This is a genomic window from Aquamicrobium sp. LC103, assembly GCF_001014615.2.
Lineage (GTDB): Bacteria > Pseudomonadota > Alphaproteobacteria > Rhizobiales > Rhizobiaceae > LBCQ02.
The window spans coordinates 279087-393797 of sequence record NZ_LBCQ02000001.1; the positions used below are offsets into that span (position 1 = coordinate 279087).

At 66.3% G+C, this 114711-nt stretch carries 108 protein-coding genes (2 of these 108 running past the window's edge); 69 read left to right on the forward strand and 39 right to left on the reverse strand.

Annotation, left to right across the window (positions count from 1 at the left end; all coding sequences use genetic code 11):
* The 3 genes from rpoN to ptsN all read left to right on the forward strand — a co-directional run.
* A protein-coding gene (rpoN, locus tag XW59_RS01380; protein ID WP_047146980.1) for an RNA polymerase factor sigma-54 crosses the window boundary here: on the forward strand, positions 1–419 show its 3' portion. 1108 nt of this gene lie to the left of the window's left edge; the window shows 419 of its 1527 coding nt (coding positions 1109–1527); the start codon falls outside the window, past its left edge; the stop codon is at positions 417–419.
* Positions 420–673: 254 nt separating this feature from the next.
* Positions 674–1261, forward strand: a complete 588-nt coding sequence (raiA, locus tag XW59_RS01385) for a ribosome-associated translation inhibitor RaiA (protein WP_047146979.1) — start codon at positions 674–676, stop codon at positions 1259–1261.
* Between the two features lie 64 nt (positions 1262–1325).
* Complete coding sequence (gene ptsN / locus XW59_RS01390) at positions 1326–1790, forward strand: PTS IIA-like nitrogen regulatory protein PtsN (RefSeq protein ID WP_047146978.1); 465 nt, start codon at positions 1326–1328, stop codon at positions 1788–1790.
* 72 nt (positions 1791–1862) lie between these two features.
* On the opposite strand, the gene XW59_RS01395 is transcribed toward ptsN, so the two are convergent.
* Complete coding sequence (locus XW59_RS01395) at positions 1863–2120, reverse strand: DUF1150 family protein (protein ID WP_047146977.1); 258 nt, start codon at positions 2118–2120, stop codon at positions 1863–1865.
* Between the two features lie 76 nt (positions 2121–2196).
* Complete coding sequence (locus XW59_RS01400) at positions 2197–2625, reverse strand: Hsp20 family protein (RefSeq protein WP_047146976.1); 429 nt, start codon at positions 2623–2625, stop codon at positions 2197–2199.
* 115 nt (positions 2626–2740) lie between these two features.
* On the opposite strand from XW59_RS01400, the gene XW59_RS01405 reads away from it, so the two are divergent.
* Complete coding sequence (locus XW59_RS01405) at positions 2741–3682, forward strand: nucleoside hydrolase (RefSeq protein ID WP_047147200.1); 942 nt, start codon at positions 2741–2743, stop codon at positions 3680–3682.
* 31 nt (positions 3683–3713) lie between these two features.
* Here XW59_RS01405 and XW59_RS01410 read toward each other — a convergent pair whose 3' ends face one another.
* The 5 genes from XW59_RS01410 to XW59_RS01430 all read right to left on the reverse strand — a co-directional run bounded on the left by XW59_RS01410 (position 3714) and on the right by XW59_RS01430 (position 7225).
* Positions 3714–3947, reverse strand: a complete 234-nt coding sequence (locus XW59_RS01410) for a hypothetical protein (protein WP_047147199.1) — start codon at positions 3945–3947, stop codon at positions 3714–3716.
* Between the two features lie 189 nt (positions 3948–4136).
* Positions 4137–4751 (reverse strand): LysE family translocator, encoded by a 615-nt coding sequence (locus tag XW59_RS01415; RefSeq protein ID WP_047146975.1) that lies wholly within the window; start codon positions 4749–4751, stop codon positions 4137–4139.
* Positions 4752–4824: 73 nt separating this feature from the next.
* The gene (locus XW59_RS01420; RefSeq protein ID WP_047146974.1) at positions 4825–5721 is read right to left on the reverse strand and encodes a ribokinase; all 897 of its coding nucleotides are present in this window, start codon (positions 5719–5721) and stop codon (positions 4825–4827) included.
* Positions 5722–5794: 73 nt separating this feature from the next.
* Positions 5795–6673, reverse strand: a complete 879-nt coding sequence (locus tag XW59_RS01425) for a bifunctional helix-turn-helix domain-containing protein/methylated-DNA--[protein]-cysteine S-methyltransferase (protein WP_047146973.1) — start codon at positions 6671–6673, stop codon at positions 5795–5797.
* Between the two features lie 66 nt (positions 6674–6739).
* Complete coding sequence (locus tag XW59_RS01430) at positions 6740–7225, reverse strand: DUF2244 domain-containing protein (RefSeq protein ID WP_047146972.1); 486 nt, start codon at positions 7223–7225, stop codon at positions 6740–6742.
* A 21-nt stretch (positions 7226–7246) separates the two neighbouring features.
* Here XW59_RS01430 and nth point away from each other — a divergent pair, with 21 nt between their 5' ends.
* Positions 7247–8026, forward strand: coding sequence for an endonuclease III (gene nth / locus XW59_RS01435; protein ID WP_047146971.1), 780 nt, complete (start codon positions 7247–7249; stop codon positions 8024–8026).
* On the opposite strand, the gene XW59_RS01440 is transcribed toward nth, so the two are convergent.
* Positions 8020–8466, reverse strand: a complete 447-nt coding sequence (locus XW59_RS01440) for a DUF2214 family protein (RefSeq protein ID WP_047146970.1) — start codon at positions 8464–8466, stop codon at positions 8020–8022. The two genes, nth and XW59_RS01440, sit on opposite strands and share 7 nt — an antisense overlap.
* A 139-nt stretch (positions 8467–8605) precedes the next feature.
* On the opposite strand from XW59_RS01440, the gene XW59_RS01445 reads away from it, so the two are divergent.
* Positions 8606–8857 carry a YdeI/OmpD-associated family protein gene (locus XW59_RS01445; protein ID WP_047146969.1) on the forward strand — a complete coding sequence of 84 codons (252 nt, stop codon included), beginning with the start codon at positions 8606–8608 and terminating at the stop codon, positions 8855–8857.
* Here XW59_RS01445 and XW59_RS01450 read toward each other — a convergent pair.
* Positions 8845–9579 carry a sulfate transporter family protein gene (locus XW59_RS01450; protein WP_047146968.1) on the reverse strand — a complete coding sequence of 245 codons (735 nt, stop codon included), beginning with the start codon at positions 9577–9579 and terminating at the stop codon, positions 8845–8847. The two genes, XW59_RS01445 and XW59_RS01450, sit on opposite strands and share 13 nt — an antisense overlap.
* A gap of 170 nt (positions 9580–9749) precedes the next feature.
* Between XW59_RS01450 and XW59_RS01455 the strand changes: the two genes are divergently transcribed.
* Entirely contained in the window at positions 9750–10742 is a 993-nt protein-coding gene (locus XW59_RS01455; RefSeq protein WP_047147198.1) for an adenosine kinase, read from the forward strand.
* Here XW59_RS01455 and XW59_RS01460 read toward each other — a convergent pair.
* From XW59_RS01460 to hrcA, 4 genes are all read right to left on the reverse strand, one after another.
* Positions 10739–11371, reverse strand: a complete 633-nt coding sequence (locus XW59_RS01460; protein WP_047146967.1) for a trimeric intracellular cation channel family protein — start codon at positions 11369–11371, stop codon at positions 10739–10741. The two genes, XW59_RS01455 and XW59_RS01460, sit on opposite strands and share 4 nt — an antisense overlap.
* 100 nt (positions 11372–11471) lie before the next feature.
* On the reverse strand, positions 11472–11972 hold the full coding sequence (locus XW59_RS01465) for a GNAT family N-acetyltransferase (protein ID WP_047146966.1): 501 nt from the start codon (positions 11970–11972) through the stop codon (positions 11472–11474).
* An 85-nt stretch (positions 11973–12057) separates the two neighbouring features.
* Positions 12058–12729, reverse strand: coding sequence for a nucleotide exchange factor GrpE (gene grpE, locus XW59_RS01470; protein WP_047146965.1), 672 nt, complete (start codon positions 12727–12729; stop codon positions 12058–12060).
* A gap of 90 nt (positions 12730–12819) precedes the next feature.
* Entirely contained in the window at positions 12820–13890 is a 1071-nt protein-coding gene (gene hrcA, locus XW59_RS01475; RefSeq protein WP_047146964.1) for a heat-inducible transcriptional repressor HrcA, read from the reverse strand.
* A gap of 158 nt (positions 13891–14048) precedes the next feature.
* Here hrcA and rph point away from each other — a divergent pair, with 158 nt between their 5' ends.
* Genes rph through hemW form a run of 4 tightly spaced genes read left to right on the forward strand, consistent with a single transcriptional unit; the run spans position 14049 to position 17039 of the window.
* Positions 14049–14765 carry a ribonuclease PH gene (gene rph / locus XW59_RS01480; RefSeq protein WP_047146963.1) on the forward strand — a complete coding sequence of 239 codons (717 nt, stop codon included), beginning with the start codon at positions 14049–14051 and terminating at the stop codon, positions 14763–14765.
* 56 nt (positions 14766–14821) lie between these two features.
* Positions 14822–15232, forward strand: a complete 411-nt coding sequence (locus XW59_RS01485) for a VOC family protein (protein WP_047146962.1) — start codon at positions 14822–14824, stop codon at positions 15230–15232.
* Positions 15232–15879, forward strand: coding sequence for an RdgB/HAM1 family non-canonical purine NTP pyrophosphatase (rdgB, locus tag XW59_RS01490; RefSeq protein WP_047147197.1), 648 nt, complete (start codon positions 15232–15234; stop codon positions 15877–15879). The genes XW59_RS01485 and rdgB overlap by 1 nt, the downstream gene beginning before the upstream one ends.
* Positions 15876–17039: a radical SAM family heme chaperone HemW gene (gene hemW / locus XW59_RS01495; RefSeq protein WP_047146961.1), complete on the forward strand. Its 1164-nt coding sequence runs from the start codon at positions 15876–15878 to the stop codon at positions 17037–17039. The genes rdgB and hemW overlap by 4 nt, the downstream gene beginning before the upstream one ends.
* Here hemW and XW59_RS01500 read toward each other — a convergent pair whose 3' ends face one another.
* Positions 17040–18293 carry a TCR/Tet family MFS transporter gene (locus XW59_RS01500; RefSeq protein ID WP_047146960.1) on the reverse strand — a complete coding sequence of 418 codons (1254 nt, stop codon included), beginning with the start codon at positions 18291–18293 and terminating at the stop codon, positions 17040–17042.
* 171 nt (positions 18294–18464) lie between these two features.
* Between XW59_RS01500 and rsmI the strand changes: the two genes are divergently transcribed.
* The 4 genes from rsmI (at position 18465) to XW59_RS01520 (ending at position 22590) form a co-directional block, all read left to right on the forward strand.
* Positions 18465–19361 carry a 16S rRNA (cytidine(1402)-2'-O)-methyltransferase gene (rsmI, locus tag XW59_RS01505; protein WP_047146959.1) on the forward strand — a complete coding sequence of 299 codons (897 nt, stop codon included), beginning with the start codon at positions 18465–18467 and terminating at the stop codon, positions 19359–19361.
* Positions 19351–19728, forward strand: a complete 378-nt coding sequence (locus XW59_RS01510) for a YraN family protein (protein ID WP_047146958.1) — start codon at positions 19351–19353, stop codon at positions 19726–19728. Before rsmI ends, XW59_RS01510 begins: the two co-directional genes overlap by 11 nt.
* A gap of 78 nt (positions 19729–19806) precedes the next feature.
* Complete coding sequence (locus XW59_RS01515) at positions 19807–20631, forward strand: cyclase family protein (protein WP_047146957.1); 825 nt, start codon at positions 19807–19809, stop codon at positions 20629–20631.
* 1671 nt (positions 20632–22302) lie between these two features.
* Complete coding sequence (locus XW59_RS01520) at positions 22303–22590, forward strand: GIY-YIG nuclease family protein (RefSeq protein WP_047145345.1); 288 nt, start codon at positions 22303–22305, stop codon at positions 22588–22590.
* Positions 22591–23080: 490 nt separating this feature from the next.
* Here the strand turns inward: XW59_RS01520 and XW59_RS01525 are convergent, their stop codons facing one another.
* Entirely contained in the window at positions 23081–24454 is a 1374-nt protein-coding gene (locus XW59_RS01525) for a cytochrome P450 (protein ID WP_047145346.1), read from the reverse strand.
* A gap of 275 nt (positions 24455–24729) precedes the next feature.
* Here XW59_RS01525 and gyrB point away from each other — a divergent pair, with 275 nt between their 5' ends.
* Complete coding sequence (gyrB, locus tag XW59_RS01530; protein WP_137326959.1) at positions 24730–27177, forward strand: DNA topoisomerase (ATP-hydrolyzing) subunit B; 2448 nt, start codon at positions 24730–24732, stop codon at positions 27175–27177.
* A 194-nt stretch (positions 27178–27371) separates the two neighbouring features.
* The gene (locus XW59_RS01535) at positions 27372–27575 is read left to right on the forward strand and encodes a hypothetical protein (protein WP_136068170.1); all 204 of its coding nucleotides are present in this window, start codon (positions 27372–27374) and stop codon (positions 27573–27575) included.
* 56 nt (positions 27576–27631) lie between these two features.
* Here the strand turns inward: XW59_RS01535 and rpsU are convergent, their stop codons facing one another.
* From rpsU to cysG, 6 genes are all read right to left on the reverse strand, one after another.
* Entirely contained in the window at positions 27632–27901 is a 270-nt protein-coding gene (rpsU, locus tag XW59_RS01540; RefSeq protein ID WP_047145349.1) for a 30S ribosomal protein S21, read from the reverse strand.
* 219 nt (positions 27902–28120) lie between these two features.
* Positions 28121–28654 (reverse strand): DUF934 domain-containing protein, encoded by a 534-nt coding sequence (locus XW59_RS01545; RefSeq protein WP_047145350.1) that lies wholly within the window; start codon positions 28652–28654, stop codon positions 28121–28123.
* 8 nt (positions 28655–28662) lie between these two features.
* Positions 28663–29415 (reverse strand): phosphoadenylyl-sulfate reductase, encoded by a 753-nt coding sequence (locus XW59_RS01550; RefSeq protein ID WP_047145351.1) that lies wholly within the window; start codon positions 29413–29415, stop codon positions 28663–28665.
* Entirely contained in the window at positions 29390–31060 is a 1671-nt protein-coding gene (locus XW59_RS01555; RefSeq protein ID WP_047145352.1) for a nitrite/sulfite reductase, read from the reverse strand. The genes XW59_RS01550 and XW59_RS01555 overlap by 26 nt, the downstream gene beginning before the upstream one ends.
* Before the next feature lie 38 nt (positions 31061–31098).
* On the reverse strand, positions 31099–31407 hold the full coding sequence (locus tag XW59_RS01560) for a DUF2849 domain-containing protein (RefSeq protein WP_047145353.1): 309 nt from the start codon (positions 31405–31407) through the stop codon (positions 31099–31101).
* A 19-nt stretch (positions 31408–31426) separates the two neighbouring features.
* On the reverse strand, positions 31427–32854 hold the full coding sequence (gene cysG / locus XW59_RS01565) for a siroheme synthase CysG (RefSeq protein ID WP_136068204.1): 1428 nt from the start codon (positions 32852–32854) through the stop codon (positions 31427–31429).
* Positions 32855–33079: 225 nt separating this feature from the next.
* Here cysG and XW59_RS01570 point away from each other — a divergent pair, with 225 nt between their 5' ends.
* The gene (locus XW59_RS01570; protein WP_047145354.1) at positions 33080–33529 is read left to right on the forward strand and encodes a host attachment family protein; all 450 of its coding nucleotides are present in this window, start codon (positions 33080–33082) and stop codon (positions 33527–33529) included.
* Positions 33530–33600: 71 nt separating this feature from the next.
* On the opposite strand, the gene XW59_RS01575 is transcribed toward XW59_RS01570, so the two are convergent.
* From XW59_RS01575 to XW59_RS01585, 3 genes are all read right to left on the reverse strand, one after another.
* Entirely contained in the window at positions 33601–35373 is a 1773-nt protein-coding gene (locus XW59_RS01575; protein ID WP_047145355.1) for a glucan ABC transporter ATP-binding protein/ permease, read from the reverse strand.
* Between the two features lie 215 nt (positions 35374–35588).
* The gene (locus tag XW59_RS01580; RefSeq protein WP_047145356.1) at positions 35589–44129 is read right to left on the reverse strand and encodes a glucoamylase family protein; all 8541 of its coding nucleotides are present in this window, start codon (positions 44127–44129) and stop codon (positions 35589–35591) included.
* A 53-nt stretch (positions 44130–44182) separates the two neighbouring features.
* Positions 44183–44419, reverse strand: coding sequence for a hypothetical protein (locus XW59_RS01585; protein WP_136068172.1), 237 nt, complete (start codon positions 44417–44419; stop codon positions 44183–44185).
* On the opposite strand from XW59_RS01585, the gene XW59_RS01590 reads away from it, so the two are divergent.
* From XW59_RS01590 to XW59_RS01625, 8 genes are all read left to right on the forward strand, one after another.
* Complete coding sequence (locus XW59_RS01590; RefSeq protein WP_047145357.1) at positions 44418–45656, forward strand: MFS transporter; 1239 nt, start codon at positions 44418–44420, stop codon at positions 45654–45656. The genes XW59_RS01585 and XW59_RS01590 overlap by 2 nt on opposite strands.
* Positions 45657–45867: 211 nt before the next feature.
* Positions 45868–46755 (forward strand): MurR/RpiR family transcriptional regulator, encoded by an 888-nt coding sequence (locus XW59_RS01595; protein WP_047145358.1) that lies wholly within the window; start codon positions 45868–45870, stop codon positions 46753–46755.
* Positions 46752–48107: an aspartate aminotransferase family protein gene (locus XW59_RS01600; RefSeq protein ID WP_047145359.1), complete on the forward strand. Its 1356-nt coding sequence runs from the start codon at positions 46752–46754 to the stop codon at positions 48105–48107. Before XW59_RS01595 ends, XW59_RS01600 begins: the two co-directional genes overlap by 4 nt.
* Positions 48104–49048: a 3-keto-5-aminohexanoate cleavage protein gene (locus XW59_RS01605; RefSeq protein ID WP_082137563.1), complete on the forward strand. Its 945-nt coding sequence runs from the start codon at positions 48104–48106 to the stop codon at positions 49046–49048. Before XW59_RS01600 ends, XW59_RS01605 begins: the two co-directional genes overlap by 4 nt.
* Before the next feature lie 14 nt (positions 49049–49062).
* Positions 49063–50025, forward strand: coding sequence for a TAXI family TRAP transporter solute-binding subunit (locus XW59_RS01610; protein WP_281406217.1), 963 nt, complete (start codon positions 49063–49065; stop codon positions 50023–50025).
* 90 nt (positions 50026–50115) lie between these two features.
* A complete protein-coding gene (locus XW59_RS01615; RefSeq protein ID WP_047145361.1) occupies positions 50116–52785 on the forward strand; it encodes a TRAP transporter permease in 2670 nt (889 codons plus the stop codon).
* A 12-nt stretch (positions 52786–52797) separates the two neighbouring features.
* Positions 52798–53253: a universal stress protein gene (locus XW59_RS01620; RefSeq protein WP_047145362.1), complete on the forward strand. Its 456-nt coding sequence runs from the start codon at positions 52798–52800 to the stop codon at positions 53251–53253.
* Positions 53254–53422: 169 nt separating this feature from the next.
* Positions 53423–54388, forward strand: a complete 966-nt coding sequence (locus XW59_RS01625; RefSeq protein WP_047145363.1) for a sugar-binding transcriptional regulator — start codon at positions 53423–53425, stop codon at positions 54386–54388.
* 34 nt (positions 54389–54422) lie between these two features.
* Here the strand turns inward: XW59_RS01625 and XW59_RS01630 are convergent, their stop codons facing one another.
* Entirely contained in the window at positions 54423–54650 is a 228-nt protein-coding gene (locus XW59_RS01630) for a hypothetical protein (protein ID WP_136068174.1), read from the reverse strand.
* 112 nt (positions 54651–54762) lie between these two features.
* Between XW59_RS01630 and gcvA the strand changes: the two genes are divergently transcribed.
* Positions 54763–55659, forward strand: a complete 897-nt coding sequence (gcvA, locus tag XW59_RS01635) for a transcriptional regulator GcvA (RefSeq protein WP_137326960.1) — start codon at positions 54763–54765, stop codon at positions 55657–55659.
* Between the two features lie 11 nt (positions 55660–55670).
* Here gcvA and XW59_RS01640 read toward each other — a convergent pair whose 3' ends face one another.
* Together XW59_RS01640 and XW59_RS01645 are read right to left on the reverse strand one after the other, a co-directional pair.
* Positions 55671–56021, reverse strand: coding sequence for a hypothetical protein (locus tag XW59_RS01640; protein ID WP_136068176.1), 351 nt, complete (start codon positions 56019–56021; stop codon positions 55671–55673).
* Positions 56022–56243: 222 nt separating this feature from the next.
* Positions 56244–56690 (reverse strand): SH3 domain-containing protein, encoded by a 447-nt coding sequence (locus tag XW59_RS01645; RefSeq protein ID WP_047145366.1) that lies wholly within the window; start codon positions 56688–56690, stop codon positions 56244–56246.
* Positions 56691–56965: 275 nt separating this feature from the next.
* On the opposite strand from XW59_RS01645, the gene XW59_RS01650 reads away from it, so the two are divergent.
* The 9 genes from XW59_RS01650 (at position 56966) to XW59_RS01690 (ending at position 67095) form a co-directional block, all read left to right on the forward strand.
* Entirely contained in the window at positions 56966–58279 is a 1314-nt protein-coding gene (locus tag XW59_RS01650) for a sugar ABC transporter substrate-binding protein (protein ID WP_047145656.1), read from the forward strand.
* Between the two features lie 443 nt (positions 58280–58722).
* A complete protein-coding gene (locus tag XW59_RS01655) occupies positions 58723–59595 on the forward strand; it encodes a sugar ABC transporter permease (protein WP_047145367.1) in 873 nt (290 codons plus the stop codon).
* Positions 59596–59901: 306 nt separating this feature from the next.
* Positions 59902–60726 (forward strand): carbohydrate ABC transporter permease, encoded by an 825-nt coding sequence (locus XW59_RS01660; RefSeq protein ID WP_047145368.1) that lies wholly within the window; start codon positions 59902–59904, stop codon positions 60724–60726.
* A gap of 40 nt (positions 60727–60766) precedes the next feature.
* On the forward strand, positions 60767–61765 hold the full coding sequence (locus XW59_RS01665; protein ID WP_047145369.1) for an ABC transporter ATP-binding protein: 999 nt from the start codon (positions 60767–60769) through the stop codon (positions 61763–61765).
* Positions 61766–62539 (forward strand): L-iditol 2-dehydrogenase, encoded by a 774-nt coding sequence (locus XW59_RS01670; protein ID WP_047145370.1) that lies wholly within the window; start codon positions 61766–61768, stop codon positions 62537–62539. It begins immediately after the preceding gene.
* 15 nt (positions 62540–62554) lie between these two features.
* Complete coding sequence (locus tag XW59_RS01675; protein WP_047145371.1) at positions 62555–64027, forward strand: mannitol dehydrogenase family protein; 1473 nt, start codon at positions 62555–62557, stop codon at positions 64025–64027.
* Between the two features lie 290 nt (positions 64028–64317).
* A complete protein-coding gene (locus XW59_RS01680; RefSeq protein ID WP_052958131.1) occupies positions 64318–64704 on the forward strand; it encodes a MarR family transcriptional regulator in 387 nt (128 codons plus the stop codon).
* 76 nt (positions 64705–64780) lie between these two features.
* Positions 64781–65491, forward strand: coding sequence for an HAD family hydrolase (locus XW59_RS01685; RefSeq protein ID WP_047145373.1), 711 nt, complete (start codon positions 64781–64783; stop codon positions 65489–65491).
* Positions 65488–67095: an FGGY-family carbohydrate kinase gene (locus tag XW59_RS01690; RefSeq protein ID WP_047145374.1), complete on the forward strand. Its 1608-nt coding sequence runs from the start codon at positions 65488–65490 to the stop codon at positions 67093–67095. The genes XW59_RS01685 and XW59_RS01690 overlap by 4 nt, the downstream gene beginning before the upstream one ends.
* Before the next feature lie 57 nt (positions 67096–67152).
* On the opposite strand, the gene XW59_RS01695 is transcribed toward XW59_RS01690, so the two are convergent.
* From XW59_RS01695 to XW59_RS01705, 3 genes are all read right to left on the reverse strand, one after another.
* Entirely contained in the window at positions 67153–67542 is a 390-nt protein-coding gene (locus XW59_RS01695; RefSeq protein WP_047145375.1) for a GFA family protein, read from the reverse strand.
* 120 nt (positions 67543–67662) lie between these two features.
* Positions 67663–67899, reverse strand: a complete 237-nt coding sequence (locus tag XW59_RS01700) for an Lrp/AsnC ligand binding domain-containing protein (protein ID WP_047145376.1) — start codon at positions 67897–67899, stop codon at positions 67663–67665.
* A 162-nt stretch (positions 67900–68061) separates the two neighbouring features.
* The gene (locus tag XW59_RS01705; protein ID WP_047145377.1) at positions 68062–68910 is read right to left on the reverse strand and encodes an alpha/beta hydrolase; all 849 of its coding nucleotides are present in this window, start codon (positions 68908–68910) and stop codon (positions 68062–68064) included.
* Positions 68911–69093: 183 nt separating this feature from the next.
* Between XW59_RS01705 and XW59_RS01710 the strand changes: the two genes are divergently transcribed.
* From XW59_RS01710 to ugpC, 20 genes are all read left to right on the forward strand, one after another.
* The gene (locus tag XW59_RS01710; protein ID WP_047145378.1) at positions 69094–71382 is read left to right on the forward strand and encodes a bifunctional salicylyl-CoA 5-hydroxylase/oxidoreductase; all 2289 of its coding nucleotides are present in this window, start codon (positions 69094–69096) and stop codon (positions 71380–71382) included.
* 217 nt (positions 71383–71599) lie between these two features.
* Positions 71600–72358, forward strand: coding sequence for an SDR family NAD(P)-dependent oxidoreductase (locus tag XW59_RS01715; protein WP_047145379.1), 759 nt, complete (start codon positions 71600–71602; stop codon positions 72356–72358).
* Positions 72352–72828 carry a MarR family transcriptional regulator gene (locus XW59_RS01720; protein ID WP_047145380.1) on the forward strand — a complete coding sequence of 159 codons (477 nt, stop codon included), beginning with the start codon at positions 72352–72354 and terminating at the stop codon, positions 72826–72828. Before XW59_RS01715 ends, XW59_RS01720 begins: the two co-directional genes overlap by 7 nt.
* On the forward strand, positions 72825–73637 hold the full coding sequence (locus XW59_RS01725) for an enoyl-CoA hydratase family protein (RefSeq protein WP_047145381.1): 813 nt from the start codon (positions 72825–72827) through the stop codon (positions 73635–73637). Before XW59_RS01720 ends, XW59_RS01725 begins: the two co-directional genes overlap by 4 nt.
* 150 nt (positions 73638–73787) lie before the next feature.
* Complete coding sequence (locus XW59_RS01730; RefSeq protein ID WP_047145382.1) at positions 73788–74939, forward strand: acyl-CoA dehydrogenase family protein; 1152 nt, start codon at positions 73788–73790, stop codon at positions 74937–74939.
* 166 nt (positions 74940–75105) lie between these two features.
* Positions 75106–76734 (forward strand): benzoate-CoA ligase family protein, encoded by a 1629-nt coding sequence (locus tag XW59_RS01735; protein WP_047145383.1) that lies wholly within the window; start codon positions 75106–75108, stop codon positions 76732–76734.
* On the forward strand, positions 76731–77933 hold the full coding sequence (gene kynU / locus XW59_RS01740; RefSeq protein ID WP_136068178.1) for a kynureninase: 1203 nt from the start codon (positions 76731–76733) through the stop codon (positions 77931–77933). Before XW59_RS01735 ends, kynU begins: the two co-directional genes overlap by 4 nt.
* The gene (kynA, locus tag XW59_RS01745) at positions 77930–78766 is read left to right on the forward strand and encodes a tryptophan 2,3-dioxygenase (RefSeq protein WP_047145384.1); all 837 of its coding nucleotides are present in this window, start codon (positions 77930–77932) and stop codon (positions 78764–78766) included. The genes kynU and kynA overlap by 4 nt, the downstream gene beginning before the upstream one ends.
* Before the next feature lie 98 nt (positions 78767–78864).
* Positions 78865–80004 (forward strand): ABC transporter substrate-binding protein, encoded by a 1140-nt coding sequence (locus XW59_RS01750; protein WP_047145385.1) that lies wholly within the window; start codon positions 78865–78867, stop codon positions 80002–80004.
* Between the two features lie 192 nt (positions 80005–80196).
* Entirely contained in the window at positions 80197–81117 is a 921-nt protein-coding gene (locus tag XW59_RS01755) for a branched-chain amino acid ABC transporter permease (protein WP_047145386.1), read from the forward strand.
* Positions 81118–81122: 5 nt separating this feature from the next.
* Entirely contained in the window at positions 81123–82109 is a 987-nt protein-coding gene (locus XW59_RS01760) for a branched-chain amino acid ABC transporter permease (RefSeq protein ID WP_047145387.1), read from the forward strand.
* A complete protein-coding gene (locus XW59_RS01765; protein ID WP_047145388.1) occupies positions 82102–82851 on the forward strand; it encodes an ABC transporter ATP-binding protein in 750 nt (249 codons plus the stop codon). The genes XW59_RS01760 and XW59_RS01765 overlap by 8 nt, the downstream gene beginning before the upstream one ends.
* A gap of 189 nt (positions 82852–83040) precedes the next feature.
* Complete coding sequence (locus XW59_RS01770; RefSeq protein WP_047145389.1) at positions 83041–83724, forward strand: ABC transporter ATP-binding protein; 684 nt, start codon at positions 83041–83043, stop codon at positions 83722–83724.
* Between the two features lie 51 nt (positions 83725–83775).
* Positions 83776–84186, forward strand: coding sequence for a RidA family protein (locus tag XW59_RS01775; protein WP_047145658.1), 411 nt, complete (start codon positions 83776–83778; stop codon positions 84184–84186).
* Between the two features lie 79 nt (positions 84187–84265).
* Positions 84266–86731, forward strand: coding sequence for a vitamin K epoxide reductase family protein (locus XW59_RS01780; RefSeq protein ID WP_047145390.1), 2466 nt, complete (start codon positions 84266–84268; stop codon positions 86729–86731).
* A gap of 184 nt (positions 86732–86915) precedes the next feature.
* Complete coding sequence (locus XW59_RS01785; protein WP_047145391.1) at positions 86916–88274, forward strand: ABC transporter substrate-binding protein; 1359 nt, start codon at positions 86916–86918, stop codon at positions 88272–88274.
* 113 nt (positions 88275–88387) lie between these two features.
* Entirely contained in the window at positions 88388–89401 is a 1014-nt protein-coding gene (locus tag XW59_RS01790) for a sugar ABC transporter permease (protein ID WP_047145392.1), read from the forward strand.
* 1 nt (position 89402) lies between these two features.
* The gene (locus XW59_RS01795) at positions 89403–90557 is read left to right on the forward strand and encodes an ABC transporter permease subunit (protein WP_047145393.1); all 1155 of its coding nucleotides are present in this window, start codon (positions 89403–89405) and stop codon (positions 90555–90557) included.
* A gap of 6 nt (positions 90558–90563) precedes the next feature.
* Positions 90564–92234, forward strand: coding sequence for an alpha-glucosidase (locus XW59_RS01800; protein ID WP_047145394.1), 1671 nt, complete (start codon positions 90564–90566; stop codon positions 92232–92234).
* 33 nt (positions 92235–92267) lie between these two features.
* Entirely contained in the window at positions 92268–93380 is a 1113-nt protein-coding gene (gene ugpC / locus XW59_RS01805; RefSeq protein WP_047145395.1) for a sn-glycerol-3-phosphate ABC transporter ATP-binding protein UgpC, read from the forward strand.
* 62 nt (positions 93381–93442) lie between these two features.
* Here the strand turns inward: ugpC and XW59_RS01810 are convergent, their stop codons facing one another.
* The 5 genes from XW59_RS01810 to XW59_RS01825 are packed head-to-tail and all read right to left on the reverse strand — an operon-like array spanning position 93443 to position 97137.
* Positions 93443–94312 (reverse strand): metal ABC transporter permease, encoded by an 870-nt coding sequence (locus XW59_RS01810; RefSeq protein WP_047145396.1) that lies wholly within the window; start codon positions 94310–94312, stop codon positions 93443–93445.
* The gene (locus XW59_RS01815; RefSeq protein ID WP_047145397.1) at positions 94309–95169 is read right to left on the reverse strand and encodes a metal ABC transporter permease; all 861 of its coding nucleotides are present in this window, start codon (positions 95167–95169) and stop codon (positions 94309–94311) included. The genes XW59_RS01810 and XW59_RS01815 overlap by 4 nt, the downstream gene beginning before the upstream one ends.
* A complete protein-coding gene (locus XW59_RS29760; protein WP_281406214.1) occupies positions 95166–95288 on the reverse strand; it encodes a hypothetical protein in 123 nt (40 codons plus the stop codon). Before XW59_RS29760 ends, XW59_RS01815 begins: the two co-directional genes overlap by 4 nt.
* Positions 95285–96220, reverse strand: a complete 936-nt coding sequence (locus XW59_RS01820; protein ID WP_047145398.1) for a manganese/iron ABC transporter ATP-binding protein — start codon at positions 96218–96220, stop codon at positions 95285–95287. Before XW59_RS01820 ends, XW59_RS29760 begins: the two co-directional genes overlap by 4 nt.
* On the reverse strand, positions 96217–97137 hold the full coding sequence (locus XW59_RS01825) for a metal ABC transporter substrate-binding protein (RefSeq protein WP_047145399.1): 921 nt from the start codon (positions 97135–97137) through the stop codon (positions 96217–96219). Before XW59_RS01825 ends, XW59_RS01820 begins: the two co-directional genes overlap by 4 nt.
* Positions 97138–97332: 195 nt before the next feature.
* Here XW59_RS01825 and XW59_RS01830 point away from each other — a divergent pair, with 195 nt between their 5' ends.
* The 3 genes from XW59_RS01830 to XW59_RS01840 all read left to right on the forward strand — a co-directional run bounded on the left by XW59_RS01830 (position 97333) and on the right by XW59_RS01840 (position 100554).
* Positions 97333–97764 (forward strand): Fur family transcriptional regulator, encoded by a 432-nt coding sequence (locus XW59_RS01830; protein WP_047145400.1) that lies wholly within the window; start codon positions 97333–97335, stop codon positions 97762–97764.
* A gap of 101 nt (positions 97765–97865) precedes the next feature.
* Positions 97866–99338, forward strand: a complete 1473-nt coding sequence (gene gndA, locus XW59_RS01835) for an NADP-dependent phosphogluconate dehydrogenase (RefSeq protein WP_281406218.1) — start codon at positions 97866–97868, stop codon at positions 99336–99338.
* A gap of 223 nt (positions 99339–99561) precedes the next feature.
* Positions 99562–100554 carry a carbon-nitrogen hydrolase family protein gene (locus XW59_RS01840; RefSeq protein WP_047145402.1) on the forward strand — a complete coding sequence of 331 codons (993 nt, stop codon included), beginning with the start codon at positions 99562–99564 and terminating at the stop codon, positions 100552–100554.
* Between the two features lie 22 nt (positions 100555–100576).
* On the opposite strand, the gene XW59_RS01845 is transcribed toward XW59_RS01840, so the two are convergent.
* Entirely contained in the window at positions 100577–101608 is a 1032-nt protein-coding gene (locus XW59_RS01845; RefSeq protein ID WP_047145659.1) for a LacI family transcriptional regulator, read from the reverse strand.
* A 148-nt stretch (positions 101609–101756) separates the two neighbouring features.
* Between XW59_RS01845 and XW59_RS29240 the strand changes: the two genes are divergently transcribed.
* The 9 genes from XW59_RS29240 (at position 101757) to rpe (ending at position 110199) form a co-directional block, all read left to right on the forward strand.
* Positions 101757–101915, forward strand: coding sequence for a hypothetical protein (locus XW59_RS29240; RefSeq protein ID WP_170990089.1), 159 nt, complete (start codon positions 101757–101759; stop codon positions 101913–101915).
* Between the two features lie 38 nt (positions 101916–101953).
* Positions 101954–103192 (forward strand): ABC transporter substrate-binding protein, encoded by a 1239-nt coding sequence (locus XW59_RS01850; protein WP_047145403.1) that lies wholly within the window; start codon positions 101954–101956, stop codon positions 103190–103192.
* Between the two features lie 80 nt (positions 103193–103272).
* Positions 103273–104169, forward strand: a complete 897-nt coding sequence (locus XW59_RS01855) for a sugar ABC transporter permease (RefSeq protein ID WP_047145404.1) — start codon at positions 103273–103275, stop codon at positions 104167–104169.
* A gap of 37 nt (positions 104170–104206) precedes the next feature.
* On the forward strand, positions 104207–105097 hold the full coding sequence (locus XW59_RS01860; protein WP_246665984.1) for a carbohydrate ABC transporter permease: 891 nt from the start codon (positions 104207–104209) through the stop codon (positions 105095–105097).
* 28 nt (positions 105098–105125) lie between these two features.
* Positions 105126–106211, forward strand: a complete 1086-nt coding sequence (locus XW59_RS01865; RefSeq protein WP_047145406.1) for an ABC transporter ATP-binding protein — start codon at positions 105126–105128, stop codon at positions 106209–106211.
* Between the two features lie 40 nt (positions 106212–106251).
* Positions 106252–107004, forward strand: a complete 753-nt coding sequence (locus tag XW59_RS01870) for a sugar phosphate isomerase/epimerase (RefSeq protein WP_047145407.1) — start codon at positions 106252–106254, stop codon at positions 107002–107004.
* Between the two features lie 5 nt (positions 107005–107009).
* Positions 107010–108152 (forward strand): Gfo/Idh/MocA family oxidoreductase, encoded by a 1143-nt coding sequence (locus XW59_RS01875; RefSeq protein ID WP_047145408.1) that lies wholly within the window; start codon positions 107010–107012, stop codon positions 108150–108152.
* Between the two features lie 124 nt (positions 108153–108276).
* Entirely contained in the window at positions 108277–109323 is a 1047-nt protein-coding gene (gene mgrA / locus XW59_RS01880; RefSeq protein WP_047145409.1) for an L-glyceraldehyde 3-phosphate reductase, read from the forward strand.
* Between the two features lie 189 nt (positions 109324–109512).
* Positions 109513–110199 (forward strand): ribulose-phosphate 3-epimerase, encoded by a 687-nt coding sequence (rpe, locus tag XW59_RS01885; protein WP_137326961.1) that lies wholly within the window; start codon positions 109513–109515, stop codon positions 110197–110199.
* A gap of 633 nt (positions 110200–110832) precedes the next feature.
* On the opposite strand, the gene XW59_RS01890 is transcribed toward rpe, so the two are convergent.
* Both XW59_RS01890 and XW59_RS01895 read right to left on the reverse strand, forming a co-directional pair.
* Positions 110833–112272, reverse strand: coding sequence for a methyl-accepting chemotaxis protein (locus tag XW59_RS01890; RefSeq protein ID WP_047145411.1), 1440 nt, complete (start codon positions 112270–112272; stop codon positions 110833–110835).
* Positions 112273–112444: 172 nt separating this feature from the next.
* Entirely contained in the window at positions 112445–112873 is a 429-nt protein-coding gene (locus XW59_RS01895) for a DUF1801 domain-containing protein (protein WP_047145412.1), read from the reverse strand.
* Between XW59_RS01895 and XW59_RS01900 the strand changes: the two genes are divergently transcribed.
* Positions 112818–113921 carry an arginase family protein gene (locus XW59_RS01900; RefSeq protein ID WP_082137564.1) on the forward strand — a complete coding sequence of 368 codons (1104 nt, stop codon included), beginning with the start codon at positions 112818–112820 and terminating at the stop codon, positions 113919–113921. The two genes, XW59_RS01895 and XW59_RS01900, sit on opposite strands and share 56 nt — an antisense overlap.
* A gap of 83 nt (positions 113922–114004) precedes the next feature.
* On the opposite strand, the gene polA is transcribed toward XW59_RS01900, so the two are convergent.
* On the reverse strand, positions 114005–114711 hold the 3' end of the coding sequence (gene polA / locus XW59_RS01905) for a DNA polymerase I (RefSeq protein ID WP_047145414.1). The gene runs 2236 nt beyond the window's last position; the window shows 707 of its 2943 coding nt (coding positions 2237–2943); the start codon falls outside the window, past its right edge — the gene reads right to left on this strand; it ends in the stop codon at positions 114005–114007.

Consider the following 114711-nt stretch of genomic DNA (forward strand, 5'->3'; position numbering starts at 1 on the left):
TGCGCCAGCAGGACGCCTTCCTGCTCCACGGCATCCGCCATCTGAGGCCGCTCAACCTGCGCACGGTGGCGGAAGCGATCGGCATGCATGAATCGACGGTGAGCCGCGTCACCGCCAACAAGTACATGATGACGCCGCGCGGCGTTTTCGAGCTGCGCTATTTCTTCTCCGTCGCGATCGCCTCGGCGGAGGGCGGCGACGCGCACTCCTCGGAAGCCGTGCGCGACCGCATCCGCGAGCTGATCGAGGCCGAGAAGCCGGCCGACGTGCTTTCCGACGACGCGATTGTGGAAATCCTCAAGAAAAGCGGGGTCGACATCGCCAGGCGCACGGTCGCCAAGTACCGGGAAGGAATGAGCATTCCGTCCTCCGTGCAGCGCCGGCGGGAGAAGCGCGTGCTGGCCTCCGTCCGCGCCTGAAACCCCGCAAAAGCGGCGTTTCCCGGGCCCTTCCCCGCCTTTTGTTGACAAGGCATGGGGAAGTGACTAGAAGCCCGCCCGCATGAGACGGATCGCTTCGGCCCGTCACCGGATTTATCGCCGAAGCGACCTGAGACGGTCCGAAAAGGGCTCCCTGTCGGAGCTAAAGCTGCCAGAAGAACTTGTGTGCACGTGCCACAGGTATAAAGTCGGACAAGTCGGAAGCCTGCACGAAGAGAGAAGGTCAGTTTTACATGAGCCTGCGCATCTCGGGTAAGCACATGGAAATCGGCGACGCTTTTCGCGTCAAGATCGAGGGACGGATCAGCGAGGCGGTAGACAAATATTTCGACGGCGGCTTTGCGGGCCGCGTGACCGTTGAAAAATCCGGTTCGCGCTTTTCCGCCGACTGCACGGTCCATCTCGACACAGGCATGTCGCTTCAGGCGACCGGAGAGGCCCAGGATCCGCAGATCGCCTTCGACGCCGCGGCGGAGCGCATCGAAAAGCGCCTGCGCCGCTACAAGAGGCGGCTCAAATCGCACAATCCGGGCATCGTCCAGGCCGACGGCGTGGATATCGACTACCGCGTCATGGCCCCCGTGGCGGACGAGGACGACGAGGTGCCGGAGGACTTCGCACCGGCGGTCGTCGCCGAATCCACCATGACCCTCAAGACCATGTCGGTCGCCTCCGCGGTGATCGAACTCGACACGAAGGACAGCCCCGTCTTCGTCTTCCGCAATGCGGGCAACGAGCACGTCAACGTGGTCTACCGCCGGTCCGACGGCAATATCGGCTGGATCGACACATCGTCGCCGACCAACGGAACCCAGCAGTAGACATCAACTCAGCAGGACCGCGTGCAGGTCGCATGCGGAACGGGCAGAGCAAAGGATTTTAGAAATGGATCTCAGCGATCTGATCGAGGTTTCGGCGGTATTGCCGGCCTTGAAAGCCAATTCCAAGAAGCAGTTGCTGCAATTGCTGGCGGAAAAGGCGGCCTCGGCGACGGGCCTTCCCGAACGCGAGATCTTCGACACGATCCTGCAGCGCGAACGCCTCGGCTCCACCGGCGTCGGCAATGGCATCGCCATTCCGCACGGCAAGCTCTCGGGCATCAAGCGCATCACCGGCGTCTTCGCGCGCCTGGAAAGTCCGGTCGATTTCGAGGCGCTGGACGACCAGCCGGTCGACCTCGTCTTCCTGCTCCTGGCCCCGGAGGGCGCGGGGGCAGATCACCTGAAGGCGCTTTCGCGGATCGCCCGCGTGCTGCGCGACAACGACACCGTCTCCAAGATCAGGGGAACGAAGGACGCGGCCGCGATTCACACCTTCCTTTCGGAGACGCCGGCCTCGCACGCGGCCTGAACGCCGTATTCAACGATATATCGAACCATGGGGAAGGCGGCCGGACGGCCGCCTTTTTCACGATGCCCGCAATCAGTGGATGCTGACGGGCGTAAGGTCGTTCTGCAGGGCACCGGCAACCGCCGAGGCGCGCTCGTCGGTCAGCAGGATCGGCCGGCCGTCCGCGGCGAAAACCGCCCAAAGACGCGTCGCCGGCGCGATTTCCGGAATTCCCGGAAACTTCCCGCGCAGATCGTCGCTGTCCATCTCGCGGACATAGGCGACCGAGCCTTCGCCGAGATGGGCGAATTCAGCCTGGGTCAGACCCTGCTTGTGTTCATGTTCAGTCATGTCAGCCTCCTACGCTTGGCGGGGCGTCGTCAAAGACCAACCCGCCTCAGAGCCAAAGGTTCCGGCGAGTTTGAAGTCAGTCTCTCACCGAAATGTTGATTTTCCGTACCAGTTTCTCGGGTTCGGGACGGTCGAGGTCGATCGCCAGGAGTCCGTTCTTCAGTTCCGCGCCGACCACCCGCATCCCGTCGGCCAGGAGGAAGACACGCTGGAACTGCCGCGCGGCGATGCCGCGGTGCAGGAAGTCGCGTTCCGCCTCCTCGACCTGTCGTCCTCGGACCACGAGCTGGCTGTCCTCGGTGGTTATCTCGAGGTCGGCCTCGGAGAAGCCGGCCACGGCGAGCGTGATGCGCAGCCTCTCGCAACTGTTGTTCTCGCCACCGCGAAGCCGCTCGATATTGTAGGGGGGATAGCCATCGCCGGATTTCGCAACGCGTTCCAGCGTCTTTTCCATGGCATCGAAACCCAACAGAAGCGGGCTCGAAAAGGGCGTCATGCGCGTCATGTCTTGTCCTCTAAGAGCGACGTGGATAGACGAAAACCCGAATGGCATTTCCGTCCTTGACATTGATATGGTCTGCCGGTTTGTCGAGTTCAAGAACAAATTGAGGCGGTTCCGCATGGCCGAGGCACGCAAGATCATCATCGATACCGATCCGGGACAGGACGACGCCGTGGCCATTCTGCTGGCGCTGGCGAGCCCGGAACTCGAGGTGATCGGCATAACGGCGGTGGCCGGAAACGTGCCGCTGTCGCTGACGTCGAAGAACGCGCGCAAGATCTGCGAGCTGGCCGGCAGGCCCGGGACGAAGGTTTTCGCGGGCGCCGACCGGCCGCTGATGCGCCAGCTCGTCACCGCCGAGGAGGTGCATGGCCAGACCGGGCTCAACGGCCCCGACCTGCCCGAGCCGACAATGCCGCTGCAAGCGCAGCACGCGGTCGACTTCATCGTCGAGACGCTGATGCGGGAGGAGTCCGGCGCGGTCACCCTGTGCCCGCTCGGGCCGCTCACCAACGTCGCGCTCGCGCTTGTCCGCGAACCGAGGATCGCGCCGCGCATCAGGGAAATCGTGCTGATGGGCGGCGGTTATTTCGAGCAGGGCAACGTCACGCCCTCGGCCGAGTTCAACATCTATGTCGACCCGCACGCGGCCGACATCGTCTTCAGGTCCGGCGTGCCGATCGTCATGATGCCGCTCGACGTCACCCACAAGGCGCTGACGACCGCCGCCCGCGTTGCTGCCTTCCGCGCGCTCGGCACCGGGGTGGGCGAGGCGACCGCGCGGATGCTGGAATTCTTCGAACGCTTCGACGAGGAGAAATACGGCACCGATGGCGGGCCGCTGCACGATCCGTGCGTGATCGCCTGGCTGCTGCGTCCTGATCTCTTCAAGGGCCGGCATTGCAACGTCGCGGTGGAAACCGCGTCGGAACTGACCATGGGCGCCACCATCGTCGACTGGTGGGGCGTCACCCAGCGGCCGAGAAACGCGCATGTGATGCGCGACATCGACCACGAAGGCTTCTTCGCCCTCCTGGTGGAGCGTCTCGGAAGGCTCTGATCCCGTCGAATTGCGCGGGAACCCTATCCGGTCAGGCTCCCCGCATCGGGGAGCCGTCGAAGGAAATCGTCCTGCCGCTCTTGATGGCGGAGGCCGCCACCAGGTCGGTCAGCTCGCGATCGGACATGTCGCAATTGGGCAGGACCGTCCGGATGGCGCGAAGAGCATGCGCCGTCGACACCGGCAAATCCCGAGATTTGCGCGACGCGACATATTGTTCGACGACCTGAGCAACGGCTCTTTCGACAAAATGGATCTCAGACATCGATTGTCCCTTCTTGTCGTCCCGCTTCGGCGTGCGGAGAAGATGCACCTCTCCGACGGGACAACATATGTTGATGGCGACAGGCCGTTTGAAGGGGCAGGCCCGACGATTTCCGATAAAATTCCGTAACCGTCGGATGCCCCTGAAGCGACGGGCCGCGCAACGCGGCCACAACCGATTCGTAGCGTTCTATTTTGTCCTGGAGAAGGCGAGCCAGAGGCCGCCGCCGATCAGCATGCCGCCGCCGAGGCGCGAGACGAGCCTGACCTTCGCGGCGGAAAGGCCGCGGCCGAGCCGCGCCGAAGCGAGCGCATAGGCGCCATCCGATACCACGGCCAGGAGAAGCGCGGTCGCCCCGAGAATCGCGATCTGGACCATGTGATTGCCGGATGGCGAGACGAATTGCGGCAGGAGCGCGCCGAAGAAGAGAAGCTGCTTGGGATTGCCGAGCGCGACCAGCAGGCCCTGCGTGAAGAAGCCGCCGCGCGGCGGGCCCGCCGCCTCCGTTTCCGATTCGCCGCCGCTCTTGCGGATCATCTGCCAGCCGATCCAGACCAGGTAGGCGGCCCCCAGCAGCTTGATCCATTCGAACCAGTGGCCGGCAATCTCGATGACGGAGGTCAATCCGAAGCCGACGACGGCGATCATCACGGCGAGGCCGGCCTGGGTGCCCGCGACGTTGAGCAGCCCGGCGCGAACGCCGTGGCGCATGCCGTTGGCGAGGATGAGCGTGTTGGTCGGGCCCGGAATGACGACGGCGACCGCGCAGACGGCAAGATAGGCGAAATAGGTCTCGATCGTCATTTTTCCGGCTCCTCCATCCCGGCCGCATCAATGCACGTGGCGAGGCCGCTGCCAATCCCGTTCTTGCGCAGCGCTATCCGAGTGCTGCATCGACCTCGGCGGCGAGCGGGATCGACGGCTGCGCGCCCGGCTTGAGGCAGGCGATCGATCCGGCCACGGCCGCCCGCCGCAGCGCCTGCTCGAGGTCGAGCCCGGCTTCGATGCCTGCCGCCAGGTAGCCGCAGAACGTGTCGCCGGCGCCGACCGTGTCGACGGGTACGATGTCGAGGCCGGCAACGGCGAGGAAAGTGTCGGGCGCCGCCGCCACGACGCCGTCCGCGCCCAGCGTGACGACGACGGTCCTGCCGGTGCGCGCTGCGAAATCCTGCATCCTCGCTTTCCGGTCGCCGCCGGAAAGGCCGAGTTCGCCGGCATAGAGGTCGAATTCGGTCTCGTTGGCGATCACATAGTCGGCCTCGGCCAGAAGATCGGCGGCGTCAGTCCTGAAGGGCGCGGTGTTGAGCAGCGATACCGCGCGCTTTTCGCGGGCGGCGGCAAGGGCCGAGCGAACTGTGTCGATCGGAATCTCGTGTTGGAACAGAATATAGTCGCCCGCCCTGATATCGGCCGCGGCGACGTCTCCCGGCAGAACCGTGCCGTTGCCGCCGGGAATGACCGCGATCATGTTTTCCCCGTCCGATCCGACGAGAATCAGCGCGGTGCCGGTCGCGGCATGGGACCGGCGCACGCAGGACAGGTCGACCTGCCCTTCCTCGAGAAGCGCAAGCGCCTCTTCGGCGAACGCGTCGCTGCCGACCGCCCCCACCATCCGCACCTTGGCTCCGGCCCGCCGCGCGGCGAGTGCCTGGTTGGCGCCCTTGCCGCCCGGCGCGGTGGAAAAGTCGTCGCCCGGAACGGTCTCCCCCGGCGCGGGCAGCCTGCCCACCGTGGCGATGAGGTCGAGATTGATGGAGCCGATGATGGTGATCACGAAGGGAACCTCCCGAATGTCTTCCCGGAGGCTCTAGCCGATTTTCGGAGCGTGCATAAGGCTCTTCGTGTCCTCACACACCGACACAGCCGGCTTCCCAGCCGAGAATGGCGCGCTTGCGCGTCAGCCCCCAATGGTAACCGGTCAGCGCACCGGACTTGCCGAGCGCGCGATGACAGGGAACGACGAAGGAAACCGGATTCGCGCCGACCGCGGCGCCGACCGCGCGACTCGCCTTCGGCGCGCCGATTTCAGCGGCGATCGAGGAGTAGGTCCGCGCTCGGTTCATCGGGATCTTCAACAGCGCCTCCCAGACCCGCACCTGGAAGTCGGTGCCGATCAGCACCACGCGCAGCGGCTCCTCGGCGCGCCAGCGCGCGGGATCGAAGATACGCGCCGCGTAGGGAACCGTCGCCGACATGTCCTCGATATAGGTGGCGTTCGGCCAGCGGCCGGACATGTCCTCGAAGGCGGCGCGCTCGCCGCCGGGATCGTTGAAGGACAGGCCGGCAAGGCCGCGATCGGTCACCATGATCAAGGCGATGCCGAAGGGCGACAGATGATAGCCGTAGCGGATCGTCAGGCCGGCGCCGCGCGTCTTGTAGTCGCCGGGCGACATCGCCTCGTGGGTGACGAAGAGGTCGTGCAGGCGCCCCGGCCCCGACATGCCGAGCTCATAGGCGGCGTCGAGCAGCGGCAGGCCCTGATCGAGCAGCCGGCGCGCATGGTCGAGCGTCACCGCCTGGAGGAAGGCTTTCGGCGAGAGGCCGGCCCAGCGGGTGAAGAGCTTCTGCAGCCCGGTCGGCGTGTCGCCCACTTCGTCCGCGATCTCCTCCAGCGAGGGCTGGTCGCGATAGTCGAGGCTGATCTTCTCGATCACCCGGCGCACGACCTCGTAGTCGGCGCCTTGCGGGGTGATGTCGCGTTGCAGGATTGCTGTCTGTGCGTTCATGGCAATATCTCCTTGAACGCGAATATCGGCCGGCGGAGACGTGTTTACCACCCGTTTCCTGCCTATTTACCCGGCCTTGGCCGTCGCCAGCGCGCGGCCGAAGGCGGCCGAGAAGCTCTCGCGGTCGTCGGGGTTGAGGAAGGAGCCGATCGGCACGCTGCGGCCCTCGCCTTCCACCGCCATGCCGGTGATGCCGATCTCCTCGTGCCGGGCGACCCGGAAGCGGGTCCAGAACGGATTGAAGCGGTAGGACTGCTCCTTGCCGGACGGCGCGACCTTGACGATGTCGAGCGCGGTGCGGGACAAGGACACCAGCTCGCGGACGCGCGCGGCGCGGTAGTTGAGACGGAAGGCGACGTAGACGAGAACCAGATCCAGCCCGAAAAAGCCGAACACCGGCCAGGCGCCGATCGAAAGGAAGAAGGCGCCTATCCCCAGCCACATCGCGGCGAGCGTCGCCATCAGGACGATGAATCCGGTGCGGCCGAGCGAGCGATGCGGTGTCAGCAGGGCCCGGAAGAAGGGTTCGTCGGCGGCATTTGTTTCAGCCATGACTATGAGTATAGAGAGCTCATGCAAAAGCCCAAGAGCAAAATGGCCGCAGCGGCCGGCAAGTCAGGTCGAAGGCCCGGCACCGGCGCGCGCGCCAAAGCGGAGCGCAAGCCGAACACGCTGTATTCGCCCGGGGAGATCCACGAGATGTTCCGGCGCTTTGCCGTGCAGCGGCCGGAGCCCAAGGGCGAGCTCGAGCATGTGAACGCGTTCACCCTGCTCGTCGCCGTGGTGCTGTCGGCACAGGCGACCGATGCCGGCGTCAACAAGGCGACGCGCGCGCTCTTCGCCGTCGCCGACGCGCCCGGCAAGATGCTGGCGCTCGGCGAGGAGAAGGTCGGCGAGTACATCAGGACGATCGGGCTCTGGCGCAACAAGGCGAAGAACGTGATCGCGCTTTCCAAGGCGCTGATCGACGAATACGGCGGCGAGGTGCCGGCGAGCCGCGACGAGCTGGTGAAGCTGCCGGGCGTGGGCCGCAAGACCGCCAATGTGGTTTTGAACATGGCGTTCGGCCAGCATACGATGGCGGTCGACACGCATATCTTCCGCATCGGCAACAGGATCGGGCTCGCGCCCGGCAAGACGCCGGAACAGGTGGAGGATACGCTGGTACGCATCATTCCCGACGAATATATGCGCCATGCGCATCACTGGCTGATCCTGCACGGACGCTATGTCTGCAAGGCGCGCAAGCCGGACTGCCCGGCCTGCATCATCGCCGACATCTGCAAATCGCCGGAAAAGACGACGGGCGTGCCGGCGCCGCTGGTGAGGATCGAGACGCTGGCGGCTCAGTAGCCGACGCCGCGCGCCATCATCGCCGCGAAGATCGGAACGAGGACGAGCACCGCGGCTTCCCACCGGAACCAGGCGCGCACCGCCGCGACCTCCGAGGCCGGCACCAGCCAGCCCTCCTCGACGGCCGCCTTCTTCCAGCGCTGGAAGCGCATCGTCGGCGCTGTCGAAAGCACTCCGACGATCGCGAACGCCCCGACCTTCGCCCAGAACACCCAATAGTAGATGTAGTATTCCCAGCCCTTGAGGCCGAGGAAGACGCGGGCGAAGCCGACCAGGATGACGGCGCCCGCGAGACCGCCATAGAGGCCGTCGAGGCTCGCCACGCGCCTCACCGCCGCGCCGTCCATGCCGGGCCGAACGAGCACGATCTCGGCCGCGAGCACCGCGACCAGCAGGAAAACCAGGAGATGATGAAGGATGGCCAGCATCAGATCGGTCATGTCGCTTTCCTCGGGCCGCTTCAGAATGTTTACAGTGTAAAGTTCTTAATCTTCAATCTTTCCACTGTCAATATAACCTCGCAATCCCATGACGAACACGCCAATTGACGCGTCGCGCCGGGGGCAGCATCATACGCACATGACGCTCAAGCGGGATATCCAGCCGATGCCGGATTTCGTCCGGCGGGCACTCGACGCCGAAGGGCTGGCGGCGCTTTACGACGCGCGGCCGCCCTACCAGCGCAACGATTACATCGGCTGGATCACGGGCGCGAAGCGGGAAGAGACGCGCCGGAAGCGCCTCGCGCAGATGCTCGACGAGCTGAAACGCGGCGGCGTCTACATGAACATGAAATGGAACGGCCGAGGCAGGCCGTCCTACCTCGAATAGCCCGCGGTCTTCAGCGGCACGCCGTCCTCCCTCGCCGATACCATCTTATGGAGATGCACCATCATCGCCGCCGCGAACAGCGGCGTCAGGAGGTTGAGCAGCGGCACGGAGAGAAAGGCGGCGATCACCAGGCCGGCGAGAAAGACGGTGCCCGCGTTGCGCCGCCGCAGCGCCTTGGCGTCGGCTTCGGTCCGGAAGCGCATGGCGGCGAACTCGAAGAACTCGCGGCCGAGGAGATAGCCGTTGACGACGAAGAAGGCTGCAATGTTGACGCCCGGTATCAGGAGCAGCAGCAGCGCGAGAAGGTTGCCGAGCACGACGAGGACCAGGAATTTCGCCGAGACGAGCGCCGCCGTCATCAACGGCAGGGCGCGGCCGGGCGGATCGAGCGGATAGTCGTTCCGCTCGACGAGCTCGGCGACGTCGTCGAGGAAGAAGCCGGCGATGACCGCCGTGACCGGCGCGATCAGCAGGCCGAGGCCGAGCGCCAGCGCGAGACCGGCGAAGATCGCGGCGAAAATGCCGAGCCAGCTCGCCCATTGCGGCAGGCCGGGCAGCATCTCCTGCAGCGGCGGCAGGGCGAAGGCCTCGAAAAGCCCGGTGACGCCGAACCAGAGGCCGATCAGCACCACGACGGTCAAACCCAGCGTCTTGAAGAAGACCGCGCGGAATTCGGCCGTGAACAACCGGTTCAGCGCTGCGATCGCGGCATCGAAGATCATGAGACTCCAGCTCCCTTGTCGCATGGCAGATGGGAAGGCCGAACGGCAGGCGCAATAAAGCGCAAGGCTTGTTGATCGCGCAAGACTTTGCAATCCGCACCGCTAGCCGTTAAACCCGGCTCGTGTTCAAGGCCGGGAACGTTCGTTCGCCGGATCAGTCGGAGACATTCATGAAAGAATTCGACGTGCTTTGCATCGGCAACGCGATCGTGGACATATTCGCGCGCTGCGACGAGGCATTCCTGACGGAGAACGGCATCATCAAGGGTGCGATGAACCTGATCGACGCGGAACGCGCCGAATTGCTCTACGGCCGCATGGGGCCGGCGATCGAGGCGTCCGGCGGCAGCGCCGGCAACACGGCCGCTGGCGTCGCGAGCTTCGGCGGCAGGTCCGCCTTCTTCGGCAAGGTCTCCAACGACCATCTCGGCGAGATCTACACCCACGACATCCGCGCCCAGGGCGTCGCCTTCGACACGCGCCCGCTTCCCGGAGAGCCGCCCACGGCGCGCTCGATGATCTTCGTGACGCCGGACGGCGAGCGCTCGATGAACACCTATCTCGGCGCCTGCGTGGAACTCGGACCGGAGGATGTCGAGGCCGACAAGGCGAGCGCCGCGAAGGTCACCTATTTCGAAGGTTATTTGTGGGATCCGCCCCGCGCCAAGGAGGCGATCCGGCTGACGGCGAAGCACGCGCATGCGGCCGGCCGCGAGGTCTCGATGACGCTTTCCGATCCCTTCTGCGTCGACCGCTATCGCGACGAGTTCCTAGACCTGATGCGTTCCGGCACGGTGGACATCGTCTTCGCCAATGAGAGCGAGCTGAAATCGCTCTACCAGACCTCTTCCCTCGATACCGGGCTGGAACTCATTCGCAAGGATTGCCGGCTCGCCGCGGTCACCCGCTCCGAACTGGGCTCGGTGATCGTTCGCGGCGAGGAGACCGTGCCGGTCGAGGCGATCGGGATTTCCGAGCTGGTCGACACGACCGGTGCCGGCGATCTCTACGCCGCCGGCTTCCTCCACGGCTACACGACGGGGCGCAGCCTCGCCGATTGCGGCAAGCTCGGCTCGCTGGCCGCCGGCCTCGTCATCCAGCAGTTCGGCGCGCGCCCGCGCCAGAGCCTCCTCGAGGAAGCGCAGCAGCGCGGCCTCGCCTAGGCGATGTCTTCCGGCCGGCGTCCGGGGCGGCTCTTGTAGGGCGGGAACGACCAGCCATATTTCAGCGCGCCGCCGCGCACGACGAAGGCGGCGGCGAATGCGACCAGCGCCGCCGCCAGCAGCGGCACGCCGGCGATGTAGAGGATGGTGAAGACGGCCGCGCCGACCATGGTCGCGGTGACGTATATTTCCGGCCGCATCAGCACCGAGGGCTCGGCCGAGAGCATGTCGCGCAGGATACCGCCGAGCGTGGCCGTGATCATGCCGGTGACGACGGCGACCGTGGCCGAGCCCGTGACGACCAGCCCCTTATAGGCGCCGAACACGCAATAGGCGGCAATGCCCACCGCATCGAGCCACAAGAGAAGCTTGTAGCGCGATTCGATCAGGTGGGCGGTGAAATAGACCAGGATGGCCACCGCCGCGCAGACGATGATGTAGTCGGTGTTGACGACCCAGAACACCGGCACGTCGAGGATCAGGTCGCGGAAGGTGCCGCCGCCGATGCCGGTGACGCTGGCGAGGAACAAAAACCCGATGATGTCGAGCTGCTTGCGCGACGCCGCGAGCGCGCCCGTGGCGGCGAAGACGCCGACGGCTGCATAGTCGAGAAGTAGGATCGGGTTCATGGCGGCTCCCCCCTTCCCACATGATTAGACGATCGGCGGCCCACCCGGAAGTGCGCCGGCGCCTTCGTTCACACGGATCTTCCCCGGATCCCACCACCGGTCAGTCTGGAAAGGTTTCCATCCGCCGCTGATAGGAGCGAAAACCCATCTTTTCGTAGAATGACAATGCGCGCGGATGATCGTTCGTATCGGTATGCAGCCAGATTCTGCGCGGCGCCCGCGTCCAGCAGGCGCGCAGTGCGCCGTCAAGCAGGAAGCCGCCAAACCCCTGCCCATAGGCATCCGGCACGAGACCGAAATGGACCAGCTCCACTTCGGGGCCGCCGACCCGCGCAAACTCGCACATGCCGACGGCCCGGCCGTCGTGTCGCAGGACGTGCACCTGGGTGGAGGATTCGGCAAGCAGGGCGTCCAGCTCGGTGAGCCTCATCCGCAACCGCTGGTCCCAATCGAGCGTCTCTCCCACTTCGCGATAAAGCGCGAGATAGTCAGCTCGTCCAATCCGCTCGGGGCCGACCGTCAGCCCGACCGCCGGCGCTGGCTTTGCCGCATATGACGGCGGCGCCGTCATTTCCATATAGGTCACCAGCAGCTCGACCATTCAGAATTATCCGTGGAAGGCGCGGCTCGGATGTGAAGCATCCAAACGCGTACCGCATCGGGGCACCGTCGGATGGAAGGCCGCTTCAGGCGTCCTTTTCGGCCTGCGGGTTCGGCGGCCCGGGTTCGGCCGGCGCCGCCTGGTCGTTGGCCGCCTGCTTGGGGCCGCCCTTGGCGACGCCCACCATGGCGGGCCGCAGGACGCGATCGCCGATGACATAGCCGGTCTGGACGACCTGGACGACGGTGTTGTTGGGCACGTCGGGATTTGGCACCTCGAACATCGCCTGATGGAAATTCGGGTCGAATTTCTCACCCTGCGGATCGAGCTTCTTGACGCCGTGGCGCTCGAGCGCGGCGAGCATGGCGCGCTCGGTCATCTCCACGCCCTCGATGAGCGCGGTGAAGCCGGCATCGCCCGCCGCCTTGGCCTCGGCGGGAATAGCCTCCAGGGCGCGGTTCAGATTGTCGGAGACCTGGAGCATGTCGCGCGCGAAACTGCTGATCGCATAGGCGCGGGCATCCTGCACGTCGCGCGCGGTGCGCTTGCGCAGATTGTCCATCTCGGCGGCCACCCGCAGCGCGCGGTCCTTCAGCTCCTCGTTTTCCTTGACGAGCTTCACGACCGCCTCGTAGTCGGCCTGCTCGCCGGCTTCCGCGCCGACCTGATAGGCCTGCGCCTCTGCGGCGGCCTCCGCATATTCGCTCTCTGCCGCGGTCTGTTCCGGCGCGCGTTCTTCTTTCGGCTGTTCGCTCATCGCCTGATCCCGTTTTGGAACGTTGCTCGAATTTTGCGCCCGATATCGAGCTTCGGGACGAGAAAATCAAGGGGCTCGCGGAATTCGTTCCTATCGCAGCATGCGGCCCAGCACCTGCGCCGTATAGTCCACCATCGGCACGATGCGGGCATAGTTGAGGCGCGTCGGGCCGATCACGCCGAGCGCGCCGACCACCCTGGAATCCTTGTCGCGGTAGGGCGCCACCACCAGGGAGGAACCCGAGAGCGAGAAGAGCTTGTTCTCCGAACCGATGAAGATGCGCACGCCCTGCCCGTCCTCGGCGAGGTCGAGAAGCTGGATCAGCCCTTCCTTCGTCTCGAGATCCTCGAAGAGATGCTTGAGCAGCTCGATATCCGCCTCGGCGGTGATGTTTTCGAGCAGATTCGCCCTGCCGCGCACGATCAGCCGCGCCGGCAGGCCCGATTCGGCGCCCGCCCAGACGGCGAGCCCGCGCTCGACGAGATCGCGCGACAGCGAATCGAGTACCGCCCGCGTTTCCTCCTTCAGGCGTTCCATCTCCTCCCGCGCCTCGGCGAGCGTGCGGCCCCTGATGTGCGCGTTGAGATAGTTGGACGCCTCGTGGAGCTGCGAGGCGGTGACGCCGGCCGGCAGATCGACGACGCGGTTCTCGACGTCGCCATTGTGCGAGACGAGCACGGTCAGCGCCTTGGTCGGCTCCAGCTGGATGAATTCGATGTGCTTGAGCGGCGCTTCCGCCTTCGCGGTGATCACCAGCCCCGCGCCGCGCGACATGCCGGACAGCATCTGGCTCGCCTCCGTCAGCATGTGCTCGACGGTGGCGCCGCTGCCCGAGGCGCGAACCTGGGCCTCGATCACGCGGCGTTCCTCGTCGGTGAGGTCGCCGATCTCCATGAATGCGTCGACGAAGAAGCGAAGGCCCTGCTGGGTGGGCAGGCGGCCGGCCGAGATGTGCGGCGCGTAGATGAGGCCGAGCTGTTCCAGATCGCTCATCACATTGCGCACGGTGGCCGGAGACAGCGACTGCGGAAGCATGCGCGAAAGGTTGCGCGAGCCCATCGGCTCGCCGTCGCGCAGATAGGTCTCCACGATCATCCGGAAGATGTCGCGCGAGCGCGCGTCCAGCGCCTGCAGATGGTGATCCAGGATCGGCTTCGTCATTCTTGCCCTGCCTCTTCTAGAGAGGAATATAATCGTCGGACCAACGAACACAACGTTCCGGTGCAAGGCCTTGCCGGACGGGCAAAGATGCCTTTTCCTTTGCGTCGGGGATTGCGGGCGGCTACAAGCCACCGAAATCACGAGAGAAAGCGACAAACATGCGGCCATCCAAACGCCAGCCCGACGAAATGCGAGCGATTTCCTTCGAACGCGGCGTGTCGAAACACGCCGAGGGCTCGTGCCTGGTGAAGTTCGGCGACACCCACGTGCTGTGCACCGCGAGCCTGGAGGAGAAGGTGCCCGGCTGGATGCGCAATTCCGGCAAGGGCTGGGTAACGGCCGAATACGGCATGCTGCCGCGCGCCACCGGCGACCGCATGCGCCGCGAGGCTTCCGCCGGCAAGCAGGGTGGCCGCACGCTGGAAATCCAGCGCCTGATCGGCCGCTCGCTGCGCGCGGTGGTGGATCTGCAGGCGCTCGGCGAGGTGCAGATCACGGTCGATTGCGACGTGATCCAGGCCGATGGCGGCACGCGCACGGCTTCGATCACCGGCGGCTTCGTCGCGCTGCACGACTGCCTCAAATGGATGGAGGCGCGCCAGATGGTCAGCGTGCAGCGGGTCCTCAAGGATCATGTGGCCGCGATCTCCTGCGGCATCCATGACGGCGTGCCGGTCATCGACCTCGACTATCTGGAGGATTCGTCCGCCGGCACCGACGCCAATTTCGTCATGACCGGCAAGGGCGGCATCGTCGAGATCCAGGGCACGGCCGAGGGCGAGCCGTTCTCGGAGGAAGAATTCGCGGCCCTGATGGGACTTGCCCGCAACGGCATCGCGCGGCTGGTCAGCCTGCAGAAGCTGGCGATCGGCTAGAAAGGGCCTATCTGACGCTGGTGGCGCGATTGCGCCACGCGACCCGGAGCACGACCATGACCCCCTCGGCCATACTGGAGACAGCCCTTTACGTGGACGACCTCGACGCGGCCGAGGAGTTCTATGCCGGCGTGCTCGGCCTGGAGCGGATCGCCAAGGTCGCGAATCGTCACGTCTTCTTCCGCTGCGGCGACGGCGTCCTTTTGCTGTTCAACGCCGGCGAGACGGTGAAGCCGCCCGCGCCCGAAGCGCGCCTGCCGGTGCCGCCGCACGGGACCGAGGGCGAGGGTCACCTCTGCTTCCGGGCGACGGGCGAGGAAATCTCGCGCTGGAAAGCGCATCTGGAGGGCAAGGGTCTTGAAATAGAGGCCGATTTCGAATGGCCGTCGGGCGGGCGTTCGATCTATTTCCGCGATCCGGCGGGAAATTCGATCGAGTTCGCCGAGGCGAGAATCTGGGGATTGTGATGCGGAAACTGGAAGGCAGGAAGATCGTGGTGGCGAGCCACAACAAGGGCAAGCTCGCCGAGTTCGCCGATCTCATCGCGCCGTTCGGCTTCGAGGCCGGCTCGGCGGCGGAATACGGCCTTCCCGAGCCGGAGGAGACCGGCACGACCTTCGAGGAGAACGCCTATATCAAGGCTTTCGCGGCGGCTTCCGCCACCGGCCTGCCGGCGCTTTCGGACGACAGCGGCCTGATGGTCGACGCGCTGGACGGCGCGCCGGGCGTTTACACCGCCAACTGGGCCGAGCTGCCCGACGGCACGCGCGACTTCGCCCATGCCATGCAGCTCACCGAGGGAAAGCTGCGCGAGAAGGGCGCGACCGGCGGCAAGGAACGCACCGGACGCTTCGTCTCCGTCATCTGCCTCGCCTGGCCGGACGGCGAGGCCGAATATTTCCGCGGCGAGGTCGATGGCCATCTCGTCTGGCCGCCGCGCGGCGAGCGCGGCTTCGGTTACGACCCGATGTTTCAGCCGGACGGCTTCGACGCAACCTTCGGCGAGATGAGCGCGGCGGAGAAGCACGGCTGGAAGCCTGGCGACGCGACCGCGCTTTCTCACCGGGCGCGCGCCTTCCAAAAATTCGCGCGGTCGAAGCTGGGCTGCGAATGATCCGCGACGACGACAGAACGCCGGGCTTCGGCGTCTACGTCCATTGGCCGTTCTGCGCGGCCAAGTGCCCCTACTGCGACTTCAACTCCCATGTCCGGCATCGTCCGGTCGACGAGCAACGCTTCCTCGACGCCTTCGCGCGCGAAATGGCGACGATGCGCAGCCGCACCGGCCCGCGCGAGGTGACCTCGATATTCCTCGGGGGCGGCACGCCCTCGCTGATGAAGCCGGAAACGGTTTCCGGCGTGCTCGATGCCGTGGCGCGCAACTGGACGGTTCCGGGCGGCATCGAGGTGACGCTGGAGGCGAATCCGTCCTCGGTGGAGGCCGAACGGTTCCGCGGCTACCGCGCCGCCGGCGTCAACCGCGTCTCGCTCGGCGTGCAGGCGCTGAACGACAAGGATCTGCGCTTCCTCGGCCGCCTGCACGACGTCGAATCCGCCCTTCACGCGATCAGGCTCGCGCGAGAGACTTTCCCGCGATTGTCCTTCGACCTGATCTATGCCCGGCCGGGCCAGACGCTCGAAGCCTGGGAGGCCGAGCTCGAGCAGGCGATCGGCTACGCCGTCGACCATCTTTCGCTCTACCAGCTCACCATCGAGGAAGGCACGCCGTTTCATGCGCTGCACGCGGCCGGCAAATTCGCCATCCCCGAGCCGGAGCACGCCGCCGACCTCTACCGCGCGACGCAGGAGGTCACCGCCGCCCACGGCCTGCCCGCCTACGAGATTTCGAACCACGCCCGCCCGGGCGCGGAGAGCAGGCACAATCTGGTCTACTGGCGCTACGGCGAATATGTCGGCGTCGGGCCGGGCGCGCACGGACGCTTCGTGGAGGGCGGCCGCAGGATCGTCACCTTCACCGAGAAGAACCCCGAGAAATGGGCCGGATTGGTGGAAGACCATGGCCACGGCGTGACCGGCGGAGAAATCCTTACCCGCTCGGAGGAGGCGGACGAGTTCCTGCTGATGGGGCTGCGTCTCGCCGAAGGCATCGACCTCGCCCGCTACGAGCAGCTTTCCGGCCGGCCGCTTTCCTCGCGCCGCATCGCGACGCTGCAGGAGGAGGACCTCGTCGCCCCGGTCGGCAATTCGCGCCTGCGCGCCACCTCCACCGGCATGATCGTGCTCGACGCGGTGGTCGCCGACCTCGCCCGCTGATCAGGCGGCGACCTTCCCGCCCTCGCGGTCGCCTCGTCCGGCGCGGCGGGCGACGTTCCAGCCGATGAGCGCGGCTGCGAGAAGCACCAGCGCGGCGAGCAGGAAGGCGAGGCCCGGCCACGGCAAGGGCGAGCCATCGCGCACCGAGAACGCATAGACCGCGCCGAAGAACAGCGGCGAGGCGATGCCGGCGACGCTCGCCACGCTCATATTGGCGCCCTGGAGCTGGCCCTGCTCGCTCTCGGAGACGCGGCGCGTCATCAGCGACTGGATCGTCGGCATGGCGAGCCCCCAGAGCGCGTTGGGGAACATGGCGATGGTGAACGACAGGCCCGTCGGGGCGATTCCCATCAAGGTGAGGCCGAGCGCGCCGCCGAACAGGCCGAACACCATGACGACGCGGTCGCCGAAGCGCTTGACGGCCGGCCCGACCAGCAGGCCCTGTACCAGCATGTCGAGCACGCCGACGAGCGCCAGCAGCACGCCGACCTCCCACGCGCTCCAGCCGTAGCGATAGCCGGCGTAGAGCACGAAGACCGCCGAAAAGACGTGGTGCGCGAAATGGAGGAGGAAATTGACGATGGCGAGACCGGTCAGCTCGGCATGCGAGCGCAGGAGCATCATCGCGCCGAACGGATTGGCCCTGCGCCAGGAAAACGCCATCCGTTTCTCCACGGCGAGCGATTCCGGCAGGATGAAGAGCCCGTAGAGGAAGGCGACGCCGCTCAGCCCGGCGGCGAACCAGAACGGCGCGCGCGGCGAGATCTCGCCTAGGAAGCCGCCGATCAGCGGCCCCGCGACGAAGCCGGCCGAGAAGGCGGCGCCGATCAGTCCGTAGGCGCGGGCGCGGCCCTCGGGCGGCGTGATGTCGGCCATATAGGCGAAGACCGTGGTGAAGCTCGCGGAGGTGATGCCGGCGATGATGCGGCCGAGCGCCAGCCACCACAGGTCCGGCGCCACCGCCATCAGCACGTAGTCACAAGCCAGACCGATGGTGGAAAGCAATATCACCGGCCGGCGACCATACCGGTCCGACAGCGAGCCGATCACCGGCGAGGCGACGAACTGCATGCCGGCCCACAGCGCGACGAAGACGCCGTTGATCCAGCCGGCCTCGGCGTTCGAGCCGGCGAACTGCTCGATCAGGGCCGGCAGGACGGGAATGACGATACCCATCGCCACGATGTCGAGGACCGCCGTGACGAATATGAACGCGATGGCCGCCTTGCGGCGCGAGCCGGTGATGGGGTGCATGGCACTGTCTCGAATTGGGAGGCGAGCTATATACCCGCGCTTCTCGCGGCGCCATCCGCCGGAAACCGCCAGCGATTGATCCAGGCGCGCTCTCCTGACAAGCGGCGGCAGGAGCTTTGCAACCGCAGCGCCGCCGTGCCATGAAGGCCGCTGGAGAAAGGGCGATTTGCGATGGATGACGAAGGCGGGCGGAACTATCTGATCGGTCAAGCTGCTTTCGCCGCGCGCCCGCTCGAGCCCGCGCTCCATATCGTCGCCACGCCCATCGGCAACCTCTCCGACATCACCTTGCGCGCGCTGGAAACGCTGGCGGCGGCCGACATTCTCGCCTGCGAGGACACGCGCGTCACCCGCGTGCTGCTGGAACGCTACGGCATTCGCCGACGCACGACCGCCTATCACGAGCACAACGCCGCGGAGGCCGGACCGAAACTGATCGAGGCCGTGCTGGCGGGCAGGAGCGTCGCGCTCGTCTCCGACGCCGGCACGCCGCTCGTTTCCGATCCCGGCTACCGGCTGGTGGCCGAGGCGATCGAGGCGGGCGTCAGGGTCGTGCCGATCCCCGGTCCTTCGGCGCTGCTCGCCGCGCTCGCCGCCTCCGGCCTGCCCTCGGACGCGTTCTTCTTTGCCGGCTTCCTTCCGGCCAAGGACGGCCAGCGGCGGAGCCGGCTGGAGGAGCTGAAGGCCGTGCCGGGAACGCTGGTCTTCTACGAATCGCCGCGCCGGCTGGCCGGCAGCCTTTCCGCGATGACGGAGAGCCTCGGCGACCGACCCGCGGCCGTCGGACGCGAATTGACCAAGACGTTCGAGGAGATGCGGCGCGGTAGCCTCGCGGAGCTCGCCGCGCGCTACGGCGAGGAGCCGACGCCGAAGGGCGAGATCGTCGTCTGCGTCGGCCCGCCCCTGCCGGCCGAGGCGCCCGACGCCGCCGACACCGACCGGCTGCTTCTCTCGCTTGCCGGCGAAATGAGCGCGTCGAAGGCCGCGGGCGAGGCCGCGCGCATGACCGGCGGCCGCAAGACCGATCTCTACCGCCGGCTCATGGAACTCAAGGGCGATGGCGGATAGTCGGCGCAAGACGCGGCTCCACAACCATCGGCGCGGCCATCGCGGCGAATGGCTCGCCTCCGTGGCCCTCATGCTGAAAGGCTACCGCATCCTCGCGCGGCGCTACCGCACCAGGCTCGGCGAGATCGACCTGATCGCCCGGCGCGGCGACCTCGTGCTGATCGTCGAGGTGAAGACGCGGCCGACGCTGATCGACGCCATGGAGGCGCTGGCCTTCACCTCGCAGCGCCGGATCGAGGCGGCCGCCGATCTGTGGCTGTCGCGGCAACCGGATTTCGGGCGGCTTTCGGTGCGCTTCGACATGGTGGCGGTGCTGCCGCGCCGCTGGCCGGTGCATGTCGAAAACATATTTCACGGGCGCAATTGAACTCGCGAAGAATCCCACTTGCCGTTGCGTAAGATCGGGTGACAATCCCTCCCAGGGAACAAACCGAAGGAGGACGTCATGTGCCATCATTGCGTGATCGAGAACGTGAAATCCAACATGCTGAGCCGCCGCAATTTCTTCAAGGGCGGCCTGGCGGCCGCGGCAGCCGCGACGGCGGTCTCGGCCGCGCCGCGGCCGCTCCTCGCGCAGGCCGCGCCACGGAAGGCCGAGGACCTCACCCATGAGCTCCACGAGGCGTTTCCGACCTTCTTCGGCGACCAGCAGCTCTTCATCGAGCAGAAATTCTCCTTCGCCAAGGACACGTTCAACCTGAACGAATGGCGCATCAACGAACACACCGGCACGCATATCGACGCGCCGCTGCATTTCTCCGCGGACGGGAAATCGGTGGCCGAACTGCCGGTCGAGGACCTCTTCCTGCCGCTCGTCGTGGTCGACATCAGCGCCAAGGCCGCCGAGGATCCGGACGCACAGGTGACGCCCGACGACGTCAAGGCGTGGACGGACGCCAATGGCGACATTCCGGAAGGCGCGTGCGTGGCGATGCATTCCGGCTGGGGCGCGCATGTGGCGACCGAGAAGTTCCGCAATCTCGGCGACGACGGCAAGACCATGCATTTCCCCGGCTTCCACGTCGAAACCGCGCGGATGCTGATGGAACTGCCCTCGGTGAAGGCGATCGCCGTCGACACGCTGTCGCTCGATTTCGGCAAGTCGCCGGATTTCGCCGTCCACAACAGCTGGCTGCCGTCGGGCCGCTACGGCATCGAGGGCGTCGCCAATCTCGACCGGCTGCCGGCCTCGGGCGCGACGATCGTGGTCGGCGCGCCCAAGATTCGTGGCGCCACCGGCGGTCCGGGACGCATCTTCGCGCTGGTTTGAGGAGCCGAACCGGAACCTCGTTCCTTCGCCGTCGTGCATCGGGTTCACCTTCCTGATCCGGCGTTTACCCCCACTCCTGACCCCTCCCCACAAGGGGGAGGGGGACTTGGCGGCCGCAATGTCCGCGCCCGCGCGTCGCCCCCGCCGGGGTTCCTGGCGGAGCCGTCGGAGATTCTCCTCTCCCTTGTGGGGAGGGGTCAGGGGTGGGGGTGTGAAGCCAGCCTTCATCGGCGATCTCCTTTGACGGCGATTGTCCTTTGATCATGAAGCCGGGCGTTCTCCTTTGTTCCGCCTCCGCCTCGCCCGGCGACCTGCCGGGGCGAGCCACGGGTCCCGACCCGTCCTTCGGCCCCCCTTGGGGGAGAGGAGACCGTCGAGGCCACGCCATTCCTCCCGAAGGAAGCCAGGCGGGCGCGCCTCTTCTCCCCGGCGGGGAGAAGGTGGCCGCGAAGCGGCCGGATGAGGGGGCGCACCCAAGCCGAGGGATGGCGAGGCGTCGCGGCCGCGCGCCGTCCCCGCCACGCCCCGCTTGCGGTCTGGCCATTGATCCTTCGCCCCTTCGATCCTTCGACCCTTCGACGAGCTCAGGGCTCAGGGCTCGGGATGAGGGAGTAAGGTCGGGAGACGGGCGGCCGGAGGGTCGCTCATCTGAAAGTTGCGTGCGACCTTCCGGCCGTCCGCCCGGCGATTTGCGTCCGCGCCCGTTCCGCTGCCCTCCTGCGCCCCCGCGGGACCGTTCCCGCTCGAAACGCCGAAGGTTGCGTGCTCGCTCCAGCACACCCGGCGCGTAGTCGCCGGGGAGGAACCTCTGGACGCGGCCTCCCCGGCCGCGGCTTACGAGGCCGCGGCGGAGGCGCCGTCCCCTTCCCACGCAACCACCGTCATGATCGGCGTTCCCATGGAAGAGGCGCACGCAGGATAGACGCGGCGGCAAGGGGCGTGGATGAAAAAGCGGACGGCGAAAGGCGAATGCGGGGGAAATGAAGGGGTTGGGCGGAAGGAGGGGGCGGATTTGTGCACGGTTCGTCTAGCGTCGTCTTCCCGCTTCGCCAGCGCGCAACGCCTGCGGTCGCCGTAAAGGGCGGCGGCCTTCCCGCTTCGTCATCCTCGGGCTCGACCCGAGGATCCATGCCGGAACGGCGACAAAGGCGAGACGGTTCAGAGCGCGGGCCAGCGCCGCACCGCGCGGCCGGGCGGCTCAGGCATGGATCCCAGGGTCTGCGCCTGCGCTTACGCTCCGGCTCCGCCCTGGGATGACGAAGAGAGAGACGGGGCGGCAAATCGCCGACGCTGGAGGTTGGCGGGCGACACTTCGCCGGCGCGGAACGCCTGCCTTGGCCGGATGAGGCAGCGGCCTTTCCGCTTCGTCATCCTCGGGCTCGACCCGAGGATCCATGCCGGAGCGGCGACGAAGGCGGGACGGTTCGGAACGCAGGCCAGCGCAGCCTCGCGCGGCCGGACGGTTCAGGCATGGATCCCAGGGTCTGCGCCTGCGCTTACGCTCCGGCTCCGCCCTGGGATGACGAAGGGGAGACGGGGCGGCCAATGGCCGACGCTGGAGGTTGGCGGGGCGGCTATCGCTTGGCCGTACTTACAGGCTTGGTCTGTCTGCTTCGTCATCCTTGCCGAGCCCCGGATGACGAAGGTGAGGCGTCCGGCTAAGCTTGCGTCATGACCGGCTATGTCTACATGACCGCGAGCCAGAAACGGGGCACGATCTATATCGGCGTCACCAACGACCTCGGGCGCCGCATGCCCGAACACAAGGCGGGGACGGGTTCCCGGTTTACCGGCCGGTACGGCGTCCACCGCCTTGTCTGGTACGAAGAGCATTTCGATATCCGCGACGCGATCCAGCGCGAGAAATCGCTGAAACGCTGGCCGCGTCGGTGGAAGATCGACCTGATCGAAAGGGCGAACCCCGATTGGAACGAACTGTTTCGCGGCATGGGATGGTAGTGCCTGCCTTGGCCGGATGAGGCAGCGGCCTTTCCGCTTCGTCATCCTCGAGCTCAACCCGAGGATCCATGCCGGAGCGGCGACGAAGGCGGGGCGGTTCAGAACGCAGGGCCCGCGCAGCCTCGCGCGGGGCCGGATCGGCAAATCGCCGACGCTGGAGGTCGGCGGGCGACACTTCGCCGGCGCAGAACGCCTGTGGTGGCCAATTGGGCGGCGGCCTCCCCGCTTCGTCATCCTCGGGCTCGACCCGAGGATCCATGCCGGAGCGGCGACGAAGGCGGGACGGTTCAGAACGCAGGCTTGCGCCGCACCGCGCGGCCGGACGGCTCAGGCATGGATCCCAGGGTCTGCGCCTGCGCTTGCGCTCCGGCTCCGCCCTGGGATGACGAAGGGGAGATGGGGCGGCAAATCGCCGACGCTGGAGGTTGGCGGGGCGGCACTTAGGCGGGGCGGAACGCTGACGTGCCGAAACCGGGCGACGGGTCGGTTGCTATCTCCGCGTCACCGTCATCGGCAGGCCGCCGTCGGGCTGCGTGGTGAGCTTCTGGACCGGCCAGGGCCGGCTTCCGGGAACCGGATCGAAGCGGTAGCGCGACATCAGGACGGCGAGCGCGATCACCGCCTCCTGCATGGCGAAGGTCGCGCCGATGCAGATGCGCGGGCCGGCGCCGAAGGGGAGATACTGGAAGCGGTCGATGGCGTCGCGGTTCTTCGGGTGGAACCGCTCGGGCATGAAGGCGTCGGGTTCCTTCCAGAGCTTGCGGTGGCGGTGGACGGTCCAGGGCATGATCTGGATCTGCGCGCCCCTGACGATCTCCAGATCCCCGTAGCGGTCCGGCGTGATCGCCTCGCGGCTGATCGAGGGCGCGGGCGGATAGAGCCGCATCGCCTCCTCGAAGGCGGCGCGGGTGAAGGGCATGGCGTCGAGCCAGTTCACGGGATCAGGGACGGCGGGAAGCACCGCGTCGATCTCCGCCTCGACGCGCTCGCGCTCCCACGGCGCCTCGGCGAGGCAATAGAGCGCCCAGCCCAGCGCGCGGGCCGTGGTCTCGTGGCCGGCGCCGATGAAGGTGATGATGTTGTCCTCGATTTCCGCCGAGCCGAGCCCGTCAGGCCCCTCGGCCTTCAGGAGAAGCGTCAGGAAATCCTCGGGCGCGCCCTTCGGATCGCGCGCGAGCTTCGCCTTGCGCAGCCGCATCGTCTCGGCGACGATGCCGCGGAAGAAGGCGAGCGAGCGGCGTCCGCGAATGCGGGTGAAGCGCGGCAGCCAGTCCGGCGCGCCGATGAGATCGAGCGGATCGACGCGGCCCATCGTCTCGAACAGCCGGTCGACCTGGTGCGCGAAGCTGCCGGGCTCGCCGGCGACCTCGCCAGAGAACAGCGTCTCGGCGAGAATATCGTAGGTCAGCATGGTCATGTCGCGGACGACGTCGACCGGCTCCGCGGCGTTCTCGTAGCGCTCGGCGAAGGCGATCGTGCGCTCGTGCATCGGCCGGGCGAAGCCGGCGATGTGGCGCGGCGTGAAGACCGGCGCCATCGCCTTGCGCGAGCGCTTCCAGACGTCGCCTTCCGCCGTCAGGAGGCCGTCGCGCAGGATCGGCCGCAGGATCTTCTGGCGCACCCGCGCCATGCGGTAGTTCCTGGCGTTGTCGACGAGGATGTGGCGAATGAGGCCGGGATCGTTGGCGATCACCAGCGGACCGCCGATGCCGGTGGAGATCGATATCCACGGCTCGTTGTAGGAGGGCTCGCCCCACAGTTCGAGCGGATTGCGGTAGACGATCCGCAGCATCTGCAGCGTGGAAGGCGGCGCGCCCCTCGGCTTGGGCGCCGGCGGGACGAATGGCGCTGGCTGTGTGTCCATGACCTCTTTCCGTTTGCTTCAATCTAGGAACACGGCTTGCGCAGGGCAAATCCCGGATGGTCATTTGTCGGTCATTTTTCGACCTGGGAGCGCGGCAGGGCGGCGGTGCGACGAAAAGCGCCGGAACTTCGCCCGGCAAAGGCCTTCATCCCCACTCATTGGGGCCGAAAACCTTGGAAAATCCGCCTTCAACCCCTATATCTTGGAGAGTTTCGGGCGCGTGATTCGGGGTAGGACAGACGCGCCGGTTCCATGACAGACAAGAACGGATTTTCATGAGCGACATGCCCGACGACAGCACCGCCGCACAGGCAGAATATGGCGCGGAATCGATCAAGGTCCTGAAGGGCCTCGATGCCGTGCGCAAGCGGCCGGGCATGTATATCGGCGACACCGATGACGGCTCGGGCCTGCACCACATGGTCTACGAGGTCGTCGACAACGCGATCGACGAGGCGCTGGCCGGCCATGCCACCAAGGTCACCGTCACGCTCAATCCGGACGGCTCCTGCACGGTGACCGACAACGGCCGCGGAATTCCGACCGAGATCCATCCTTCCGAAGGCGTGTCGGCCGCGGAAGTCATCATGACGCAGCTCCATGCCGGCGGCAAATTCGACCAGAACTCCTACAAGGTCTCCGGCGGCCTGCACGGCGTCGGCGTCTCGGTCGTCAACGCGCTTTCGGTGTGGCTGAGGCTCAAGATCCGCCGCAAGGGCCAGATCCACGAAATGGCCTTCACCCACGGCGTCGCCGACAGCCCCCTGAAGGTTACCGGCGATGCCGGCGGCGAGACCGGAACCGAAGTCACCTTCCTGCCGTCGCCCGAGACCTTCACCATGGTCGAGTTCGACTACGGAACGCTGGAACACCGGCTGCGCGAGCTCGCCTTCCTCAATTCCGGCGTGCGCATCATCCTGACCGATGCGCGCCACGCGGACGTGAAGAGCCAGGAACTGCTCTACGAGGGCGGGCTGGAAGAGTTCGTCAAATATCTCGACCGCGCGAAGAAGCCGCTGATCGCCTCGCCGATCGCCATCCGCTCCGAGCGCGACGGCATCACCGTCGAGGTGGCGATGTGGTGGAACGATTCGTACCACGAGAACGTGCTCGCCTTCACCAACAACATCCCGCAGCGCGACGGCGGCACGCATCTGGCCGGTTTCCGCGGCGCGCTGACGCGGCAGGTGACCGGCTATGCCGAATCCTCGGGCATTTCCAAGAAGGAAAAAGTCTCGCTGACGGGCGACGACTGCCGCGAAGGCCTGACCGCCGTTCTCTCGGTGAAGGTGCCCGACCCGAAATTCTCCTCGCAGACCAAGGACAAGCTGGTCTCCTCCGAGGTGCGGCCGGTCGTCGAAAGCCTCGTCAACGAGGCGCTCGGCACGTGGCTGGAAGAGCATCCCACCGAGGCCAAGGTGCTGATCGGCAAGGTCGTGGAAGCGGCCGCCGCGCGCGAGGCCGCGCGCAAGGCGCGCGAGCTGACCCGCCGCAAGGGCGCGCTCGACATCACCTCGCTGCCGGGCAAGCTCGCCGACTGCCAGGAACGCGATCCGGCGAAGTCCGAAATCTTCATCGTCGAGGGTGATTCGGCCGGCGGCTCGGCCAAGAGCGGCCGCTCGCGCCAGAACCAGGCGATCCTGCCGCTGCGCGGCAAGATCCTCAACGTGGAACGCGCCCGCTTCGACCGCATGCTCTCCTCCGACATGATCGGCACGCTGATCACGGCGCTGGGAACCGGCATCGGCAAGGACGAGTTCAACGCCGAGAAGCTGCGCTACCACAAGATCATCATCATGACGGACGCCGACGTCGACGGCGCCCATATCCGCACGCTGCTCCTCACCTTCTTCTTCCGGCAGATGCCGGAGCTGATCGAGCGCGGGCACCTCTATATCGCCCAGCCGCCGCTCTACAAGGTCAGCCGCGGCAAGAGTTCGCAATACATCAAGGACGAGCGTTCCTTCGAGGAATTCCTGATCAGCTCCGGGCTGGAGGAAACCGTGCTCGACCTCGCCAATGGCGAGGCGCGCTCCGGGCAGGATCTGCGCGCGGCGATCGACGACGCACTGGCGGTTCGCTCGCTCGTCAACGGCCTGCACACGCGCTATTCGCGCCCGGTCGTCGAACAGGCGGCGATCGCGGGCGCGCTGAACCCGGAAGTCCTCTCCAATCCGGGCCGCGCCGCCGAGGCGGCCGCCTATGTGGCCAAGCGGCTCGATATGATCTCGGAGGAGACCGAGCGCGGCTGGGAAGGCCGGGTCAATCCCTCCAACACCGGCGCGGGCGGCCTGGTTTTCGAGCGGACGGTGCGCGGCGTGCGGGAGATCGTCACGCTGGACGCCGCCCTCATCGGCTCGGCCGACGCCCGCGCCATCGACCGCTATGCGTCGCGGCTGCAGGAAATCTACGAGCGTCAGCCGGTGCTTCGCCGCCGCGAGACCGCGGAGACGATCGCCGGCCCGATGGCGCTGCTCGACGCGGTCTTCGCCACCGGGCGCAAGGGCCTGACCATGCAGCGCTACAAGGGTCTCGGCGAGATGAACGCGGAGCAGCTCTGGGAGACGACGCTCGATCCGAACGTGCGCTCGCTGCTGCAGGTCAAGGTGAACGACGCGACCGACGCCGATTCGCTGTTCTCGCGCCTGATGGGCGACGAGGTGGAGCCGCGCCGCGACTTCATCCAGGAGAACGCGCTCTCCGTCGCCAATCTCGACGTATAACGCCAAGCATTCGCGCCGCGCATCCTTGGGTGGGCGGCGTTTCTACTGTTTGCGCGGCAAATCCGAAGTCGATCGGATCGGCGCGATTTAATTAAAACTTTACCCTGTTTCGCACTTGTGATTGTGCGACCGCGGGTTTTTGGGAACCATCCAAGCCGGAAATGGGTTCTTCCTACCCAATTCGGATGGAGACCATGGCTAGGAACAGCAAGAAAACCGAGGATGGGGAGAAGGCGCTTTCAGCGCTTATCCTGCGGGAGGCGGGAACGGAAACCAACCGCCGCCTGCTCTCGCGCCTGCCCGTCTTCAGGCCGGATCCGGTATTGCCGGAACGCATGAGAAAGCTGCTCGGCGAGCTCGACCGGGCGGAGGAGGAGCCGCGCCTGGCGCGCGGGTGAAGCCGGCCGACGAAAACGCCGGCCGGCGCCAGATAAATAAGCAATATCGATGATGACTATGCCGCGCTCGGGGCGGGACGCGCCGGGCGGCCCGTCGGGCGCGCCTTGCGCTTCGGGGCAGGAAGAAGGCCCTCGCGCTGCGCCTGCTTGCGGGCGAGCTTGCGGGCGCGGCGGACGGCTTCCGCCTTCTGCCTGGCGCGCTTCTCGGACGGCTTCTCATATGAGCGGCGCGCCTTCATCTCGCGGAACACGCCTTCGCGCTGCATCTTTTTCTTGAGGACTTTCAGAGCCTGATCGACATTGTTATCGCGTACGACTACCTGCAATGGTTTTCCTGACTTTCAAGTTGAATTCGCCCGCAAACGTGATGCGGACATCTAAGTGAGTCGACAGGGCAACTCAGCGAAAGCGGCGCCGAAACAAGGCCAAAGCAGAGGCCGAACACGGGAGATTGGACCCGAACGAATATCGGGCGCCGTAATGACTGTCACGGATATAGGCCCATCGGCGGCAAATGCAACCGCCCATGGCCCGAAGTGTGGATTTCAGACGGCCGGCTGGCGCCGCCAGGAGTAGCGGACACCCGGTTGGGCGGGCCTGGCGCTCGGCTGGTAGTGGAACGGAATGCCGCCGAGGCGATCTTCCTCCAGCCGGCGCAGCGCCGTCTCGTTCGTCACCTCGAATTCGCTGAAACCCGTCCGCAGCATCAGCGGAATCTGGTCGATGAGCACGTCGCCGGCGGCGCGGACGATGCCGGCATAGCCGTATCGGTCCCGCAGCAGCAACGCCTTGGAATAGGACCGGCCGTCGCTGAAGGCCGGAAAGGCGAGCGACACCAACGGCAGGGATGCGAGGTGCGGCACGATCGCGTCCAGCTTCTCGCCCGGAAGGATTTGCACGCCGACCGAGCCGGCCGCGCGCTCGCGTGCCTCGCCGTCGAGCGCGAGGAACGCCTCGAGCGGCAGGATGACCTTGGCGTTTCCGCCCAGCGCGTCGACGCTTTCGGCGTGGCGCCATTCGTCCTCGCGAAAACCTTGCGGCGTCCAGAGCCTGGGCGTTGGCGTGGTGGTCTCGGTCATCGATGATCCTATAGGGAGGACGGGGTCAGGGATTTTTCCAGGCCCGTCAGGTGAATCCCGCATTCGGTCTTGGCCTGCCCGGCCCAGCGGCCCGCGCGCGGGTCCTCGCCGGGTTTGGTCGGCTGGGTGCAGGGAAAGCAGCCGATCGAGAAATAGCCGAAGGCGACGAGCGGGTTCTCGCGCAGCGCATGCTCGCGCATATAGGCCGCCAGATCCTCGGTCGTCCATTGCGCCAGCGGGTTGACGCGGACGCGTTCGCCCACCGCCTCGAAAACCGGCATGACCTTGCGGGTGGAGGCCTGGAAGCGCTTGCGGCCCGTGAACCATGCATGGAAGGGCGCCACCGCACGCGCCATCGGCTCGACCTTGCGGATGGCGCAGCAGGCTTCGGTGTCGGAAAGGTGCAGCCTGCCGTCGGGATCGTCGCGGTCGAGCGCCTCGGGCAGCGGCGTGACGATGCGGACGTCCACAAGCCCGAGATCGTCCACGAGCCGGTCGCGATAGTCGAGCGTCTCGCCGAAATGCTTTCCCGTGTCGAGAAACAGCACCGGCAGCTTCGGGTCGATCGCGGCGACCATGTGGAGAAGAACCGCCGAATCGGCGCCGAAGGAGGAAACCGTGGCGATGCCGCCCTCGGCGAAACGCTCCGCCGACAGCGCGATTATCTCTTGCGGCGCGAGCCTTCCGAAACGCGTCTCGAGGAAGGCGGCCTCCTCGAACGTCTCGCGTCCGGCGTCACGCGGCTTTTGCCTGGCTTCCATAAAGCGCTTCCTTGAACGGAGCAGGACCGACCCGGCGATACGCCTCCAGGAAGGTCTCGGACGGCTTATCGCGCAGGCCGAGATAGGTTTCAACGATCGTCTCGATCGCGTCCGTGATCTCCTCCGGGCCGAAGCCGCGGCCGATGATCTCGCCGATCGAGGTGTTCTCGTCGCCCGAGCCGCCGAGCGTGACCTGATAGAGCTCCGCGCCCTTCTTCTCGACGCCGAGAATGCCGATATGGCCGACATGATGATGACCGCAGGCGTTGATGCAGCCGGAAATCTTCAGCTTCAGCTCGCCGATCCGCTCCTGCCGCTCCTGCGACGCGAAGCGGCGGGAAATCTCCTGGGCGACCGAGATGGAGCGCGCATTGGCAAGCGCGCAATAGTCGAGGCCGGGGCAGGCGATGATGTCGGTGACGAGCCCGGCATTGGCGGTTTCGAGACCGATCGCGACGAGGCGGTCGTAGACCGTCTTCAGATCCGCGCGCGCGACATGCGGCAGGACGAGGTTCTGCTCGTGGGTGACGCGGATCTCGTCGAAGGCAAGCTCCTCCGCGATGTCGGCGATCGCATCCATCTGCGCGTCGCTGGCGTCGCCCGGCGCCTCGCCGATGCCCTTCAGCGAAATGGTGACGGCCGCATAGTCGGGATGGCGGTGGGTGACGACGTTGCGCCGCAGCCAGGCCTGGAAGTTGCGGTTGTCGAGCTGCTCGGCCGTGAGCGACTGGTCGCCTTCCGGGCGCGCCGTCAGGGCGGGCGGCGAGAAATACTCCTCGATCGCGCGGATGTCGGCCTCGGGCAGCTTCAGCTCGCTATCCTTGAGCGCGGCGAACTCGGCCTCGACCCAGCGGGTCAGCTCTTCCGTGCCGGTCTCGTGAACCAGGATCTTGATGCGCGCCTTGTATTTGTTGTCGCGGCGGCCGTTGAGATTGTAGACCCGCATGACCGCCGTCACATAGGACAGCATGTCGGCCTCGGGGAGGAAGTCGCGGATCTTCTTGGCGACCAGCGGCGTGCGGCCCTGCCCGCCGCCGACATAGACGGCGAAGCCCAGCTCGCCTTCCGCGTTCTTCTTCAGATGCAGCCCGATGTCGTGGACCTGGATCGCCGCGCGGTCACGCTCGGCGCCCGTCACCGCGATCTTGAACTTGCGCGGCAGGTAGGAAAACTCCGGATGGACGGAGGACCATTGCCGCAGGATCTCGGCATAGGGACGCGGATCGGCAACCTCGTCGGCGGCGGCGCCGGCGAAATGGTCCGCGGTCACGTTGCGGATGCAGTTTCCGGACGTTTGCAGGGCATGCATCTCGACGCTCGCGAGATCGTCGAGGATCGCCGGAATGTCGGAGAGCGCCGGCCAGTTGAACTGGATGTTCTGCCGCGTGGTGAAATGACCGTAGCCCTTGTCGTAGACGCGGGCGATGCGGGCGAGCATGCGCATCTGCCGCGAATTGAGCGTGCCGTAGGGGATCGCGATGCGCAGCATGTAGGCGTGAAGCTGCAGGTAGACGCCGTTCATCAGGCGCAGCGGCTTGAACTGGTCCTCGGTGATCTCGCCGGCGAGCCGGCGCTCGACCTGATCGCGGAACTCCGCGACGCGCGCCTTCACGAAACCGTGGTCGAATTCGTCATAGCGGTACATGCTTCACTTTTCCCTGACGATGCGCGCCGCGCGGAGTGTCACGCCGCGGCGGCCACCTGCGGACGGGCCTGCTTGCCCAGATCGGTTCTGTTGGTGGGGCCGGCGGCGCGAATGCGCTCGCGCAGGCGGACGGGGCGCACGACGCCATCGACCAGCTCGACGTCGATCAGGTCGACATCGACAACCTCGTTCTTGAGATAGGCGGCGCGGCCGGCACGCTGCAGCTTCTCCTCGATGCCGACATCGCGGGCAATCTCGGCCGCATCGATCGTTTCGGCCCAGGAATGGTCCGAGGCGAGCCACACGGCTTCGCCGTCGGCAAGGCGATTTGCAGTCAGCACTTTCATCGCATGCTTCCTTTCACGTTCACGCCGCCGCCTCGGCGCCGATGCGCGCGGCCAGCGGTTCGGATCTTTCGAAATTGGCTCCGGCGACCGCATCGCCGATGATCGTCATCACCGGACCGTCAAGATCGGCGCGGTCCTGCAGCGACGGCAGGTCGGCGAGCGTGCCGTGGAACAGCCGCCGCCGGCCGAGGCTGGCGTTCTCGACCACCGCGACGGCGGTGTCCGGCGAGAGCCCGGCCGCGGCCAGCCTCGCCGCCACTTCCGCGGCGGTCGAGCGGCCCATATAGACGGCGACAGTGGCGCCATCGATGGCAAGCTTCGCCCAGTCCGGCAGGGCGGCCCCCTTCAGATCGTGGCCGGTCGTGAAGACCAGGGAGGATGCGACGCCACGAAGGGTGAGCGGAAGCTCGAAATCGGCGGCGGCGGCAAAGGCGGCGGTGACGCCGGGCACGACCTCGTAGGAAATGCCGGCATCGCGCAACGCCTGCATCTCCTCGCCGGCGCGGCCGAACACCAGCGGATCGCCTGACTTCAGCCGCACGATGCGCCTGCCCGCGCGTCCGAGCGCGACCAGCAATTCGTTGATCTCGGCTTGCGTCTTGGAGTGGCAGCCCTTGCGCTTGCCGGCGGCGATGCGCTCCGCGTCGCGCCGGCCGAGCGATATGACCGCTTCCGGCACCAGCGCGTCATGCACGATCACATCGGCTTCCATCAGCAGGCGATGGGCGCGCAGCGTCAGGAGATCCTCCGCGCCCGGCCCGGCGCCGACCAGCGCGACATGGCCGGCGGCCCGGCCGCCATCGCGCAGGAGCGCGGCGGCGGCGCGGCGCGCATCCTCGCGATCGCCGGCTTCGACGGCACGCGCGGGCGCGCCGGTGAAGAATTCCTTCCAGAAGCCGCGGCGCGCGGCACCTTTCGGCAGCAGGCGCTCGGCGGCGGCGCGGTACTGGTTCGCGAGGCTCGCGAGAATGCCGAGCGACGGGCTCAGCATCTGATCGATGCGCGCGCGGATCATCTGCGCCAGCACCGGGCCGGCGCCTTCGGTGCCGATCGCCACCGCCACCGGCGCCCGGTTGACGAGCGCGGGCGTGAAGAAATCGCAAAGTTCCGGCCGGTCGACCGCGTTGACGGGTATGTCGAGACGACGCGCATCGCGCACCACCGCCCGGTCGGCCTCCTCCTCGCCGGTCGCCGCGAAGACCAGCGCCGCGCCTTCGATGTGGCGCGGCTCGTAGGAGGCCTCGACGATCGCGACGCCGTTGGCCGGAGCCCAGGCGACGAGCTCGCGCTCCGGGCGCGCGGCGACCACGGAGATCGCCGCCGCCGACTGGGCGAGGAGCCGCGCCTTGGCAAGCGCCTCGTCGCCGCCGCCGACGATGACGACGCGACGCCCCTCGACCCGCATGAAGACGGGGAAGGCGGTCAGTTTCGGCGTCACTGATGACAATTCCGGCAGCGTCGTTGGCATGGAGCGCATACTGGCTGCAAGCCCGGCGAACATGAAGGAATGGGCTCGCGCGGCGGATTTGCCGGCGCAATCGCTTTTCTGCGGACGCCTGGCTTGACGGAAATATTTTCTCCGCCGGCCCCGACCTGTGCGCGCGCGCCGGAACGCGGCGCTCGCGCCTTCGTTATGCGTACTCACCGAAGAACGAGGCGAAAGGAGCGCTAAATGTCCGGCATCAGGCTAAAACACGACATGTGGGTGGTGGTCGCCGACGGCGAGAAGGCTCTCTTCCTGCGCAACGAGGGCGACGCCACCTACCCCAACCTCGAGGTGTTCCGCGAGGTGCGCGAACCAAATCCATCGACGCACGAGCAGGGCACCGACCGGCCCGGCCGCTTCAACGACGGGCCGAGCATGCACAAGAGCGCGGTGCAGGAAACGGACTGGCACCGGGTCGAAAAGGAGCGCTTCGCCAAGGAGATCGCCGGTCGTCTCTACAAGATGGCGCACCGGGGAGACTTCCAGCAACTGGTGCTGGTGGCGCCGCCGCTCGTGCTCGGCGAGCTGCGCAAGGAGCTTCACAAGGAGGTCGGGGGGAAGATCGTCGGCGAGATCCCGAAGACGCTCACCAACCATCCGGTCGACGACATCGAAAAGATCCTGCAGGAGGATTGACCGACCGGGCAGCGCTCAAGAAAAAAGGCCGCGCTCGGTGCGCGGCCTTTTCGATGCGGTGGCGGCGAAGGTCAGGCGGCTTCGACCGCCGCGATATGGGCACGACGACGAACCTCGTCGTCGTTGAGCAGCCCGCCGGCGCGCAAGAGACCGGCGAAGCGGCCGTTGCGCAGCGAGAGCTCGTCGAACCCGCCCATCTCGACGATGCGGCCATTGTCCATGAAGACGACCATGTCGGCATCGCGCACGGTGGTGAGGCGGTGGGCGATGACGAAGGTCGTGCGATCCTGGCGCAGATGGTCGATCGCCTGCTTGACCTGCTCCTCGGTCTCCACGTCGAGCGCGCTGGTCGCCTCGTCGAGGACGAGGATGGGCGCGTTCTTGAGGATGGCGCGCGCAATCGCGACACGCTGGCGCTCGCCGCCGGAAAGCTGCCCGCCACGCTCGCCGACCAGCGTGTCGTAGCCCTCGCTCTTGGCGAGGATGAAGTCCTGGGCGGCAGCCGCGCGGGCGGCTTCGTGCACGTCCTCGTAGCCGGCGCCGTCGCGCCCGACGCGGATGTTCTCCTCGATCGAGCGGTTGAGCAGGCCCGCATCCTGGAACACAGTCGCCATGTGGCTGCGAACCGAGTGGCGGGTGACGCTCCTCGTATCGACGCCGTCGATGAGGATGCGGCCGGAATCGGGATCGAAGACGCGCTGGAGAAGATTGATCAGCGTCGTCTTGCCGGCGCCCGTCGGGCCGACGATCGCCACGGTCTTGCCGGCCGGCACGTCGAAGGACACGTCCTGCACGCCGTGATGCGAGCCGGGGAAGCGGAAGCTCACATTCTCGAAGCGCACGTGACCGGTCACATGCCCGAGCTCGATCGCGTCTTCCGGCTCGTTGCGGATGTCGATCGCATCCTCCATCCGGAAGAATTCCTCGAGCTTGGCGCGAGCCTCGAAGACCTGGTTGACGAAACCGGTGATCTGGTCGAGGCGGCTGATGAGCAGCGTGGCGAAGCCGGTGAAGGCGATGACGTCGCCGATGCGCAATTCGCCGCGGCTGACCAGCACCGAGCCGATGATCAGCACGATCAGCATGGCGATCGTGGAGGAAAGCTTGTTCAGCGCGCTCGCCAGCGCCCACCAGTCCAGCACCGGATACTGCGCGGAGATGAGCCTTTCGGTGAGACGCTTCAGCGCCTGGGTCTCGTGAGCGACGCGGTTGTAGCTCTGCAACACGGAGACGTTGCCGACCGCGTCGCTGACATGGGCGAAGACCTGGTGGTAGTGGCCCTCGACGGCCGCCTGACCTTCCTTGGTCTTGCGCATCACGAAGCGGTTGATGGCGACGTAGAGCGAGCCGAGGCACAGGAGCACCATCGACATGCGCACGTCGAGCGACAGGGCGGTCGGAACCAGAAGCACCAGCGCGACGGCCGTCGCCAGATGCTGGCGCATGAATTCCAGCCACAGTCCGAACATCGCCTCGACGGCGCGCAGCAGCGTGTGCAGCGAGTTCGACGTGCCGCGCTGATGGTGCCAGGCCAGCGGCATGGAGATGACGTTGTTGAAGGATTCGACGAGCACGTCGGTGCGGCGGCGATGTGCCAGCCGATCCGCGTTGCGCGCGATGAGGACGAAGGCCACGATGTTGAAAATCCCCAAGCCCGCCCAAAGGGCAAGCGTGTGGAAGATCTCTCCACCATCCGAGATGGTGTCGATGACGCGACCGAGGAGTATCGGCTCCACTATCGTGATCAGTGCCAGAATGACGTTGGCGGTGCAGATGAATGCGACCTTACGCTTTTCGGCAGCGAGATATCGGAGCGTTCTCCAGTAAATTTCCAACAGAGACAAGGGGGCGTATCCCGTTTACGGTTGTGCGCCGCACAACGTGGCGACGCTATGATGGACAATGATCACAGACAATGAGAATCGTGAGGCGGCGTTCCCTGAAACTGGACAAGAACGGCGACTCTCCGTAATGTTCCGTGATCATGTAACAGACTGAAATATTTAGAAAAATGCCGGTAGCGCGGCGGCAATCGCGGGCCGCGCCACCGGCCTTTTCGCTAGGCCGGCGCCCTCGCGGCCACCTGGTCGCCATCGCCTTGCGACAAGGCGAAGGAGCCGCCTTTCGCCGCTCGTCCGTTCACGAAGACCGAAGGCTCGGAATCGGCCTTGTTCCTCTTCACCTCGATCCTGTATTCGGCATCGTCCACGCGCAGCACGGCGGAGAAGCCGCCCCAGTCGTCGGGCATCGCCGGGCGCACATGCATCGTCTCGCCCTGCCGCTTCAGGCCGAGAATCCCCTCGACCGCCGCGCGGTAGAGCCAGCCGGCCGAGCCCGTGTACCAGGTCCAGCCGCCGCGGCCCGCCTTGTCGCCCTCCGAATAGACATCGGCGGCCACGACATAGGGCTCCACGCGGTAGGTGTCGGCGGCGGCGGGCTCGAGCGCGTGGTTGACCGGGTTGAGCATCGAGAAGAGCTTGTGGGCGTCGTTCGCCCTGCCGATTTCGGCCAGCGCTATCACCAGCCAGGTGGCGGCATGGGTGTATTGGCCGCCATTCTCGCGCACGCCGGGCGGGTAGCCCTTGATGTAGCCGGGTTCCTTCTCGGTCCTGAGGAAGGGCGGGGTGAACAGCCTGGCGATGCCCAGCTTGTCGTCGACCAGAAGATCGGTGGCCGACCGCATCGCGATGCCGGAACGCTCCTCGTCACCTTCTCCCGAGAGCACGCTCCAGGATTGGGCGATGGAATCGATGCGGCATTCGCCGGACTCCTTCGAGCCCAGCGGCGTGCCGTCGTCGTAGGTGCCGCGGCGATACCAGTCGCCGTCCCAGGCCGAACGCTCCAGCGCCTTCTTCAGCGCCGTCGCGTGCTTCGACCAGCGCTCCTGGCGCTGCTTGTCCTTGCGGAGGCGGGCGAACTTGTCGAAGTCGCCCAGCGCCTTCAGGAGGAACCAGCCGAGCCAGACGCTCTCGCCGCGGCCCTTCTCGCCGACGCGGTTCATGCCGTCGTTCCAGTCGCCGCCGAGAATCAGCGGCAGCCCGCCCTTGCTGGTGCGCTTGACCGCGAGATCGAGCGCGCGGGCGCAATGCTCGTAGAGGTCGGCCGCCTCGCGCGACTTCTCCGGCGTGAAGAAGGCGTCGTGCTCGTCTTGCTTCAGCGCGGGGCCCTCGATGAAGGGCAATTGCTCGTCGAGAATGGCGCCATCGCCGGTCACGTCGACATAGTGATGCACCGCATAGGCGAGCCAGACGACGTCGTCGGAGATCATCGTGCGCACGCCGGCGCCCGTCCTCGGAAGCCACCAGTGCTGGACGTCGCCCTCGGGGAACTGCCGGCCGGCCGCGTTCAGGATCTGGCCGCGGGCGAGCGACGGATCGTGCAGGAGCAGCGCCAGCGTGTCCTGAAGCTGGTCGCGGAAGCCATAGGCGCCGCTGGCCTGGTAGAAGGCGGAACGCGCCTGGATGCGGCAGGCGAGGCTCTGATAGGGCAGCCAGTTGTTGACCATCGCGTCGAGCGCCTTGTCGGGCGTCTCGACCTGCAAGGTGTCGAGGAAGCCGCGCCAGGTCTCCTCGTTGTCGGCCAGGCGCTTCTCGAAATCGACGGTGCGATGGCGATGCACGAGTTCGACCGCATCCTCCTGCGACCCGGCGTCGCCGAGAAGCCAGACGATGCTCCGTTCGGTGCCCGGCGCGATGTCGATGTCCCTGGCGATCGCGGCGCAGGGGTCCCCGCCCGCCTCGACCGAGCCGGAAAGCGCGCTTCCCGAAAGCACCGCCTCGGGGAACTCGACCGAGCCCTCGACGCCGATGAACTCGCCGCGGTCGCAGGTGACCGATCCGCCCGGCATGTCGCCGGCGAGGAAGGCGACGCGGTCGCCATAGTCGAGACTGAAGCGATTGCGCGCGGTGACCACGCCGCCCGCCGCGTCATAGGCCGGCACCGTGTAGGGCGCGGTGCGCGCGCGGTTGTTGCCGAGCAGCCATTCGGCATAGGCGTAGACACGCAGTCGCAGTTTTGCGCCGCCCTCGTTGCGGATGGTGAGGCGCGAGACCTTCACCGGATCGCGCGGGTCGACGAGCTGGGTCAGCTCGGTCGAAACCGTGCCGCGACGCGAGGTGAAGACGCTGACGCCCTGGCCGTGCCGCGCCTCGTAGACCGCGTTCGGATCACGCACCACCGCCGCGATCGGCGCGAAGGCGGAATTGCTGTCGCGATCGAATATGTAGAACGCCTCGCCCGGACGGTTCGTCACCGGGTCGTTCGTCCACGGCGTGAGCTGGAAGTCGCGGCTGTTGCGGCTCCAGGTGAAGGATGCGCCCTCGGCCGAGGTGTGGAAGCCGAAATCCTCGTTGGAGATGACGTTGATCCACGGATGCGGCGTCACCTTGTCGCCGTCGAGACGGATCACATAGTCGCGTCCGCTCTCGTCGAAGCCGCCATAGCCGTTCCAGAAGGCAAGCTCCCCGTCCGCCGCCGGGCGGGCCGGTGCGATGCTCCTGGTGGCCGAGGCCGGAAAGCTGACGACGTTGTTCTCGGCCGCCGGCAGTTCGGACAGCGAAAGCGTGCGCGCCTGCAGCTCACTCGCCTCGGCGCGCTCGATCTGGTCGGCGATCGGCCCGTTGCGGGTATGCAGGACCACGCGCGCGGCGGCGAGCAGCGTGCGATAGGTATCCTCGTCCATCAGATCGCGGCGCACCGCGAAGATGTGCTGGCGCGGCCCGAGTTCCTTGCCGCGCAGACGGCTGTTCTCGCACATCGACTCGATCGCCTGTTGCAGATCCTGGACATAGGACGCGGCCTGCTCGTTGACGATGACGAGGTCGGCCAGAAGGCCCCGCGCGCGCAGGTATTCCTGCATGCGCAGCGCCGAGGCGACGATCTCGATATCCGCGACATTGCCGATGCGCAGCGCGAAGATCGGGAAATCGCCCGAAATGCTCGTCGGCCACAGAGCCGACTGGCGCCCGAGCCCGCTGGCGATCGCTTCCGAGGGCGAACGCAACGCCGAGCTCGGATAGATGAGATAGCGGGCGAGCTTCTGCACGATGGCGGCTTCCGCGAGCGTCAGGCCGACATGGCGCGTCTGCACCTGCGAGCGCGTCCAGGCGAGCATCGACTGACGCTGGAAACTTTCGGAATGGCTGAGCCGCTCGACCGACTGCTCGACCTCCTCGGTGCTGGGCCCGACGATGGTCCAGAAGGTCAGCGACACCTTCTTCGACGCGGGCACCCTGACGCGGCAGCGCAGGGAGAAGACCGGATCCATGACGAAACCGTCATTGCCGCCGAGCCTGGCGCCGGGCTCGAAGGCCGCGGCGTTGGCGATCGAACGTCCGCGACCGATGAAAGAGTAGCGGTCGGTCTCGGCCTCTGTCTCGCGGGCAACGCCCGCTCCGGAGGCGACGAAATGCGCCAGCGCGATGTCCGGCTCGTTCTCCGCGCGCTTGCGGCGGCGGGCGAGGATGAGACCGCCCTTCTCGACGATCTCGGTCTCGACGAACATCTTGGAGAATGCCGGATGGGCGGAATCCGCCGCCTCCGGCGCAAGCACGATCTCGCCGAAGGAGGTGACCTCCAGATATCTGTCGGCCATGCCGTCATTGATCAGCGTGATGCGGCGCGCCTCGCCGTCGCCTTCCGAGGCGACGATGCACTCCACCTCGGAGCGCAGCGTGCCCACCGACTTGACGAAGGTGGCCTTGTCGTCGCTGAAGAAGGCGCGCGAGACCTCGCCCTCGGCCCGCTTGGGCTCGGCGGTCGCCGACCACCATTCGCCGCTTTCGGTATCGGCGACGAAGAGGAATGTACCGTTGCGGTCCTCGGTCGGATCCGCCTGCCAGCGGGTGACGGCGAGCTCGTTGAAGCGGCTGTAGCCCGCGCCGGTGGCGCTGACCATGACCGAATAGTGCCCGTTCGACATCAGATTGGTCGTCGGCAGCGACTTCAGCGGGTCGATGACGACGCGCAGGTCCGGGCTTTCCTGGACCTCCTGACGGCTGACGCGGTCCTCCGTCTCGACACGGATCGTGGTCAGCGGAATGTCGCGCGGCGCCTTCTCCTGCAGGAGCAGCTCGGCGGCCTCCACCACGGGATCGGAGTGGAAGCGGTCACGCATACGCCCGTCGAACACAGCGTTGCCGACGGCGGCGATCGTCATGCCCTGATGGTGGGCATAGTAATTGCGCACCACCGCATGCTCCGCGTTCTCCGGCACGCGCTCGGGCGTGAAGTCGATCGCGTCGTAATAGCCGTAGCGGCCGAGCCCGCCGATGTCGCGCATCCGCTCCATGTTCTCGACCGCCTCGCGCGGCTTGAACTGGGAGGCGAGCACGGTCGCGTAGGGCGCGATCACGGTGTTCTGCGCCAGGCCGCGCTTGAGGCCGAGGCCGGGCACGCCGAAATTGGTGTACTGATAGGTCATCTCGCGGTCGCGCGCATTGTAGGCGGCTTCCGAGATGCCCCACGGTATTCCCTTCGAGCGTCCGTAGCCGATCTGCTTCCTGATGACGAGGTTGCTGGTCTGGTTGAGGATGCCGCCCTGCGGCTCCTTCATGACCAGCGGCGGCATCAGATATTCGAACATCGAGCCCGACCACGAAACGAGCGCGCCGCGGAAACCGATTTCGGTGAGCGGGCGGCCGAGCTTGAACCAGTGCTCGGTCGGGAGATCACCCTTGGCGATGGCGAAGAGGCTGGTGAGCCGCGCTTCCGAGGCGAGCAGGTCGTAGCAGGCCTCGTCGAGCTGATGCTCCTCGACCCGGTAGCCGATCGACAGCAATTTGCGGTCGGCGCGCAGCAGGAAGGAGAAATCCATCTCGAAAGCGAAGCGGCGGGTGCGTTCCGTCAGTTTCTCGAGTCGCCGGCGCAGGAGGCCCGCGCCCTTGTCGTCGGTATGGGCGTCGCTGACATGCGCCTCGCAGGTCGCCTCGAGCTTGGCGGCCCACAGCGAAAGCTGCTCGCTGGCGGCGGAGCCGGTTTCGGCATGGAGCGCGCTGGCGAGCTTGCGGATCTCGCCGGAAAGCACGGCGAGATTGATCGTGCGGAACGCCGCCGTCTCGGGCTCCCTGGTGATCGCGTCGACGGCGCGGCGCATGCCCTCGATCCGTTCCTTGAGGCGCTGGCGCAGCGGGCGAAGCTGGCGCCGGTCGTCGGCGAGATCCTCGAGCGTTTCCCCGATGATCGTGTTGACGTCGAGGATGCCGGTGAAGTCGCCCTGGAGATGGGCGGCGGGCGCCTGGCTCCAGTCGCGGCAGGCGGCCGAAACCGCGATCAGGTGGCCGGCGAGATTGCCGCTGTCGACGCTCGACACGTAGAGCGGATAGAGCGGGTTCAGCGTCTTCGTGTCGTACCAGTTGAAGAGATGGCCGTTGAAGCGCTTCATCTTCTCCATCGTGGTCATCGTCTTTTCGAGGCGCTCGACGGCGTTGGCGAGGCTGAGCCAGCCGAAATCGCGCGCCGAAACGATCGACAGGAGATAGACGCCGATATTGGTCGGCGAGGTGCGATGCGCCACGATGGGAGCCGGAACCTCCTGGAAATTGTCGGGCGGCAGCATGTTCTGCTCGGCCGTCACGAAGGTCTCGAAATAGAGCCAGGTGCGGCGCGCCGCGACGCGCAGCTTGGCGGCGTCCTCGGGCTCGACCTCCAGCCTGTCCTCGGTCTTGGCCGAGCGGCTGACGAGCCAGGCGAATGCCGGCGAGCCGATCCAGAAGAGCGAGAAGAAGAAGGCGATGACCACGCCGGTCGAGCCCGCCGCCATCGGAACGGCGAGCCCGATGCCGGCGATGACGACCGAGCCGCTCATCATGCGGTAGTAGCTCGCGATGTCGTCGGCGCTGTTCTTGTTCGCCTGCGAGGCGGTGCGCCATTCCAGGAGGTGGCGGCGGCTGACGAACATGCGGTAGAGCGTGCGCCCGATCGCATCGGCCATCGACCACGCATTGTCGGCGATCAGCACGACCCGGAAGGCGACCTGCGCCGTGGCGAAGGCGACGTCGCGCATCAGCGAGTTCACATGGCCGCCGATCGCCGCGTTGTTGACGCGCGGCATGATCCTGTCGATCAGGTCGAAGGTCGGGGCGATGAACAGGCTGAGGATGAGCAGTGCCTGCCATTGCGCCGCCTGGGTGAAGGGCAGGAGCGTCCAGCCGGCGATCGAGGCCGCCACCCAGAAGATCGGCGTCAGCGAGCGGCGCAGATTGTCCACCATCTTCCAGCGCGAGAGGCCGGGCACGCCGGAATTGGCGCCGAAGATGAAGGGCAGGAGCTGCCAGTCGCCCCGCGCCCAGCGGTGATGCCGCGAGGCGTCGACCGCGTATCTGGTCGGATAGTCCTCGACCACCTCGACGTCGGTCACCAGCGCGCAGCGCGCCAGCGCGCCTTCCAGAAGGTCGTGGCTGAGCACGGCGTTCTCGGGAAGGCGCTCCTTCAGCGCCGCCTCGACCGCGTCGATATGGTAGAGGCCCTTGCCGGTGAACGAGCCCTCGCCGAAAATGTCCTGATAGACGTCCGAGACGGCGAAGACGTAGGGGTCGAGGCCGCGATTGGACGAGAACACGCGCTGGAAGAACGAGGCCTCGTCGCCGGTGGTCAGCGAGGCGGTCACGCGCGGCTGCAGGATGCCGTAGCCGGCGGTGATGCGCCGCCCGGCGGCGTCGATCGCGGGCCGGTTCAGCGGATGCGCCAGCTTGCCGACGAGCCGGGTGACGGCGTCGCGCGTGGTGCGCGTGTCGGCGTCGAGCGTCATGACGTGGACGACGTTCTCCGGCAGCGGGCTGTCGGGCGCCATGAAGGTGGTGTCGAGATCGCCGCGCAGCAGCAGGTTGAGCTCGTGCAGCTTGCCGCGCTTGCGCTCCCAGCCCATCCACCGGCCTTCGGTCTCGTTGTAGAGCCGGCGCCGGTGCAGCAGGTGGAACCGCGGCGTGCCCTCGCGCGGATAGCGCGCATTGAGCTCGGCCACCGACTTGCGGGCGAAGTCGAGCACTTCCATGTCGGCGTTGGAGCGCTCCTCGCGGCTGTCGGGCCAGTCGGAAAGAACGGCGAAGGACAGCTCGCCGGTCATGTTGGCGAGGTAATGGACCTCGAGATTGTGAACGGCCTCCTCGACGTCGTCGCGCGAGCCGATCAGGGTCGGCACCACGACCAGCGTGCGCTGGTCGGCCGGCACGCCGTCCTTGTATTCGTATCCGACGAGGCGCGTCGCGTTCACGAGCAGCAGCGCGAGCGTGTTGACCGCGCTGACGGCGGCCTCGGTGGCCGGCAGGGAGAAGAGGATGAGCAGGCAGGCGATCGCGCCCGTCGACAGGCCGATGCCCTCGAGCGCAAAGGCGGCAACCATCAGGAACAGGACGGTAAGGACGGCGACCGGCAGCGCCATGCCGAGCCAGCCCGCGCTCCTGTAGAAGCGCCGGCACCTCTGGCGCAGCGGCGCCTTGTAGGCGATCGAGCGCTCGAACTCCTCGCGCCGCGGGCCGACGAGGAAGAAGCCGATGTCGACGGGAGCGCCCTCGGCCTCGCCCGCCTCGCGGGCCATGGCGATGGCGCGCTGCGTCGTCTCCGCCTCGGTAAGGCCGGACCTGCGGGCGAGCTTCTCGATCTCGTTGCGATAGAGATTGCGCGAGGAGAAATCGAGCAGCGCGTAGTCGGTGTGCTCCTTGAGCTGACTGTCGATGGTGCTGACGCCCTCGAACCACAGCGTCCAGTCGACGTCGTTGACGAGGCGCAGGCCGCGTATGATGTTGCCGGTCGTGACGTTGCCGCTGGAGAGCGTCGCGTGCTCCGCGATGGTCACTTCCTCGGCGTCGGTGCCGGCCTTCTCGAGCTCGTATTCCAGCCACAGGAGCGCGCGCCCGGCATTCTGCGAGCCGTCGCGCAGGCGGTAGAGCAACTGGGTCGCGAAGGTGGGCTCGCGCGCGAGATCGACATAGGATTTCAGGACGTCGACGCCGTCGCCGTCGGTGCCCGCCGCCAGTACCTCGTCGGCGACCTGATTGGCGACCGCGCGCAGCTCGTGCGCGCGGCGGACGCGGAGCGCGAGACGTCGCAAATTCTCCACCAGGACGAAGCGCAGCACCGAGGGCAGCGCCCACAATTCGCCGATGCGCAGCGGCTCGGCGACCTGGAAGCCCTGGACGATCGCCGCGAAGGTCTCCGCCGAGACCGCGCTGTCGCAATGGGCCACATAGAGCCAGGCGAGCGCCAGCACGCGCGGCACGCGGCCGCCGTCGGGCAGATCCAGCGTCGGCAGCTCGCGGTAGAAGCGGCGCGGCAGGTCGCGCTTGATCTGAAGGATCGCGTCCTCGACGACATAATTGTTGTCGAGCAGCCAGTTCGCGGCCGGCGTTATCGGTTCGCCGCGCGCCTGGGCCGCGTTGGTCGACCGGTAGACCGCCAGGATCTTCTCGGCGTTCTCCTTGATCCTGTCGTCGAGGTCGAAAGCCTTCAGCCCCTTGAGGAGCTCGCTCTCGCCGCGCGCCAGCCGCTCGCCCAGCCTTCTCAGGCCTTCGCTGTCGGCAAAGGTCGCGCGAATGGGAACTTCCGAAATCGTCGGAACGGACAAGGTTTTGTGTTGCAGCCTCGAAGGGTCGCTCTGAATGTTCATGTTAAGAAATCGCCCATGTAAACGCCTGCGCGGAGCGCATTGGCGTCAGGGCATTAAACCGTTTCAGCGGCAAAAGGTTGCGCTTGGCCTCTCCTAAAGGAAACAAATTTTGTTGCATTGCGAAATGGATCGGCGAGCTTTGCCGCGCAAATACTTTGCGCCGCTACTTCCGCGCGGCGCGATGATCTGGCTTGGTCGTTAGGCTTTCGTGGCGCTGCCTTGAAGAAGGCAAAGCGTTGATGGTGGCCCGCAAGCAAAAGGCGGATCAGCCGCCGGATCGGGAACGCCATGGACGCCACGCCGCGCACCACGAAGAGCAACGACATCGACGGCCGCTATGCCTGGACGCGGCTTCTCGTGTCGGTGCTGCTGGGAACGATCGGCAGCGTCGGCATGTGGACGGTGGTGGTCGTGCTCCCCGAGGTCCAGGCGGAATTCGGCGTCGACCGGGGCGGAGCCTCCCTGCCCTACACGATGACGATGGTGGGCTTCGCCGCCGGCAACGTGCTGTTCGGCCGCTTCGTCGACCGCTCGGGCATATTCCTGCCGATGCTCGTCGCGGCCGCCGCGCTCGCCGTCGGTTTCGTGCTCGCGGCGACCGTCTCCTCGATCTGGCTCTTCGCGCTGCTGCAGGTGGTGATCGGCTTCGGCGCGGCGGCCGGCTTCGGTCCGCTGATCGCCGACCTGTCGCACTGGTTCGTCCGCCGGCGCGGCGTCGCGGTGGCGGCCGCGGCCAGCGGCAATTATTTCGCCGGCGCCATCTGGCCGCTGGTCATGCAGTTCACCCTGCCGATGGGAGGCTGGCGCTGGACCTATGTCGGCATCGGCCTCTTCTGCATCGTCACCATGATTCCGCTGGCGACGTTTCTGCGCAGGCGGGCGCCGCACCACGCCGCCGCCGAAAGCGGCGCGACGGCCGGCGCGCGGGCACCGGCGCTGTCGATCGATCTTTCGCCGCGCGCCCTGCAGATGCTGCTGGCGGTCGCCGGGCTCGGATGCTGCGTGGCGATGTCGATGCCGCAGGTGCACATCGTCGCCTATTGCGTCGATCTCGGCTTCGGCGTGGCGCGCGGCACGGAGATGCTTTCCCTGATGCTCGTCGGCGGCATCATTAGCCGGCTCGCCTCCGGCTTCCTCGCCGACCATATCGGCGGGGTGAAGACGCTGCTTCTGGGCTCGGTGCTGCAATGCCTGGCGCTCTTCGCCTACATACCGTTCGACGGGCTCGCCTCGCTCTATGTCGTCTCGCTCGTCTTCGGACTGTCGCAAGGCGGCATCGTGCCGAGCTACGCGATCATCGTGCGCGAATACCTGCCCGCCCACGAGGCCGGGCAGCGCGTCGGCCTCGTCATCATGGCGACGATCGCCGGCATGGCGCTGGGCGGCTGGCTGTCGGGCTGGATCTACGATCTCACCGGCTCCTACAGCGCCGCCTTCATCAACGGCATCGCCTGGAACGTCCTCAACATCGCGATCATGCTGCTCATCCTCTGGCGCACCCGAAGCAGCAGGCTCGCACCCGCCTAAAGCGCGACGCGATCCCTCAGATTCGCTGACCGCCCTTCAGGTCTTTGTTTTACGCATGTCTTTATCCCGAAACCGGACGCCACTTTCGGGAGACATGCTTTAGCCCCAGGCGGACGAATTCGCGAGGCGCCTTCCACACGGCTGCGATTTCCATTGACACATTTGTTTCGGTATATCTTAATTCCGTTACAACTGTTTCAGCGGGGTGGCTGTGTCGATACAGGAGACCTGGGCGCGCATCGAAAGCCGCTATGCGGACTTCTCGCCGCAATTGCAGCGCGCCGCCCGGTTCGTGCGCGAGCACCCGCAGGAAGTGGCGCTGAATTCGCTGCGCGCGGTTTCGCGGGAGGCTGGCGTCTCGCCCACCTCGATGACGCGCCTGCTCCATGCGCTCGACTATGAAAGCTACGACCTCTTCCAGAGCGCCCACCGCTCCTGGCTGACGCACGAGCGAACGGGCGCCTTTTCCGGTCGGGCCGACAAGCTGATCAGCGGGGCCAAGGCGCCCGGGGCCGAGGACGCGCTGCTGGACGCGATGGCCGAGGCGGAACGCGCCAACATCGCCGCCGGGCTCGCGCCGGAGCGCCGCGAGGCGCTGAAGCAGGCGGCCAGCCTCGTGCTCGCGGCACCGAGCGTGACGATCGCCGGCATAAGGAGCTGCTTTCCCGTCGCCTTCGGCCTGCGCTACGCGCTGTCTTTGTTCATGTCCGACGTGCGCCTGATGATGGGCGCCGGTGCCGCCCTCATGGACGATCTGCACCATCTCGGCGAAGGCGACGTGCTCGTCGCGATAACCGTCACGCCGTGCAGCCGCGAAACCGTCGAGGCCGCGCGCTTCGCGCGCTCGCAAAAGGCCAGGGTGGTGGCGATCACCGACGGCAACCTGACGCCGCTGGCAAGGCTCGCCGACGTGACGCTGGTCGCCAACAACGACAGTCCGGCCCATATCGCCTCGCCGATCGGCCCCAACGCCGTCGCCCAGGCGCTGGCGATGCTGGTGCTGGCGCGCGCCGGCGAAAGCGCGCTGGAAGCAATGAAAGGCCGCGAAGCGAGGCTGGCGGCAGCCTCCGCCTATGTCACGGACGAGGATACGCAATGAGTTCGCCCGAAACGAGAATATTGCACCGCGAACCGAAGCGCGGCCTGCCGACGGCGGTGGCGGGCGACGGCCCCTATGTCGTCGACAGCACCGGCAAGCGCTATCTGGACGCCTCCGGCGGCGCGGCGGTCTCGTGCCTCGGCCACAGCGACCGAAGGGTGATCGAGGCGATCAAGGACCAGCTCGACCGCATCCCCTATGCCCATTCCGGCTTCTTCACCAACGAGCCCTCGGAAGCGCTGGCCGCGCATCTGGTCGAGCGCGCGCCGGAAGGGCTGAGCCATGTCTACTTCGTCTCGGGCGGGTCCGAGGCGAACGAGACGGCGATGAAGCTCGCCCGGCAATATTTCCACGAGCGCGGCGAGAGCGGACGGCGGCATTTCATCGCCCGCCGGCAGAGCTATCACGGCAACACGATCGCCACGCTCTCGGTGGGCGGCAATGCCGGCCGGCGCGCGGTGTACGAACCCATCCTGCTGCCGGCGAGCCACATCGCGCCGTGCTACGCGTATCGTCACCGCGAGGAGGGCGAGACCGAGGAAGCCTACGGCCTGCGCGCCGCCAACGAGCTGGAGGCGGAGATCCTGCGCCTCGGCCCCGACACGGTGATCGCCTTCATCGCCGAGACGGTCGTCGGCGCGACCGCCGGCGCGGTGCCGCCCGCACCCGGCTATTTCAGGCGCGTCCGCGAGATCTGCGACCGCTACGGCGTGCTGCTCATCCTCGACGAGGTGATGTCGGGAATGGGCCGCACCGGCACGCTCCATGCCTGCGAGCAGGACGACATCGCTCCAGACCTGCTGACCTGCGCCAAGGGGCTCGGCGCCGGCTACCAGCCGATCGGCGCGTGCCTGATGTCGCGCGACATACACGACACGATCGTCGGCGGGTCCGGCGCCTTCCAGCACGGTTTCACCTATATCGGGCACGCCTCCGCCTGCGCCGGCGCGCTGGCCGTGCAGAAGGTGATCGAGGAGGACGGGCTCCTGGAAAACTGCCGCCGCATGGGCGACCTTCTCCGGACCCGCCTGGACGCGGCGTTCGGCCAGCATCCGCATGTCGGCGACATCAGGGGGCGCGGGCTCTTCATCGGCGTCGAGCTGGTCGAGGACCGGGCGACGAAGCAGCCGTTCGATACTGGGCTGAAGCTCCATGCCAGGGTCAAGGCCGCGGCGATGGAGAACGGGCTGATGGTTTATCCAGCAGGCGGCACGGCGGACGGGAAATCCGGCGACCACGTGCTGATCGCGCCACCCTTCATCATCGACGAGAGCCATGTCGAGCTCATCGTGGAACGGCTCGGCAAGTCGCTTGCCGACGCCCTGCCCTCCGAAATGACCTCCGCCCGATGAGCGGCCTTCCCTTCGCCATAGCGGTCGCCCCCAACGGCGCGCGCCGGACGAGGAAGGACCATCCGCGCCTGCCGATGACGGCGGCGGAGATCGCGCGCGACGCGGCCGAGGCGCGGGAAGCGGGCGCGGCGATGATCCATCTCCACGTGCGCGATAGCGAAGGGCGGCACACGCTCGACGTCGGCCTTTATCGCGAGGCGGTGAAGGCGGTGCACGGGGCCGTCGGCGGCGATCTCGTCGTCCAGATCACCACCGAGGCGGTTGGGATATACCGGCCGGAGGAGCAGATCGCGGTGGTCGATGCCTTGCGGCCGGAATCCGTCAGCGTCGCGCTGCGTGAAATCCTGCCGCCGGAGAGCGACGAGCACGAGGCGGCTTCCTTCTTCGCGCGGATGGAGGAGAGCGGGATACTCCATCAGATCATCGTCTACGAGCCCGGCGAGCTCGCGCGCATCGACGAATTGGCGCGGCGCGGCGTGCTGCCGGACGGTCCGCTGGCGGTGCTCGCGGTGCTCGGACGCTACACGGAGGAAGGCGCGACCGACGCGGAATTCGACGCCTTCATGGCCGCGGGCATCGAGCGCCACCAATGGATGCTGTGCGCCTTCGGGCCGCGCGAGACGGAGTTCATGAAGCGGGCGGCGGCGGGCGGCGGACATGCCCGCGTCGGCTTCGAGAACAATCTGTGGCTGCCCGACGGCGATCTCGCGCCGAGCAACGCATCGCTTGTGGAAGCGGCCGCCTGCGACATCGATATGTCGCACCGCAGGGTTGCAACCGCCGACGATTTGCGCAGGCTGTGGCGAAAGCCCGCCTCGGCATCGACAAGAGCTTCGGCCGCCGCAGAGCAGCCGGGTAGACCGGACCTCAGGCACGGATTGTCCGGTCAGACTTCAACCAGCCCGCAGGGGAACGTGCAAAACAAGGAGACGCGATCATGAAACCAAACAGGCTTATGGGCCTAGGCCTAGTCACGGCAATGTGCGGCGCGCTCGCAGCCGGTTCGGCATCGGCGCAGGAGCAGCGCTTCGTTTCGGTGGGAACCGGCGGCGTGACCGGTGTTTACTACCCGGTGGGCGGCGCGATCTGCCGCCTGATGAACCAGACGCGTCGCGACCACGGCATCCGCTGCTCGGTGGAATCGACCGGCGGTTCGGTATTCAACGTCAACGCGATCAAGGCCGGCGACCTCGAATTCGGCGTCGTCCAGTCGGACGTCCAGTACAACGCCGTCAATGGCGAGGCGGGCTTTGCCGAAGGCGGAGCGCACGAGAAGCTGCGCTCGGTGTTCTCGCTGCATGCCGAGCCGCTGACGGTGGTGGCGCGCGCCGACGCGAATGTCGCCGATTTCGACGGCCTCAAGGGCAAGCGGGTCAATATCGGCAATCCCGGCTCCGGCCAGCGCGCGCTGATGGACCAGCTCATCGCCGAGAAGGGCTGGGCGAATTCCGACTTCGCGCTTGCCGCGGAACTCGCACCGGCCGAGCAGAGCTCGGCGCTCTGCGACAACAATATCGACGCCTTCGCCTATACGGTCGGCCATCCGGCCGGCGCGATCCAGGAAGCCACGACCACCTGCGACGGCGTCATCGTGCCGGTCGAGGGCGAGGTCGTCGACAAGCTGGTCGAGGATAACCCCTACTACTTCAAGGCGGTGATTCCCGGCGGCATGTATCGCGGCAACGAGAACGACGTGAACACCTTCGGCGTCGGCGCGACCGTCGTCACTTCCGCCGACGTGCCGGACGAGGTGGTCGAGGCGTTCGTCAACGCCGTGTTCAACGATTTCGACGCCTTCAAGGCGCTGCACCCGGCGCTCGCCAACCTGACGCCCGAGGACATGGTGGGCCAGGGCAATTCCGCGCCGATGCATCCGGGCGCCGAGAAGTACTATCGCGAAAAGGGCTGGCTCGAATAGAGCCGGGCTTGGGGGGCGAGGCGCCCGCTTCGGCGGGCGCCTCCGTCTTTTCAATAACAACAAGAATGCCTGTCAGAAGGGGATGAATGCATGGCGCAGGAGTTGCGAAACCAATCGGGCGACACGGCCGGCCTGAGCAACGAGGAGCTTCAGGACCTCGTCGCCGCCACCGACACCGGCGCCCGCAATCCGATCGGCTGGGCGGCCCTCGTCATCGCCGGCGGCGCGCTCTGCTGGTCGCTCTTCCAGCTCTACATCGCCTCGCCGCTGCCGTTCCGGCTTTCCACGCTGACGGGCCTGCCGCTCGTCCTGAACGACACGCAGATCCGCTCGATCCACCTCGCCTTCGGGCTCTTCCTGGCGTTCCTCGCCTATCCCGCCTTTTCGCGCAGCCCGCGCGACCGCATCCCGCTCCTCGACTGGGCGCTGGCGATCGCAGCCGCTTTCTGCGCTCTCTATATATTCATCTATTACCGCGATCTCGCCCGCCGGCCAGGCCTGCCGATCACGCAGGACCTCGTCGTCGCCGGCGCCGGCATGCTGCTGCTGCTCGAGGCGACGCGGCGCGCGCTCGGCCCGCCGCTCGCCATCGTCGCCATCATCTTCATGGCCTATGTGTTCTTCGGCTCGTCGCCGCTGGTGCCGGACATACTGAGATGGGGCGGCGCGTCCTTCGCCCGCGCCATGGACCAGATGTGGCTTTCGACCGGCGGCGTGTTCGGCGTCGCGATCGGCGTCTCGGCCTCCTTCGTCTTCCTGTTCGTGCTGTTCGGATCGATGCTCGACAAGGCGGGCGCCGGCAATTTCTTCATCAAGCTCGCCTTCGCGCTGCTCGGCCATCTGCGCGGCGGGCCGGCCAAGGCCTCGGTGCTGTCGTCGCTGATGACCGGCATGATCTCCGGCTCGTCGATCGCCAACGTGGTGACGACCGGCACCTTCACCATCCCGCTGATGCGGCGCGTCGGCTACAGCGCCGAGAAGGCGGGCGCCGTCGAGGTGGCGAGCTCGGTCAACGGCCAGATCATGCCGCCGGTGATGGGCGCGGCCGCCTTCCTGATGGTCGAATATGTGGGCATCCCCTATTCGCAGGTCGTGCAGCACGCCGTGCTGCCGGCCATCATCACCTATATCTCGCTGCTCTACATCGTCCATCTCGAAGCCGCGAAGAAGGACATGCCGGTGCTGGTGCGCCGCGCCACCGGTCCGATGTTCATGTCGCTGGTGCGCTCGCTCATCGTGTTCCTGTCCTTCGTGCTGGTGATGATCGGCGTCTACTGGCTGATCAAGCTCATCCGCATGATGGTGCCGGGGCTGTCGACGGAAATCCTCATCTTCCTGCTGCTGGGCGCCTACGTCGCCTCGCTGTGGTTCGCCGCCAAGGTGCCCGAGCTGGAACTCGACGACCCGGCCGCGCCGCTGGTGGAGTTGCCGAATGCCGGCGACGTGCTGAAGACCGGCCTGCATTTCCTGCTGCCGCTCTTCCTGCTCGTCTGGATGCTGCTCGTCGAGCACCGCTCGCCCGGCCTCTCGGCCTTCTATGCCGTGCTGCTGCTGATCATCATCATGCTCACCCAGAAGCCGCTGAAGGCACTGTTCCGCAAGGTTCAGACGCCGGAGATCAAGGCCGCGGCCGCCGAAGGCTGGAGCGACCTGATCGAGGGCATGATCCTCGGCGCCCGCAACATGATCGGCATCGCCTGCGCCACCGCCGCCGCCGGCATCGTCGTCGGGACGGTGACGCTCACCGGCGTCGGCCAGGTCATGGCGGAATTCGTGGAGCTGCTTTCGGGCGGCAACATCTTCCTGATCCTGATCTTCACCGCCGTCATCAGCCTGATCCTCGGCATGGGCCTGCCGACGACGGCGAACTACATCGTCGTCTCGTCGCTGATGGCGCCGGTCATCGTCGACCTGGGCGCCGCCAACGGCTATCTGATCCCGCTGATCGCGGCGCATCTCTTCGTCTTCTATTTCGGCCTGATGGCGGACGTCACGCCGCCGGTCGGCCTCGCCTCCTTCGCCGCCTCGGCGATCTCGCGGGCCGATCCGATCAGGACCGGCGTGCAGGCGTTCTTCTACGAGATGCGGACCGCGCTGCTGCCCTTCATCTTCGTCTTCAACCAGGAACTCCTGCTGATGGACGTGACGGTGGCGGGCGCCATATTCGTCTTCCTCAAATCGACGCTGGCGATGCTGCTCTTCGCGGCGGCGACGCAAGGCTTCTTCATGGCGAGGTCGCGCATGTGGGAATCGGCCCTGCTGCTGCTGGTCACGGTGATGCTGCTGCAGCCGGGCTTCTTCCTGAACCGCGTGCAGTCGCCCTACGACCAGGTCGCGCCGACCGAGCTTCTGGAAGTGGTCGCCGACCAGCCGGAAAACGCCGAGATACGCCTGAACATCCAGGGCCCGAGCTTCGAGAACCCGGAGGTCACGCTGGAACGGACGATGGCGTTCGACCTCGGCCCGGTCGGCGAGCCCGGCGAGGCCCGGTTCGAGCGCGCCACCGGCATGACCGCGCTGATCGAGGGGGACGCGGTGGTGCTGGAGGAGCCGATCGACCTCAACAGTCTCGCCGGACGCATGCTGGAGAGCATGGATTTCTACGGCGACCAGCCCGTGCGCATAACGGCGGTTGAGGTGACGGCGGACCGCATGCCGGCCGAGATATTCTACATCCCGGCGCTGCTGCTGCTCGGGCTGGTGGCCTTCTCACAGCGCCGGCGCGGCGGTACGCTGGCCGGCAATCCCAAGGCAGCCTAGGAGGAGCCAACCATGTATCGGGACATCCTCGTTTCGGTCGATCTCGGCGATGCCGACGGCGAGGCGCGCACGATCGCCGTCGCCGTCGACCACGCCAGGGCGTTCGGCGCCCGGCTCCACGTCATGACCGTGGTGCCGGATTACGGCATGTCGATCGTCGGCAGCTTCTTTCCCAAGGAGCACGAGCACGAGGCGATCGAGCACGCCAACCGGGCGCTGCACGAATTCACCGCGCAGCACGTGCCGGCCGAGATCAAGCACAGGCACATCGTCGGGCACGGCTCGATCTATCGCGAGATCCTGCACTATGCCGATGTGGTCGGCGCCGACCTGGTGGTGATCTCGGCCAGCCGCGACGAGCCGGAGGACTATCTCATCGGCCCCAACGCCGCCCGCGTCGTCCGCCACGCCAAGACCTCGGTGCTGGTGGTGCGGAACAAGCTTCAGCGCGAAGAATCGGAAGTTTAACGGCGCTCCCCCCGATCCGAACACGGTTTTTCGCCCACTGATTGGGCAAATGCTCGATTTTCCAGGTTGACCGAAACGCGCTGCCGGTCCAATTTCGGGCGGTGACGGAGATTGCCACTCGGGCGGTTCTCGGCACGAGCCCAGGGCGGCACGGGAGGATCGTAGCAGAATGAGCGGCATGCGCGACGGCAATCTGGCCAGGCTGGACGACGCGGCGCGCGCCGGCTGGCTCTACTATGTCGCCGGCAACACCCAGGACCAGATCGCCGTCAAGCTCGGCGTGTCGCGACAGTCCGCCCAGCGGCTGGTCTCGCTCGCCGTTTCGGAAGGCCTGGTCAAGGTCCGCATCGACCATCCGATCGCGAAATGCCTCGAACTGGGAGCGCGGCTGCGCGACAAGTTCGCGCTCGACCTCGCGGAGGTGGTGCCCAGCGATCCCTCCTCCAGTTCCACGACGATCGGCATCGCGGAAGCGGCCGCCGCGGAAATCGAGAAGCGGCTCGAATCGAGCGAGCCGATCGTGCTGGCGATCGGAACGGGACGTACGCTGAAGGCGGCGATCGAGAAGCTTCCGGCGATGGAATGCCCGCATCACAAGGTCGTCTCGCTTACCGGCAACATAGCGCCCGACGGCTCGGCCGCCTTCTACAACGTCATCTTCACCATGGCCGACAAGGTCAAGTCGCGCAGCTTTCCGATGCCGCTGCCGGTCATCGCCTCCTCGAGAGGCGAACGGGAACTGCTGCACGGACAGGAGATGATCCGCTCGACGCTGGCGCTGGCGGCCAAGGCCGACGTCACCTTCGTCGGCATCGGCGACCTCGGCGTCGACGCGCCGCTCTACATAGACGGCTTCATTTCGGAGGCGGATCTCAAGGCCCTGCAGAAGGCGGGCGCCGTCGGCGAGATCGTCGGCTGGGCCTATGACCGCGACGGCAGGCTGATCGACGGCATCACCAACGACCGGGTGGCGAGCGCGCCGATCCCTTCGCGCGAGCAATCCGTGGTCATCGGCATCGCCATGGGCGAGCGCAAGACGCCGGGCATCCTCGCCGCCATCAAGCGCAGGCTGGTCAACGGCCTGATCACCGACGAGCGGACCGCGGAGACGCTGCTGGCCGAAAGCAGGGCGTAGCTTCCGGCCTTTCGGCCAATCGCGGACCGGAACCTCACAGGGAACGCCCGGCAAGCTCGATGATGCGCGGACTCGCGTCCTCACGCTCGATCTCGAACGCCAGCAGCTTGTTCTCGTGAAGGCCCATATCGCGCTTGAGATAGTCCGGCATCGACCGAAGGTCGAGCCTGGGGGCGCGGCGTTTCCATGCAAAGCGGCTTCTCAGCCAGGTCAGCAAGGACCGGGAGGATCGGCCGCGCGGGAGTGTGTGCGCAACGGACATGGTTGCCACCTCTTCGATTACTCGGGTTGATGCGATGGAGTTCAATCTGGGCCGGAAATGCGCTAATTTCCAATCGAACGTCGATCGGTATGCATAAGGACAATTTATCCATATGGCCGCACAGCTACCGCCGCTTCAGGCAACCAGGGTGTTCGAGGCCGCGGCCCGTCACGGAAGCTTCACCAAGGCCGCGGAGGAATTGGGCATGACCCAGGCGGCCGTGAGCTACCAGATCAAGGTCCTGGAGGACCGGATCGGCACGCCGCTTTTCCTGCGCCGCCCGCGCCAGGTGACGCTGACCGAAGCGGGGCAGAGGCTGGCGCCGGCGATCACCGAGGCCTTCGAACTGATCGGAGCGGCCTGGGCGTCCGCGCGCAGCGGCGCGCAGGGAATGCTCTCGATCTCCACGGTGCAGACATTCGCGTCGAACTGGCTCGCCCAGCGCATCGGTTCGTTCCAGATGGCGCATCCCGGGCTTGCGGTGCGGTTCGACACCTCGCCGCGCTTCGTCGATTTCGCGCGGGAAGAGGTCGACCTCGCGATCCGCGCCGGCAACGGCGATTGGCCGGGCCTCGCCACCCATCTCCTCCTACGCACCGAGTTCACGCCGATGCTGAGCCCGAAACTCGCCGCCAGCATCGGCGGGTTGAAGGAGCCGACCGATCTCCTGCGCCTGCCGATCATCGACCCCGACGATCCCTGGTGGACGCAATGGCTCACCGAGGCGGGCGCATCCGCCGAAGGGCTCAAGGGACGCGTCAGAAGCCGCATGGGCTCGCAAGCGGTCGAAGGCGGGGCGGCGATAGCCGGCCAGGGCGTCGCCATGCTGACGCCGGCCTTCTTCGCGTCTGAGCTTGCCGACGGACGCCTCGTCCAACCCTTCGAGCTCTTGTGCAGCGACGGCCACGCCTATTGGCTCGTCTACCCCGAGGCGCGCCGCAACGCTCCGAAGATCAGCGCCTTTCGGAGCTGGATACTCGCCGAGTTCGCGGCTTCCGCGGAGGAGTAGTCAGGCGGATCCTAATCCGGCGCCATCTGGCAATCGGGACCGACCCACTTACCGGTCGAAATATCCAACTCGGCATCCATGTTGGAGGCGCTGCATATCGGATAACGATCATCACCACGTCGGGCCATGCTGCGGCTCCTATATTGATCGATAAGTGTATCGCGATCGACGGGCTGCGGGCCTCCCTGCCGCAATGAAAGCCGCATCATGCAATTGGCAAAGGAATCCGTACCTTCTTCAAAGCCGAAGCCGGCACATTGCGCCTTGTTATTCGAACTCTGATCGGCGTTTCCGTCGCTGGTTGCGCAACCTGCCAACGACCCGGCGAGCACCAGGAACAACATAAAGGATAAAGCACGCATTCCGTTTTCCTTCGTGAATTGCGATCCTTTTGACAGCGAAAGATGTGCCAGAGAGCGCCGCTTCTTGCAACGATAAGCGCGGTTACTCCGCCTATCCGAGGCCGAACAACGGCAGGCGCCTCAATGGGCGCGACGGAAACCGAGGATCTGTTCTTCCAAAAAACGTGCCTTGCCCGGCGATGGGAAACCGCCCGCCGAAATCGCGGCGGGCGGATTGTTGAATCAGCGCGGGCAGGGATAGCCCGGAGCGATCCTGCAGTTTTCGCCGGGCCGGGGAGGACGGGGCTTCGGCGGGCGCGGCCGGTGCGGCGGCCTTTGCCAATGCGGCGGCCTGTTCCAGTGGGGCGGACGGTAATGCGGCGGGCGCACGACGACCGGCGGAGGAACAATCACGACCGGCGGGCGCTGGACGGCGCCGGCCGCCAGATAGCTCGCCGAGGCCCACCCGCGAAGGCCGCCGACGCGGACATAACACCAATTGCCCTGGCAGCGGCCCAAATCGACCCGAGTGCCCGGCGGAAGCGTTCCCACGCGGGCGTATCCGGTTCCGGGGCCGGCGCGGACGTTGAGGCTGCCGGTCGTATAGGCCGGCTCCGCCTCGGCGGCGGTTTGCGTCAAGAATATGCCGGCGAGCATCGCTGCGCCGGCCACCATCATGCGGAAAATCATGCGCCATCTCCTGACCGATATTTCCAACGGCCGCGACTTTACCTGCGATTGCAAGGCACACAATGCGGCTACCGTGGTTAGAGTTTACGCCGCGTAACCGCCATCCCCGCGACGTCCCGCTACGGCGATGCCTCGGCCTGCATCCCCCGATGGCGGGCGATTTGCCGGCGATGCTGCAGCGCAACATCGAATCGGTATTGACTTGCCGCGCCGTCGTGTGAGTATCTGCCCAATAGAAAAGCATTTGCTCAATACGAAATCCTGGGAGGATGTCCATGAAACTGCGAACCTATCTGGTCGGCGCGTGCTCGGCCCTCGCCCTTGCCGGCGCGGCCCATGCCGAAACGCTGACGATCGCCACCGTCAACAATGGCGACATGATCCGCATGCAGAAGCTGACGGACGACTTCACCTCGAAGAACCCGGACATCCAGCTCCAGTGGGTCACGCTCGAGGAGAACGTGCTGCGCGAGCGCGTGACGACCGACATCGCCACCAAGGGCGGCCAGTACGACGTGATGACCATCGGCAATTACGAAGTGCCGATCTGGGCGAAGCAGGGCTGGCTGCTCGAGCTCGACAGCCTCGGCGACGACTACGACGTCGACGACCTCTTGCCGGCGATCCGCGGCGGCCTCTCGGTCGAGGACAAGCTCTACGCCGCGCCGTTCTACGGCGAATCCGCGATGATCATGTACCGCACCGACCTGTTCGAGAAGGCCGGGCTCACGATGCCGGAATCGCCGACCTGGGAGTTCATCGGCGAGGCGGCGCGCAAGATCACCGACCGCAACGCCGACATCAGCGGCATCTGCCTGCGCGGCAAGGCCGGCTGGGGCGAGAACATGGCCTTCCTGACGGCCGCTGCCAATTCCTTCGGCGGAAGCTGGTTCGACGAGAGCTGGCAGCCGCAGTTCGACCAGCCGGAATGGAAGGAGACGCTGCAATTCTATGCCGACCTGATGAAGGATGCCGGCCCGTCCGGCGCCTCCTCCAACGGCTTCAACGAGAACCTGACGCTGTTCCAGCAGGGCAAGTGCGGCATGTGGATCGACGCCACGGTGGCGGCGTCATTCGTGTCGAACCCGACCGATTCCACCGTCGCCGACAAGGTCGGCTACGCGATCTTCCCGAGCAAGGAAGGCGTCGACAACCACGGCAACTGGCTGTGGTCGTGGAACCTCGCCGTCCCCGCCGGCAGCCAGAAGGCGGAGGCCGCGCAGAAGTTCATCGCCTGGGCGACCAGCAAGGGCTACACCGAGCTCGTGGCGGAGAAGGAAGGCTGGGCCAACGTGCCTCCCGGCACGCGCACCTCGCTCTACAGCAACGAGGAATACAAGAAGGCCGCGCCCTTCGCCGAGCCGACGCTCGCCGCGATGGATGCCGCCGACATCACCAAGCCGTCGGTGAAGCCCGTGCCCTATACGGGCGGCCAGTTCGTCGCGATCCCCGAATTCCAGGGGCTCGGCACCACGGTCGGCCAGCTCTTCTCGGCGGTCGTGGCCGGCCAGTCGTCGGTCGACGACGCGCTCGCCCAGGCCCAGCAGATCTCGGTGCGCGAGATGACCCGCGCCGGCTACATCAAATAGGCTCCTCCCGGTGCCTTGGCCGTCCGGCTCCGGCCGGGCGGCCGCCTTGGATCAGGAATTCGGTGCGTCCTTCGAGGCTCGCTTCGCTCGCACCTCAGGATGAGGAAGTTGGCTCTCAAAACCGCTCCGTCCCTGGCTCGATCACGCTCCTTTCCGGGGCTCGATCACACCACTGCCCTCATCCTGAGGCGCGAGTGAAGCGAGCCTCGAGGATGGGAAGGTTGGCTCCTGGAACCTCGATCACGCTCCGTTCTGGGACTAGATCACCACCGCCCTCATCCTGAGGCGCGAGTGAAGCGAGCCTCGAGGATGGGAAGGTTGGCTCCTGGAACCTCGATCACGCTCCGTTCTGGGACTAGATCACGACCGCCCTCATCCTGAGGTGCGAGCGAAGCGAGCCTCGAAGGACGCACCCGCACCGGTCACCTGCTAGGAAAACGCCGATGGCTACTCGACAGACACGCACCCTGGCCCGCCTGATGATGGCGCCGGCCGTCATCCTGCTTCTCGTCTGGATGATCGTGCCGCTGGCGATGACGCTGTGGTACTCCTTCCAGAACTACAACCTGCTCAACCCGGCGATGCGCAGCTTCGCAGGGCTGCTCAACTACCAGTTCTTCTACACCGATCCCGCCTTCTTCCAGGCGATCGGCAACACGCTGATCATCGTCGGCGGCGTGCTGCTGATCACCGTCGTCGGCGGCATATTGCTGGCGCTGCTGCTCGACCAGCCGATGTTCGGCCAGGGCATAGTGCGCATCCTGGTCATCTCGCCCTTCTTCGTCATGCCGCCGGTCGCCGCGCTGGTGTGGAAGAACATGATCATGCATCCGGGCTACGGCGTCTTCGCCGACATCGCCCGCTTTCTCGGGCTGCAGCCGGTCGACTGGTTCGCGCAATATCCGCTCGCCTCGATCGTCATCATCGTCGCCTGGCAGTGGCTGCCCTTCGCCACGCTGATCCTGCTCACCGCGCTGCAATCGCTCGACGAGGAGCAGAAGGAGGCGGCCGAGATGGACGGCGCCAACTTCCTCAACCGCTTCCGCTACCTCGTCCTGCCGCATCTGGCGCGGGCGATCACGGTGGTGATCCTGATCCAGACGATCTTCCTGCTCGCCGTCTACGCGGAAATCCTGGTCACCACCAATGGCGGGCCGGGCTACGCGACCACCAACCTCGCCTTCCTCATCTATCGCACGGCGCTCCTGTCCTACGACATCGGCGGCGCCTCGGCGGGCGGCGTGATCGCCGTGGTGCTGGCCAACATCGTCGCCATCTTCCTGATGCGCGCGGTGGGACGGAATCTGGACCGGTAGGGGAAGGAGCGGAACGATGCGCACTGCCACATTGGAAAAGACCCGCGCCCCCTCCACCATGCTCCGCATGGTCCCTTGCCGGGGCGAGCCACTGGTCTCGCCCGTCCTTCGGACCCCCCGCAAACGAGGGAGGACCCAGGTTGCGGCCGTCCGCGACGTCGGCTCCTCCCCTGCAACGCGGGGGAGGTGGCGCGAGGGGCCGGAGGCGGCATCGGCCATATGCGATTGCCCTGCCCGCAGACGGAAGACGCCCGCCGAAGGCGTTGGAGCGGGTGTTTCACGATCCGCGGAACGGAGGAGCTGACCATGGCGCGCGCAGTCTCGACACGCCGGAAGACAATTGCGACGGTTGCCGCCTGGCTCGTCGCGCTCGTGATCTTCTTCCCGATCCTCTACACCGTCATCACCTCGTTCAAGACCGAGCCCGAGGCGATCGCCGGCATCAGCCTGATCCCGTCCGGCACCTTCGAGAACTATGTCGAGGTGCAGTCGCAGCGCGACTATTTCAAGCCGTTCATGAATTCGGTGGCGATCGCCGTCGGCTCGACGCTGATCGCGCTGCTCATCGCGGTTCCGGCCGCCTGGTCGATGGCGTTCTCGCCGACCAGGCGCACCAAGGACATACTGATGTGGATGCTGTCGACCAAGATGATGCCGGCGGTCGGCGTTTTGGTGCCGATGTATCTCATCTTCCGCGACACCGGGCTTCTCGACACGCGACTCGGCCTCACCATGGTGCTCACGCTGGTCAACCTGCCGATCGTGGTGTGGATGCTCTACACCTATTTCCGCGAGATACCGGGCGAGATCCTCGAAGCCGCGCGGATGGACGGCGCCTCGCTGTGGAACGAGATCGTCCATGTGCTGACGCCGATGGCGATCCCCGGCATCGCCTCCACCATGCTGCTCAACATCATCCTCGCCTGGAACGAATCCTTTTGGACGATCCGCCTCACCGCGGCCAACGCCGCGCCGCTGACGGCGTTCATCGCCTCGTTCTCGAGTCCGCAAGGGTTGTTCTGGGCAAAGCTTTCGGCGGCCTCCACGCTCGCCATCGCGCCCATCCTCATCATGGGATGGTTCTCGCAGCGCCAGCTCGTCCGCGGCCTGACCTTCGGCGCGGTCAAGTGATCGCCGGCATGCTCGAACAGAACTCGCCCGGAGAATAAAAATGGGAAGCATCAGGCTCAACAAGGTCTCCAAATCCTTCGGCACGACCGCCGTCATTCCCGAGATCGACCTGGAGATCGAGGACGGCGAGTTCGTCGTCTTCGTCGGTCCGTCCGGCTGCGGAAAGTCGACGCTGCTGCGGCTGATCGCGGGGCTCGAGGATGCGAGCGGCGGCACGATCAGCATCGACGGCAGGGACGTCACAGGCGCGCCGCCGGCCAGGCGCGGGCTTGCGATGGTGTTCCAGTCCTACGCGCTCTACCCGCATATGAGCGTCTACAACAACATCGCCTTCCCGCTGAAGATGGCAGGCGAGGACAAGGCGGCGATCGACCGCAAGGTGCGGGCGGCCGCCGGCACGCTCAACCTCACCGGCTATCTCGACCGCCGGCCGGGACAACTCTCGGGCGGCCAGCGCCAGCGCGTCGCGATCGGCCGCGCCATCGTGCGCCAGCCCAAGGCGTTCCTGTTCGACGAGCCGCTTTCCAATCTCGACGCCGCCCTGCGCGGCAACATGCGCCTCGAGATCAGCGAACTCCACCACCAGCTCAAGACGACGATGATCTACGTCACCCACGACCAGATCGAGGCGATGACGATGGCCGACAAGATCGTCGTGCTGAACGCCGGCAATATCGAGCAGGTAGGCTCGCCGCTGGAGCTCTACCGCAACCCGCGGAACCTGTTCGTCGCCGGCTTCATCGGCTCGCCGCGCATGAACCTCATCGAGGGCGCGGAGGCCGAGAAGCTCGGCGCCAGAACGATCGGCGTGCGGCCCGAGCATCTGAAGCTCTCGACGACCGAAGGGCGCTGGAAAGGCACGGTCGGCGTCGCCGAGCATCTCGGCTCCGACACTTTCCTGCACGTCCATGTCGACGGGGTCGGCCAGCTCACCGCGCGCGCCGACGGCGAGATCGTGCTCGACCACGGCGCGACCGTCCACCTGACCCCGGATCCGGACCGCCTCCACAAATTCGACGCCAATGGAAAGGCCTTCTGAATGAACCGGCTTGCGGGCAAATCCGCTTTGATTACTGGCGCCGCGCGCGGGATAGGGCGCGCTTTCGCGGAAGCCTATGTGCGGGAGGGAGCGACGGTCGCGATCGGCGACATCAATTTCGAGGCGGCGAGGAAGACGGCCGGCGAGATCGGCGAGGCCGCCTACGCGGTCCATCTCGACGTCACCGACCAGGCCTCGATCGACGCGGCGATCCGCGCGGTGGAGGAGAAGACCGGCGGCATCGACATTCTCGTCAACAATGCCGCCCTGTTCGATCTCGCGCCGATCGTCGAGATCACGCGCGAGAGCTACGACAGGCTCTTTTCGATCAACGTCGCCGGCACGCTGTTCACGATGCAGGCGGCGGCGCGCTCGATGATCGAGCGCGGCAGGGGCGGCAAGATCATCAACATGGCGAGCCAGGCCGGCCGCCGCGGCGAGCCGCTGGTGGCGATCTACTGCGCGACCAAGGCCGCCGTCATCAGCCTCACCCAATCGGCGGGACTGAACCTCATCGGGCACGGCATCAACGTCAACGCGATCGCGCCCGGCGTGGTCGACGGCGAGCACTGGGACGGCGTCGACGCCCTGTTCGCGAAACATGAGAACCGGCCGATCGGCGAGAAGAAGCGGCTGGTCGGCGCGGAGGTGCCCTACGGCCGCATGGGCCGCGCCGAGGACCTGACCGGCATGGCGGTCTTCCTCGCCACTTCGGAAGCCGACTACATCGTCGCCCAGACCTACAATGTCGACGGCGGCAACTGGATGAGCTGAAATGGAAACTTATAAGTGAAACTGTCGCTGAAGAACCTGGCCGATCTTCCCGGCCGCGTCGCCCGCCCTTCCTACGATCGCTCCGCCCTCACGCCCGGCATCGTGCATTTCGGCATCGGCAATTTCCATCGCGCGCATCAGGCGGTCTATCTGGACGAACTCTTCGAGGCCGGGCTCGACCGCGACTGGGCGATCGTCGGCGCCGGCGTGCTGCCCTCGGACGCGGCGGGGCGCGAAAAGCTCGCCGCGCAGGACTGGCTGACGACGGTCGTCGAGCAGGACAGCGGCCATATGGAAGCCCGCGTCACCGGCGCGATGATCGGCTATGTCGATCCGGCGGACCGGCGGGCGATCGTCGCGGCACTGGCGGATCCCTCGATCCGCATCGTCTCGCTGACCATCACCGAGGGCGGCTATTTCATCGATCCCGCCTCGGGCAGGTTCGATCCTGCCCATCCCGACATGGCGCGCGACGCCGCCGACATGGCGACCCCCGGCACCGTCTTCGGCCTCGTCCTCGCCGGGCTGATGCGCCGCAGGCAGGCCGGCATCGCGCCCTTCACGGTGATGTCCTGCGACAACATTCCGGGCAACGGCCACGTCACCCGCGACGCGGTGGTAGGGCTGGCCGGGCTGTTCGACGCCGAGCTTGCGAAATGGGTGCGCGACGAGGTCGCCTTTCCCAATTCCATGGTGGACCGCATCACGCCGGCCACCACCGAGCGGGAGCGCGCCATTCTCTCCGAACGCTACGGCGTCGAGGACGATTGGCCGGTCTTCTGCGAGCCGTTCCGGCAATGGGTGCTGGAGGACCATTTCCCCACCGGGCGCCCGGCGCTGGAGAAGGCGGGCGTCACCTTCGTCGAGGACGTCGCCCCCTACGAGCTGATGAAGATCCGCATCCTCAATGGCGGGCATGCGGCGATCGCCTATCCCGCGGCGCTGATGGACATCCATTTCGTCCACGAGGCGATGGAGGAGCCGCTGATCAGGGGCTTCCTGGCGAAGCTGGAGCGCGAGGAGATCATTCCCGTGGTGCCGCCGGTTCCGGGCGTCGACCTCGACGACTATTTCCGGCTCATCGAGCGCCGCTTCTCCAATCCGAAGATCGGCGACACCATTGCCCGCCTCTGCCAGGACGGGTCGAACCGCCAGCCGAAATTCATCCTGCCGACCGCCGCCGACCGGCTGAAGGCCGGCGCGGACGTGACCGGGCTCTCGCTCGTCTCGGCGCTGTGGTGCCGCTATTGCGCCGGCACGAGCGACAGCGGCCGCGAAATTCCCCCGAACGATGCCAGTGCTGCCCGGCTGAAGGAGGCCGCGTTGCGGGCGCGCGAAAATCCGGGCGCCTTCCTGTCGATGGCGGATATTTTCGGCGACACAGGCAGATCGGAAGTATATTCCGCGGTTTTTTCGCGAAACCTCAAGTCCATATGGGAAATCGGCGCGCGCGCCGTACTCGAGAGGTACATCGCCGGCGAGCTGTAGAAAAAGTCAAACTTTACAAAGAGAAAGCGCGTTCATTCGGACGTGTGATTCATGTCCGAAGACATGCATCGACGACCGTGCGGCACCGCAAGTGTCGCGCGTCGCTTCCATGCGTGAATTCTAAGGAGTTGCTTATTGATCCCGGTGATGACAATGTGCCGGCGGTAAATTGTTCGTTACCATCCTATATAGCAACCTAACTATGTCGTCTAACCACATGATGCCCCCACATGGACGCTCTTTCAGCGAGAATAAACTTCGTAGATCAGCTCGTTAAGGTGAACCGGAAAATGCGCACGCTGTTCGATGCGCGTGTCAAGCAACATGGTCTCACATTGGCGCGAGCCAAGGTACTTCTGCATCTGGCGCGGGAGGAAGGGGTGACCCAATCCGAACTCGCCTGCGCGCTTGAGGTCGAACAGCCGTCGATGGTCGGATTGATCGATGGTCTTGAAAAGAAAGGCTTCGTCACGAGGCGCATGGTCGAACGGGACCGCCGCGCCAAGGGAATCTTCCTGACGGAAGCAGCGCGCAGCGAAACCGACGCCATACTCGAATATGCCGACGACCTTCGCGATCAGATCCTGGAAGGCATTCCGGAGGAAGACGTCATGGTCGCGGCCCGGGTTCTGGAGCGCGTCGCGCGGAACATCGGAGCGCAATCCTCCTTCTGCTGATCCGGCCGCCCAGCCGGGAGGATTTCATCGGAGGATCGGAGTTTCGGGAAGCCTTGTAACAGGCTAAAAGCCGGTTATGGAGATTTCGCGAGCACCCACCGTCAGCCGCACCGGAATCAGTCCGGGGCTTGTCATATTCGATTGCGACGGCGTGCTGGTCGACAGCGAGCCGATCGCGATTTCCGTGCTGTGCGAGGTGATCGCGGCGGCCGGGCACAGGCTCGACGAGGAGACCGCCTACCGGCTCTTCCTGGGCCGCAGCATCGCGACCATCAACGAATTGCTGGCCAGGGATTTCGGCCTGGTCTTCTCGCCCGACGATTTAGAGGGCAGCCGGCAGCGGCTCTACGACCGGTTCCGCGAGGAGCTGAAGCCGATCGCCGGCATCCGCGAAGCGGTCGCGGCCCTTTCCGCCGCGCGCTGCGTCGCCTCGTCCAGCCAGCCAGAGCGCATCCGCCTCTCGCTCGAGGTGACGGGGCTCATCGACCTGTTCGAGCCGCATATCTTCAGCGCCACCATGGTGGCGCGCGGGAAGCCGGCGCCAGACCTGTTCCTGCACGCCGCGCACGAGATGGGTTTTGCTCCCCGGGATTGCGTCGTCGTCGAGGACAGTCCCGCCGGCATCATGGCGGCGAAGAGCGCCGGCATGCGGGTGCTGGCCTTCGCCGGCGGCTCACATGCGGCGCAGGGCGGCCTCATCGCCGCCTTCGCGGAACTCGGACCCGACCTCGTCTTCGACGACATGCGCGACCTGCCCGCGCTGATCGCGGGAGCGACGGCGCCGTGAGCGGCAGCTTCGTCTGCGCCGTCGACGTCGGCACCGGCAGCGCGCGCGCAGGCATTCTCGACACCACCGGCAGGATGCTCGGCCGCGGCGAGCATCCGATCGCCATGAACCGGCCCCGGGAGAACCATGCCGAGCACGATTCGGAGGATATCTGGCGCGCGGTGTGCGCGGCGGTGCGATCGGCGCGGGCGCAATCCGGCATCGGCGCCGGCGAGGTCGCCGGCATCGGCGCCGGCGAGGTCGCCGGCATCGCCTTCGACGCCACCTGCTCGCTGGTCCTGCGCGATCGCGAGGGGCGGCAGCTTTCCGCCTCCACCGGCGGCGAGGACCGGTGGGACACGATCGCCTGGCTCGACCATCGTGCGCTCGCCGAGGCCGACGAATGCACGGCGAGCGGCCATGGGGTGCTCGACCATGCCGGCGGCGTCATGTCGCCGGAAATGCAGGTGCCCAAGCTGATGTGGCTCAGCCGCCGCCTGCCGGAAAGCTGGGCGCGGGCCGGCCATTTCTTCGACCTGTCGGATTTCCTCGCCTGGAAGGCCACGGGATCGACGGCGCGCTCGCAATGCACGCTCACCTGCAAATGGACCTATCTCGCCCACAGGGAAACCGGCTGGCAGCAGGATTTCCTCGCCGCGATGGGCGTTCCCGACATGATCGAGCGCGGCGACCTGCCGGAGCGCGCCAGCCCGGTCGGCAGCGATCTCGGCGCCCTCACGCCGCAGGCGGCCGAGGAGCTCGGGCTGTCGACGTCTTGCCGCGTGGGCGCGGGATTGATCGACGCCTATGCCGGGGCGCTCGGCGTGCTCGGAAGCCTGGCCAGCAACGATCATGGGCACGAGCGCCACATGGCGCTGATCGCGGGGACGTCGAGCTGCGTGATGGCGCTGTCGAAATCGCCGAAGACCTTCACCGGCGCCTGGGGCCCCTATTTCGGCGTGACGCTGCCCGATTGCTGGATGTCGGAGGGCGGCCAATCGGCGACCGGCGGCCTGCTCGACCATCTGATCCGCTGGCACGGCGCGGGCGGCGAGCCGAACGCCGCCATGCACCGGCGCATCTGCGAGCGGATCGCGGAGTTGCGCGCCGTCGAGGGCTACGATCTCGCCGGGCGCCTCCACGTGCTGCCGGACTTCCACGGCAACCGCTCGCCGCTCGCCGATCCGCACGCGCTGGGCGTGATCTCGGGCCTCACCCTCGACGCGTCGTTCGACAGCCTCTGCCGGCTCTACTGGCGAAGCTGCGTCGCCATCGCGCTCGGGCTGCGCCACATTCTCGAAACGCTCAACGAGGGCGGTTTCGTCATCGACACGCTGCACGTCACCGGCGGCCACACGCGCAATCCGCTGCTGATGGAGCTCTATGCCGACGTCACCGGCTGCCGCGTGGTGGAACCGCAGGCCGACGACGCGATGCTGCTCGGCACCGCCGTGGTCGCGGCGGCCGCCGCCGGGCTCCATCCGAGCCTCGCGGCAGCCTCTCTCGCCATGCGGCAGGGCGGACGCGAGCGCACGCCCGATCCGGATGCCCGAAAGCGCTTCGACCGCGACTACCGCATCTTTCTCGAAATGCACCGGCAGAGGCGGATGCTGGACGGGATGTGAGCATGGCACCGGCGCAATACGGCCGGGCCAGCTCACGCGCCGGCTGACATTTCGGAACTACCAGAGGTTCCGGCCGTCGACCACTTCAACGGGAATGGACGTTGCCTCGAGGTCATCGAGGGCCCAGAGATTGACCGAAATGTGCCGGCGCGCCGGATCGAAAGCGCTTTCGTCGCCACCTTCCTTGAACATCGAGTAATCGGGATTGTCCGAGAAGGTCGTGCATCCACATTCGGGGCAGAAATAGTGCTTGTTCTCGGGCGTCGTCGGCGAATAGCGCCTGGCGTTCCCGATGGGCGTCTCGAGCCGAAACTGGCCGGGTTCGCAATAGATCCAGAGCGCGCCACGCTTCGTGCAGAAGGTGCAGGTGCATCTGGTTGCCGACTTCGGCATGAAGTCGATCTCGAAGCGGGTCGCGCCGCAATGGCAGCTCCCTTTGAGCGTCATGATGAATTCCCTCTGATTGCCCGACGACGATAGCACGCCGCACCGACAGGTTCTGTCAGTAGCGTTGGCGCTATTCGCTCGTCCGCGATCCAGCCCGTTTCCACCACGGGCGCGGGGGCCTCAGAACGCCTTGAACGTCAGCGTGGTCAGCGAGCGGACGATGCCGGGAACGTTGGCGACGTTCTCGTTGATGAACTTGCCGATGTCGACGCCGTCCTCGATATAGACCTTCATCAGCAGATCATATTCGCCGCTCGTCGAATAGAGCTCGGAGGCGACTTCGCGCTCGAACAGCTCGTCCGCCACCTCGTAGGTCTTTCCCGGCGAGCATTGCAGTTGCACGAACACGGCTCTCATTCACGTGGCTCCATTGTTATCGGTGCGTCCTTCGAGGCTCGCTTCGCTCGCACCTCAGGATGAGGGAGGTTGGCTCTCGATCCCGCTATGCGGTGTGTTCGATTGCACGACGCCCCTCATCCTGAGGTGCGAGCGAAGCGAGCCTCGAAGGACGCACTACTTTCAATCTATGACGGGTCCCTGCCCTGTCAACAGCGTCCGTGTCAGCGGGTGATCCGGATCGGCAAGACCGTCGACGACGTTGAAATGATGCCGGTCGGGTTCCTCCACCGCCAGCGTCTCCGCGCCCAGCCCTTTCCAGATATTGGCGAGCAGCGCGTTCTGGCGGACGAATTCCGAACGCTCGGCCGCGCCGACCCAGCAGGTGAGCCGGGCGCCCGGCAAGGGTTCCAGCAGCGCCGGGCTTTCGGCATATGCTTCCTGCGCGTCGAGCCGCAGGCCCTCGTTCATCGCCGTGCGCATCAGCGGGCGCAGATCGTGCAGGCCGGAAATCGAGACCGTGTTGACGACGCGCGCGCGAATGTCCGCCGGCAGCGGCGAGGTGCGCGAGACCATGCGCGTGGCGAGGTGGCCGCCGGCCGAGTGGCCGGCGAGGCGGACGGGGCCGTCGACCATGCCTGCTGCCTGCACGACCGCGGCGCCGATCTCCCCGACGATGCCGGCTATGCGGACCTCCGGGCAGAGCGTGTAGGACGGCATCGCCACCGCATGGCCGTGCGCCAGCGCGCCGGCGGCGAGGTGCGACCAGAAGCTCTTGTCGAGCTTCAGCCAGAAACCGCCGTGAATGAAGACCACGAGCCCCTTCGGCGCTCCCTCCGGCAGGAAGAGATCGAGGCGGTTGCGCGGCGCATCGCCATAGCGAAGGTCGAGTCGCGCGCGCTCCGCCGCCAGCAGCTTCTGGCGGAACGCCTTGGCGGGCTCCACCCATGCGGCCGGCCAGCGGTCGCCGCCGGGAATATTGACGCCGTTGGCATAGGCATCGTCCCAGTCGCTTATGCCGTGGCGGATCATCGATGCCCCCCGTTTCGTCGTGATTTTCGCCAGCTTTCCCGGTCGCTCCCGGCGTCCGGCCTTTCATCGCGCGTTTGCCGGCCGGCTGTCCAGCCGAATTATTTCAACCTTGAAATTTCATACTTGAAGTAATTTCCGTTCGGTGCAATCCTGCCTTCAACAAAAGAACGGGGAACGTCGCGGATGAAGGTTGCAGTGCTCGGCGGAGGGCCCGCCGGACTCTACTTTGCGATTTCGATGAAGCTGCGCGACGGCGCGCACGACGTCACCGTGTTCGAGCGCAACCGCGCCGACGACACGTTCGGCTGGGGCGTGGTGCTCTCCGACGAGACCCTCGACAATCTGGCCGCCAACGATCCGAAGAGCGCGGCGGCGATCCGCGAGCATTTCGCCTATTGGGACGACATCGCGGTCATCCACAAGAGCGTGCGCACGCTTTCGACCGGCCACGGCTTCTGCGGCATCGGGCGCAAGCGCCTGCTGATGCTCCTCCAGGACCGCGCCCGGGAGCTCGGCGTCAACCTCGTCTTCCAGGCGGAGGTGGACACGCCCGAGCGCCACATGGCCGAACATGACCTGGTCATCGCCGCCGACGGGCTGAACTCCAGGGCCCGCGCCGCCTTCTCCGAGCATTTCCGGCCGGACATAGACGTCCGCAAGTGCAAGTTCGTGTGGCTGGGCACCAACCAGAAATTCGACGACGCCTTCACCTTCATCTTCGAAGAGACCGAGCATGGCTGGGTCTGGGCGCATGCCTACCAGTTCGATCCCAACACGGCGACCTTCATCGTCGAATGCAGCCAGGAAACCTGGGAGAAGTTCGGCTTCGGCGAGATGACGAAGGAAGAATCGATCGCCACCTGCGAGCGCATCTTCGAGAAGCATCTCGGCGGCAATCCGCTGATGTCGAACGCCAGCCACATTCGCGGCTCGGCATGGATCAACTTCCCGCGCGTGCTGTGCGAGCGCTGGTCGTACCGGAACCTCGCCCTGATGGGCGACGCCGCCGCCAGCGCGCATTTCTCGATCGGCTCGGGCACCAAGCTGGCGCTCGAAAGCGCGATCGCGATGGCCGACTACCTGCATTCCGAGCCGACGCTTGGAGCCGCCTTCGAGAAATACGAGGACGCGCGGCGCACCGAGGTGCTGAAGCTGCAATCGGCGGCGCGCAACTCGCTCGAATGGTTCGAGGATGTCGAACGCTATCTCAATCTCGACCCGGTGCAGTTCAACTATTCGCTGCTGACGCGCTCGCAGCGCATCAGCCACGAGAATCTGCGCCTGCGCGACGCCGACTGGCTCGGCAGCGCGGAAGCGTGGTTCCAGCGCCAGTCGGGGGCCGCCGATACCGGCCGCGCGCCGATGTTCGCGCCCTTCCGCCTGCGCGGGCTGGAACTGAAGAACCGCATCGTCGTCTCGCCGATGGCGCAGTACAAGGCGGTGGACGGAACGCCGACCGACTGGCATTTCGCGCATTATTGCGAACGCGCCAAGGGCGGCGCCGGCCTCGTCCATATCGAGATGACCTGCGTGTCGCCGGAAGGCCGCATCACGCCGGGATGCCCCGGCTTCTACGCGCCCGAGCACGAGACGGCCTGGAAGCGGATCGTCGATTTCGTCCATGCAGAGACCGAAGCGAGCATCTGCGCCCAGATCGGCCATTCCGGCGCCAAGGGCTCGACCCAGCTCGGCTGGGAGGAGATGGACGCGCCGCTGACGGACGGCAACTGGCCGCTGCTCGCCGCCTCCGCCGTGCCCTGGTCGGCCCGGAACCAGACGCCCAAGGCGATGAACCGTGCCGACATGGACATGGTGCGCGACCAGTTCGTCGCCGCCGCCCGGATGGCGGAGCGCTGCGGCTTCGACATGATCGAGCTGCACATGGCGCACGGCTATCTGCTGTCGTCCTTCATCTCGCCGCTGACCAACAGGCGCGAGGACGAATATGGCGGGGCGCTGGAAAACCGGATGCGTTACCCACTCGAGGTCTTCCATGCCGTCCGTGCCGTCTGGCCGGAGGCGAAGCCGATCTCGGTGCGCATCTCGGCCAATGACTGGGTCGGCGACGAGGGCGTGACGCCGGCCGAAGCGGTGAGGATCGCGCGGATGCTGCAGGAAGCGGGCGCCGACATCTGCGACGTCTCGGCCGGCCAGACCTCGAAGCGCGCTCAGCCCGTCTATGGCCGCATGTTCCAGACCCCCTTTTCGGACCGGATCCGAAACGAGACCGGCATGGCGACGATGGCGGTCGGCAATATCTTCGAGCCGGATCACGTCAACTCGATCCTGATGGCCGGCCGCGCCGATCTCGTCTGCCTGGCGCGCCCGCACCTCGCCGACCCCTACTGGACGCTGCACGCGGCGGCCGGGCTCGGCGACCGCGGCGTCAAATGGCCGGATCCCTACCTGCCGGGCCGCGACCAGCTCTACCGCCTCGCCGAGCGAGCCGAGCAGATGACGGGGAAGGTGTGATGACGAGTACATTTTCCGCTCCGCTGAACAGGTCGGCATTGTGCCCGCCCCCTCCACCGCCTTCGGCGGTCCCTTGCCGGGGCGAGCCGCTTGTCTCGCCCCGGCAGGGGACCATGCGAGGCATGGTGGAGGGGGCGTACAGAAACCCCGCCTTGGCCGGCGGCTTCGCGAGCGGTCTTCGCCTCAGGGGGAACAACGGGGTTTTGGAGCTTCACCCATGACCCGGCTCCCCCACGCATTGGTGACGGGCGGCGGGTCGGGCGTCGGTCGGGCGATCGCGGTCGCGCTGGCGGAGGCAGGCATCGCCGTGACGATCTGCGGCCGCAGGGCCGACGCCCTCGCGGCGGTCGCGGACGGCCATGCCAACATCCATGCCGAGACCGCCGACGTGACCGACGAAGCCTCCATGGCCGCGCTCCACGAGAAGGCGGAAGCGGCGCGCGGGCCGTTCGAGATCGTCATCGCCAATGCGGGAACCGCCGGCAGCGCGCCGGCGGCCCGGACCACGCTCGACGAGTGGAAGCAGACGCTGGACGTGAACCTGACCGGCGCATTTCTCACGGTACGGCCGGCGCTTGCCGGCATGACGAAGCGCGGCTCGGGCCGCATCATCTTCGTCGCCTCGGTGGCGGGGCTGAAGGGCTACGGCTACGTCGCGCCCTATGTCGCTTCCAAGCACGGGGTGATCGGGCTGATGCGCGCGCTCTCCGTCGAGCTGGTCAAGTCGGGCATCACGGTCAACGCGGTCTGTCCGAATTTCGTGGAGACGGAAATGCTGGAGGAGTCGATCCGCCGCATCATGGAGAAAACCGGCCGCACCGAGGCCGAGGCGCGGCAGTCGCTGGTCGTTTCGAACCCGCAAGGCCGCTTCATCCGCCCCGAGGAAGTCGCCTTGGCCGTGCTGTGGCTGTGCAGCGACGGCGCTTCCTCGATCACCGGCCAGGCAATTTCCGTTTCGGGAGGCGAGACATGGTGAGCGCGCCGCTGGACACGCTGGAGGCACCCGCCTCCAACAAGGAGCGGCTGCGGCTGTGGATCAGGCTGTTGCGGGCGGCACGCATCATAGAGGGCGAGCTGCGCGAGCGGCTGAAGAGCGAATTCAACACCACGCTGCCGCGCTTCGACGTGATGGCGGCGCTGCATCGCCAGCCCGACGGGATGCTGATGAGCGACCTGTCGCGCTTCCTGCTGGTCTCCAACGGCAATGTGACCGGCATCGTCGACCGGCTGGTGGCGGACGGCTTCGTGGTGCGCTCCAACCGCGAGGGCGACCGGCGCACCTCGATCGTGCGGCTGACGGAGGCGGGCACCGGCACCTTCCGCGCCATGGCGGCAGCGCATGAGGGCTGGATATCGAATTTCCTGGGCGAGGTCAGCGAGGCGGACGCGCGGCAACTCTCCACCATGCTGAAATCGTTCCGCAGCAACTGGGAGGGCGAGCATTGACGAAAATGGCCGGGCTGAAGCCGAAGCATTTCCTCTGGCGGGTCGAGGACCGCGTCGCGACCGTCCGGCTCGACCGTCCGGAACGGAAGAACCCGCTCACCTTCGAGAGCTATGCCGAGCTGCGCGACACCTTCCGCGACCTCGTCTATGCCGACGACATCGACGTCGTCGTCTTTCTGCCCAATGGCGGGAATTTCTGCTCGGGCGGCGACGTCCACGACATCATCGGCCCGCTGGTCGACATGGACATGAAGGGGCTGCTCGCCTTCACGCGCATGACCGGCGACTTCGTCAAGGCGATGCTCGGCTGCGGCAAGCCGATCATCTCGGCCGTCGACGGCGTGGCGGTGGGCGCGGGCGCAATCATCACCATGGCCTCCGACATCCGGCTGGCCACGCCGCAGGCGAAGACCGCCTTCCTCTTCACGCGCGTCGGACTCGCCGGCTGCGACATGGGCGCCTGCGCGATGCTGCCGAGAATCATCGGCCAGGGCCGCGCCGCGGAGCTGCTCTACACCGGCCGCTCGATGAGCGCCGAGGAAGGCGAGCGCTGGGGCTACTACAACCGGCTCGTCGCCGCCGCGGAACTGGAAACGGAAGCGCTGAAGCTCGCCCGGCAGCTCGCCGCCGGGCCGACCTTCGCGCACGGCATCACCAAGACCCAGCTCAACCAGGAATGGTCGATGGGCCTCGAACAGGCGATCGAGGCGGAGGCGCAGGCGCAGGCGATCTGCATGCAGACGGTCGATTTCGAGCGAGCCTACCGCGCCTTCGTGGCGAAGGAAAAGCCGAAGTTCGAGGGGGATTGAGGATGGCGGTCGGACGAACGCCCCCTCCACCGCCTTCGGCGGTCCCTTGCCGGGGCGAGCCGCTTGTCTCGCCCGTCCTTCGGACCCCCCGCTTCGCAGAGGAGGAACCCGCGTTCCGGCCGGAGGGGGCATCGGCCAGAGGAGCCCGCCATGCCTGACCGCTCTTTCCTCAACTGGCCGTTCCTGGAGGAGCGCCACCGCGAACATGCCGGGAGGCTGGAGACGTGGTGCCGCGAAAATCTTCCGGTTGACCATTCCGACATCGACGCCGCCTGCCGCGCGCTCGTCGCCGGGCTGGGCGAGGCCGGTTGGCTGATGCCGACCGCGGTCGATCCCGAAAACCCGCGGCCGCTCGACGTGCGCACGCTCTGCATCACCCGCGAGACGCTGGCGCGCCATGACGGGCTCGCCGATTTCGCCTTCGCCATGCAGGGACTCGGCACCGGCGCGATCAGCCTGTTCGGCACCGGCGAGCAGCGGCAATGGCTGGCGAAAACCCGCGCCGGCAAGGCGATATCCGCCTTCGCGCTTTCCGAGCCGCGCTCGGGCTCCGACGTGGCGAACATGGAGATGACCGCGACGCGCGACGGCGGCGGCTACGTCCTTTCCGGCGAGAAGACCTGGATTTCCAACGGCGGCATCGCCGACCTCTACTGCGTCTTCGCCCGCACAGGCGAGGCGCCGGGCGCCAAGGGCATCTCGGCCTTCCTCGTGCCGGCCGATACGCCCGGCCTGAGCATCGCGGAGCGGCTGGAAGTGATCGCGCCGCATCCGCTGGCGCGGCTTTCCTTCGACAAGGTCCGCGTTCCGGCTTCGGCGATGATCGGCGGGCCGGGCGAAGGCTTCAGGATCGCGATGTCGGTGCTCGACGTGTTCCGCTCCACCGTCGGCGCGGCGGCGCTCGGCTTCGCCCGGCGCGCGCTCGACGAAACGGTGGCGCGCGTCGCCTCGCGCGAGCTCTTCGGCGCGCCGCTCTTCGACATGCAGATGGTGCAGGGCCATGTCGCGGACATGGCGCTCGACGTCGACGCGGCCGCGCTGCTGATCTACCGCGCCGCATGGACGAAGGATTCGGGCGCCGCCCGCGTGACGCGCGAGGCGGCGATGGCCAAGCTCCATGCCACCGACCGCGCCCAGGCGGTCATCGACAAGGCGGTGCAGCTTCATGGCGGCGACGGCGTGAGAAAGGGGCACATCGTCGAGAGCCTTTATCGGGAAATCCGCGCGTTGCGCATCTACGAGGGCGCGTCAGACGTCCAGAAGGTGGTGATCGCGCGGCAGACAATGGGAGCCGGCTTATGACTTATTCAGGAATCGTGCCTGACACATTTACCCCCACCCGTTACCCCTCCCCACGAGGGGGAGGAGAGCTTGAACGTCTCGCTTTGCTGAAGAGTGTCGGCGCGGCGCTCGTGCCTCCCCTCCCCCTTGTGGGGAGGGGTAAGGGGTGCCTCGCGGGAGAGGCATCATGACCCTCGGACCTTCGGCCCATGTCGACACCTTCACGCGGGACAATCTTCCGCCCTCCGGACAATGGCCGGAACTGCCGCTCGCGGGGTTCGACTATCCCGAACATCTCAACGCCGCGGTGGAGCTCACCGACCACATGGTGGAAAAAGGCTTCGGCGACCACACCGCGCTGATCGGCAACGGCCGCCGCCGCACCTACAAGGAGCTGACCGACTGGACCAACCGCCTCGCCCGCGCGCTGGTGGAAAACTACGGCGTCAAGCCAGGCAACCGCGTGCTGATACGCTCGGCCAACAATCCGGCGATGGTGGCCTGCTGGCTGGCGGCGACGAAGGCCGGCGCGGTGGTGGTCAACACCATGCCGATGCTGCGCTCCGGCGAGCTCGCCAAGATCGTCGACAAGGCGGAGGTCGGAATCGCGCTCTGCGACACGCGCATCAAGGACGAGCTGGTCGCCTGTGCCAAGGAAAGCCGCTTCCTGAAGCAGGTGGTGGGCTTCGACGGCACGGCGAACCACGACGCCGAGCTCGACCGCGCCGCGCTCGACAAGCCGGTCAAGTTCGAGGCGGTGCGGACCGGCCGCGACGACGTCGCGCTGCTCGGCTTCACCTCGGGCACGACCGGCGTGCCGAAGGCGACGATGCATTTCCACCGCGACATACTGATCATCGCCGACGGCTATGCGAAGGAGGTGCTCGGCGTCACGCCCGAGGACATATTCGTCGGCTCGCCGCCGCTCGCCTTCACCTTCGGGCTGGGCGGGCTCGCGGTCTTCCCACTGCGCTTCGGCGCGGCCGCGACGCTGCTCGAAAGCGCCACGCCGCCCAACATGATCGAGATCATCGAGACCTACAAGGCGACGATCTCGTTCACCGCGCCGACCGCCTACCGCGCCATGCTGAAGGCGATGGACAAGGGCGCCGACCTGTCCTCGCTGCGCATCGCCGTCTCGGCCGGCGAGACGCTGCCGGCACCGGTCTTCGAGGAGTGGACGAAAAAGACCGGCAAGCCGATCCTCGACGGGATCGGCGCCACCGAGATGCTGCACATCTTCATCTCCAACCGGCTCGACGACATGGCGGCGGGTTCGACCGGCAAGCCGGTGACCGGCTACGAGGCGCGCATCGTCGACGAGGACATGAACGAAGTGCCGCGCGGCACGATCGGCAGGCTCGCCGTGCGCGGTCCGACCGGCTGCCGCTATCTCGCCGACGAGCGCCAGCGCGGCTATGTCCGGGACGGCTGGAACCTCACCGGCGACAGCTTCGTCCAGGACGAGGAAGGGCATTTTCACTTCGCCGCCCGCTCCGACGACATGATCGTGTCGGCCGGCTACAACATCGCCGGGCCGGAGGTGGAGGCAGCCCTTCTCGCGCATGAGCATGTGCTCGAATGCGCGGTGATCGGGGCGGCCGACGAGATCCGCGGCCAGATCGTCGAGGCCTATGTGGTGCTGGTGGAGGGCGTCGCCGCAAACGATGCGACGGTGCGCTTCCTCCAGGAGCATGTGAAGGCGACGATTGCCCCTTACAAATATCCGCGATCCGTGAAATTCGTATCCGCGCTACCCAAGACCCAGACCGGCAAGATACAGCGCTTCCGGCTGCGCGAAGAGGCGAACGCATGACGCTGCACGATATCTTCCGCGCCACGCGGGCGAAATTCGACCTGCCGGAAGGCGTCGTCTATCTCGACGGCAACTCGCTCGGGCCACTGCCGAGGGACGCCGCCGATCGCGTTGCGCGGATGATGACGGAAGAATGGGGCGGGCTGCTGATCCGCGGCTGGAACACCGCCGGCTGGATGGAGATGCCGCGCAGGGTCGGCGACCGGATCGGCCGGCTGATCGGCGCGCCGGAAGGCACGGTGGTCATGGGCGACACGCTCTCCATCAAGGTCTACCAGGCGCTCGCCTCGGCGCTGGAGCTGCGGCCGGAGCGCAAGGTGGTGCTTTCCGACAGCGGCAACTTTCCGACCGACCTCTACATGGCGCAAGGGCTTATCGCCTCGCTCGGCCGCGGCCATCGATTGAAGGTCGTGGCGCCGGAAGAGGTGGAGGACGCGATCGACGAGAACGTCGCCGTCACCCTGCTCACCGAGGTGGACTACCGCACCGGCCGCCTGCACGACATGAAGCGCCTGACCAGGAGGGCGCATGCCGCCGGCGCGCTCACCATCTGGGATCTCGCCCATTCCGCCGGCGCGCTGCCGGTGGACGTGACGGCGGCGGGGGCCGATTTCGCGGTCGGCTGCACATATAAGTATCTCAACGGAGGCCCCGGAGCGCCGGCCTTCATCCATGTCGCGCCGGAACTGGCGGGCTCCGTGCGGCCCGCCCTTTCCGGCTGGCTCGGGCACGAGGCGCCCTTCGCCTTCGACCCCGACTACCGGCCCGGCGCCGGGATCGACCGGATGCGCGTCGGCACGCCGCCGATCATCGCGCTCGCCGCGCTCGATGCCGCGCTGGACACATGGGAGGGCGTCGACATGGCCGACATCCGCCGGGCGTCGATCGAACTGTCCGAGCTCTTCATCGCGGAGGTGGAAAGGCGCTGCCCGGAACTCGCGTTCGCCAGCCCGCGCGAGCCCGAACGGCGCGGCAGCCAGGTCTCGTTCCTGCACCCCGAGGGCTATGCGATCATGCAAGCGCTGATCGCCGGCGGCGTGATCGGCGACTTCCGCGCGCCCGACGCGATGCGCTTCGGCTTTACGCCGCTTTATATCGGGCACGACGACGTGATCGCGGCGGCGAGCATTCTTGAGAGGATCCTGCGCGAAGGCTCGTGGGACCGGCCGGAGTTCAAGACGCGGAGCAAGGTCACATGACCGCCCCCGACGATCGCGATGCCGACGGCGCGGTGACCGATTTCCGCGAGCGGATGTCCTATGCCGACTATCTGCATCTGGAAAGGATACTCGACGCGCAGTCGCCGCTGTCGGCCTCGCCGGACGAGTTGCTCTTCATCATCCAGCATCAGACGTCGGAGCTGTGGATGAAGCTCGCCATCCACGAGATCGGCGCGGCGATGTCCGAGATCAGGAGCGACAATCTGCAGCCGGCCTTCAAGATGCTGACGCGCGTGGCGCGCATCTTCGAGCAGCTCAACAGCGCATGGGACGTGCTGCGCACCATGACGCCGTCGGAATATACGCGCTTCCGCGGCGCGCTCGGCCAATCCTCCGGCTTCCAGTCCTGGCAGTATCGCGCGATCGAGTTCCTCGCCGGCAACCGCAACGCGGCGATGCTGAAGCCGCACGCGCATGCGCCGGAGACCATCGAGCGGCTGGAGGCGATCCTTGCCCGCCCTAGCCTCTACGACGAGGCGATCGCGCTTCTGGCACGCAAGGGTTTCGACGTCGGCGACGAAGCGGGGCGCGACGACTTCCGCGCCACACGGCCGCCGAGCGACGCGGTGATGGCCGCGTGGAAGATCGTCTATGCCGAGCCGGAGACGCACTGGGCGCTCTACGAGCTCGCCGAAAAGCTCGTCGATTTCGAGGATTATTTCCGCCGCTGGCGCTTCAACCACGTCACCACGGTGGAGCGCATCATCGGCCTGAAACGCGGCACCGGCGGCACCGCCGGCGTCTCATATTTGCGCCGCATGCTGGAGGTGGAGCTCTTTCCGGAGCTCTGGAAAGTGCGGACGCAGCTCTGACCCTTCGGGTCCAACAAGAAAAAGGCTGAAGCCTGCTGGCAAATCAACCAAGACGCATTAATCGTGGGAACCGGTTCAAAACAAACGGGAGCTTGAAAATGAGGAAACTGATTGCAGCGGGCCTTGTCGGCCTTTCCATGGGCGTGTCGGGCATGGCCTTCGCAGACCCGCTCAAGATCGGGGTGATCACCACCCTTTCCGGCGGCGGCGCGGGGCTCGGCATCGACACGCGCGACGGCTTCATGCTCGCCATCAAGCAGGCGAACAATCCGGAGGTCGAGGTCGTCACCGAGGACGACGGGCAGAAGCCCGAACTCGCGGTGCAGATCGCCGACAAGATGATCCAGAGCGACCAGGTCGACATCCTGACCGGCATCGTCTGGTCGAACCTGGCGATGGCGGTGGTGCCGAGCGCGGTGGCGCAGGACAAGTTCTACGTCTCGACCAATGCCGGCCCCTCGGCACTTGCCGGCGCCGGCTGCCACCAGAACTATTTCAATGCCGCCTACCAGAACGACAATTTCCACGAGGCGATGGGCCAGTACGCCAACCAGGACTACAAGAAGACCTTCATCCTGGCGCCGAACTACCCGGCCGGCACGGATTCGCTGAACGGCTTCAAGCGCTACTACAAGGGCGAGCTCGCCGGCGAGGTCTACACGCAGGTCGGCCAGACCGACTACGCGGCCGAGATCGCGCAGATCCGCTCTTCCGGCGCGGATTCCGTGTTCTTCTTCCTGCCCGGCGGCATGGGCATCGCCTTCATGAAGCAATACGCCCAGTCGGGCGTCGACCTTCCGGTGATGGGCCCGGGCTTCTCCTTCAGCCAGGACGTGCTGCCGGCGATCGGCGACGCGGCGGTCGGCGCGAAGAACTCGGCGACCTGGTCGAAGGACCTCGACAACGAGGCCAACAAGAAGTTCGTGGAAGCCTTCCAGGCCGAGTACAACCGCCTGCCCTCGATCTACGCCGTGCAGGCCTTTGATGCCGCCAACCTGATCCTGTCGGCAGCCGCCAAGGCGAGCGTCACCGACAAGGACGCCTTCCGCGCCGCGCTCAAGGAGGCGGATTTCGCGTCAGTTCGCGGCAAGTTCAAGTTCAACACCAACAACCACCCGATCCAGGACGTCTATGTCCGCGAGGTGATCAAGGAAGGCGACGTGCTCTCCAACAAGATCATCGCCACCGCCTTCACCGATCACGGCGACGCCTATGCGGAGCAGTGCGCGATGCAGTAGGCGATACCCCCTCCACCGCCTTCGGCGGTCCCCCTCCCCGCTTCGCAGGGGAGGGTCCAAAGGTCACGGAAGACCTCAAGGCCGGGTCTTCCCCGTCCACGGGGAAAAGGACCACGCGAAGCGTGGTGAAGGGGGCATCCAATCGAATTTCGCCGCCGCTCGTGCGGCGGCCAACGGAGTCCGGAACCACCCTTGCAAACCGCCCTCTTCATAGAACAGTTGCTCAACGGCCTTCAGCTCGGCGTCATGCTGTTCCTGATGGCGGCCGGGCTGACGCTCATCTTCGGCGTCATGGGCCTGATCAATCTCGCCCACGGCTCGCTCTACATGGTCGGCGCATTCGCCTGCGCCGCCGTGGCGGCGGCGACCGGCTCCTTCTGGCTCGGCCTCGCGGCGAGCCTCGCCGCGGCGGCCGCGGCGGGCGCCATCGTGGAAATCCTCGTCATCCGGCGGCTCTACGAGCGCGACCATCTCGACCAGGTGCTGGCGACCTTCGCGCTGATCCTCATCTTCTCGGAAGGCACGCGCTGGATCTTCGGCTCCTTCCCGCTCTATCTCGACATTCCGCCGCTGCTGCAGGGCTCGGTGCCGCTGCCGGGCGGCTCGCGCTACCAGCTCTACCGGCTCGCCATCATCGGCGTCGGCGTCGCGGTCGCGGTCGGGCTCTATTTCCTGATCGCGCGGACACGGCTCGGCATGCGCATCCGCGCCGGCGAATCCGATCGCGAGATGATCGGCGCGCTCGGCGTCGACATCCGCACGCTCTACACGGTGGTCTTCGCGCTGGGCGCCGCGCTTGCCGGGCTCGCCGGCGCGCTGGTGGGCGCGCTTCAATCGGTGCAGGTCGGGATGGGCGAGCCGGTGCTCATCCTCGCCTTCGTCGTCATCGTCATCGGCGGCATCGGCTCGATCAAGGGCGCGCTGGTGGGCGCCGTCATCGTCGGCGTCGTCGACACGATGGGCCGCTTCCTGCTGCCTCAACTCTTCACGCTCGTCATGCCGGCCTCGCAGGCGACGACGGTCGGCGCCGCGCTCGCCTCGATGCTCATCTACATCGTCATGGCGGTGATCCTGGCGGTGCGGCCGCAAGGCCTCTTCGCGGTGCAGAGGTGACGGCGATGAAGCTTTCCCGCGAAACCACGATCAACATCGTCCTGGCCCTGCTGCTGCTGGCGCTGCCGCTCGTCGCCATGCAGATCGGCAAGCCCTTCTACGTGACGCTCGCGACACGCATGGCGATCCTCGGCCTGGCGGCCGTCGGCCTCAATATAGCGCTCGGCCTCGGCGGGCTGGTGTCCTTCGGCCATGCGGCCTTCTTCGGCGTCGGCGGCTATGTCGCCGGCATCATGGCCACCCACGCCTTCAACGCGACGCCGCTCGCCGCCTTCCCCTTCGCCATTCCCGGCACCAACCAGATGCTGGTCATCTGGGCCGTGGCGATCGTGGTGGGCGGGCTGCTCGCGCTGGCGATCGGCGCCATCAGCCTGCGCACCTCGGGCGTCTATTTCATCATGATCACCCTCGCCTTCGCGCAGATGACCTATTATTTCGCTATCTCCTGGCCGGCCTATGGCGGCGAGGACGGGCTGTCGATCTATGTCCGCAACGCTTTTCCCGGCGTCAACACCGCGGTGCCGCTCAACTATTTCCTGATCTGCTACGCAGTGCTGCTCGCCGCGCTGCTGGTCTTCGCCCTGGCGCGCAACTCGCGCTTCGGCGCGGCCCTGCAGGCCGCCCGCCAGAACGACGTCCGCGTCGCCTCGGTCGGCATCAGGCCGTTCCGCGTCCGCCTCGCGGCCTTCGTCATCTCCGGCATGATCACCGCGCTCGCCGGCGCCCTCTTTGCCGACCTCAACCGCTTCGTCAGCCCGTCGATGCTGTCCTGGCACATGTCGGGCGAGTTCATCGTGCTGATCATCCTCGGCGGCGTCGGGCGCCTGTTCGGGCCGGTCGCCGGCGCGATGCTCTTCGTCATGTTCGAATATATCCTCGGCGGGCTGACCGAGCGCTGGCAGCTCTTCCTCGGGCTGGCGCTGCTCGGCGTCGTCCTCTTCGCACGCGGCGGCCTCATCGGCCTGATCGCGGGAAAGGCACGCCATGGCTGAGCCGGTCCTCAAGATCGACGATCTCTGCAAGAGCTTCGGCGCGCTGAAGGCGACCGAGCATGTCAGCCTCGACCTGCGCGCGGGCGAGATCCACGCGCTGATCGGCCCGAACGGGGCGGGCAAGTCGACGCTCATCCACCAGATCGCCGGGACGCTGAAACCGGACAGCGGCGAAATCAGCTTCCTCGGCGAGCGGATCGACCATCTCGGCACGGCGGAACGCGCCCGGCGAGGGCTCGGCCGCAGCTTCCAGGTGTCGTCGCTCGCCTCGGAATTCTCGGCGCTGCGCAACGTGATGCTCGCGGTGCAGTCGCGGCAGGGCTCGTCCTTCCGCTTCTTCAAGCCGGTGATGCGCGATCGCTCGCTGGTCGAACCCGCGATGGAAGCGCTTGGGCGCGTCGGCCTGAGGGACCGCGCGCGTGTTCCGGCCGCCGAGCTTTCGCATGGCGAGCGCCGCCAGCTCGAGATCGCCATCGCGCTCGCCCTCGGCTCGCGCGCCTTCCTGCTCGACGAGCCGATGGCCGGCATGGGCCCGGAAGGCTCGAAGGCGCTGACCGGCTTCCTCGACCGCCTGCGCGAGGAGGCGCCGATCCTCCTGATCGAGCACGACATGGACGCCGTCTTCGCGCTTGCCGACCGCATCTCGGTTCTCGTCTACGGTCGTGTCATCGCCAGCGGCACGGTCGACGAGATCCGCGGCAATGCCGAGGTGCGCCGGGCCTATCTGGGAGACGGGACATGAGCCGTTCCCGATTCTTCCTGCACCCCCGCCCCTTACCCCTCCCCACAAGGGGAAGGGGAAATCTGAAATGCCGTGCCTGCCAAGAAGCAGACCGATCCCGGCCACGACTAAACGTCAACGCCCCCCTCCCCCTTGTGGGAAGGGGTAAGGGGTGGGGGTGTCACGGCGAAAACCACGAAGGTGTTCGCCATGCTGCTTGAAGCCAGGGGCGTCGAGACCTTCTACGGCGCGAGCCAGGCGCTGTTCGGCGTCGAACTCGACGTCGCCGAGGGCGAGGTCGTGGCGCTGATGGGCCGCAACGGCATGGGCAAGACGACGACGATCCGCTCCATACTGGCGCTTTCGCCGGCGAAATCCGGCTCGATCAGCTTCCGCGGCCGCGAGATCGCCGGGCTGCAGCCCTACCGGATCGCGCGGCTCGGCATCGGCCTCGTGCCGGAAGGACGGCGCTGCTTCCCCAACCTGACAGTCGCCGAGAACCTGACGGCCGCCGCCCGCAAGGGCCGATGGACGGTGGACGAGGTCAACCGGCTCTTCCCGCGCCTCGCCGAAAGGCGCGACCAGCTCGCACGCACGCTTTCCGGCGGCGAACAGCAGATGCTGGCGGTCGGCCGCGCGCTGACGACCAATCCCGACCTGCTCATTCTCGACGAGGCGACGGAGGGGCTGGCGCCCGTCATCCGGCAGGACATCTGGACCGTCATCCGCAAGCTCAAGGCGGAGGGCCAGTCGATCCTGATCGTCGACAAGACGCTGTCGGAGCTGCTGCCCTCGGCCGACCGCTGCTTCGTCCTGGAGAAGGGCCGCACGGTCTGGACCGGCCGTCCGGACGATCTCACCGCGCAATTGCAGGACCGCTATCTCGGCGTCTGAGTTTTGAGTGCGGCGGCAGGCTCGAACCGCCGCTCATTGGAGGACTGGAAAATGACCGCATCCGAAACCCCGCACCGGAAACTCCATCCGGCGAACTGGAAGAAGGCGAGCGGCTACGCCAACGGCGTGCTGGCCGAGGAGCGTCTGGTCTTCCTCGGCGGGCAGATCGGCTGGAACGCCGATCAGGTCTTCGAGGCAAGGGATCTCGCCTCGCAGACGCGGCAGGTCCTGCAGAACATCGTCGAGGTGCTGGCCGAGGCCGGAGGCAGGCCGGAGCACATCGTGCGCATGACCTGGTACGTCGTCGACAAGAAGGACTATCTCGCCAATCTCAAGGGCATCGGCGAGGCCTATCGCGACGTTCTCGGCCGGCATTTTCCGGCGATGACGATGGTGCAGGTGGCGGCCCTCATCGAGGACGAGGCGCTGGTCGAGATCGAGGCGACCGCCGTACTGCCCTGACGGGCCGACCCGATCGGGGAACGATCCCTCGCCCCCCTCGTTGGCAAGCTGTTGCGACAGCCATGCAAGCGAAGGGAAGATGACCTCAGACGGCAGGCCGACAGTATTGATCACGGGCGCGGCGGGAAGCATAGGCCGCGCCCTTGCCGGGGAGCTCTCCCGCGACCATGCCGTCGTCGGGCTGGACGTCAAGGGCAAGAAGGCCGACTTCCCGCTCATCGAGATCGATCTTTCCTCCGCCCGCTCGGTCGAGCAGGCGTTCGGCGAATTCCGCCGCCGGCATGGCGGGCATATCGCCGCCGTGATCCATCTCGCCGCCTATTTCGACTTCACCGGCGAGGAGAGCCCGCTCTACGAGAAGGTGAACGTGGAGGGCACGAAAAACCTCCTGCGCGCGCTGCAGGAGTTCGAGGTCGGGCGCTTTATCTATTCCGGCACGATGCTGATCCACCGGGCCGGCGCGCCCGGCGAGCGGATCGACGAGGAGACGCCGGTGGCGCCGAAATGGGCCTATCCCATATCCAAGGCGAAAGCCGAGGAAACGATACGCGCCGAGCACGGAAAGATCCCCTACCTGCTCCTCCATCTCGCCGGCCTCTATGACGACGAGAGCGCCGTGCCGACGCTCGCCAACCAGATCGCCCGCATCTACGAACGCGACATGAAGAGCAGGCTCTATGCCGGCGACATCGAGGCCGGGCAGTCCTTCATCCATCGGACCGACATGATGCGGCTCTTCCGCCTGGCGGTGGAAAAGCGCAACGACCTGCCGGCGGACGCCGTCATTCTCGCCGGCGAGCCGGAGGCCCTGCCCTATGACGAACTTCAGGACCGGATCGGCGCGCTCGTCCACGGCGAGAAGGTATGGACGACGCTGACGCTGCCGAAGCCGCTCGCCAAGGCCGGCGCGTGGGTGGAGGAGAAGGCCGAGCCGCTGGTGCCGGACGATTTCGATCGCGGCGAGAAACCTTTCATCCGCCCGTTCATGATCGAGATGGCGGACGACCATTACGCGCTCGACATCACGCGGGCGCGCCGCCTGCTCGGCTGGGAGCCGCACGAGACCATGACGGCGACGCTGCCCAAGCTCGTCGCCTCGCTCAAGCGCGACCCGCTCGGCTGGTACAGGCGCAACGGCGTCACGCCGCCCGCCTGGCTCGAGACCGCAGCCGCCGCCGAGGAGCAGCCAGAGGAACTGCGGCGCGCCCATGAGGAGAAGTTCCGGCGCGAGCATCAGCGGAACCTCTGGGCGCATTTCGCCAATGCCGCGCTCGGCACCTGGCTGATCGTCTCGCCGGCGACGATGGGTTACTCCGGCACGTGGATGGGCTGGAGCGATGTCGTCTCCGGGCTGGCCCTCTTCGTGCTCGGACTTCTCTCGCTCTCCTGGCGCATGGGCATCGCCCGCTGGGGCGCGGCGGCGGTGGGCCTGTGGCTGCTCTTCGCGCCGCTCGTCTTCTGGACGCCTTCGGCCGCCGCCTATCTCAACGGGACGCTGGTGGGCACGCTTGCCATCGGCTTCGCCGCGGCCGTACGCCCGACGCCGGGGATCAGCCCGGCGGCGGAACTGACCGGACCGGACACGCCCCCCGGCTGGAGCTACAATCCCTCCGGCTGGCTACAGCGTGCGCCGATCATCCTGCTCGCGTTCGTCGGGCTCTATTTCTCGCGCTATCTGGCCGCCTATCAGCTCGGCCATATCGAGAGCGCCTGGGACCCCTTCTTCGGCGGCACCGTGCCGGACAGGAACGGGACGGAGGACATCGTCACCTCCGCCGTCTCGGAAACCTGGCCGGTGCCGGACGCCGGCGTCGGCGCGCTGGTCTACGTGCTGGAGATACTCACTGGCATCACCGGCTCGCGAAGGCGGTGGCGCACCATGCCGTGGCTCGTCACGCTCTTCGGCATATTGATCGTGCCGCTCGGCATCGTCTCGGTCGGCTTCATCATCATACAGCCGATCGTGATCGGCACCTGGTGCACGCTCTGCCTCGTGGGTACGGCCGCGATGCTGCTGCAGATCCCCTATTCACTCGACGAGCTGGCTGCCACGGGCGAGTTCCTGTTGCGGCGCAAGCGCCAGGGCGCGCCGGTGCTGCGCATCTTCTTCACCGGCGACACCGACGAGGGCGATGTCGGCCCGACACCGAACACGTTCGAGCGGCCGCCGCGGGCCGTGCTCGCCGATCTCGTCGGCGGCGGCGTCGGAGCGCCCTGGAACCTGCTTGCCGTCATCACGATCGGCCTGTGGCTGATGTTCACGCGCCTCGCGCTCGGCACGGAGGGCGGCATGGCCGATGCGGATCACGTTATCGGCTCGCTCGTCGTCACCTTCGGCGTCATCGCGCTCTCCGAAGTCGGCCGGGCCGTCCGCTTCGCCAACATTCCGCTGGGCGCGGCGCTGCTCCTGACGCCGTTCCTGTTCGGCGCGCCCGCGGCGGCCACCTTCGCGAGCATTCTCTGCGGCACGCTGCTGATCGCGCTCAGCCTGCGGCGCGGGCCGATCGAGAAACGCTGGGGCATGACGGAAAGGGTGATCGTCTGACTCCGCATTTCCGGTTGCGCAGGTCTCGCCAATTAAATCGATTGAACAACTTGGCTTGACACTCGTCTTTTCTATTTAGGATGATGACGCCAAGCATATGCGGTGTCGTTCATGCCCGGGCCGGAGCGAATGCGGGAGGTGCGGTTCTTCCGGGATTTCTGAAAAATCGAACGGGAGGAAGAACATGAAAACCAAGCTGACGGTCGGTGCGGCGCTCGCGGCGATCGGTCTCTACGCGGTCCCCGCGCAGGCCGAACTCAAATTCGCCCCCGGCGAGGACAGCCGCTTCACCTGGTCCGATTTCGAGGAGCTCGAGAAGGTCGACCTCAACGGCGAGACGCTGACGGTCTTCGGCCCGTGGCGCGGGGCCGACGAGGACCTGATCCAGAGCGTGCTCGAATATTTCCGCGAAGCGACGGGCGCAACCGTCAATTATTCCTCGTCGGAGAATTACGAGCAGCAGATCGTCATCGACACGCAGGCCGGCAGCCCGCCCAATGTCGCGATCCTGCCGCAGCCCGGCCTGATCCAGGATCTCGCCTCCAAGGGCCTGCTGACGCCGCTCGGCGAGGAGAACGCGCAATGGGTGGCGCAGAATTACGGCGCCGGCGAATCCTGGGTCGATCTCGGCACCTACCGCGACAAGGACGGCAACGAGCAGTTCTTCGCCTTTCCCTACAAGGCCGACGTGAAATCGCTGGTCTGGTACTCGCCCGACAATTTCGAGGAAGCCGGCTACGAGGTGCCGGCGACGATGGAGGAACTGCTGGCGCTGCAGGACCAGATCGTCGAGGACGGCGGCACGCCCTGGTGCATCGGGCTCGGCTCCGGCGGCGCCACCGGCTGGCCGGCGACCGACTGGGTCGAGGACATCATGCTGCGGCTGCACGAGCCGTCGGTCTACGACCAGTGGACGACCAACGAGATGCCGTTCGACGACCCGAAAGTGGTGGAAGCCCTCCAGGTCTTCGCCGACATCGCGACCAACGACGCCTATGTCAGCGGCGGCGCGGCGGCGGTCGCCGCCACCGATTTCCGCGACAGCCCGAAAGGGCTCTTCGACATTCCGCCGAAATGCTATTTGCATCACCAGGCCTCGTTCATCCCGTCCTTCTTCCCGGAAGGGACCGAGCTCGGCGTGGACGCCGACTTCTTCTATTTCCCGACCTACGAATCCAAGCCCGATCTCGGCAAGCCGGTGCTCGGCGCCGGCACGCTCGCCATGATCACGAAGGATTCGAAAGGCGCCCGCGCCTTCATCGACTTCCTCAAGATGCCATTGGCGCACGAGCTCTGGATGGCGCAGTCGGGCTTCGTCACGCCCTTCAAGAGCGTCAACATCGAGGCCTATGCCAACGACGCGCTGAAGAAGCAGGGCGAGATACTCGCCGAGGCCACCACATTCCGCTTCGACGGCTCGGACCTCATGCCCGGCAAGATCGGCGCCGGCTCGTTCTGGACGGGCATGGTCGATCTCGTCGGCGGCAAATCGGCCGAGGACGTCGCCAAGGAAGTTCAGTCGAGCTGGGACGCGATAAAATAGGATCGGACCGAAGCCGTCAAAGCGCGACGCGATCCTTCAGATTCGCCGACCGCGCTTGAACGAACGCCGGCGCGGCCCGCGCCGTCGAAGCAACGTCCAGGGGAGAGGGAGCGATGACCGGCCAGATTCTGTCCGCGATCCTGACGGTGGTGCTCGGCGTTGCCGGATGCGTCGCCTATTTCTGGGGCGCGAACCGGCTGCTCGACCTGATCTTTCCCGCGCGCGGGGTGAAAGGGGCCACCGCGATCGACAATCTGCGCCGCCAGGGCATGATCCGGCCCTGGCTCTTCCTCGGCCCGGCGCTGCTCGTCCTGACGATCTATCTGATCTATCCCGTCTTCGAGACGCTGCGGCTTTCCTTCATGGACCGGAGCGGGCAGAACTTCGTCGGGCTGGCGAACTACCAATGGGCCGGGAGCGACCGGGAATTCCGCCAGGCGATCTTCAACAACCTCCTGTGGCTCGCCGTGGTGCCGGCCGCCTGCACCTTTCTCGGCCTCGTCATCGCCGTGCTCACCGACCGCATCTGGTGGGGGGCGATCGCCAAGAGCCTGATCTTCATGCCGCTCGCCATCTCCTTCGTCGGTGCCAGCGTCATCTGGAAGTTCATCTACGAATATCGCGGCGCCGGCCAGACCCAGATCGGCGCGCTCAACGCCATCGTCCAGTATTTCGGCGGCACGCCGCAGGTCTGGATCTCGACGCCGTTCTGGAACAATTTCCTCCTGATGGCGATCCTCATCTGGATCCAGACCGGCTTCGCCATGGTGATCCTGTCGGCGGCCCTGCGCGGCATTCCCGACGAGACCATCGAGGCGGCGACGATAGACGGCGCGAACGGTTTCCAGATATTCTGGAAGATCATGGTGCCGCAGATATGGGGAACGATCGCGGTGGTCTGGACGACCATCACCATCCTCGTCCTCAAGGTCTTCGACATCGTGCTGACGATGACCAACGGCCAGTGGAACACGATGGTGCTCGCCAATCTGATGTTCGACTGGATGTTCCGCGGCGGCGGCGATTTCGGCCGGGGCGCGACGATCGCGATCGTCATCATGCTCGCCGTCGTGCCGATCATGATCTGGAACATCCGCAGCGCGACGCGCGAGAGCGGAGGACACTGAGATGGCGGCGGCAGCGGGAAGATCCCCCGGTTCCCGCCTCGGCGTCCATCTCGCCGTGCTCTTCTTCGTCGCGGTCTGGACAGTTCCGACGCTCGGCATCCTCGTCTCGTCGCTGCGCGACAAGGACCAGATCGCCGCCTCCGGCTGGTGGACGGCGCTGGCGACGTCGGCGCGGAACGATGTCGGGCGGCTGCCGGCCTCCGAGGCGCAGACGGAACGCGACGGCAGGTTCGTCATCGCCGGCAATCTCCTCGAGGAAGGCGACAGCCGCCGCATCGTCGCGTTCGGCACGCGTGTCCAGGAGCCGACGAAGTACGAGGCGGGCGATAACGCGGAGCTCGGCGACGGCGAGACGCTGCGGATCGACGAGGACGGGTCCTTCGAACACATGTCGCCGCGCCCCTTCGAGGGCGCCCGCGGACAGCGCGTCTATTTCCAGGCGACGACGCCGCCGCGCTTCACCACCGAGAACTACGAAACCGTGCTCTTTTCGGAGGGGATCGGCCGCTCCTTCATCAATTCGCTGACGGTGACGATCCCTGCGACGATCATCCCGATCCTGATCGCCGCCTTCGCCGCGTACGCGCTGGCCTGGATGAGATTCCCCGGCCGCGCGATCCTGATCGCCGTCGTCATCGGGCTCCTGGTCGTGCCGCTGCAGATGGCGCTGATACCGCTGCTCAAGCTCTATAACGGCGTCGGCGCCTTCTTCGGCGTGCCGGCCAAGACCTATCTCGGCATCTGGCTCGCGCATACCGGCTTCGGCCTGCCCTTCGCGATCTACCTGCTGCGCAGCTACATCGCCGACCTGCCCAAGGAGATCATAGAATCGGCGCGGATCGACGGGGCGAGCGATTTCGAGATATTCGTCAAGATCGTGCTGCCGCTGTCCTTCCCGGTGCTCGCCTCCTTCGCGATCTTCCAATTCCTGTGGGTATGGAACGATCTGCTCGTCGCGATGGTTTTCCTCGGGTCGGGGGCGAACCAGCTCGTACTCACGGGCAAACTCAACGCGCTGCTCGGCTCGCACGGCGGCAACTGGGAAATCCTGACGACATCGGCCTTCGTCTCCATCATCGTGCCGCTATTCGTCTTTTTCTCGCTGCAGCGCTATTTCGTTCGCGGGCTGCTCGCCGGCTCGGTCAAAGGTGGATAGGGAAACATGCAGGCATCGGAAAAGCAGGGCCGCGACAACGCCTCGACTGCAATCGACCGCGACTGGTGGCGCGGGGCGGTGATCTACCAGATCTATCCGCGCTCCTTTCAGGATTCGGACGGCGACGGCGTCGGCGATCTGCGCGGCATATTGACGAGGCTTCCGCACGTCGCCTCGCTCGGCGCAAATGCGGTCTGGATATCGCCCTTCTTCAAATCGCCGATGGCGGACTACGGCTACGACGTGGCAGACTATTGCGCCGTCGACCCGATGTTCGGCACGCTCGACGATTTCGACGCGGTGATCGCCGAGGCCCACCGGCTCGGGCTGAAGGTGATGATCGACCTAGTGCTGTCGCATACCTCCGACATGCATCCCTGGTTCAAGGAGAGCCGCGTCTCGCGCGACAATCCGAAGGCCGACTGGTATGTCTGGGCCGACGCGCGCCCCGACGGCACTCCGCCCACGAACTGGCTCTCGATCTTCGGCGGCTCGGCATGGCAGTGGGACACGCGCCGCCAGCAATATTACCTGCACAACTTCCTGGCCGAGCAGCCGGACCTCAACTTCCACAACCGGGAAGTCCAGGATGCGCTCCTCGACGTGACGCGCTTCTGGCTGGAACGCGGCGTGGACGGCTTCCGCCTCGACACGATCAACTTCTACTTCCACTCCAGGGGGCTGGAGGACAATCCGCCGCTGGCGCCGGAGGCGCGCGACTATTCGACGGCGCCGGCCGTCAATCCCTACAACTACCAGAGCCACCTCTACGACAAGAGCCGGCCGGAGAACATCGAGTTCCTGCGGCGCTTCCGCGCCGTCCTGGACGAGTTCCCGGCCGCCGCCGCCGTCGGCGAGGTGGGAGATTCCGAGCGCGGGCTGGAGATCGTCGCCGATTACACGTCCGGCGGCGACCGCATCCACATGTGCTATTCCTTCGACTTCCTGAGCCCCGACAAGCCGGGCGCGGCGCGCGTGCGCGCCATTCTCGAAGCTTTCGGACAAGTGGCGAGCGACGGCTGGTCGTGCTGGGCCTTCTCCAATCACGACGTGATGCGCCATGCGAGCCGCTGGGCCGACAGCGAGGAGGACCGCGCGGCCTATCTGAAGGTGATCTCGGCGCTGCTGATGTCGCTGCGCGGCTCGGTCTGCATCTATCAGGGCGAGGAGCTCGGCCTGAGCGAGGCCGACCTCGCCTTCGAGGATCTGCACGATCCCTACGGCATCCGCTTCTGGCCGGAATTCAAGGGGCGCGACGGTTGCCGCACGCCGATGGTGTGGGATTCCAACCGCCCCGTCGCCGGCTTCACCTCCGGCAAGCCGTGGCTGCCGGTGCCGTCGGAACACATCACCATGGCGGCCAACACGCAGACCGGCGACAGGAACTCGCTGCTCGAACATTATCGCCGCATGCTGAAGTTCCGCTCCGAGCATCCCGCGCTGATCAAGGGAAGCATCGACTTTCTCGGAACGGAAGGCAACGTCATCGCCTTCACCCGGCGCCACGGCAACGAGGAGATGCTGTGCGTGTTCAATCTGGGGAGCGTCGAGAGCCTGGTTTCGCTGCGGGACGGAACGTTGCCGGCGCCGCTGGAAGGGCACGGCCTCGGCGGCGAGGCCGACGGCGGAACGATCAGGCTGGGCCCTTACGAAGCCTGGTTCGGAAGGCTCGGATAAGAGAAAAAGAAGGGCCGCGAGGGGGAGGAGAGCATGGCCGATCTCAAGCTTCGGAATGTCCGGAAAGCCTATGGCAATCTGGAAATCCTGCACGGCGTCGATCTCGACGTGGGATCCGGCGAGTTCATCGTCTTCGTCGGGCCGTCGGGATGCGGGAAATCGACCCTGCTGCGCACGATCGCCGGTCTCGAGGAGATCACTTCCGGCATGCTGGAGATCGGCGGCGAGGTGATGAACGACGTGCCGCCTTCCCGGCGCGGCATCGCCATGGTCTTCCAGTCCTACGCGCTCTATCCGCATATGAGCGTCTACGACAACATGGCCTTCGGCATGCGGATCGCACGCGCGAGCAAGGCGGAGATCGACAAGCGGGTGCGCGAGGCCGCCGAAATCCTGCAGCTCACGCAATATCTGCACCGGCTTCCCAAGGCACTCTCAGGCGGCCAGCGCCAGCGCGTCGCGATCGGCCGCGCCATCGTGCGCGACCCGAAGGTGTTCCTCTTCGACGAGCCGCTCTCCAATCTCGACGCCGCGCTCAGGGTGGCCACGCGCATCGAGATCGCCAAGCTCAAGGAGAGCATGCCGAACACCACCATGATCTACGTCACCCACGACCAGGTCGAGGCGATGACGCTGGCCGACCGCATCGTCGTGCTCAAGGACGGCCATATCGAGCAGATCGGCTCGCCGCTGGACCTCTATTGCCTCCCCGGAAACCTGTTCGTGGCGAAGTTCATCGGCTCGCCCTCGATGAACATCGTCCCCGCGACGATCGAGCGGGCCGGCGGACCGACGGCCGTGCGGCTCGCGGGCGGCGTGGTGGCGCATGTGCCGGTCGAGACGCCCGCGAGCGCGGCGGGAACGCAGGCGAGCTTCGGCGTGCGGCCCGAGGATCTCCACATCGCGGCGGACCTGGACGGCGGCGTGCTGTTCGAGGGCAAGGTCGACTATATCGAGCAGCTCGGCGAGGTTCAGCTCGCCTATGTCGACATCGCCCGCGAGGGCGAGCCGCTGATCGTCAAGCTGCCCGGCAGCCGGGAAATCGCGCGGGGCGCGATCCTGAAACTCACGGCCGAGGCCCGCAACCTGCACATCTTCGACGCGGACGGCAAATCCTTCGCGAGCCTCGCACGGGCGGCGGAGTAGTCTCGCCGGACCGTTTCAGATTACCACTGAACCCCCTTCCCCGCTTCGCAGGGGAGGAGCCTCTAGCGCAGCACCTTGGCCGTCGGCGCTTCGCCCGTGGAAGCCGTCTGCCGCGTGTCGCGCCACCGCGACAGGGCGAACGCGCCGATGAACACGATGGTCATCAGGAGGACGATGGTCGGGCCCGGAGCGCTGTCGATGAAGAAGGCGAGATAGACCCCGCCGAAGGCGCAGGCCATGGCGACCAGCGTCGACGTGACGAGCATCCGCTCGAACCGCTTCGTCAGGAGGAACGCGATCGCGCCCGGCGCGATCAGCATGGCGATCGCCAGGATGATGCCGACCGCCGTCAGCGCGCCGACGATGGTGAGCGAGATGACCGCGAGCAGCCCGTAATGCAGGAAGCGCACCGGCAGGCCGATCGCACGGGCGTGCTGCGCGTCGAAGGCCTGCAGCAGCAGGTCGCGGCGGAACAGCCCCACCGCGAGCAGCGTCGCCGCCGCGATGACGCCGGCCTGCGCGATGTCGCCCCAGGTCACGCCCAGCATGTCGCCGAACAGGATGTGATCGAGATGAACCTCGGTCTCGATGGCGATGTAGAGCACGATGCCGAGACCGAACATGCCGGAAAAGACGACGCCCATGACGGTGTCTTCCTTGACGCGGCTGTTGTCCTTGAGGAAGCCGGTCAGGAGCGCGCAGACCATGCCGGCGGCGAATGCCCCGAGCGCCAGCGGCAGGCCGGCGATATAGGCGAGCACGATGCCCGGCAGCACGGCGTGGCTGATCGCGTCGCCCATCAGCGACCATCCCTTGAGCACGAGGAAGGACGACAGCAGCCCCATCGGCGCCGCCACCAGCAGCGCGATGACGAAGGCCTGCTGCATGAACGGGAAGGCGAAGGGGAGAAGAAGCGTGTCGAGGAAACTCATCCCTCGCCTCCCTGGAGCGCGAGCCGCGCCTGCCGGCGCGCGGCGAAATAGCCGTGCTTGGGCGCGAGGAAGAAGGCGGTGAGGAAGACGAGCGTCTGCAGCACGACGATGATGCCGCCGGTCGCGCCGTCGATGAAATAGCTGGCATAGGCGCCGACGAAGCTCGACAGCACGCCGATCGCCACGCTGATCATGATGAGCCGCGGGAACCGGTCGGTAAGCAGATAGGCGGTCGCGCCGGGCGTGACCACCATGGCGATGACCAGGAACGCTCCCACCGTCTGCAGGGCGGCGACCGTCGAGGCCGAAAGCAGCGTGAAGAACAGGATGCGCAAGAGGCCCGGCCGCAATCCGATCGAACGCGCGTGGTTCTCGTCGAAGAAGGTGACCATCAGGTCCTTCCATTTGACCATCAGGATCGCCAGCGAGACCCCGGCGATGATGACGAGCTGGATCGTGTCGGCCGGCGTGATGGCGAGAATGTTGCCGAGCACGATGGTCTGGATGTTCACCGAGGTCGGCGACAGCGACACCATGAACAGGCCGAGGCCGAAGAAGGAGGTGAAGATCAGGCCGATGACGGCGTCTTCCCTGAGCTTCGTCTGCTGGTTGAGGAAGAGCATGGCACCCGCCGCCAGCGCGCCGGAGAAGAACGCGCCGAGCGCGAAGGGAAGGCCGAGCATATAGGCGCCGGCGACTCCGGGCACGATCGAGTGCGAGAGCGCGTCGCCGATGAGCGACCAGCCCTTCAGCATCAGATAGGCGGAAAGGAAGGCGCAGACCGCGCCGACCAGCGCGGAGACCCACATGGCGTTGACCATGTAGCCGTAGGAGAACGGTTCGAGGAGGACGCTCATGCCGCGACCTCGCGCATGGCTGGGTCGACGGCGCGGCGGGAAGCGGCTGCTTCCGATCCGCCGGCGTTCTCACCCCGCGATCTCCAAGGATTGATGAGGATCTCACCAGGCATCGTCATTGCGTTCTCCGACCCACGCGGCCTTCTTCCGGCCCCGCCGGCGCGGATGCTCCGCCGGTCGAGCGGGTCTGCTCGCCATAGAGCACCACCGGCCGCTCGTCGTCGCTCAGCACCGTCACCTGGCGCGCATCCTCGTCCTCGTGCAGGTCGGCCCCGCCCAGCACGAAGTGGCGCAGCACGCCGCCGAAGGCCTTTTCCAGGTTGCGCCGGGTGAAGACGTCCTCGGTCAGGCCCGCCGCCAGCACGGTGCGGTTGATGAGGATCGCCCGATCGCAGAATTCCGGCACGCTGCCGAGATTGTGGGTGGAGACCAGCATGATGCGGCCTTCGTCGCGCAGGGTGCGCAGGAGCGAGATGATGGCTTCCTCGGTGTTGACGTCGACGCCGGTGAAGGGCTCGTCGAGCAGAATGACACGGCCCTCCTGGGCCAGCGCGCGGGCAAGGAAGACGCGCTTCTTCTGGCCGCCGGAAAGCTCGCCGATCTGACGCTTGCGATAATCCTGCATGCCGACGCGGGCGAGCGCCTCGTCCACCATCCCGCGGTCGCGCGCGGTGGGAATGCGCAGGAAGTTCATATGGCCGTAGCGGCCCATCATCACCACGTCCTCGACCAGGACGGGGAAGTTCCAGTCGACGTCCTCGCTCTGCGGCACATAGGCGACCACGTTGCGCCTCAAGGCACGGCCCGCCGCCTCGCCCATGATCGAGACCGAGCCCGCCGCCAGCGGCACGAAGCCCATGATCGCCTTGAAGAGGGTCGACTTGCCGCTGCCGTTGACGCCGACCAACGCGGTGATCGTGCCCTGGGGAATGGCGAAGCTGGCATTGCGCAGGGCGGTTTGCCCGTTGCGGTAGGTGACGGTGACGCGGTCGACGACAAGACCGGCGCCATGAGCGCCGGTCCCTGCTGTCCCGAGGACGTTTTCATTCATTCCGAAGGTCCCTTGGCGGAAGTCCCGTTGGCCGAAAGCCCGTTGGCGATCGTCTCGGTGGTCACCCGCAGAAGGTCGAGATAGGTCGGCACGGGACCGCCGGCATCGCTCAGCGAATCCACATAGAGCACGCCGCCATATTTCGCGCCAGTCTCCCGCGCCACCTGCTCGGCCGGCTTGGACGAAACCGTGCTCTCGCTGAAGATGGCGGGAACCTTGTGCTCGCGCATCTCGTCGATGACCTTGCGGATCTGCTGCGGAGTGCCCTGCGCGTCGGCGTTGATCGGCCACAGGTAGAGTTCCTTCAGGCCGAAGTCGCGCGCCAGGTAGCTGAAGGCGCCCTCGCTGGTGGCGAGCCAGCGCCGCTCCTCCGGGATCGCCGAAAGCGCCTCGCGGATCGGCGCGATGGTGGCCTCGATCTCGTCCTTGTAGGCCGCGGCATTCGCCTCGTAGACGGCGGCGTTCTCCGGGTCGTTCTCGGCGAAGGCAGCGGCGATGTTGTCGACATAGATGAGCGTGTCGGAAGGCGACATCCAGGCATGCGGATTGGGCTTGCCCTCATAGGGGCCTTCGCCGATGCCCATCGGCTCGACGCCTTCCGAGACGACGACGCTCGGCACGTCGCGCAGATTGCGGAAGAAGCGTTCGAACCATTGCTCGAGATTGAGCCCGTTCCACAGGATCAGGTCGGCATCCTGCGCCTTGAGGATGTCGCCCGGCGTCGGCTGGTAGTTGTGAATCTCGGCATCCGGCTTGGTGATCGATTCGACGGTCGCCGCCTCGCCGGCGACGTTGCTTGCGATGTCGGCGATGACGGTGAAGGTGGTGACCACCTTCATCTTGTCGCCTTCCTGGGCGGCGGCCGGCGCGGCCAACAGGCATGTGAGGATGAACGTCAGGATACGTGTGAACGACATGAGGACTCCGGCTTCGGAATGATGGGCATCATCGGGAACGGATTGGCCAATCCTCGCCCTAGATAGCGCGGCGTCCGCCCAGCGTCAATGCAATTGCAAATCGTTTGCAACTGGAAACGAGAACGAGCAACCTCCGGGGGCATGCGGCCGCGGCGGCGCTTTGCAACCCGTTTGCATCTGGAGCATAGTCCGGCGATGACCGAATCGCAGAGCCAGAAGCCCGACTACGAGCGCGAATTGCGCAATGCCGGCGTGCGCATCACGCGCCCGCGCCGGGTGATTCTCGGCATATTGTCGGACGCCGGCGACCATCCCGACGCGATGGAGATTTTCCGGCGCGCGGTGGCCATCGACGCCAGCATCTCGCTGTCGACGGTCTACCGCACCATGAAGCTGCTCGAGGGCGTCGGCGCCATCCACAGGCACGCCTTCGAGGGCGGCCCGTCGCGCTTCGAGCCGGCGATCGGCGAGCATCACGACCACCTGATCGACATCGAGACGGGCGACGTGATCGAGTTCCAGTCGGACAGGATCGAGGAGCTTCAACAGGAAATCGCCCGCTCGCTCGGCTACGACATCGTCCACCACCGGCTCGAGCTCTACGGCCGCAAGCGGCGCAAACGATAGAGCCCGCGAGCTCCGCTGCTTCCTCCTGACGCAGGGTACACGATGTCGCATGCCAGCCATGCGTCATCGCCGGTTGACGTTCGCGCGAGGCGCCCTTCATCATCAAGGTTAAAACTTGCAAAACCACAAAAACAGCAAGACGGGAAACGCCTGATATGTCGAAAGCTGAAATCGGACTGATCGGCCTTGGTGTGATGGGCTCCAACCTCGCCCTGAACATCGCCGAGAAGGGACACGCCGTCGCCGTCTACAACCGTACCTCCGCCAAGACCGGCGCATTCTTCGAGAATGCGGGCGAGCTGCGGCAGAACCTCGTGCCCTGCGCCTCGCTCGCCGAGCTCGTCTCGCAGATCAAGCCGCCGCGCCCCATCATCCTCATGGTGCAGGCCGGCAAGGCGGTGGACGAGCAGATCGACGGGCTGCGCGACCTGCTCTCGCAGGACGACATCATCATCGACGCCGGCAACGCCAATTTCCGCGACACGATGCGCCGCTTCGCCAAGCTCGAGGGCAGCGGGCTGACCTTCATCGGCATGGGCGTGTCGGGCGGCGAGGAAGGCGCGCGCCACGGCCCCTCGATCATGGTCGGCGGCAAGCAGGAGGCCTATCGGCGCGTCGAGAGCATCCTGACCGACATCGCCGCCAAATACGAGGGCGAGCCCTGCTGCGCCTGGCTCGGCGAAGGCGGCGCCGGACATTTCGTCAAGACGATCCACAACGGCATCGAATATGCCGACATGCAGATGATCGCCGAGATCTACGGCATCCTGCGCGACAGTTTCGGCCTGGAAGCGGGCGACATCGCTCCGGTCTTCGAGAAATGGAACGAGGGCCGGCTCAATTCCTATCTGATCGAGATCACCGCCGCCGTGCTGAAGGCCGGCGACCCGAAGAGCGGCAAGCCGATGGTCGACATGATCCTCGACCGCGCCGGCCAGAAGGGCACCGGCCGCTGGTCCGCGATCGAGGCGCTGATGATGGGCGTGCCGGCGACGGCGATCGAGGAGGCGGTGGCGGCGCGCAGCCTGTCGGCCGAGAAGGACCAGCGCCTGGCGGGCGCCGCAGCCTACGGCAAGGCGCCGCGCGCGAAGGCGTCGAGCCCCGAGGCGGACTTCCTGCACGACCTGGAGCTCGCGCTCTTCGCCGGCAAGATCGCGGCCTATGCGCAGGGCTTCGCCGTGATGGCGGAGGCCTCGTCGGAATTCAAATGGCAATTGCCGATGGCCACCATCGCCCGCATCTGGCGCGCCGGCTGCATCATCCGCTCGCAGTTCCTGAGCACGTTGGCGGCCTCCTTCGAGGCCGACGCGGAGGCCGAGAACCTGCTTCTCATCGACGAGTTCGTGCAGATGATGAAGGAGGCGCACCCCTCGCTGCGGCGGATCGTGGCGCATGCGGCGCTCGCCGGCCTGCCGGTGCCGGCGCTGTCGGCCGCGCTCGGCTATTTCGACAGCTTCCGCCAGGCGCGCGGCACCGCCAACCTCATCCAGGCGCAGCGCGACTTCTTCGGCGCCCACGGCTTCGAGCGCATCGACGAGCCCGGCGAGCACCACGGCCCCTGGGGACAGGGGTGAGGGGCGTCGGGCGCGAAGGTCGGTAGATTTCGCGACAAGTTGACGAATCAGGGTCTCGACGACATTCTCGTCGTGGCGTGACCTGCGCCTAACCTCCCAAGGCCTTCCCCAGCATGGCCTCAAAGGGGGCAAAGGGACTTTCCGTCTCGGGTCGTTGTCCTTGGTCTGATCGTCCGGACGTGGTTGCTGGGGGACTCGCGTCCGTGACGTGAAAGGCCCGACAATGACGAAGAATGCAAACTTCAAACGTCGTGTACGCGCTCGCGCCGCCAAAACGGGCGAGTCATACACGGCCGCGCTCAGGCAGCTGCGACATACGCATGGCCCCAGGCATGCAAACAAATCGGTGCGGTTGGCCGTGGCGCAGACGACCTTCCACGACGATCCCCGCGACATCTCCCGGCTTCGCGCCAGCGGGCTGGAAATGCGGCGCCTCATGCATGAGGCGCATGAAGCGGGCGCAAGGCTTCTGCATTTTCCCGAGGGTGCAACCTGTTCGCCCAATAAACGCATCATGTCCGCCAACGGACCCGGAGAGATCGGCCCGTCCGACTGGAACCGGTTCGAATGGGGCGTCCTGAGAGAGGAACTGGACGCCACCCGGCGGCTTGCGCGTGAGCTTCGGCTATGGACGATAGTCGGCTCGGCGCACCGCCTCACGCCGCCGCACCGGCCACACAACAGCCTCTATGTGATCTCCGATCACGGGGAAGTGGTGACGCGCTACGACGAGCGCATGCTGTCGAACACGAAAATCTCCTTCATGTACTCGCCGGGGAAGATTCCGGTGACGTTCGAGGTCGATGGCATCCGCTTCGGCTGCGCGCTCGGCATGGAAACGCACTATCCGGAGCTGTTCATCGAATATGAGCGGCTTGACGTCGATTGCGTGCTGTTCTCGACCACCGGCGAAACTCCGATTGCCGCTCCGGGCTTCGCCGCTGAGGCACTGGGCCATGCGGCAAGCAACGCTTATTGGGTCAGCTTCTCCGCCCATGCGCCGCAAAGCCTGGCGGCCCCTTCGGGCATCGCGGGGCCGGACGGCCGATGGGCCACGCAATGCCGGACCGATGGCACGGCGTCCATTGCCGTCGCCAATATCGAGACCAACCGGGAACATCCCGCACGGCCCTGGAGAAGAACGGCGCGGACCGGAATTTACGACCGGCATAGGGTGGACAGCGACCCGAGAAGCGACGGCCGCAATATGTTCTGAGCGACGGCCTTTTCGCTTCCCCTCATTTTGCCTCGCCCGGCGCGCTGAGTGTCTGCAGCGTCCTCGGATCCTCGCCGGCGATCGCGCCGAGCACGGCGCGGGCGAGCTCGCGGCCGGCGAGGCGGAAATCCTCGTCGACGGCGAGGAGTTCCGAGCGGAACAGATGGAGGAGCTGCGAGGACTGTTTCGAGACGATGTCGACGTCGCGACCGAGTTTGAGCCCGGCGTCCTCCAGCCCGGCCACCAGCGCGAATGCCGAGGCGCCGCCGCCGCAGACGAAACCGTCGGGCCGGCTGGGCCGCTCCATCAGCGCGCGCGCATGCGCCCTCACCTGCTCGATCGAATGGTCGATGGTGACGCCGCGCAGCGGCACCTCCCGCGCGCCCGTCTCGATCAGCCCCTCGGCGAAGCCGTCCGACATGTGGCGAAAGTAGGTGAGCGCGCGCGGCGGGGCGAGCAGCGCCAGCCGCCCGCGCCCGAGCGCCGCCAGCCTGCGCACCGCGTCGCGCGCGAAGGCGAAATTGTCGAAATCGTGGAAGGGGTGGTCGACCGCGACCTCCGTCCTACCGTGGGTGGCGAAGGGAAAGCCGCGCTCGAGCATGTAGTGGACGCGCGGGTCGTCGGGCTCGGTGCGCGAGATGATGATGCCGTCGGCCGAGCCGGTCTCGACCACGTAGCGCACCGGGTCGAGCGGATCGTTGCTGCGCGAATAGGGCGTGACGATCAGATGATAGGAGGTGTCGGCCAGATGCTCGGAAATGCCGTAGACGATGTCGGAGACGAAGCTCATCACCCGGTCCTCGACATTGAGCACCAGACTGATGACGCTGGTCTTGCCGGTCCTGAGGCGGACGCCGGCGCGGTTCGGCCGGTAGCCGATCTGGCGGGCGACGAGCTGCACGCGCCTCCTCGTCTCCGGTCCGATCTCCGGCGCGTCCTTCAGCGCGCGCGACACGGTGGTGACGCCGAGCCCGGTCATGAAGGCGATGGTCTTCAGCGTCGGCCTGTCGCCGGCGCCCTGCAGTCCGTCCCCGGCAATCTTCCGATCCGTCATCGCTTGTCCGTTCCGTCCTTCGCGCACCGGCATACAGCATCGCCGCGCCCATTGCCACGGTGGAAGGGTCGCAAATTACTGCAACGTTACAGATAACAAATCCGTGTGACGCGGACCAGGGAAATTCTGCCGCGAGGTGGATGTTTCGGTGCAGCGCGGCATCCGTGAAATCAACGACTTGGCGCGCATGAAAGACGGAAATAATGCGGTGCAGCACCATTTCCGCACACCGGCGCGGGTGTCGTTCGCCGCCGCTTTAATTCGCCTCCCGAAAAATTTCATTGCGCCTCCGGACCGATTCTCCTAGGCTCTACCTGTAACGTTACAGTTCAGGGAGGAAATGTAATGCGCCATGGGTTTCCGGCCGCCGCCCTCGCGGCATCGGTCTCGTTTCACCTCTCCGTATCCGCGCAGGCGACCGACCTCGAGGTCACCCATTGGTGGACCTCCGGCGGCGAGGCGGCGGCCGTCGCCGAATTCGCCAAGGCCTTCGACGCTTCGGGCCATAAATGGATCGACGGCGCGATCGCCGGCTCCGGCGAGACCGCGCGGCCGGTGATGATCAGCCGCATCACCGGCGGCGACCCGATGGGCGCCACGCAGTTCAACCACGGCCGCCAGGCGGAGGAGCTCGTCGAGGCCGGGCTGATGCGCGACCTGACCGACGTCGCCGAGGAAGAGAACTGGAAGGAGGTCATCCGGCCGTCCTCGCTGCTCGATTCCTGCACGCTGGACGGGCGCATCTACTGCGTGCCGGTGAACATCCATTCGCAGCAATGGCTCTGGCTCTCCAACAAGGCCTTCGAGGATGCCGGCGTGCCGGTGCCGGCCAACTGGGACGAGTTCGTGGCCGCCGCGCCGGCGCTCGAGAAGGCCGGCAAGATTCCGCTCGCCATCGGCCAGCAGCCCTGGCAGACGACGCTCGTCTTCCAGGTGATCCTCACGGCCATCGCCGGTCCGGAAGCCTATACGAAGATCTTCGGCGAAAAGGACGCCGAGCTCGCCGCGGGCCCCGAGATCGCCAAGGTGTTCGAGGCCGCCGACAAGGCGCGCCAGATGTCGGCCAAGTCGAACGTGCAGGACTGGAACCAGGCCACCAACCTCGTCATCACCGGCCAGGCGGGCGGCCAGATCATGGGCGACTGGGCGCAGGGCGAGTTCCAGGTCGCCGGACAGGTGGCCGGCGAGGACTATGGCTGCCTGCCCGGCCTCGGCGTCAACGAGGTCATCATGACGGGCGGCGACGCCTTCTACTTCCCCGTCCTCAAGGACGAGGCGAAGAGCGCGGCGCAGGCCGATCTCGCCAAGCTGATGGTGTCGCCCGAGGTGCAGGTCGCCTTCAACCTGAAGAAGGGCTCTCTGCCGGTGCGCGGCGACGTCGATCTCGACGCCGCCAATGACTGCATGAGGAAAGGCCTGGACATACTCGCCAAGGGCAACATCATCCAGGCCCCGGATCAGCTCATGTCGGCGGACTCGCTCCAGCAGGTCAACGACCTGTTCGTGGAGTTCTTCAACAATCCGGGCATCACCGCCGCGGACGCGCAGAAGCGCTTCGTCGACCTCGTCGCCAGCGCCGACTGACCCGCCTGCCTTCCGTCTCCCGCGCCTCGCTGCAGGGGCGGGAGGCTGCACCGAGACGGCAAGAGACGGAACTGACGGCAATGCAGGAAATCCGCCGGCCACCCAGGCTGTTCAAGAATCTCAACGCCAAGGTCGCGGCGATCCCGATGATCCTGACGGCGCTCGTCGTTTTCGTCGGCGGGACCGTCTGGACGGTGGTCTATTCCTTCACCAATTCGCGGCTGCTGCCGCGCGAGAATTTCGTCGGCCTGCAGCAATATGAGCGGCTGTGGGCGACGCCGCGCTGGCACGTCGCGGTCGAGAACATCTTCATCTACGGCGCCTGCACGCTGGTCTTCTCGCTCGTCGTCGGCTTCCTGCTCGCCGCGCTGATGGATCAGAAGATCCGCTTCGAGAACACGTTCCGCACGATATTCCTCTATCCCTTCGCGCTTTCCTTCATCGTCACCGGCCTCGTCTGGCAATGGATCCTCAATCCGCAATTCGGCATCGAGGGCATCGTGCGCTCCTGGGGTTGGGAAAGCTTCTCCTTCGACCCGCTCTACAACGCGAACATCGTCATCTACGGCATCCTGATCGCCGGGCTGTGGCAGGGGACGGGCCTCGTCATGTGCCTGATGCTGGCCGGCCTGCGCGGCATAGACGAGGACATCTGGAAGGCCGCGCGCGTCGACGGCATTCCGACATGGAAGACCTATCTCTTCGTCGTCATCCCGATGATGCGGCCGGTCTTCGTCACCACGCTGGTCATCATCGCCGCGGGCATCGTCAAGGTCTACGACCTCGTCGTCGCGCAGACCGGCGGCGGGCCGGGCATCGCTTCCGAGGTGCCGGCCAAATATGTCTATGACGCGATGTTCCTGTCGCAGAATCTCGGCCAGGGCTTCGCGGCCTCGACGATGATGCTGCTTTCGGTGCTCGTCGTCTTGATCCCCTGGGCCTATCTGGAATTCGGCGGGAGGCGGAAGCATGGCTGATACCGGCACCGCCGCCGTCTTCGCAGCGGAACCCGCCATGCGCGCCGGCGCCGAACCGCGCGGACCGCGGCCGCGCAAGGTGATCTCGCGGCGCAACATCCTCATCTACGGCACGCTTTTCGTCGTCGCGCTCTATTATCTCCTGCCGCTCTACGTGATGATCGTCACCTCGCTGAAGGGCATGCCGGAGATCCGGCTCGGCAACATCTTTTCGCCGCCGATCGAGATCACCTTCGAGCCATGGGTGAAAGCCTGGTCGCAGGCCTGCACGGGACTCAATTGCGACGGGCTCAGCCGTGGCTTCTGGAACTCGGTACGCATCACCGTGCCTTCGGTGATCCTCTCGATCGCGATCGCCTCGGTGAACGGCTACGCGCTCGCCAACTGGAAGTTCAAGGGCGCCGACATCTTCTTCACCATCCTGATCTTCGGAGCCTTCATCCCCTATCAGGTGATGCTCTACCCGATCGTCATCCTCCTGCGCGAGATCGGCTTCTACGGCACGCTGACCGGGCTCGTCATGGTGCACACCGTCTTCGGCATGCCGATCCTCACCCTGCTCTTCCGCAACTATTTCTCGTCGCTGCCGGAGGAGCTGTTCAAGGCGGCGCGCGTCGACGGCGCCGGCTTCTGGGGCATCTATTTCCGGATCATGCTGCCGATGTCGCTGCCGATCTTCGTGGTGGCCGTCATCATCCAGATCACCGGCATCTGGAACGACTTCCTGTTCGGCGTCGTCTACACGCGGCCCGACGTCTATCCGATGACCGTGCAGCTCAACAACATCGTCAATTCGGTCCAGGGCGTGAAGGAATACAACGTCAACATGGCCGCGACGCTGATCACCGGGCTGGTTCCGCTGGTCGTCTATTTCATCTCCGGAAAACTCTTCGTGCGCGGCATCGCCGCCGGCGCGGTCAAAGGATGAGGCGAGACATGACGACGGCGGTGACCTGATGGCGAGCGTCGAACTGCGCGGCATATCCCTGAATTTCGGCTCGTTCGAGGTGCTGAAGGCGCTCGATCTCGACATTCCCGAGGGCGAGTTCCTGGTTCTGCTCGGGCCTTCCGGCTGCGGCAAGTCCACTCTGCTCAACTGCATCGCCGGCTTGCTCGACGTTTCCGACGGGCAGATATTCATCAACGGCAGGAACGTCACCTGGGAGGAGCCTAAGGACCGCGGCATCGGCATGGTGTTCCAGTCCTACGCGCTCTATCCGCAGATGACGGTCGAGGGAAACCTCTCCTTCGGGCTGAAGAACGCCAGCGTACCGCGCGACGAAGTCGCCCGGCGGATCGCGCGCGCCGCGGAAATGTTGCAGATCGAGCCGCTGCTGAAGCGCAAGCCGGCAGCGCTGTCGGGCGGCCAGCGGCAGCGGGTCGCCATCGGCCGCGCCCTGGTGCGCGACGTAGACGTCTTCCTGTTCGACGAGCCGCTCTCGAACCTCGACGCCAAGCTGCGTTCCGAGCTGCGCGTCGAGATCAAGCGGCTGCACCAGCGCCTCAGGAACACCATGATCTACGTCACGCACGACCAGATCGAGGCGCTGACGCTCGCCGACCGCATCGCGGTGATGAAGGGCGGCGTGATCCAGCAGCTCGACGCGCCGCACGCGATCTACAATCGGCCGGTCAACCGTTTCGTCGCCGGTTTTCTCGGCTCGCCGGGCATGAACTTTCTTGCCGGCCGCCATGAGCCCGGCACGAACCCGCGTTTTTCGGCGGACGGTCTCGCGATCCCGCTCGACCGCTACCAGGCGGGCGGGAACGGAAAAACCGCCCAGGCAGCGGAATTCGGCGTGAGGCCCGAGCATGTGGCGATCGGCGAGGCAGCCAAATCGCTGCCTTTCAGCGAGGAGGTCACGGTCGAGATCGTCGAGCCCATGGGCTCCGACACGCTCGTCTGGGCCAGGCTCGCCGGGCAGAATTTCACCTTCCGCGTGGAATCCGAAAAGGCGCTGTCGGTCGGCCAGAAGATCCTTGTCGGCTTCGATCCCGGCCGCGCCTCCCTCTTCGACGCGGAGAAGGGCGAACGCATCTGAACTTTCGAGAAACATCCCCCCAAGCCATGGAAGCAAGCACATGAACTGGTCATTCCAACTCTATTCCGCACGCAAGTCCCAACCCTGGAGCGGGATCCTGAAGATGCTGGCCGATGCCGGCTATGCCCAGGTCGAGGGTTTCGGCGGCCTTTACGACAATCCGGCGGCGCTGCGCGCCGAGCTCGACGGGAACGGGCTGGCGATGCCGACGGGACACTTCTCGCTCGACATGCTTGAAGGCGATTTCGGCACGGCGCGGCGCATCGCCGGGACGCTCGGCATCGGCACCGTGATCTGCCCGCACATCGCCGCGGATGCGCGCCCTTCCGACGAGGCCGGCTGGCGCGCTTTCGCGCACCGGCTCGCGGCCGTCCACGACGAATGCCGCAAGGCCGGCCTGCGCTTCGCGTGGCATAATCACGATTTCGAATTCCTGCCGCAGGCGGACGGCTCGATCCCGCAGCGCGTCATCCTCGATTCGGCGCCCGAAATCGGCTGGGAGATGGATGTCGCCTGGGTGGTTCGCGGCGGCGGCGACCCGATGGCCTGGATCGAGGAATATCCTTCCCGCATCGTCGCCGCCCATGTGAAGGACATCGCGCCCGCCGGCGCGGCGCGGGACGAGGACGGCTGGGCCGATGTCGGCCACGGCACGCTCGACTGGCCGGGACTGTTGAAGGCGTTGCGCGACAGGACGCCGGCGAAAGTGTTCGTCATGGAGCACGACAATCCGAGCGACGTGGAGCGCTTCGCCCGCCGCTCGATCGAAGCCGTCAAGGCTTTCGGGGAGTGAGGGGCATGGCGAGGAAACTCGGCGTCGGCATCGTCGGCTGCGGCAACATATCGATCACCTATCTGTCGCTCGCGCCGCTGTTCAAGGGCATCGAGATGCGCGCCTGTTCGGACATCGACATGAAGGCGGCGGAGGCGCGGGCGAAGGAATTCGGCGTGCGCGCGCAGTCGATCGACGAGATGCTGGCCGCACCCGACATCGACATCGTCGTGAACCTCACCGTTCCGGCGGCGCATTACGAGGTTTCGCGGCGTATCCTCGAGGCGGGCAAGCACGTCTATTCGGAAAAGCCCTTCGTGCTCTCGCTCAAGGAAGGGCTGGACCTGAAAAGGCGGGCGGAGAAGGCGAATTTGCGCATCGGCTCCGCGCCCGACACCTTCCTCGGCGGCGCGCACCAGCTCGCCCGCGCGCTCGTCGACGGCGGCGCGCTCGGCAGGATCACGAGCGGCACCTGCTACGTGATGAACCACGGCATGGAGCACTGGCATCCCAATCCGGACTTCTTCTTCCAGCCCGGCGGCGGGCCGATCCTCGACCTCGGCCCCTATTACATCTCCAATCTCGTCCAGCTCATCGGACCGGTGAAGCGTGTCGCGGCGATCGCCACCATCCCCTCCCGCGAGCGCACCATCACCTCGAAGCCGCGTTACGGCCAGAAACTGGCGGTGAGCACGCCGACCACCATCCACGCGCTGATGGAATTCGAGAACGGCGCGGCCGTCACCTTCAATTCGAGCTGGGACGTGTGGAAGCACGGCCACGCCCCGATCGAGCTCTACGGCGAGGAGGGCTCGCTGTTCGTGCCCGATCCGAACTTCTTCGGCGGCGCCGTGGCCTACACCCGGCGCGAGACGCCGGTCAGGAAACATCCGCGCTGGGCGCACCCGTTCTCCGTTGCGAACCAGAAGCATCCGCAGGGCGAGATGGCAAACTACCGCGCCGCCGGTCTCGCCGAGATGGCGCAGGCGATGCTGGAAGGTCGCCCGCACCGCTGCTCGCTCGAGTTCGCGCTGCACGTGATCGACGTGATGACCGGTGTCCTGAAGTCGGGCGAGACCGGCAAGTTCGTGGCGATGAGCACGAGCTGCGAGCGGCCGCCGGCGCTGCCGCCCGTGGAAGCCCGCTCGATGCTGGCGAGGAGGAAATGACGCCTAGTCACCGCTCTCGGAACGGATAGCCCTCGGCAGCGAAAGACGCCACGCGAAGTTTCCCCTATCCTCCTCATGAAGGAACGATAGGATGGCGGCCCCCGCCGCATGAAAGGACCCTGGAATGAGCTGGACGCCCGCCGAAAACCGTTACGAGAGCATGATCTACAACCGCTGCGGCCGCTCGGGGTTGAAACTGCCCGCGATCTCGCTCGGCCTGTGGCACAATTTCGGCGGCGACACGCCGCATGAGACCAAGCGCGCCATCTGCCGCAAGGCCTTCGACCTCGGCATCACCCATTTCGACCTCGCCAACAATTACGGACCGCCGCCCGGATCGGCCGAAACCGCCTTCGGCGAAATCCTCCGCACGGATTTCGCCGGCCATCGCGACGAGATGATCATCTCGACCAAGGCGGGCTACAATATGTGGCCCGGTCCCTATGGCGAGTGGGGCAGCCGCAAATATGTGCTTGCGAGCCTCGACCAGAGCCTCCGGCGCATGGGGCTCGACTATGTCGACATCTTCTACTCCCACCGCTTCGATCCGGAGACGCCGCTGGAAGAGACGATGACGGCGCTCGACCAGGCGGTGCGCTCCGGCAAGGCGCTCTATGTCGGCATCTCGTCCTACAATTCGAAGCGCACGCGCGAGGCGGCCGCCATATTGAAGGAGCTCGGCACGCCCTGCCTCATCCACCAGCCGAGCTATTCGATGATCAACCGCTGGATCGAGGAGGACGGCCTTATCGACACGCTCGACGAATGGGGCATCGGTTCGATCGTGTTCTCGCCGCTGGCGCAGGGCATGCTGACCGACAAATATCTCGGCGGCGTTTCGGAAGGGACACGCGCGGCTCAAGGAAAATCGCTCAATCCGAAATTCCTGAGCGAGGCGAACATCGCCAATATCCGCGCGCTGAACGAGATCGCCCAGCGGCGCGGCCAGACGCTCGCGCAGATGGCGATCGCCTGGGTGCTGCGCGGCGGACGCATCACCACCGCGCTCATCGGCGCGAGCCGCCCGCAACAGGTCGAGGATTGCGTCGGCGCGCTGAAGAACCTGGAATTCAGCGCCGAGGAGCTGGCCGAGATCGACAGATACGCGCGCGACGCCGACATCAACCTCTGGGCGGCCTCGGCGGAGCGCCAGGGACCCGCAAGGAAGTGAACTTGATTTCCCTCACCCGGGTCTCCGCTTCGGGTGAGGGCAAGCTCGGCGCTCGGCCGGAACGCCGGCGTGATCCGAAACCCGCCGAGACGTTTCGAGGGGACGACGTCTGTTTCCGGGCTATCCACTCGACAAAGCGCCTCGCTGCCGTTAGGGCGAAGCCAGCTTCACAAGACTAGGGTGGATGTCATGAAAGCCGGCACGCTGATCGCGCCTTCGGTTCTGTCTTCGGACTTCTCTCGGCTTGGCGAGGAGGTGGAGGCGGTGGCGGCCGCCGGCGCCGACTGGATCCATCTCGACGTCATGGACGGCCATTTCGTCCCCAACATCACCTTCGGCCCCTCCGTCATCAAGGCGATCCGCGGCCGGACGGACAAGGTCTTCGACTGCCATTTGATGATCGCGCCGGCCGACCCCTATCTCGCCGCCTTCGCCGAGGCCGGCTGCGACATCATCACCGTGCATGCCGAGGCCGGGCCGCATCTCGACCGCTCGCTGCAGACGATCCGCGACCTCGGCAAGCGCGCCGGCGTGTCGCTCAACCCGTCGACGCCCGAAAGCGTCATCGAATACGTCCTCGACCGGCTCGACCTCATCCTGCTGATGACGGTCAATCCCGGCTTCGGCGGCCAGGCCTTCATCCCGGCGGTGGTGGAGAAGGTCAGGCGGGTCAAGGCGCTGATCGGCGAGCGGCCGATCGACATCGAGATCGACGGCGGGGTCACGCCGCAGACCGCGCCGCTGGTGGCCGCCGCCGGCGCCAACGTGCTCGTCGCCGGCTCCGCCGTCTTCAAGGGCGGCAACAGCCAGGCCTACGCCGCCAACATCGAGGCGATCAGAAACGCCGCCGACGGGGCGGTCGGCCGGATGGTCTGAGGGAGTTGTGCGTCCTTCGAGGCTCGCTTCGCTCGCACCTCAGGATGAGGGAAGTGCGAGGCTCGCTTCGCATGCACCTCAGGATGGAGGAAGCCCGAGGCTCGCTTCGCATGCACCTCAGGATGGAGGAAGCCCGAGGCTCGCTTCGCGCGCATCTCAGAATGGGGGAAAGCCCGAGGCTCGCTTCGCGCGCACCTCAGGATGGGGAAAGCCCGAGGCTCGCTTCGCGCGCATCTCAGGATGGGGGAAAGCCCGAGGCTCGCTTCGCGCGCATCTCAGGATGGGGGAAAGCCCGAGGCTCGCTTCGCATGCACCTCAGGATGGAGGAAGCCCGAGGCTCGCTTCACGCGCATCTCAGGATGGGGGAAAGCCCGAGGCTCGCTTCGCGCGCACCTCAGGATGGGGGAAAGCCCGAGGCTCGCTTCACGCGCATCTCAGGATGGGGGAAAGCCCGAGGCTCGCTTCACGCGCACCTCAGGATGGGGGAAGTTCGAGGCGCTCGCGCCTCAGGATGACGGAGGTGAGTTGATCGAACCCACAGCCTGCGGGCTCGATGCACAACCGTCCTCATCCTGAGGTGCGAGCGCAGCGAGCCTCGAAGGACGCACCGAAGCGCTGCCCGGAGAGATTGGCCTACACCTTGTAGCCGATCCGCAAGCCGCCCCAGTGCCGGCCCTTGACCGTGATCGGGGCGGAAACGTCCTTCATCAGCACGAAATTGCCGCCGCCCATGTCGCGGCGATAGGTCTGGAGCAGGAAGGGCTTGGTGTTGCGGCCGGCACCGAGACCGGTGCGGTCGTTGAAGATGCGGTGATTGCGGCAGTTTGCGGCGTTCCATACCGGGTCCTCGCCCTGCGGCTTGGAATAGACCAGATTGTGCGTCGGCAGATAGCCGTTGCGGTCGACCGCGGCGCAGAAGACGATCCGCTCGTCGAGCCCGAGCACCGGTTCCTGGATCGCCGGCAGCTCGCGGTCGGTGAAGGCGGTGAAGCGGGCGGTCACCTGCGACGGGTCGCTGCCCGGCACCGGCACATAGGCCTCGTCGAACAGATCGGCCGCGCCGATCCCGCCCTCGTCGATCGCCGCCTCGAAAAGCGCCGCGACCTCGCCCGCCCTGTGCTTGCAGATCTCGATCAGCGGCGTGTCCGGCGTCTCGATCCCGCTCTGGGCGATGAACAGTATGAAATCCTCGCTGATGTCGAGGATCGTCTGCGAGCGCTCGCCGGCCGCCGCACGCTTGCGGTGCGAGGCCTGCGTCATGCCAACCAGCTCGCGCAGATGCTCGCGCACGCGGGTGCTGCCGGAGATGTTCTCCTGTACCGGGTCCGTCATCCGCTCGATGCGGTCGGCGAGTTGCTCGACGGTTGCAACCAGCGACTGGATCGTGCGCGTCGCCTCGGAGGCGTGCGCGGATGCAGCGATCGCCGCCTCGGCGGTTCCGGCACTGCTGCGGGCGAGCTGCTGGAGCTCGCCCAGCGTTCCCTGAAGCGCCGTCAGGCTGGTCTCGTTCTGCTTGGCGAAGCTGCCGATCTGGTCGGCGAGCTCCTTGACCGCGTTGCCGATCACCGCGAAGCCCTTGCCGGCGCCGCCGAGGCGCGCCGCCTCGATCGAAGCGTTCAGCGCCACGAGCTGGGTTTCGCGCGCGATCGCGTTGATCGAGGCGCTGGCGCTGCGCACCGCGTCGATCGTCTCCGTCACCTTGCCGAGCTGTCCGCTGAAATCGATGACGCCTCGGCTCAACGTCTCCATGTTGCCGACGGCTTCGGCAAGCGTGCGCTCCACCGTGTCGGCGCTGCCGGCCAGCATCGCGCGCGTCTCGTCGGCGGAAGCCCGCGCCTCGGCCATCGAGCTGGCGAGATCGTTGTTGGCGGCGCTGGTGGCGCCGGCCGAGCGGACGACTTCGCGCAGCCTGTCGAGCTGCCGTTCGCCGAGCCCGCCCATGTCGTCGATCAGTCCGACGAGATCGGCGATCTCGATGCCCAGCCGGCTCGCCCGCTCGCCGATCGCCGCGACATCGACGGCATGGCGATCGGCATTCGCGTCGGCAACGACGTGAAGCTGAGTAAGGTTCATCCGGATTCCCCCCGCAGAATATCGGACAGAATTCCAGCCTCACCTTACATTAGCGTTAAGCAATACGCCCGGCGCCGGCAAAAGAAACGGCCTTGGACGAAAGTCAACCGCGACGCCGGCTCGATATGACCTTGAAGGCGACGGCCGCGAGGAACCGGCCCCGGCTGGCCCCTCATGCGCCCGGTGATTTCCGGGCGCGCGCCGGGCGCGACGTGTTCAGCGCAACGGCGGCGCGAACGAGCGCCTTCAGCGCCTCTTCATCGATCTCGTCGCCCTCATGGAAATCGATGGCGCGCCTGGTGTTTCCCTCGAGACTGGAATTGAAGAGGCCGGAAGGATCGTCCAGCGAGGCGCCCTTGGCGAAGGTCATCTTCACGACTTGTCTGTAGGTCTCGCCGGTGCAGACGATGCCGGCGTGCGACCACACCGGAACCCCTCTCCACTTCCACTCCTCGACGATCTCGGGATCGGCCTGCTTGACGAGGGCCCTGACCCGGGCGAGCGTCGCGCCGCGCCAGTCGCCCAGATCCTCGATTCTCGCATCGATGAGTTCCGAGGGAGAGGTTCCCTCTCCTGCTTGCGTCGCGCCGCTTTTCTTCATTCTCGTCTCCTCCCGTTGGCTGCCGTCGCATTGGTCACGACTGTACCAGTCCCGATGCCGTTGTGCACGCCGGCGTCTAGCGAACATCCGCGGTCGCGGAGGAACTTCTCCTCACTCGATACGTTTGCAACGGAATCGCGCTAGATGGAGGTTTGAATTGGCGGCGCGTTTGCTGAACATTGTCGGCGCCGCTACAAGCGCCGGCGCCTATGCGCCAGGGCAGGAACAAGCTCCCGCAACCTTTCGCCGGCACGGCCTTGCAAAGGCACTCGCGGGTCGGAAGAGGGAAGTCAGGGATCATGGCGACGTTGCGTCGTTCCGATGGCGCCCGGATTCCTCGCGGCCGCAGGCCATGAATCTTGAGGCCGTGCGCCACGCCTGCACCCTCGTAGCAAGCAAGGTGGCTGCGGCGATCGCCGAGCAGGAGGACACGCTTGTCCTGGGCGGTGATTGTACCGTGGAGCTGGGAACGGTCGCTGGGGCGAATATGGCCGGCGCACGAACCGGACTCGTCTATATCGACTTCGATGCCGACCTCAACATACCCGAGACGAGCGACGGTGCCTTGGACTGGATGGGCGTCGCTCATCTACTCGACATTCCCGGATGCGAGCCTTCGCTCGCCGGACTAGGCCCCATCCGTCCGATGCTCGCGCCTCGGCAACTCCTCTATTTCGGCGTCGAAAACATCACTCCGCCCGAAGCCGCTGCAATCAGGGATCATGCGATCAAGGTCATATCGCGCGAGGAGGCTTTGAACGATATCGGAGTGGCGGCGGCGCGGACGGTCAAATGGGCGGCGCAATTCGACTGTGTACTCATTCACTTCGATGCCGACGTTCTGTCCTTCATCGATTTTCCGATCGCCGAGAACGTGCGTCGTTGCGACGGTCTCAAACTGGAGCAGGCCGCTTTCGTGCTAAACCGTCTGACCGCCCTGCCGCAATGGCGCGCCTTGACCATCACGGAGGTAAATCCGGACCATGCGCCGGACGAGTCCGCCGCCTTCACCCGCTTGAACGACATGCTTGCGGATGCGCTTGGATAGTTCGGCTGCGGCACGCTCCGACCCATCCGAATGCACCTGATCCGGAGCATCGGCTCGCGCCCAGGTCGAGCCAGAGCCGGGCGCTAATGCGCCTCGTCCCAATTGTCGGCCGCGCGGGCGTCGACATGCAGCGGCACCTTCATCGACAAGGCCGGCATGGCGGCGTTCTCCATCACCTCGCGTATGACGGGAATGGCGCTCGCCACCTCGTTGTCGGGCGCCTCGAAGATGAGTTCGTCATGGACCTGGAGCAGCATCAGGGTCCGCTCCAGCCCGGCGGCATGCAACGCGCCTTCCATGCGCACCATGGCGCGGCGGATGATGTCGGCCGCCGATCCCTGGATCGGCGCGTTGATGGCGGCACGCTCGTTGAAGGCACGGACGGACGGGTTGGGCGAACGGATTTCCGGGTAGTGCGCGCGGCGGCCGAAGATCGTCTCGACATAGCCCTTGTCGCGCGCGAAGGCCTTGGTCGAATCCATGTAGTCCTTGATGCCGGGAAAGCGCTCGAAATACTTCTTGATGTAGCTGCCGGCTTCCTCGCGCCCGATCGAGAGCTGGTTGGCGAGGCCGAAGGCGGAAATGCCGTAGATGATGCCGAAATTGATCGCCTTGGCGCGGCGGCGAACCTCCGACGGCATGCCGTCGACCGGCACGCCGAACATTTCCGAGGCGGTCATCGCGTGGATGTCGATGCCGTCGGCGAAGGCCTGGCGGAGCTGCGGAATGTCGGCCACATGCGCCAGCACGCGCAGCTCGATCTGGCTGTAGTCGGCGGAGACCAGCTTGT

Bases quoted from the DNA above. Each gene is read 5' to 3' on its own strand.
- XW59_RS01715 (WP_047145379.1), top strand. From the start codon at position 71,600: ATGACCCGGCTCCCCCACGCATTGGTGACGGGCGGCGGGTCGGGCGTC.
- XW59_RS01500 (WP_047146960.1), bottom strand. From the start codon at position 18,293: ATGCACCCCATCACCGGCTCGCGCCGCAAGGCGGCCATCGCGTTCATA.
- XW59_RS01870 (WP_047145407.1), top strand. From the start codon at position 106,252: ATGAACTGGTCATTCCAACTCTATTCCGCACGCAAGTCCCAACCCTGG.
- XW59_RS01680 (WP_052958131.1), top strand. From the start codon at position 64,318: ATGCGCACGCTGTTCGATGCGCGTGTCAAGCAACATGGTCTCACATTG.
- XW59_RS01760 (WP_047145387.1), top strand. From the start codon at position 81,123: ATGAAGCTTTCCCGCGAAACCACGATCAACATCGTCCTGGCCCTGCTG.
- XW59_RS01775 (WP_047145658.1), top strand. From the start codon at position 83,776: ATGACCGCATCCGAAACCCCGCACCGGAAACTCCATCCGGCGAACTGG.
- rpe (WP_137326961.1), top strand. From the start codon at position 109,513: ATGAAAGCCGGCACGCTGATCGCGCCTTCGGTTCTGTCTTCGGACTTC.
- gyrB (WP_137326959.1), top strand. From the start codon at position 24,730: ATGAGCGACATGCCCGACGACAGCACCGCCGCACAGGCAGAATATGGC.
- XW59_RS01430 (WP_047146972.1), bottom strand. From the start codon at position 7,225: ATGGCTGAAACAAATGCCGCCGACGAACCCTTCTTCCGGGCCCTGCTG.
- XW59_RS01640 (WP_136068176.1), bottom strand. From the start codon at position 56,021: ATGCGTGCTTTATCCTTTATGTTGTTCCTGGTGCTCGCCGGGTCGTTG.
- XW59_RS01590 (WP_047145357.1), top strand. From the start codon at position 44,418: ATGGACGCCACGCCGCGCACCACGAAGAGCAACGACATCGACGGCCGC.
- XW59_RS01515 (WP_047146957.1), top strand. From the start codon at position 19,807: ATGTGCCATCATTGCGTGATCGAGAACGTGAAATCCAACATGCTGAGC.
- XW59_RS01405 (WP_047147200.1), top strand. From the start codon at position 2,741: ATGGCCGAGGCACGCAAGATCATCATCGATACCGATCCGGGACAGGAC.
- XW59_RS01645 (WP_047145366.1), bottom strand. From the start codon at position 56,690: ATGATTTTCCGCATGATGGTGGCCGGCGCAGCGATGCTCGCCGGCATA.
- XW59_RS01525 (WP_047145346.1), bottom strand. From the start codon at position 24,454: ATGGACACACAGCCAGCGCCATTCGTCCCGCCGGCGCCCAAGCCGAGG.
- XW59_RS01750 (WP_047145385.1), top strand. From the start codon at position 78,865: ATGAGGAAACTGATTGCAGCGGGCCTTGTCGGCCTTTCCATGGGCGTG.
- XW59_RS01865 (WP_047145406.1), top strand. From the start codon at position 105,126: ATGGCGAGCGTCGAACTGCGCGGCATATCCCTGAATTTCGGCTCGTTC.
- hrcA (WP_047146964.1), bottom strand. From the start codon at position 13,890: ATGACGAAGCCGATCCTGGATCACCATCTGCAGGCGCTGGACGCGCGC.
- ugpC (WP_047145395.1), top strand. From the start codon at position 92,268: ATGGCCGATCTCAAGCTTCGGAATGTCCGGAAAGCCTATGGCAATCTG.
- XW59_RS01695 (WP_047145375.1), bottom strand. From the start codon at position 67,542: ATGACGCTCAAAGGGAGCTGCCATTGCGGCGCGACCCGCTTCGAGATC.
- XW59_RS01670 (WP_047145370.1), top strand. From the start codon at position 61,766: ATGAACCGGCTTGCGGGCAAATCCGCTTTGATTACTGGCGCCGCGCGC.
- XW59_RS01455 (WP_047147198.1), top strand. From the start codon at position 9,750: ATGAAAGAATTCGACGTGCTTTGCATCGGCAACGCGATCGTGGACATA.
- XW59_RS01550 (WP_047145351.1), bottom strand. From the start codon at position 29,415: ATGGAAGCCAGGCAAAAGCCGCGTGACGCCGGACGCGAGACGTTCGAG.
- XW59_RS01710 (WP_047145378.1), top strand. From the start codon at position 69,094: ATGAAGGTTGCAGTGCTCGGCGGAGGGCCCGCCGGACTCTACTTTGCG.
- XW59_RS01665 (WP_047145369.1), top strand. From the start codon at position 60,767: ATGGGAAGCATCAGGCTCAACAAGGTCTCCAAATCCTTCGGCACGACC.
- XW59_RS01440 (WP_047146970.1), bottom strand. From the start codon at position 8,466: ATGACCGATCTGATGCTGGCCATCCTTCATCATCTCCTGGTTTTCCTG.
- kynA (WP_047145384.1), top strand. From the start codon at position 77,930: ATGACCGCCCCCGACGATCGCGATGCCGACGGCGCGGTGACCGATTTC.
- XW59_RS29760 (WP_281406214.1), bottom strand. From the start codon at position 95,288: ATGACGATGCCTGGTGAGATCCTCATCAATCCTTGGAGATCGCGGGGT.
- XW59_RS01800 (WP_047145394.1), top strand. From the start codon at position 90,564: ATGCAGGCATCGGAAAAGCAGGGCCGCGACAACGCCTCGACTGCAATC.
- XW59_RS01625 (WP_047145363.1), top strand. From the start codon at position 53,423: ATGAGCGGCATGCGCGACGGCAATCTGGCCAGGCTGGACGACGCGGCG.
- XW59_RS01895 (WP_047145412.1), bottom strand. From the start codon at position 112,873: ATGAAGAAAAGCGGCGCGACGCAAGCAGGAGAGGGAACCTCTCCCTCG.
- XW59_RS01445 (WP_047146969.1), top strand. From the start codon at position 8,606: ATGACGCTCAAGCGGGATATCCAGCCGATGCCGGATTTCGTCCGGCGG.
- XW59_RS01605 (WP_082137563.1), top strand. From the start codon at position 48,104: ATGAGCGGCCTTCCCTTCGCCATAGCGGTCGCCCCCAACGGCGCGCGC.
- XW59_RS01735 (WP_047145383.1), top strand. From the start codon at position 75,106: ATGACCCTCGGACCTTCGGCCCATGTCGACACCTTCACGCGGGACAAT.
- XW59_RS01810 (WP_047145396.1), bottom strand. From the start codon at position 94,312: ATGAGTTTCCTCGACACGCTTCTTCTCCCCTTCGCCTTCCCGTTCATG.
- gcvA (WP_137326960.1), top strand. From the start codon at position 54,763: ATGGCCGCACAGCTACCGCCGCTTCAGGCAACCAGGGTGTTCGAGGCC.
- XW59_RS01400 (WP_047146976.1), bottom strand. From the start codon at position 2,625: ATGACGCGCATGACGCCCTTTTCGAGCCCGCTTCTGTTGGGTTTCGAT.
- XW59_RS01705 (WP_047145377.1), bottom strand. From the start codon at position 68,910: ATGATCCGCCACGGCATAAGCGACTGGGACGATGCCTATGCCAACGGC.
- XW59_RS01770 (WP_047145389.1), top strand. From the start codon at position 83,041: ATGCTGCTTGAAGCCAGGGGCGTCGAGACCTTCTACGGCGCGAGCCAG.
- XW59_RS01650 (WP_047145656.1), top strand. From the start codon at position 56,966: ATGAAACTGCGAACCTATCTGGTCGGCGCGTGCTCGGCCCTCGCCCTT.
- XW59_RS01520 (WP_047145345.1), top strand. From the start codon at position 22,303: ATGACCGGCTATGTCTACATGACCGCGAGCCAGAAACGGGGCACGATC.
- XW59_RS01630 (WP_136068174.1), bottom strand. From the start codon at position 54,650: ATGTCCGTTGCGCACACACTCCCGCGCGGCCGATCCTCCCGGTCCTTG.
- rph (WP_047146963.1), top strand. From the start codon at position 14,049: ATGCGGCCATCCAAACGCCAGCCCGACGAAATGCGAGCGATTTCCTTC.
- XW59_RS01820 (WP_047145398.1), bottom strand. From the start codon at position 96,220: ATGAATGAAAACGTCCTCGGGACAGCAGGGACCGGCGCTCATGGCGCC.
- XW59_RS01415 (WP_047146975.1), bottom strand. From the start codon at position 4,751: ATGACGATCGAGACCTATTTCGCCTATCTTGCCGTCTGCGCGGTCGCC.
- nth (WP_047146971.1), top strand. From the start codon at position 7,247: ATGCAAAAGCCCAAGAGCAAAATGGCCGCAGCGGCCGGCAAGTCAGGT.
- XW59_RS01685 (WP_047145373.1), top strand. From the start codon at position 64,781: ATGGAGATTTCGCGAGCACCCACCGTCAGCCGCACCGGAATCAGTCCG.
- XW59_RS01700 (WP_047145376.1), bottom strand. From the start codon at position 67,899: ATGAGAGCCGTGTTCGTGCAACTGCAATGCTCGCCGGGAAAGACCTAC.
- XW59_RS01450 (WP_047146968.1), bottom strand. From the start codon at position 9,579: ATGATCTTCGATGCCGCGATCGCAGCGCTGAACCGGTTGTTCACGGCC.
- XW59_RS01780 (WP_047145390.1), top strand. From the start codon at position 84,266: ATGACCTCAGACGGCAGGCCGACAGTATTGATCACGGGCGCGGCGGGA.
- XW59_RS01395 (WP_047146977.1), bottom strand. From the start codon at position 2,120: ATGACTGAACATGAACACAAGCAGGGTCTGACCCAGGCTGAATTCGCC.
- XW59_RS01510 (WP_047146958.1), top strand. From the start codon at position 19,351: ATGGCGGATAGTCGGCGCAAGACGCGGCTCCACAACCATCGGCGCGGC.
- XW59_RS01840 (WP_047145402.1), top strand. From the start codon at position 99,562: ATGACGAAGAATGCAAACTTCAAACGTCGTGTACGCGCTCGCGCCGCC.
- hemW (WP_047146961.1), top strand. From the start codon at position 15,876: ATGATCCGCGACGACGACAGAACGCCGGGCTTCGGCGTCTACGTCCAT.
- XW59_RS01555 (WP_047145352.1), bottom strand. From the start codon at position 31,060: ATGTACCGCTATGACGAATTCGACCACGGTTTCGTGAAGGCGCGCGTC.
- XW59_RS01790 (WP_047145392.1), top strand. From the start codon at position 88,388: ATGACCGGCCAGATTCTGTCCGCGATCCTGACGGTGGTGCTCGGCGTT.
- raiA (WP_047146979.1), top strand. From the start codon at position 674: ATGAGCCTGCGCATCTCGGGTAAGCACATGGAAATCGGCGACGCTTTT.
- XW59_RS01570 (WP_047145354.1), top strand. From the start codon at position 33,080: ATGTCCGGCATCAGGCTAAAACACGACATGTGGGTGGTGGTCGCCGAC.
- XW59_RS01620 (WP_047145362.1), top strand. From the start codon at position 52,798: ATGTATCGGGACATCCTCGTTTCGGTCGATCTCGGCGATGCCGACGGC.
- XW59_RS01860 (WP_246665984.1), top strand. From the start codon at position 104,207: ATGCGCGCCGGCGCCGAACCGCGCGGACCGCGGCCGCGCAAGGTGATC.
- XW59_RS01600 (WP_047145359.1), top strand. From the start codon at position 46,752: ATGAGTTCGCCCGAAACGAGAATATTGCACCGCGAACCGAAGCGCGGC.
- XW59_RS01560 (WP_047145353.1), bottom strand. From the start codon at position 31,407: ATGAAAGTGCTGACTGCAAATCGCCTTGCCGACGGCGAAGCCGTGTGG.
- kynU (WP_136068178.1), top strand. From the start codon at position 76,731: ATGACGCTGCACGATATCTTCCGCGCCACGCGGGCGAAATTCGACCTG.
- XW59_RS01535 (WP_136068170.1), top strand. From the start codon at position 27,372: ATGGCTAGGAACAGCAAGAAAACCGAGGATGGGGAGAAGGCGCTTTCA.
- XW59_RS01610 (WP_281406217.1), top strand. From the start codon at position 49,063: ATGGGCCTAGGCCTAGTCACGGCAATGTGCGGCGCGCTCGCAGCCGGT.
- XW59_RS01900 (WP_082137564.1), top strand. From the start codon at position 112,818: ATGAGTTCCGAGGGAGAGGTTCCCTCTCCTGCTTGCGTCGCGCCGCTT.
- XW59_RS01655 (WP_047145367.1), top strand. From the start codon at position 58,723: ATGGCTACTCGACAGACACGCACCCTGGCCCGCCTGATGATGGCGCCG.
- XW59_RS01815 (WP_047145397.1), bottom strand. From the start codon at position 95,169: ATGAGCGTCCTCCTCGAACCGTTCTCCTACGGCTACATGGTCAACGCC.
- XW59_RS01825 (WP_047145399.1), bottom strand. From the start codon at position 97,137: ATGTCGTTCACACGTATCCTGACGTTCATCCTCACATGCCTGTTGGCC.
- XW59_RS01830 (WP_047145400.1), top strand. From the start codon at position 97,333: ATGACCGAATCGCAGAGCCAGAAGCCCGACTACGAGCGCGAATTGCGC.
- grpE (WP_047146965.1), bottom strand. From the start codon at position 12,729: ATGAGCGAACAGCCGAAAGAAGAACGCGCGCCGGAACAGACCGCGGCA.
- XW59_RS01425 (WP_047146973.1), bottom strand. From the start codon at position 6,673: ATGAACGCACAGACAGCAATCCTGCAACGCGACATCACCCCGCAAGGC.
- XW59_RS01545 (WP_047145350.1), bottom strand. From the start codon at position 28,654: ATGACCGAGACCACCACGCCAACGCCCAGGCTCTGGACGCCGCAAGGT.
- XW59_RS01720 (WP_047145380.1), top strand. From the start codon at position 72,352: ATGGTGAGCGCGCCGCTGGACACGCTGGAGGCACCCGCCTCCAACAAG.
- XW59_RS01875 (WP_047145408.1), top strand. From the start codon at position 107,010: ATGGCGAGGAAACTCGGCGTCGGCATCGTCGGCTGCGGCAACATATCG.
- rdgB (WP_047147197.1), top strand. From the start codon at position 15,232: ATGCGGAAACTGGAAGGCAGGAAGATCGTGGTGGCGAGCCACAACAAG.
- XW59_RS01855 (WP_047145404.1), top strand. From the start codon at position 103,273: ATGCAGGAAATCCGCCGGCCACCCAGGCTGTTCAAGAATCTCAACGCC.
- XW59_RS01845 (WP_047145659.1), bottom strand. From the start codon at position 101,608: ATGACGGATCGGAAGATTGCCGGGGACGGACTGCAGGGCGCCGGCGAC.
- XW59_RS01585 (WP_136068172.1), bottom strand. From the start codon at position 44,419: ATGGCGTTCCCGATCCGGCGGCTGATCCGCCTTTTGCTTGCGGGCCAC.
- XW59_RS01485 (WP_047146962.1), top strand. From the start codon at position 14,822: ATGACCCCCTCGGCCATACTGGAGACAGCCCTTTACGTGGACGACCTC.
- mgrA (WP_047145409.1), top strand. From the start codon at position 108,277: ATGAGCTGGACGCCCGCCGAAAACCGTTACGAGAGCATGATCTACAAC.
- ptsN (WP_047146978.1), top strand. From the start codon at position 1,326: ATGGATCTCAGCGATCTGATCGAGGTTTCGGCGGTATTGCCGGCCTTG.
- XW59_RS01730 (WP_047145382.1), top strand. From the start codon at position 73,788: ATGCCTGACCGCTCTTTCCTCAACTGGCCGTTCCTGGAGGAGCGCCAC.
- XW59_RS01460 (WP_047146967.1), bottom strand. From the start codon at position 11,371: ATGAACCCGATCCTACTTCTCGACTATGCAGCCGTCGGCGTCTTCGCC.
- XW59_RS01765 (WP_047145388.1), top strand. From the start codon at position 82,102: ATGGCTGAGCCGGTCCTCAAGATCGACGATCTCTGCAAGAGCTTCGGC.
- XW59_RS01795 (WP_047145393.1), top strand. From the start codon at position 89,403: ATGGCGGCGGCAGCGGGAAGATCCCCCGGTTCCCGCCTCGGCGTCCAT.
- XW59_RS01660 (WP_047145368.1), top strand. From the start codon at position 59,902: ATGGCGCGCGCAGTCTCGACACGCCGGAAGACAATTGCGACGGTTGCC.
- XW59_RS01615 (WP_047145361.1), top strand. From the start codon at position 50,116: ATGGCGCAGGAGTTGCGAAACCAATCGGGCGACACGGCCGGCCTGAGC.
- XW59_RS01785 (WP_047145391.1), top strand. From the start codon at position 86,916: ATGAAAACCAAGCTGACGGTCGGTGCGGCGCTCGCGGCGATCGGTCTC.
- XW59_RS01890 (WP_047145411.1), bottom strand. From the start codon at position 112,272: ATGAACCTTACTCAGCTTCACGTCGTTGCCGACGCGAATGCCGATCGC.
- XW59_RS01580 (WP_047145356.1), bottom strand. From the start codon at position 44,129: ATGAACATTCAGAGCGACCCTTCGAGGCTGCAACACAAAACCTTGTCC.
- rsmI (WP_047146959.1), top strand. From the start codon at position 18,465: ATGGATGACGAAGGCGGGCGGAACTATCTGATCGGTCAAGCTGCTTTC.
- XW59_RS01850 (WP_047145403.1), top strand. From the start codon at position 101,954: ATGCGCCATGGGTTTCCGGCCGCCGCCCTCGCGGCATCGGTCTCGTTT.
- XW59_RS01410 (WP_047147199.1), bottom strand. From the start codon at position 3,947: ATGTCTGAGATCCATTTTGTCGAAAGAGCCGTTGCTCAGGTCGTCGAA.
- XW59_RS01465 (WP_047146966.1), bottom strand. From the start codon at position 11,972: ATGGTCGAGCTGCTGGTGACCTATATGGAAATGACGGCGCCGCCGTCA.